Consider the following 98956-nt stretch of genomic DNA (forward strand, 5'->3'; position numbering starts at 1 on the left):
TTGGAATCTCTATAGTTTTCCACTCCCAGATACCAAGATCCGTCGTTTCGCGACGATCCGTATGGGTGGCATATGAGCCGAAAAATGAGCATGACCCTGTCGCGCCTTGCAAGTTCAAAGGATGGCAATATCGCCGTCGCCGCCGCAGTTTGCGCACCGCTGATCCTCTATTGTCTGGCGCTTGGGGTGGACTACGGCATGATGACGCTGCAGCAGCGTCGGCTGCAGCAACTGAGTGACATCGGCGCGATCGTCGCTGCATCCGATATCAACAACGCTGCCGCCAACTTGGTTGCTAACTTTCAGAGAAACGGTCTGAACGTTGCAGTGAAAACCGGTGCCGGGTACACCACCCCAAACGGCAGCCAGCTCCTCAACAACCAACAGCTCAGCCAGTTCGATGCTGTAGTCCAGTACACGCCAGGGGTTTATGTAGCGGATTCATCCATTTCGTCCGGCCAACGGTTCATTGCCGGAAGTCAGCCATACGATGCCGTAAAAGTTGCAGTGCAGCAGAAGGCGGAGCTGACCTTTGCCGCAACTTTTGCGACGCCTCCGACCTTGAGCGCGGTCGGCACCGCATCGGCTGCCAAGATTGCCGCGTTTTCCATCGGTTCACGTCTGGCGAGCATCAACGGCGGCGTCCTCAATGCTCTCCTCGGAAGCCTACTCGGGACAACGGTATCGCTCAAGGCTGCGGACTACGACGCATTGCTATCGACGGACGTTGACCTGCTCTCCTTTCTGGACCTGCTTGCCACCAACCTGAACCTCACGGCGGCGAACTATGACGAGCTGCTTGCGACGCAAATCTCCTACCCTCGCCTGCTGAATACGCTCGGCAAGACGCCGGCCTCTCAACGACGGTTACCAAGGCTCTGTCGTCGATTGAGAAGGGGCTTGGGCAGACGCAGCTCAAGATCAAGCTGGAGGACTTCCTGAGCCTGGGTCCCATGGGCGAGCGGCTGGTCGGCACCGGGTCTCACCTCCAGGTCGACGCGAGTGTCATGGACATACTCTCTGCGACAGCGCTCGCGGCCAACCAGAAAAACCAGGTTGCCGTCAATCTCGCCGGCGCTGTGCCGGGGCTGGCCAATGTGACTTTGAAGCTTTCGATCGGTGAACGTCCGAAGGGTGTTGCATCAAATGCCGTCGGCGCGACCGGCGCCGCGGTAAGGACAGCTCAGATCCGGCTTGCGATTGAAGCAAGCGTTCCCGGGCTTGGCGCTGTTGCCGGCATGAAGGTGCGGGTCCCGGTTTATATCGAGGCAGCCTACGCCGAGGCGAAGCTCTCAAGTTTCAGCTGTCTTGGTGGAAATCCGAGAAACGCCAGCATCGGCGTCGATGTTGTGCCCGGTGTCGCGGAAATAGCGCTCGGAGATATCGACCCCACGGCAATGGCGAATTTCAGCAGCAAGCCGCGTGTGACGCCAGCGATGCTGATCGATGCAACGCTCCTGAAGGTCAGCGGAATGGCCGACGTCAACTTGACCAACACGGCTAAGACCCACCTCACCTTTCAGAGCAACGATATCGCCGCCAAGACCGTGAAGAATGTGTCCACCCGCGACAGCCTGACGTCGGCCGTGCAGTCGCTACTGAAGAACACCGATCTTGAAATACAGCTGCTCTTCATCACGCTTGGGACCAACAAGGCGGTCCTAGCGGCAATTGCCGACACGCTGTCCGGCGCCACCGTCCCTCTCGACGAGTTGCTCTACAACGCGCTGCTGATGCTGGGCATCAAGATCGGTGAAGCCGACGTCCGCTTCACCGATGCCCGCTGCCAGCAATCGGTTCTCGTCCAATAAAAAAGCCCGGCGCTGACCGGGCTTTCTCCAACTCAGGATCGATGGAGCGATCAGCCGTTGACGGCCATCCGCTTCTCGTCGCGGCCGCTCTTCATGCGCTCGGACAGCAGGAATGCCAGTTCGAGTGCCTGATCGGCGTTGAGACGCGGATCGCAATGCGTGTGGTAGCGATCGTGCAGATCGTCTGCCGTCACGGCGCGGGCGCCGCCCGTGCACTCGGTCACGTCCTTGCCGGTCATCTCGATATGGATGCCGCCCGGATGCGAGCCTTCCGCGCGATGAATCTGGAAGAAGCTTTCAACTTCCGACAGGATCCGCTCGAACGGACGCGTCTTGTAGCTGTTCAGCGTAATCGTGTTGCCATGCATCGGGTCGCAAGACCAGACCACCTTGCGGCCTTCGCGCTCAACCGCGCGAATGAGGCGCGGCAGATGCTCGGCGACCTTGTCGTGGCCGAAACGGCAGATCAGCGTCAGGCGACCAGCCTCATTGGTCGGGTTCAGGATGTCGATCAGGTTGAGCAGATCATCCGCCTGGAGCGAAGGACCGCACTTAAGCCCGATCGGGTTCTTGATCCCGCGGCAATATTCGACATGCGCATGATCGGCCTGGCGCGTGCGATCGCCGATCCAGATCATGTGGCCGGAGGTCGCGTACCAGTCGCCCGAGGTAGAGTCGACGCGCGTCAACGCTTCTTCGTAGCCGAGAAGCAGAGCTTCGTGGCTGGTGAAGAAGTCGGTCTCACGCAGGCTCGGATGGTTCTCCGAGGTAATGCCGATCGCCTTCATGAAATCCATGGTTTCACTGATGCGGGCAGCAAGCTTGCGGTAACGCTCACCCTGCGGGCTGTCCTTCACGAAGCCGAGCATCCACTGATGAACGTTTTCGAGGTTGGCATAGCCACCCATCGCGAACGCACGCAGCAGGTTGAGCGTCGCAGCCGACTGACGGTACGCCATGGCTTGACGTTCCGGATTCGGAATGCGGGCCTCTTCCGTGAATTCGATACCGTTGATGATATCGCCGCGGTAGCTTGGCAGCGTAACGCCATCCAGCGTCTCGGTCCCCGAGGAGCGTGGCTTGGCGAACTGACCGGCAATACGGCCGACCTTCACGACTGGCAGCTGCGCGCCGTAGGTCAGCACGACGGCCATCTGCAGGAACGCGCGGAAGAAGTCTCGGATGTTGTCGGCGCCATGTTCGGCGAAGCTCTCGGCGCAATCGCCGCCCTGAAGCAGGAAGCCGTTGCCTTCGGCAACATTGGCAAGATGCTTCTTAAGGCGACGCGCCTCGCCGGCAAAAACCAGCGGAGGATAAGATGCGAGCTGGGCTTCCGTTGCTGCTACTGCTGCCTGGTCCGGATAGTCCGGAACCTGCTGGATCGGTTTTTGCCGCCAACTGTTCGGAGTCCAATTCTGTGCCATCTCACTCACCTGTTTCCGCATCCGGCCTTTTGCCGGATGTCCCGTCGTAAAAATGTTGGGCGGCTTATAGACCTTTACCGCCATCTTGCATAGCACTGTTCAAGCCTAGTTTAGAGCCGTTACAGAGCTTCTAGAATGCCGTCATATAAAGGTATGCCGCCGCCCTTTTTCAAACCAAAACTGGCGCCTTAACGTTCAATATACCAAAACACTTTGTATCTAATTCAAACTTTGTAACTACAAACGCCCTGATTTCAGACCGGCGCGACATGATGTTTCCCGCCTTTTTCACCGATGCAGGTGATGTATGGGAACAGTATAGTGCCGACATTCAATCGCTTCCTTACGGATCGATCGGGCAATTTTGGCCTGATGACCGCTCTTCTGATGGTGCCCCTCCTGGGGTCGGCAGGCATGGCCGTTGATTTTGCGCATGCCCTAAGCCTCAGAACGCAGCTCTACGCGGCGGCCGACGCGGCAGCGGTAGGCACACTTTCTGACAAATCGACGACAGCGGCCGCCGTGAAGATGACCGGCGACGGCGTCATTTCCGTCGGCCAGGACAATGCTCGCAGTATCTTTGTCGCTCAGATGCAGGGCGAGTTGACGGCGAGCAATGTGACAACCGCCGTTGCGGTGGCCAAGACCGGCAACAAGGTGACCTCTTCGGTATCGTTCAGTGCTGCCGTTCCCACCACCTTCATGCAAGTCTTCGGACAGAAAAGCGTTCAGATATCCGGGACCGCGACTGCGACGGTTCAGACAGCGTCCTTCATGGATTTCTACATCCTGATCGACAACACGCCGTCCATGGGCGTCGGAGCAACGCCCGCCGATGTCGCCACCATGGTGGACCTGACGAAGAACAAAAGTTCAAATGCTTCCTGCGCCTTCGCTTGCCATGAGAGCGGCAGTAACAAGGGCAAGGATTACTACGCGCTTGCCAAGAAGAACAAGGTGACGATGCGCATCGACGTGGTGCGTCAGGCGACGCAGGCGCTGACTGCGTCCGCCAAGGCGGATACCGACAATCAGTTTCGCATGGCGATCTATACGTTTGGCGCGAAGGCCGAGGCCGCAGGGCTTAGTGAAATCGTGCCGTTGACGAGCGATCTCGACAAGGTGGGCAGCAAGGTCACCGAAAAAACGCCGAATCCCCAAGTTGGTGACAGCGAATATGTCCTCGACCTGATGACGATCCCGCAGCAAGGTTACAACGACGACACCCAAACGAGCTTTGATAGCGCGCTGACGCAGCTCAACACCAAGATCCCTGCTGGTGGCTCGGGAACAAGTACGGCGGATACACAGAAGATCATCTTCTTCGTGTCCGACGGTGTTGGCGATAGCTATAAGGCTTCCACCTGCACGAAGAAGACGACCGGTAGCCGCTGCCAGGAACCGATCGACGTCTCCTTCTGCAAGGCAGCCAAGGATCGCGGCATCAAGATCGCCGTATTGTATACGACCTATCTGCCGCTCCCCACAAACGACTGGTACAACACCTGGATCAAGCCGTTCCAGAGCGAAATTCCGACAAAGATGCAGACTTGTGCATCGCCGGGTCTCTATTTCGAGGTCACGCCAACCCAAGGCATCACCGAAGCCATGCAGGCGCTGTTCCTCAAGGTCGTCCGGATGCCGCGCCTGACCGGCTGATCAGACCCGCACGCCGTCGCGAATGCGGTAGCTCGGCGCGTACATCGTGACGAGCTCCTCGGCGGCAGTCGGATGCACGGCCATGGTCCGGTCGAAGTCATCCTTGGTGCAGCCGGCCTTTAGCGTTATGCCCAGCAGTTGCGCCATCTCGCCGGCGTCGTGACCGAGAATATGGGCCCCGACGACCTTGCGGCTCGCTGCGTCGACGATCAGCTTCATGATCATCTTTTCGGCACGGCCCGAAAGCGTCGCCTTCAGCGGCCGGAACTGGGCGCAGTAAACTTCCAGGTCCTTGTAGCGCTGGGCCGCGTCTTCTTCGGTCAGCCCGACGGTACCGATCTCGGGCTGCGAGAAGACCGCCGTGGCGATCGTGTCGTGATCAGGCTTCGTCGGGTTGTTCTTGTATTCGGTCTCGATGAAGCACATGGCCTCATGGATGGCGACCGGCGTCAGCTGTACCCGGTCGGTGACATCCCCCAGCGCGTAGATGTTCTCGACGTTCGTGCGGGAGTATTCGTCGACGACGATCGCCCCCTGTTTGTCGGTCGCAACGCCGGCTGCTTCCAGACCCAGCCCCTCCGTATTTGGAACGCGGCCGAGCGCCAGCATCACGACGTCGGCTTTCAACGCGCCGTTGTTCAAGGTTTCGACGACGAGGCTGTCGCCGTCGTTCGACACCTTCTGCATCGTATCGTGGCAGAGGATCCGGATGCCCTTGGCGGTCATCGCCTCATGCAGGCCCCGCCGCAGATCCTGGTCGAAGCGGGAGAGGATTTCCGCGCCACGATAGATCAACGTCGTCTCGACCCCCAGGCCATGGAAAACGTTTGCAAATTCGACCGCAATGTACCCGCCGCCGGCAATCACGATCGAACGCGGAAGCTCTTCGAGATGGAATGCCTCGTTGGAGGAAATGCAGAGCTCGTGGCCAGGCAGGGCTTCGTGCAGGTTCGGTCGCCCGCCGGTCGCAACGACGATGGTCTTCGCGGTGACCGTTGCACCTGAGTTCACGAGACGAATTGTATGGGCATCGATCAGTTCGGCGCGCGTCTCCAGAATTTCAGCGTTGGCGCCGGAAAGCCCCTTCTTGTAGAGCCCTTCCAGCCGCGAAATTTCGGCGTCTTTTGCCGCAATCAGCTTCTTCCAATCGAAGGAACTTGCGCCGACCGTCCAGCCGAAACCGGCGGCATCCTCGAAATGCTCATGATATTGGGAAGCGTAAACGAACAGCTTCTTCGGAACGCATCCCCGGATGACGCAGGTGCCGCCATAGCGATACTCTTCCGCGATCGCGACCTTCTTGCCGAGGGATGCCGCCACGCGCGCGCTGCGCACGCCGCCGGATCCGCCGCCGATGACAAAGAGGTCGTAATCATAGGACGTCATGGGGAACTCCGGATAGAATCTGCTGAAAGACGAGATTGATATAGTATCGATCGGCACAAAAACGAAAGCCCGGTCGATGCCGGGCTTTCAATGGATCATGATTGAGGAAGCGCTTACTGCTTTGCAGCGGGCTTCGGTGCGGCTGCCTTGGGGGCAGCGGCTGCAGCCGGATCGACTGCCGGTGCCGGCGTCACCTTGATGACTTTGCTGAGCTCGACACTGGTCTGCTTCTGCAGGTCGCGGGAAATGCCCTGTGCCCAGATATCGGCTGCCTTGACGGTTTCGCGCGAAGCAATCGGGCCGTCCTTCAGCAGCTTCTGGCCAACCGGCGAGCTGTAGAACGCAGCGATAGCGTTCAGTTCTTCGACCGAGAATGCCTTGGCATAGGTCAGGGCAGCTTCCTTTTCGAGGTCGGCGCGACGCGGTGCAAGTGCCAGCGCCTGCTTGTCGACTTCTGCCGTGATCTGATCCTGGTAGTTCGGCGAATCCTGGATGAGGTCGGCCTTCAACCGCTCGGCGAGGCCCGGCAGGATGTTGTCGAACTGCGTCGTCGCACCGATGGCGTCGATTGCCGCGCGCGCTGCCTTCAGCTGCTCCGGCGATGCTTCCTGTGCCTGGACGGCGGAGCCGAGGGCAATACCCGAAAGAATAACGGTCGCAGCAGCAAAACGGCCAAGACCTGCAAATTTAATCATGAGTTTCATAGCTCCTGTTACCTGTTTGCCCGCAGCGTGCGCGCGCCTGCTGGGCCGGCGATGATCGCAACCGCGGCCATATTGAGAAAGAGTCCGTGTTCCACGACGCCGGGTATCGCATTCAGCTCGTTTGAGAGCGCCTCTGCATCAGGAATGCGGCCAAAAGATGCATCGATGATGTAGTGTCCGCCGTCGGTGGTGAAGTTATCGCCGCCGGATTGCCGAAGCGTCAGATCGCCGCTGAGGCCAAGCTTCGCCGCCGTCTTTTCGATGGCGATCCGGGTCGAAACCAGCCCGAATGGATTGACTTCGATCGGAAGCGCAAAACCGCCGAGAGTCTGAACGAGTTTGCTTTCGTCAGCGATCACGATCATTCGTGTCGAAGCGGCCGCGACGATCTTCTCGCGCAACAGCGCACCGCCGCCACCCTTGATCAGGCGCAGCTCCGCATCCACTTCATCAGCACCATCGATGGTGAGATCCAGTTCCGGCAGCTCGTCGAGCGATTTCAGCGGCACACCGAGTTCGACGCAAAGCCGCGCCGTGCGCTCGGATGTCGGAACGCCTTCGATCTTGAAGCCGCCGGCGACCCGTTCGGCGAGCAGCCGTACGAACTCTTCGGCGGTGCTTCCGGTTCCAATACCGAGCCGCATGCCGTCCTCGACATAGGTCAGGGCAACCTCTGCGGCTTTGATCTTCATTTCGCGGGCATCCATGCGCCGCTTACTCCAAATGTTACGTTGGGTGAGGTGTTTACACGGCTCGCTTGCCAAACGAAAGCCAAAATAGCGTCGCGCTTTTCGAAATTGGGAATAGATCCGGGATTTATGGCGCAAGCGGGCAAAGCGTTGCTTTTGCGGCCTTCATCGCCTACTTCCTGAGCATCCCAACAAGCGCACAGGCAAACTCCCTTGACCCCTGCCCTCATTGTATTCGATCTCGATGGAACGCTCCTTGATACGCACGTCGATCTGGTCGAAAGCCTGAACCACACCATTGAAGCACTTGATCTGGCGCCGGTGAGCTACGACGATCTCACCCACCTTGTCGGCCATGGCGCCAAGGTCATGATCGAGCGCGCCTGTAAGCTGCAGGGTCTGAAGCTCGAACCGGAGGCGCTGCCGCCGCTCCTGGATCGCTTCATCACGCATTATACTAAGAACATGCCCGGCAAGACGACCGCATATCCCGGCCTCGAGGACGCCCTGGATACGCTGAAGGCAAGCGGCTTCCGGTTTGCCGTCTGCACCAACAAGCTCGAGGGCTTGGCTAAAACATTGCTCGACCGGTTGAACCTCACTCATCGCTTCGATGTGATCACGGGCGGCGATACGTTTGCCGTCCGCAAGCCTGATGCAGGCCACGTACTCGGCACCATCGACAAGGCAGGCGGCGATCCCGGGCGCTCCATCATGATCGGTGACAGCGTCAACGACATTCTGGTCGCGCGGAATGCCGGCATTCCGTCGATTGCCGTGCCGTTCGGCTATTCCGACGTCCCGATCGAGCAACTCAATCCCACCCATATCATCTCGCATTTCAGCGAGCTAACGCCCGAGTTGGTCGAAGGCATCATCCGCGATTTCGTTCCGGCAACCGTCGCAGCCGCTCAGTAGCGGCTCGGCGGTTGTTTCTATCAACGATAGCGTCCTCTGATTGCGGTAAACTCGACGAATCGCGCTCCGGTTCCCCACATCAAAATCGCGTCATTATCCGATCAAGTCCAGTCGCGGCTCCGTGATTTCATTTGATTAAACGTTGGTCGGTAGTGCACTAATCGTTCACATTCCCGCCTCAATTCGGGCGCGAACTGGTCGTTGCCGAGGGTTTTTGCGTAACGTTGTTTGCAACGAAGGATTGAGGAGATTTACCATGCGCATTCAATTTGCTGCCGCCGCACTTCTGGCTCTCGGCATGGCCGGCACGGCATTTGCCCAGACCGCCCAGTATTCCAGCGACTACTCGAACGACAGCGACGGGTTCGCTCCGGTAAAGGTGGCGCCACCAAAGGCTATCCATTACACGCAGCACAAGGCGCCGGAGTATTCGAGTGACTACACGAATGACAGCGACGGCTTCGCTCCCGTTCGTGTTAGCCCCGGCGTCGACAAGATGACGACCGCAAGCATCAAGCCGCTGCCGAACTGCGACTACACCTCGAAGAAAGGCGTCCACACCTTCGGTGGCGATAGCGGCGCCTCGCATACGGATGCATGCCGTGACACCGGCGACAAGTAGCTCGCCACGCGTGACAGGAGGCGGGCCGTCCCTGCGGCCCCTCTCCGATAACGCTGGCTGACATCAATTGTCGTTCACGGTTTCGCCGAAAACCGATTCGAAGGCTTCACGAAGCCGGATATCCACATCGGCCATCATGACCAGCAGGCCCAAGTCGACGAGGCTGGTCACGCCATAGGCGGAAATTCCGCAGGGAACGATTCCGCCGAAATGGTCTAGATCGGGCTCGACGTTCAGCGAGAGCCCGTGAAAGGTGACCCATTTCCGCAGTCGGATTCCGAGCGCTGCAATCTTGTCCTCCGCCACCGTACCGTCCGGCAATGGCGGCTTTTCCGGCCTGCGAACCCAGACCCCGACGCGATCTTCGCGCCGCTCGCCGCGAACATTCATCGAATCGAGCGTTCGGATGATGACTTCCTCCAGCGCAGCGACGAAAGCGCGGACATCCTGACGCCGACGCTTTAGATCGAGCATGACATAGGCGACCCGCTGTCCTGGCCCATGATAGGTGTATTCACCTCCCCGTCCTGTGGAAAACACAGGAAAACGATCCGGCTGCACGAGATCCTTGGCATCAGCGCTGGTGCCGGCGGTGTAGAGCGGCGGATGTTCGACCAGCCAGACCAGTTCGTCGCCGCCCTCTGCGATCCTGGCGACCTCCCGTTCCATGATATCCACAGCCTCTTCATAGGGAACGAGCCCGTCGGCGATGCGCCAGCGAACCGGTCGCGAGCCGGTAATCGGAAACATGGAATGGTCGAGATCGGTGCGCAGCATGGTTATTCCTCGTCACGGCTGGCCGTGCAGGGGCGGCAGCTTCGAGCGTCTATATGGCGTCGTTTCTCGTGTGATTCAAACGTCGTGACGTCTGTTGAAAAAAACTGTCACATCGCACTTGTGTCGCCGGAATCCTTTTGCTACATGCTGCGTCGCCGGCACAAACCGGCACCTACCACGATGCGGTCGTGGCGGAATTGGTAGACGCGCAGCGTTGAGGTCGCTGTGGGGCAACCCGTGGAAGTTCGAGTCTTCTCGACCGCACCATCTCACTTTTGATAGTGAGGCTGACCAGATTAGTCTGGATCTTGGCGCCTTCGTTTTTGAAGGCCGCCCTCTTCTCATCAGATAACTCAGTCGTACTGAATTCGATCAGGAAATGCTCAGCTTTCTCGTAAGCTAGCAGATTTTCCTCAAGCTCTGTCGAAACTCCTCTCCCGCGAAAATAAATCGTCTGCGGCCATCTCCCGCGAATCGAATCGCTCAAACGGCATTTGCTGACGATGCGGCTTTGATTCGCGCTTGCACCCTTGGGGCCACCCTGTTCGCGCAAGTTTCACTAAAGCTTTCGCTCGTATCCAGAGAAACCATCACTGCGAATGGCTGTCTTCTAAGCGGGAATGTCAGCATTCGAACCGCTTGGTTTTTGGAAAGCAAATGGACAGCAGTCATACCCCGGGCCTCATCGACAAGATCGGTGCAATCTCTGCGAAGCTTGACGACATGGAGCAGCAGTTCGCTGCCCTCGTCGAAACTCAGAATATTCAGGGCGAGATCTATCTCGAATCGGCCAAGCTCCTGCAGATGATTCAAAGCCAGATGCAGACCGGTATCGCCGGGCTGTTCGAAGCGCTGGGCGGAGCGCCGGGCCGAGAGGCAGGTGAGCCGCGTACGGACGTCGCTGAATTTACCGATGCCCTGTCCAATCTTGCTCTGCAGTTGGGTCACGAATTGAACACCATCAAGCAGACGAGCAACCTTGCTCTGCGCGCTGGCAGCTCGGTGCAGTTGCCGATACGCTGCGTCTTCATGGTGCATTCCATCCCCATGTGGGACGCCTTGTCCGATGTCTATGCGGCCATGCTGGATGACAAGCGCTTTGACCCCATCGTCATATCCGTAAACTCTACCCCGCTGGGATATGGTGCTTATGAGGGAGAGGATGTCGTCAGCCAGTCGCTGAAGCAGCTCGGCGTAAAGCATCTGCGCTTCAACATGGATGATTCGTATCAGGGACTCGACATCCTGAAGGCGCTTCGGCCTGCTGTGATATTTCGCCAGCAGCAGTGGGACTATTGCCTGCCGCCAGCGTTCCGCACCAATGAATTGACCTTTGCTCGCCTCTGCCTCGTGCCCTACGCGCTGAATCTCGCGGCATCGCTTGGCGATGAAATCATCACCGAGGTATCGGCCTTCGGCTTCGATCAGGCCTATCACCGCGCAGCCTGGCGGATCTTCTGCGAAACGGCCACGACCCAATCCTACTATCGCTCCTTTGAACATTCCGATCCGGCGAAGTTCATCCTGAGCGGATATCCCAAGTTCGACAGGCTGATGAAAGCCGACAAGACGGACGCGTGGCCTATACCGGCGCGCAGTACTCGAGGCTTCCGCGTTATCTGGGCGCCGCACCATTCGGTCGGCGGCCATGGCCTGGGTTTCGGCGTGTTCGACCGCATTTGGGACAGTATGCTCAGATGGGCCAAGGAAAGCCCCGACATCGAATTCGTGCTGAAGCCTCACCCCGCGCTGTTCGGGCATGCGCTGACGGGCGAAAACGTCGGATTGTTCCAGAACGCCTGGACGCGTTTACCGAATTGCGCCATCGAAATGCAGCAGTACGGCGAGCTGTTTGCCGCTTCCGACATGATGATCTCGGATGGCCTGTCGTTTCTTGCGGAATATCAGCTCTTCGACAAGCCGATCGTCTTCTTCGATTCCGAACAGCATGTGGAATTCAATGGGCTTGGCAGGATGACGGAAGCCGCGACCCGCCGTGTTCGCACCTTCGAGGAAATGAAACAGGCAACGCTCGAATACAAGAACGGCAAAGCCTGGGAGTTCCAGGACGAACGGCGCACGTTGCTGGACACGATTCTGCCCAATCAGGGCAAGGCATCCGCCAGCATTCTGGACGCCATCGTAACAGGCATCTCGACCGAACAGTCCAATCTCGCCCTACGCGCATCATGACATTTGGTAAGTTCGAGAACTGTGCCGACCAGCGGATGTGAAGGAGAAAGAATGAGAAAAGTCATTACGTTCGGCACATTCGATGTGCTGCATATCGGCCACATTCGCATTCTCCAGAGAGCAAAGGCACTCGGAGACCATCTGACGGTCGGCATTTCGACGGATGCGCTCAACTATGCCAAGAAGCAGAAGGATGCGGTCTACAGCGAGACTGACCGCATGGAGATCGTTCGCTCGATTGTCGGCGTCGATGACGTGTTTCTGGAGCACTCTCTTGAGCTCAAGGGCCACTACATCCAGCAGTACGGGGCCGATATCCTGGTGATGGGAGATGATTGGGCGGGGAGATTCGATCATTTCAAATCCCTCTGCCAGGTCGTTTATCTCCCCCGCACCGAAGGCATCTCGACCACTTCGACCCTTGAAAGCATTCGGCTAAGAGCCTAGACAACGCTCGGCGACCATTATGATCATCCGCGACGAACACAAAACGGAGCTTTCCGAAATTTCGAGAATCGTCGCCGAAGCTTTCGGAGGGACCGACGAATCGTTGTTGATCGAGCGACTTCGAGAGGACGGTGATGCGGTCGTTTCGCTTGTTGCCGTCATAGGTGACGCCATTGCCGGCCACGTCATGCTGTCGCCGATGACAGCGCCCTTCGATGCGCTCGGTCTCGCTCCGCTGTCCGTACGACCTGAATATCAGAAACAAGGCGCCGGAACGGCCTTGGTTCGTGCGGCGATCACGCGCGCTAGGGAAATGGGAGCATCGGCGATATTCGTCCTTGGTGATCCGGAATACTACGGTCGCTTTGGATTTAGGGCTGATCTCGCGACTGGTTTCTCTTCGCCGTATGCCGGGAGACATTTCATGGTTCTCCCGCTCGCGAGCGCTCTGGAATCGACATTGGGTCAGGTCGACTACGCGCCGGCCTTCAGCTCCCTCGCCTGACCGGCCGCGGCCTCATGGACGACGACGTCCATTTTCGGTATAGCGCATCGAACCGCAAAGAAAACTTTTCCCTCCATGACTGATTCTTCTGACCATCAAAATCCGTTGTTGGGTATGGCACTCATGGCCGGCGCGATGGTCGTTCTGCCGGCCATGGACGCCATCGCCAAGTACATGGCGACTTTCGAGCACATGTCGCCGGGACAGGTGACGTTCTATCGGTTCTTCTTCCAGCTCGTCTGCACCTTGCCGATTCTCCTGGTGCTGTTCGGGACGAAGGCTCTTTCGGCCAAGCGCCCCTGGATGAATCTGCTCCGGGGCGCATTGCACGGCGCAGCCAGCCTGCTTTTCTTCGTGGCGGTCAAATACATGCCACTCGCGGATGTGTTCGCGATCTACTTCGTCGAGCCATTCATGCTGACCGGTCTCTCCGCGCTGTTCCTCGGAGACAAGGTTGGCTGGCGCCGGTGGACCGCCATCGTCGTCGGTTTTGGCGGCGCGATGATCGTCATTCAACCGAGCTACGAGATCTTCGGCCTCAAGGCCCTGCTCCCGGTTTGCTGTGCCTTCCTGTTCTCGCTCTATCTGTTCATGAACCGGGCGATCGGCACCGCCGATTCGCCCCTGACGATGCAAACGATGGCGGGTATCGGCGGCACGCTGTTCATGACGGCGGCGCTCGCCGTTGGGGGCTCGATGGGCGTCCCGGATTTCGAGCTGTCGCTTCCGTCCTCGTGGTTGGGGCTCATCCTGCTGCTCATCCTCGGTTCGCTATCAGGTTATGTGCACATGATCGTCGTCAAGGCATTCCGCCTGGCGCCGCTGTCGTTGCTGGCTCCGTTCCAGTATTTCGAGATCATCTCCGCGACCGTTCTCGGTTATGCGCTGTTTGGCGACTTTCCCACCTTCTCCAAATGGATCGGAATCCTGATCATCGTCGCGTCAGGCCTGTTCATCATTTGGCGCGAACGGGTTCAGGCACGGTCGCTAAAAGCGTCCTGATTGGCCCAACATCTCGTTAACCGCACCTGTTGAGGGATAATCAATTCGCTGGCGCTAGAAGGATCTTCGGCTTCATGATGAAGCCTGGAGAGAAAAGATGAGCGAATTCCGCCTCGCTTTTCCGGCATGTGTGATCGCCGGGAAGCATCGGCTGGCCGTCGAAGATATCGGCCTGCTGCGCAAGCACACATTTCCGGAAGGCATCCGGACATCGGACGACGTCGTCGCCATGCTTGCGCTCAATAATTCCTGCCCCGAAAAATGCCCTGAATGGAACGCGTACTTCGTCGAACAACTCGCGCGGTTTGTCGTCGACTACACCTATCCGCAGGGTTCCCTGGACGAGATAAACGTAGCCTGGCTCATTCGCATGGTTTCGACCGATGGCGTCGTCAACTCGTCGCTGGAGCTCGAACTCGTCCTGCATGTGATCGAAGTCTCGAAGCATGTGCCGGATGAACTGCGCGCCTTTGCGCTGGACCAGCTGAGACTGGCGCTGTCCGACAATGTCGGCGGCTACAAGCTTTCCCGCGCCGTGGATCGCAAGGGCATTGCGCGACAGGATATCGACTACGCCATGCGCATTCTGCGCGGCGTTTCGGACGGCGGGGTGATCAACGTCCCGCCAGCGACCTGGAACGTGCTGATGCGGATCGCCGAACAGACCCTGCCTGCGGCGAACCATCCGCGATGGTCGGACTTGCTCTCGGCGTTGCGTCTCGTGGAATATGCGGAAGCGCCACGCCGCAGCCGCTGGCTTCGCATCGTCGATAGCCCCGAGGCTGAATCCGCAGTCGCCTGATTCCTTCTCTACCATGTGTTTCGCCCGATTGTGCGTTCCGGTCTTTGTGCTTAAGACTCCGGAACGCATTTCACGGGTGGAGTCTGCATGTTCAATAAGATCCTGATCGCGAACCGCGGCGAAATCGCTTGTCGCGTCATCAAGACCGCGCGCCGCATGGGCATTGCAACGGTCGCGGTCTATTCCGATGCAGACCGCGATGCGCTCCATGTCGAGATGGCCGACGAGGCTGTGCACATCGGCCCGGCGGCGGCGGCCGAAAGCTATCTGGTCGCCGAGAAGATCATTGCTGCCTGCAAGGCGACTGGCGCCCAGGCCGTTCACCCAGGTTATGGTTTCCTGTCCGAGCGCGCATCGTTTTGCGAGGCGCTGGAAAAGGAGGGCATCGTCTTCATCGGTCCGAAACCCAAGGCAATCACCGCCATGGGGGACAAGATCGAATCGAAGAAGTTCGCAAACGCCGCGAAGGTCTCCACCGTTCCCGGCTATCTCGGCGTGATCGAGGATGCCACCCATGCCGAGCGGATCGCCGCGGAAATCGGCTATCCTGTCATGATCAAGGCATCGGCGGGCGGCGGCGGCAAGGGCATGCGCATCGCCTGGAGCGAGGCCGAGGTTCGCGACGGCTTTGACCGCGCACGCTCCGAAGCCAGAAGTTCGTTCGGCGACGAGCGCGTGTTCATCGAGAAATACGTTGTCGATCCGCGACACATCGAAATTCAGGTGCTGGCCGACGCGCATGGCAACGTCCTCTATCTCGGAGAGCGCGAGTGCTCGATCCAGCGGCGAAATCAGAAAGTCGCTGAAGAAGCGCCCTCGCCGTTTCTGGACGAGGCAACCCGCAAGGCGATGGGTGAGCAATCGGTGGCTCTTGCCAAGGCCGTTGACTACCAGAGCGCCGGCACTGTCGAATTCATCGTCGATCGCGATCGCAACTTCTATTTCCTCGAAATGAACACCCGCCTGCAGGTCGAGCATCCAGTGACGGAGCTCGTCACCGGTATCGATCTCGTCGAGCAGATGATCCGTGTTGCCGCGGGCGAAAAGCTCCCATTTGCGCAAAGCGACATCAAGCTCAACGGCTGGGCGATCGAGAGCCGGCTTTACGCCGAGGATCCCTACCGCAATTTCCTGCCGTCCATCGGCCGGCTGACCCGCTATCGCCCGCCGTCGGAAGGTACCTCCGGCAATGCGATCGTGCGCAATGACACCGGCGTCTTCGAGGGCGCCGAGATCTCCATGTATTATGATCCGATGATCGCCAAGCTTTGCACCTGGGCGCCGACTCGCCTCGAGGCGATAGAGGCGATGGGTCAGGCCCTCGACGGCTTCGTTGTCGATGGGATCGAGCACAATGTTCCCTTCCTCGCGGCGCTGATGAAGCACCCGCGCTGGCGTGAAGGCCGGCTGTCGACCGGGTTCATCGCTGAGGAGTATTCTGAAGGCTTTGCCCCGATGGCGCCGGATGCGGGGCAGCAGGCAGTTCTGGCCGCTGTCGCCCTGTCGGCCGCGCTCATTGAATCCAATCGCCGCGACCGCTTCGACGATCGCCTGCGCGCGCACTCAGGCGCCCTGCGAGAGACCTGGACGGTCAAGCTCGGCGATGACTATGTCGATATTCGCCTGCTCGATGGCCTCGTGACAATTCCCTTCGACATGGACATCGCCGCCGGCGGCAAGCAGTTCAACGTTGTCACCGATTGGCGACCTGGCGATCCGGTTTGGCGAGGCAAGGTCGGAAACGCGACCGTTACCGCGCAGCTTCGCCCGATCCTCAATGGCCTGCGGGTCGATTGGCAGGGACTGTCGGTGAAAGCCAAGGTCTTCACCCCGCAGCACGCAGCACTCGATAAGCTTATGCCGGTCAAGCTTCCGCCGGACACGTCGAAGCTTCTCCTCTGCCCGATGCCGGGACTCGTTGTCTCTATTGCCGTCACCGAAGGCCAGGAGGTAAAGGCCGGCGAGACGCTGGCCGTGGTCGAGGCAATGAAGATGGAAAACGTTCTGCGCGCCGAACGTGACCTGACGGTCGGCAAGATCAACGCCAAGCCCGGCGAGAGCCTTGCTGTCGATGCTGTCATCATGGAGTTCGACTGAGCCGTTTCGGCACAGCCGTCCAAGCCGATCCAATTTATCTTTGTTAACGGCTGCGGGCCTATGCTCGACCGTCGGGCGGGCTGGTCGGACGGAGTACGCATATGTCTGGACTGCAATCGGCGATCCTGCTGCTGTTCATCAATATCGGTCTTCTATGGCTGCTGATGCGCATCCCGCTTGGTCTACGGACGCTGCATCTAAACCGGACGTTTCGGTGTACACCCGAAACCCTGTGGAGTGCGATGAACCCCGCCGGGTCCAAGGCCAACTGGCATCATTCGGTCATCACCAGCAGGCCGCTTTCCCACCGTGTCGGCGTCATCGAGCAGACCTACAAGCACCTCGACAAGAACGGAGAGCCGCTACGCCGGCTGTTGTCGCTGGAGCCTCTGGTCGCCGTCACCGGCAGCGCGCATGGCTTCCAGTCGGCGGTCATAGACGACAGCACGCTGGACCCGTCCTTCTGGAAGGACTTTCGCGAACGCAGGATCGTTCGGCCAACCCCTGAAGGTGCCGTGCTCGAGATCGCCCAGACCGATCGCTATCGCGGCCTTGCCTTCCTCATATTCCGCTACGTCGCGTTGCGCCGCGAAATGCGCGCATTGGAGGGCTGGCTTGCGACAGGAGAATCACGCCCGCAGGGCTACTTCGAGCACCCGCTCGTGCAGGTTGGCCTTGCGGTCTTGTCGACGCTCCTTCTCTGGCCTTTCCTCGGATTGACGGTGCAAGGGCTGATGATCTCGACCTTCCTCACCCTCGTCATCGCATTGCACGAACTTGGGCACATGGCCGCCTATCGGATGTTCGGACACCAGTCCGTCAGAATGATCTTCGTACCGTTGCTGGGTGGCGTGGCAATTGGGGGCCGGCCTTATCGTTCGCTGTTCGAAGTCGCCACCTGCGCCTTGATGGGTGCCGGCATGTCCGCCTTCCTGGTGCCGATCTTGATCGTTGCCGAGCAGCTCGCCGACCGCGGGATCGTTCCATCGCCGGCCCGCGGCCCTCTGCTGGTTTTCATCATGATCTTGGGCGCGTTCAATCTGCTCAACCTCTTGCCGATGCACCGGTTCGATGGCGGCCAGGTGTTGCGCCAGATCTTCCGATCGAGACGCTCGCAGACAGCGGCAAGCTTCGTCGTGACGCTCTGCATCATGTGCGTCGGATTCGAGGTCGGACTTGCCGCCACCTGGCTGCTGGCCGGTCTCCTCGTCTTCACCATCGTCAGCCTGATCGGTGCCGGTTCAGTCAAGCCGCGCCAGAAGCTTGAGGAAATGACGGACGGCGAACGAATGCTGGTCGCCTTTGGCCTCTATGCGGCGATAGCAATGCACGGTTACGCCGTCGTTTTTGCGATCGACAGGATCTTCTGACGCAGACGGTACAGAGATCGGCGCAACCTGCTCATCGGCAAAGGAAATTGCCATCGGTGGCGGGTTTCCCCTTGAGCCTGCCTCCCCGCGCGTGCAAAAGTCCGCCCGATCAAATCAGCATTGGAGTATCCGAAGATGGACGTTCGCGCCGCCGTTGCCGTACAGGCAGGAAAACCGCTCGAAGTGATGACCGTACAGCTCGACGGCCCGAAGGCCGGCGAAGTTCTGATCGAGGTCAAGGCCACCGGCATTTGCCACACCGACGATTTCACGCTGTCGGGCGCCGACCCGGAAGGCCTGTTTCCGGCCATTCTCGGCCATGAGGGCGCCGGCGTCGTCGTCGACGTTGGTCCCGGCGTCACCTCCCTGAAAAAGGGCGACCACGTCATTCCGCTCTACACGCCGGAATGCCGCGAATGCTATTCCTGCACCTCGCGCAAGACTAATCTCTGCACCTCGATCCGCGCAACCCAAGGCCAGGGCCTGATGCCCGACGGCACCTCGCGCTTCTCGATCGGCAAGGACAAGATCCACCACTACATGGGCTGCTCGACTTTCGCGAACTTCACCGTGCTGCCGGAGATCGCGCTCGCCAAGATCAACCCCGACGCCCCCTTCGACAAGGTCTGCTACATCGGCTGCGGCGTGACGACGGGCATCGGCGCAGTCATCAACACCGCCAAGGTGGAGATCGGCTCGACCGCGATCGTCTTCGGCCTCGGTGGCATCGGCCTCAACGTGCTGCAGGGCTTGCGCCTTGCCGGCGCTGATATGATCATCGGCGTCGACATCAACCCGGATCGCAAGGTCTGGGGCGAGAAGTTCGGCATGACCCACTTCGTCAACCCAAAGGAAGTCGGCGACGACATCGTGCCCTACCTCGTTAACATGACGAAGCGCCATGGCGACCTGATCGGCGGCGCCGACTACACCTTCGACTGCACCGGCAACACCAAGGTGATGCGCCAGGCACTCGAATCCTCGCATCGCGGCTGGGGTAAATCGGTCATCATCGGCGTTGCCGGCGCCGGCCAGGAAATCTCGACGCGTCCGTTCCAGCTGGTCACCGGCCGCAACTGGATGGGCACGGCCTTCGGCGGCGCGCGCGGCCGCACCGACGTGCCGAAGATCGTCGACTGGTACATGGAAGGCAAGATCCAGATCGACCCGATGATCACCCACACGATGCCGCTTGAAGACATCAACAAGGGCTTCGACCTGATGCACAAGGGTGAGTCGATCCGGGGCGTGGTGGTCTATTGATGATTGCCAACGGAAGGCGACCCTGTGTCGCCTTCCGATAAGGTTTGCAACATGATTTACGTCGACGCAGATGCCTGCCCGGTCAAACCGGAAATCCTCAAGGTCGCCGAGCGCCACGGTATAGAGGTAACATTCGTTGCCAACTCCGGGCTACGCCCGTCGCGTGATCCGATGGTGCACAACGTCATCGTCTCCAATGCCTTCGATGCGGCCGACAACTGGATTGCCGAGCATGCCGGTGCGGGAGACGTGGTTGTCACCGCCGATGTGCCGCTCGCGGTTCGCTGCGTCGCCACTGGCGCTTTTGTCAGTGGCCCAAGCGGCCGCATCTTCGACGACACCAACATCGGCATGGCGAGCGCCATGCGCGATCTCGGCGCACATCTCAGGGAAACCGGTGAAAGCAAGGGCTATAATGCGGCCTTCAGTCCCAAGGACCGCTCCCGTTTCCTCGAAACGTTCGACCGGCTCTGCCGGCGCGCCAAAGCCACAACTCCAAAGACCGGAGATTAGAATGAACATCATTTCCCAGGCGACCGCCTTCGGCGGCATGCAGGGCGTTTTCACGCACACGTCCGAGGCCTGCAAATGCGACATGACATTTGCCGTCTTCGTGCCTCCTCAGGCGATCAAGGAGCCGCGGCCGGTTCTCTGGTACCTCTCGGGCCTGACCTGCACCCATGCCAACGTCATGGAAAAGGGAGAGTACCGCAGGATGGCGGCCGAACTCGGCCTCATCATCGTATGCCCCGACACCAGCCCGCGCGGCAACGACGTCCCGGACGAACTGACGAACTGGCAGATGGGTAAGGGTGCGGGATTTTATCTCGACGCGACCCAGGAGCCGTGGTCAGAGAACTACCAGATGTACACTTACATCACCGAGGAATTACCGGCATTCGTCAGTCAGCACTTTCGGATGGACATGAGCCGTCAGGGTATTTTCGGGCATTCGATGGGTGGTCACGGCGCCATGACGATCGCGCTGAAGAACCCCGATCGCTTCAAGAGCTGCTCGGCTTTCGCGCCGATCGTCGAGCCGTCGACAGCCGATTGGTCCGCGCCGGCGCTGGAAAAGTATCTCGGTCAAAATCGCGCGACCTGGCGGCAGTATGATGCCTGCGCCCTCGTACAGGACGGCGCGCGTTTCCCGGAATTCCTGATCGACCAGGGCAAGGCTGACGGTTTCCTCGACGACGGCCTGCGCCCGTGGCTCTTCGAAGACGCGATCAAGGGGACGGACATCAAGCTTTCGCTGCGCATGCACGAGCGCTACGACCACTCCTACTACTTCATCTCGACCTTTATGGACGATCATCTGAAATGGCACGCGGAGCGGCTCGGCTGAGGAAATAAGCGGCTGAAGATGAGATCGGCCCCTGACGGGGCCGACCAAACGATGCGTTCGTCCCAAACGCATCCTACACTGCTGGGCGAAGAGTACCGCGGGCTAGCCCGCGGCAGCAGATCACGCGTTTCGCTTGTCTATTGCGAACGCACCTGCACCCGCGAAGACCAGGAACAGGAAGATGAAGCAATAAAGGATCGCTTCGGCGCCGTGGTTGACGGCCGGGTAGAAGCCCATCGGGGCATGCGCCATGAAATACGCAACAGCCATCTGGCCTGCCAGGATGAAGGCAACCGGGCGCGTCAGGAAGCCGACGAGGATCGCCAGTCCGCCGATGGTCTCGAGCAGAGCGGCAAAGATCATCAGCGGCGGAAGCGCACCGCCTTCACCTTGGGGGATCGGGAAGGCAAACAGTTTCATCGTGCCATGCTCGATGTAGAGCAAGGCGGTGACGATCCGCAGCGCAGCAAGCGCGTAGGGCTGATACGCGTTGAGGCGTTCGAAACTTGGCATTAAGACTCTCCTTAGGTCAAAAGACAGAGGAGCGTTAACGTTATGGCAGAACACAAAGAAGTCACGATTGGTGGAACTCCGATCACATCCGCTTGATTTCTTATCGTTTTCCCCGATTTGTTCAGTCTATAGGGGAATATTGTCGTGTTTCTTCCAAGGATTGCTCAGATCCTTGTTGCGAAGCATCTTGAGACCCCGCGCCAGCCGCCGCCGCGTTGAATGCGGCATGATCACTTCGTCGATATAACCGCGTTCGGCCGCCACGAACGGAGACAGGAACCGGTCTTCGTACATCTTCGTATGAGCAGCGATCTTCTCCGGATCGGTACTGTCCTTGCGGAAGATGATCTCGACCGCACCCTTGGCGCCCATCACCGCGATCTGGGCGGTCGGCCAGGCATAATTCAGATCCCCGCGAAGATGCTTGGATGCCATGACGTCATAGGCACCGCCGAACGCTTTCCGGGTAATGACCGTTAGCTTAGGCACGGTGGCCTCCGCATAGGCAAACAGCAGTTTCGCGCCGTGCTTGATCAGGCCGCCATATTCCTGCGCGGTCCCGGGCAGAAAGCCAGGAACGTCGACGAAGGTGACGATCGGAATGTTGAAGCAATCGCAGAAGCGAACGAACCGGGCGGCCTTGCGGGAGGCATCGCTGTCGAGCACGCCGGCGAGCACCATCGGCTGATTGGCGACAAAGCCCACCGTCGCGCCCTCGATCCGTCCGAACCCGCAGACGATATTCTTGGCGAAACTCGCCTGGATCTCGAAGAAGTCACCCTCGTCGACGGTCTTATGGATCAGTTCCTTGATGTCATAGGGCTTCTGAGCGTTAGCCGGAACCAACGTATCGAGCGAGGTGTCCGCATCGGTCACCGACTGGTAACATTCGATTTCCGGCACTGGCGATGTGTTGGATTGCGGCAGAAGATCGATCAGGCGGCGAACCTGCAGCAGCGTTTCCAGGTCATTGTCATAGGCACCGTCGGCAATCGACGAGCGCGTTGTATGGATCGTCGCGCCGCCAAGCTCCTCGGCAGTCACCGTCTCATTCGTCACCGTCTTCACGACATCCGGGCCGGTCACGAACATGTAGGACGTGTCGCGCACCATGAAGATGAAATCGGTCATGGCAGGCGAATAGACGTCGCCGCCGGCGCACGGTCCCATGATCACTGAAATCTGCGGGATCACGCCGGAGGCCAGCACATTGCGCTGGAAGACTTCGGCATAGCCGCCGAGTGCCGCCACGCCCTCCTGAATACGCGCACCACCGGCATCGTAGATGCCGATGATCGGCGCCCGGTTCTTCAGCGCCATGTCCTGGACCTTCATGATCTTTTCGGCGTGCGCTTCCGAAAGAGACCCCCCGAAGACCGTGAAATCCTTGGCGAAGACGAAAACGGTGCGACCATTGACGGTCCCCCAGCCGGTGACGACGCCGTCACCGGCGATACGGCTCTTGTCCATGCCGAAATCGCTCGACCGGTGTTCGACGAACATGCCGAACTCTTCGAAGGAGCCTTCATCGAGGAAGAGGTCGATGCGCTCCCGGGCCGTCAGCTTGCCGCGGGTATGCTGCGCGTCGATCCTTTGCTGACCACCGCCCTGTCGCGCGATGTCGCGCCGACGTTCGAGCTCTTCGAGAATTTCCTTCATGGGGCACTCCTCGCCGCGCAAGCGGCCTCTGATTTATGCGTGACCGGCGTTCAGCGAGAAAATGGAACGGATTCGCCCGGCGATATCCTCGGCCAGGATTTCGTCTGCCGCCGCCTTGTTGTTCGAGAGGCTCGTCACGCTGAATGAACTGACGGCAATGACCGAACCGTCTTCGACCGAAGCGGCATCGACCGTAACTTTGGCGATGTATTGCCTGCCATTATAGCCCTGCCCTTTTTCGGCGGAGAGAATACGAATGGTCAGGATCACGCGCGGATAGACGTTCGTGCGGACGGTTGCGTTGATCGCGGCGTTGACCCGGTCGCCCACGCCTGCCAGCAGCGGCGCGGGCATATTGGGACCGGCAAGGACGACCGCGCTGCGGACGTCATAAACCGGGCTGGGTTGTCCCTTCGAAAACAAGCTACTGCAAGACGTGAGCGCGATACAGACCAGCGCCATCCGCAAAAAACACGACCTAAGCCAACTCATCTCGAAAAACCCGCATCCGCCCCATGAGAGTCGCAGATTTCGCGATAAAAGCCGTCAAAGCAACCGGTTTTTAGCCGTTGACGGCCAAAAAAACATCAACGGCGGCTTTGAAGTCGGTGAACCGCTGGGCTCGCCGCTGTTCAGCCTCTTCGTCGCTACCCCAATGCTCGATGGTCCAGTCCTCATCGAGGTGAGCGAGCGACCAGATCTCGTCTGGTGGCAACAACCGTTCGGCGAAAGCGAGTGCCAGCAATGCCGAGCCGGTCAAGGTCGTGATCGTATGCAATGCGGTCAGCTTCGTCGCGTCGTCATGCTTGCGCAGGGCCGCTGAAAAGGCGGAGATCGCGTCGCGGGGCTGTTCGTGGTGCATCACGCCTTCGACGAGAATGAAGCGGGCGCCGAGTTCATTGGCCGCCCAGTCGAGCACCGGATCCCAGCGCTCGGTCTGCCGCTGAACCAGCGCCTCGGGCCCCTCGGCGCGGTAGCAGAGCAAGTCGCTGGTCGAAAAGCGCAGGATGTCTTCGAAAACTGCCTGCGTGTCTGTTGCGACGCCGTCGAGTGCCGTGTTGACGAGGCGCGTTACCGGCATCGTGGCAGGATCGATGACTTCCGTCTGCGCCTGCCACTCGGTTGCCACCAGCTCGGCCAGCGTCCGCGTCGAAACCGTCAGCTTGTGCCGGGCCGGTGTCCGGACGGCCTTGCCGTCGAGTTCGATCGCAAACCCTTCATCACCTTCCGAGACCGTGACCGTCTTGTAGAAACGCTTCGGCAGCGGCTTCTTCATCTGGATCTGTCCGCGGCGAACGGGATCGGGATGGCTCAGGCCAGCGGTTGGGTCGTTCAGCAGATCGCGCATGGCATTACCTCAGGAAAAATGCTTCAAGATGTCGCCTGGATGATAGGCGATGCTATCGGCGCCGGCGGCAACCAGGTCATCGACGCTGGCATAGCCCCATGAGACGCCAACCGCAGTCGCCCCGGCGGCCTTGGCCATCTGCATATCGTAAATGGCATCGCCGATGACAATGGTGTCGGCGGCATTCATGCCTGTTTCGCTGCAGCACTCCGCCACCATTGCAGGGTGTGGCTTCGACGGACAATCGTCTGCGGTGCGCGAAACGACGAAGTGCGGAGCAAAGCCGTGCTTTTCCAGCACATGCACCAGCCCGCGCCGGGATTTCCCGGTCACAGCGCCGATCAGGATTTCGTCCCGACCCGCAAGCGTCTGGATCAGCGGTTTGATGCCGTCGAAGAGAACCACATCCATGCCGGGCTCGTCCCTGACGTCGGTGTAGATCGCCTTATAGTGGGCAGTCATGGCAATCGCTTCGTCGTCGACATGCGGCTTGCCCTGCATCCGGGCAATCGCGATATCGAGCGTCAGGCCGATGATCGACTTCGTTAGCGAGACGTCAGGCCTGTCGTAGCCGAAATGTACGAAGGTCCGCGCCATTACCTCATGGATCAGCGCGGCGCTGTCGACCAGCGTACCATCGCAATCGAACAGAGCGAGTTTCATTCGTAGTCTTCCCTGTCTGCGGATGCGAGATCGAGGCCGAGCAGGTTCCAGGTCTGGACCATGTGCGGCGGCAGCGGCGCGGTGACGCGCAGCCGGCCACCGTTCGGATGCGGAATGTCGATCTTGCGAGCATGCAGGTGCAGCTTCTTCTGCACCCCGCCGGGGAACGGCCAGTTGATGTCGTCGTCGAAATACTTGGGATCGCCGATGATCGGATGGCCGATGTGGAGCGCATGGACGCGCAGTTGGTGCGTGCGGCCGGTATAGGGCTCCATCTCCAACCAAGCTAGGTTCTGCGCCGCCGTCTCGCGGACACGGTAGTAGGAGATCGCGTGATCCGCGCCCTCCTCGCCATGCTTGCAGACCCGCATCCGGTCGCCATCGGGTGTCTGTTCCTTGACCAACCAGGTCGAGATCTTGTCCTCGTGCTTGCGCGGCACGCCCTTGACCAGCGACCAGTAGGTCTTCTTGGTATCGCGCTCGCGAAACGCCGCCGTCAGCTTCTGTGCCGCTCCGCGGGTGCGGGCGATCACGAGCACGCCCGAGGTATCGCGGTCGAGACGGTGCACCAACCGTGGCTTCTCGCCCTTCGGGCTCGTCCAGGCCTCGAGCATCTTGTCGATATTGCGCGTCACGCCGGAGCCGCCCTGCACGGCAAGGCCGGCCGGCTTGTTGAGCACGATCACCTTGTCGTCCTCATGCAGAACCATGCGCTGCAGCAGCTCGTAGTCGCCGCCATGCTTGAGGTCGTGGCTGGCGATCGGCCCACTCTTCGACTTGGCATCGACATCGAGCGGCGGCACGCGAACCACCTGCCCCGGCTGCACGCGCGCATCGGTCTTCACACGTCCACCGTCGACACGCACCTGGCCGGACCGAAGAAGCTTCTGCAGCGGCCCGAAGCCGAGGCCGGGGTAATGGATCTTGAACCAGCGATCGAGCCGCATGCCCGCCTCGTCCGGTTCAACCGTTATATGTTCAATGCCAGCCATTCGTGATCTTTCGGAAAGAGTTGCGCGCGCCGAGCGCCGCCTTTGCCGCTGGCTTTAGAGCATTTTTCGCAAAAACGGAAACCGGAATCTCAGATGAATGCGCGCATGACCGCAAGCCCGGCAAACACCGCCGCCATCGAAAGCCCGACGCTGGCAAGCATATAGATCGCGGCCGAGGCGATTGCGCCGCGCTCAAAGAGCGAGATGGCGTCCAAGGAAAAAGCGGAAAATGTCGTGAAGCCGCCGAGAAAGCCGGTGATGAGCAATAGCCGCAGCTCCGGCGAGGCATCGAAGCGATTTGATATAATCTCCGCGAGCAAGCCGATGACAAAGCAGCCGACGACATTGACGGTCAGCGTCCCCCAGGGAAAGTGCGGCCCCATCAGTCGAAGCGCCCACTGGCCGACATAATACCGAAACACGGAGCCAATTGCGCCGCCGAAGCCGACGAGAAGTGCTTGAGTCATGCTGATTGTCTAGCGCAGCTCAAATGAACTGCCCATCGAGTGAAACGCCTGGGAGTTGAAAGCTCGGTTTGGTCATCTAGTAGCTGCATGGCCGATCGTTGTTAAACCCGAGGGCGCACGCCGAGTTCAGCGACCGGTTTGGGTCCGTGTTGCTGGCCGTGGATGTGCAACCAGTGAGCATGCCGACCGGCAAGATAAGTGCTGCGGCCAGCATCAGTGTGCGGAATCTATTCATCTGAACGCTTCCTTCGAAGATTGACGCGCGGGTTGCTGCAGTCTGTTGCGTCCGATCGGATAGTAAAACGAGAAATACCAAAGTCGTTAGGCCGAATTTACGCCACTCTACATCCAAACCAGAAACTGAGTATCGGAAACATCTAGAATATGGGCGGATTTCGATAATATTTTAGTGATCTTCTTAGCGAGGCGAAAACCCGCGCAAGTGTAAATCTGTCCTATGACAGTTCTAGTTGGTTCCATTTCAGCAAGCACCGCCGCAGCGGCGATAGAAACACTGCGCATCCCGCAGCGTGTTGCAACGAGCACGGCAGCCAAGGAAGCGCGCCGTCTGGCCGAACGGCAGGCGAAGGCCGACAGCGGTCAGGACGTCGACGAACCGACGAGCATCATTCACTCCACCGAAGTTGCTCTCGATCTGATGACGATGGGACAGAGGCAACCGCAGGCCGGCTTGAGGCAGGCCCTCAAGTTCTACGAAGAAGACTGATAGGAAACCCGGGCGTGCTTGTTCGCGCCCCGAAGGCCCGCGACAAAAATTTGTTCGGCGGCGACATTCCCCCTTGCCAAGCACCGCCATCGCCAGATAATTGCGCTCAACCCTGTTGGGAGAAGCCGGTCTGTTGCGATCGGTGCCGAAGGAGCAACCGCCCCGGAAACTCTCAGGCCAAAGGACCAGCAAGGGGCAGACGGAACTCTGGAGAGATGCGTTCTTGAAACGCGCGCCGAAGGGATAACAATCTCAGGCAAAGGGACAGAGGGGGCTCGAAAGACAAGGCGCAGTCGCGTCTTCAGATTTGAGCCCGCGCATGGAATCCACGCGCAAACCCCGGAGGCGTCCTTGGACGATACTGCTGCCCTGAAGAAAACCCCGCTGCATCAGCTGCATGTGTCGCTTGGCGCTCGCATGGTGCCTTTCGCGGGCTACGACATGCCGGTCCAATACCCAGCCGGCGTCATGAAGGAGCATCTGCAGACCCGCACTGCTGCTGGTCTCTTCGACGTTTCCCACATGGGCCAGGTCACCATCAAGGCGAAGTCGGGGAAATATGAAGACGTAGCGCTAGCGCTCGAAAGCCTCGTCCCCGTGGATATTCTCGGCCTACCCGAAGGCCGCCAGCGCTATGGTTTCTTCACCGACGACAATGGCGCCATTCTCGACGACCTGATGATCACCCATCTCGATGACCACCTCTTCGTTGTCGTCAACGCTGCCTGCAAGGACGCCGACGTCGCGCTTCTTCAAAAGCACCTCTCTGCCACCTGCGACATCACCGTGCTCGACCGCGCGCTTATCGCGCTGCAGGGCCCTCGCGCTGTCGAAGTCCTTGCCGAACTCTGGGCCGATGTCGCCGCCATGAAGTTCATGGACGTCCGCCACTGCCGCCTGCACGACGTCTCCTGTCTCGTCTCGCGCTCCGGCTACAGCGGCGAAGACGGCTTCGAGATCTCCATTCCCGCTGACAAGGCCGAGGATGTCACCAAGCGGTTGCTTGAGCACCCCGACGTCGAGCCGATCGGGCTCGGCGCCCGCGACAGCCTGCGCCTGGAAGCCGGGCTTTGCCTCTATGGCAACGACATCGACACCACGACGACGCCGGTCGAAGCAGCCCTCGAATGGGCCATGCAGAAAGCCCGCAAGACAGGCGGCGCCCGCGCCGGCGGCTTCCCCGGTTCCGCACGCATCCTCTCCGAGCTCGACAATGGCGCCCTCCGTCGCCGCGTCGGCCTGAAACCGGAAGGCAAGGCGCCTGTGCGCGGCCATGCCAAGCTCTATGCCGATGCCGAGGGCAAGACCGAGATCGGCGAAGTCACGTCAGGTGGCTTCGGCCCGAGTGTCGAAGGCCCTGTTGCCATGGGCTATGTGCCGGTTTCCTACGCCGCAGCGGGTACCGAAATCTACGCCGAGGTACGCGGCAAGTATCTGCCGGTCACCGTCAGTGCCCTGCCCTTCGTCACGCCGACCTACAAACGCTGAACCATTTCCAGAGAGGACAAACAATGTTGAAATTTACCGAAGAACACGAGTGGCTGAAGATCGAAGGCGGCGTTGCGACGGTCGGGATCACCAATTATGCCGTCGAGCAACTCGGCGACCTCGTTTTCGTCGAACTGCCTGAAGTTGGCGCGACCTTCGGCAAGAACGACAACGCAGCAACGGTTGAATCCGTGAAGGCTGCTTCCGACGTCTATTGTCCGCTGGATGGCGAAATCACCGAGGTGAACCCAGCCATCGTCGCCGATCCGTCGCTGGTCAATTCCGATCCGCAGGGCGCCGGCTGGTTCTTCAAGCTGAAGCTCGCCAACGCCGCCGATGCCGACGGCCTGCTCGACGAAGCGGCCTACAAGGAGCTCACCGCGTAATGACGACGCCGACGGAATTCCAGTTTACCGATTACCAGCCCTATGACTTCGCCAATCGTCGTCACATCGGTCCCTCGCCGGCCGAAATGACCGATATGCTGAAGGTCATCGGCTATAACAGCCTCGACGGGCTGATTGACGCGACCGTCCCGCCCTCCATCCGCCAGAAGGCGCCGCTCGTCTGGGGCGCGCCGATGACGGAGCGCGAGGCGCTCGACAAGCTGCGCGAGACCGCAAACAAGAACAAGGTCCTGACCTCGCTGATCGGTCAGGGCTATTACGGCACGATCACGCCGCCGGTCATCCAGCGCAACATTCTGGAAAACCCCGCCTGGTATACGGCCTATACGCCCTACCAGCCGGAAATCTCCCAGGGCCGCCTCGAGGCGCTCCTGAACTACCAGACGATGATCTGCGACCTGACCGGCCTCGACGTCGCCAACGCCTCGCTGCTCGACGAAGCGACCGCTGCCGCCGAAGGCATGGCCATGGCCGAGCGCGTCTCCAAGTCGAAGGCCAAGGCCTTCTTCGTCGACGCCGCCTGCCATCCGCAGACGATCGAGCTGATCAAGACCCGTGCCGAGCCGCTCGGCTGGAGTGTCGTCATCGGCAACCCCTTCACCGATCTCGACCCGGCCGACGTCTTCGGCGCCATCTTCCAGTATCCGGGCACGCACGGCCATGTGCATGATTTCACCGGCCTGATCTCGCGCCTGCACCAGACCGGCGCAATCGCCATCGTCGCCGCCGACATCCTGGCGCTGACGCTTCTGAAGTCGCCCGGCGAAATGGGCGCCGACATCGCCATCGGCTCGTCGCAGCGCTTCGGCGTTCCCGTCGGCTACGGCGGACCGCATGCGGCCTACATGTCGGTCAAGGATGCCCACAAGCGCTCCATGCCCGGCCGTCTTGTCGGCGTCTCGGTCGATGCCCGCGGCAACCGCGCCTACCGCCTGTCGCTGCAGACCCGCGAACAGCACATCCGCCGCGAAAAGGCGACGTCGAACATCTGCACCGCGCAGGTTCTGCTCGCCGTCATGGCCTCCATGTACGCCGTCTTCCATGGCCCCAAGGGCATCAAGGCGATTGCCCAGCAGGTCCACCAGAAGGCCGTGCTGATGGCCAAGGGCCTGGAAAAGCTCGGCTACACCATCGAGCCTGAAACCTTCTTCGACACCATCACCGTCGATGTCGGCCACATGCAGGGCGTCATTCTGCGCGCGGCTGTCGCAGAAGGCGTCAACCTGCGCAAGGTCGGCGCCACCAAGATCGGCATGAGCCTCGACGAGCGCACCCGCCCGGCGACGCTGGAAGCCGTCTGGCGCGCCTTCGGCGGCAACTTCGCCGTGGCCGATTTCGAGCCGAGCTATCGCCTGCCCAAGGGCCTCGCCCGTACCAGCGAATACCTGACGCATCCGATCTTCCACATGAACCGCGCCGAAAGCGAGATGACGCGTTACATCCGCCGTCTGTCGGACCGCGACCTGGCGCTCGACCGCTCGATGATCCCGCTCGGCTCCTGCACGATGAAACTCAACGCCACGGCGGAAATGCTGCCGATCACCTGGCCCGAGTTTTCGGATATCCATCCCTTCGTGCCGGCGGATCAGGCGCTCGGTTATCGCGAGATGATCGACGATCTCACCGAAAAGCTCTGCGCCGTCACCGGCTACGACGCCTTCTCCATGCAGCCGAACTCCGGCGCGCAGGGCGAATATGCGGGCCTGCTGACGATCCGCAACTACCACATCGCCAACGGCAACGGCCACCGCGACGTCTGCCTGATCCCGACATCCGCGCACGGCACCAACCCGGCGTCCGCCCAGATGGTCGGCATGAAGGTCGTGGTCGTCAAGGTTCGCGAAAACGGCGATATCGACCTCGACGACTTCCGCGCCAAGGCTGAGCAACATTCGGAGAACCTCTCCTGCTGCATGATCACCTATCCCTCGACACATGGCGTGTTCGAGGAAACGGTGAAGGAGATCTGCGATCTCGTGCACAAGCATGGCGGCCAGGTCTACCTCGACGGCGCCAACATGAACGCCATGGTTGGACTGTCCCGCCCTGGTGACATCGGTTCCGACGTGTCCCACCTCAACCTGCACAAGACCTTCTGCATCCCGCATGGCGGCGGCGGTCCCGGCATGGGCCCGATCGGCGTCAAGGCGCACCTCGCCCCCTTCCTCCCCGGCCATCCGGAGAGCGACGGACGCCCCGGTGCTGTCTCGGCGGCGGCCTTCGGTTCGGCTTCGATCCTGCCGATCTCCTGGAGCTACTGCCTGATGATGGGCGGCGAAGGCCTGACGCAGGCGACCAAGGTGGCGATCCTCAACGCCAACTACATCGCCGCACGGCTGAAGGGCGCCTACGACGTGCTCTACAAGTCCGAGGCCGGCCGCGTCGCGCATGAATGCATCATCGACACCCGCCCGCTGGTCGACAGCGCCGGCGTCACCGTCGACGACGTCGCCAAGCGCCTGATCGACTGCGGCTTCCACGCCCCGACCATGAGCTGGCCGGTGGCGGGCACGCTGATGATCGAGCCGACGGAATCGGAAACCAAGGCCGAGCTCGACCGGTTCTGCGAAGCCATGCTGGCAATTCGCCAGGAAGCCCGCGACATCGAGGAAGGCCGTTCCGACAAGCAGAACAACCCGCTGAAGAACGCCCCGCACACGGTCGAAGATCTGGTCGGCGAGTGGGACCGTCCCTACAGCAGAGAACAGGCCTGCTTCCCGCCCGGCGCCTTCCGCGTCGACAAATACTGGTCCCCGGTCAACCGCGTCGACAACGTCTTCGGCGACCGCAACCTGATCTGCACCTGCCCACCGCTGGAGGCCTACGCCGAAGCGGCCGAGTAAGGATACGACATCGAAACGCCCGGCTTTGTCCGGGCGTTTTGCTACCTGCTCGCCCGGCAGATGCCCGGACTTACAAGGCTGCATAAACACGAGACCCGCACGCGCCATGCCGGAACACCAAGCCTTCCATTATGTCCGCTCGGTAGCCACCGGCGACCGACCACCACTCCTCCTCCTGCACGGCAGCAGCCGCGACGAGACCGAGTTGCTGCCACTGGCCGGCAATGCAGCGCTAGGCTGGCCATACCTGTCACTGCGCGGTGGCATCGACTGGGACGGTGGCTACGCCTTTTTCCGCCGCAAACCCGACCGCACGCTCGACAGCGTCGACCTCGCGCTGCAGACCGGACGTCTCCATGACTTCATCGCGACCGCTCTCGAAACAGGTCTGATCACCCACCCGCCAATCCTCGTGGGCTTCTCGAACGGCGCGATCATCGCTGCCTCCCTCCTGATCCGCGATCCCGCATGCGCCGCGGGTGCTATCCTCATCCGCCCATTGTCGCCGGACCTCGATACGCTCGTGCCCGACATGCCGGCTAAACCGATTTTGGTTCTCGCCGGCGAATATGACGACCGCCGTGCGCCTGAGGACGCCATCCGCGTGGTGGCGCAGTTCCAGGCCGCCGGCGCCCACGTCATCAGCCACACCGCGCCCACCGGTCACGATCTTCACGACCGCGAGTCTGCCATCATCGGAGACTGGCTCGCGCAAACGTTCTTTCCGCTTGTCGTGGAGAAACAGCCCCGCTAAGGAACGCCACACTTTCCAAGAGAACAGGCGACCAGTCCCATGGCAAAATCCGACGGCGATCTCACCCAGCAGCCCTGGTCTAAGCCTGTAATGCTCGCATTTGAAGAGCCCGGCCAGTACGTTACCATCGCCACTACGCAGGCGGCGTCCTGGGCAATGATCGAGGACTGGCCGACGGAAGACGGTCCGGCGCTCGACAAGGCTCTGCTCATCTGCGCCGACGTCATCAAAGGCAAACGCACAAACGAGGACGCCCGCAAGGCCTTCATCGCCGCTGCCATCGAGGCCGGGATCGATATGAAAGCCGAGTGAGGCGCGCCGAGCGATGCCAAAGGTCTGACAAGATGATCATTGCGGTGCGCGTTCAACTATCCTGAAATTCTCCTGATTAGACGCCGAAGCCGCGACCGCTATTGCGAAGGCGCGCTTCCACTTTCGTCGCGTCGTATCAGCTCCTTGGATTGGAAGCGTAACCGGATGAGTTGCAATTCGTATTGCGTCGGGAAACGCTGCAAAATCCGTCCACGATTTCTCGTTGTGTCATGTTACGTGACGGCAAGACACCTATTTCTACTCTATTCTCGATGCGATACATTATCGCATCTATGAATATTTTTGACTTTTCAATTGATTAACAGTATTAGTGTCTCGTCATTAATACATTATTCGGATCAACAGCATCTATATTTGGTGTTTTGGACTTGATGGAACTGCACTCGCGTCCTGATCTGGCAGTTGCAACGAGCGCTGTTTTCAGCGGTTTCGATGATCCGTTAGTCCCCACGATTTTCCACGAAGAGTGGTGGTTGGACGCCGCCACGCGCGGGCGTGTGAACTACGTCGAGGTGGTAGACGGCGGCCGTACGGTCGGGCGAATGCCGTATCTGGTCGCACAGCGTTATGGGATAACCAGCTCCAACATGCCGACCCTGACCCATTTCCTCGGACCTGGAATAGATGACGGCACAGGCAAGGCAACGAACCGCTTGGTTAGGCGCCAAAGCATCACCCAGGAACTCATTCGAAAGTTGCCGCCTCTCTCGTCCTTTCGCCAGAAACTGCATAAGGGCGTGCGAGATGCATTGCCGTTCCAGGCCGAAGGCTATGACGTTTTTGTTCAATTTACCTTCGAAGTGACAGCGGCTCCCGCATGCACGATCTGGGAATCCATGCGCGACAAGACGCGGAACGTCATCCGGCGCGCCGAAGAGTCGCTCCGCGTTCGCATGAACATGGAGCCGGAAGAGTTCATCCACTTTTCGAAAGGTAATCTTGCGGCCAGGGGCATCTGTGCAAATATCGATTTTGCAATTTGCACCGATATCATGACGAAGGCGCTGGCGCGTGGGCGCGGTTGCATCTGGGCTGCAGAGGACCAACAGGGCGCCACCAAGGCAGCGATCCTTTGCGTTTGGGATCGGCGGGCGTGTTATTACTTGATGTCGACGCGCAGCATCGACAGTGGCAATGGCGCAATTCCGTTGCTGATTTGGAGCGCAATCCAAATGGCGTCGTCCATGGGGCTCGTCTTTGATTTCGACGGGGTTAGCAGCAAGGGAGCGATCCTGTTCTTTTCAGGCTTTGGCGGCGAGACAACGCCGCGCTACATCGTTTCCCGCTCGTCCAGATATTATCAACTTCTACGGCAGATACGCCGGCTTGATCCACTCGTCGTAAACTACTTCACTTAAGCCGCTGCGTGCGCAATGCGGCTGCATGAGCGCCAGATCGCTCCTTGAATTCCATCAATCGGGCACATGCTTCACGAGGATCTGAGTGTGCAGCATCGGTGCCGCCTCCGGTCCGACAAGCGTCCCATAATCGGCAAGGATCTCCCGACAGCTAGCAAGCAGGCAAAGCGCTATCGCTCAGCAGACGGAAGTCGGCGTCGTCGCTGCGCAGCGCGCTCGCGGAGGGGTTCGCGGACGAGCAGGCGATGTAGGCATCGGTCTTGTGCTTCTCCAGCACTCCAGGCCCGTCCTCATGCGTGGCAAAATCGGCAAATTTCGCCTTCTATCGCTCAAAAGCCGCCGTCAGGCAGCCGCCTGATGTTCTTCCGTGCGGCTCTCCACACCTCTTTGGCTGCGTCGAGGTTCATATACGCAATTCCAAGGCCCACGATGAGGTCCGGCCATGCCGAGGACCAGAGGTAGGCCGTGACAAGGCCCGCCGCGATGATGGCGATATTGGCAAAAGCATCATTGCGAGCCGACAGGAACGCCGCCCGCGTCAGTGAGCCGCTGGCACGGCGATAAGCGGAGAGTAGAAAGGCGCAAGCAAGGTTCACTGCCAAGGCACCCAGACCGGTCAAACCAAGCGCGAGTGGTTCCGGCGGCACTGGAGCGAGAACCTTTTGCCAGGCGGTCCAGAGGAAGGCCAGGGCCGGCAGGAGAAGGATCAGCGCCATTGCCATGCCCACCCGCGCACGATTGCGCGCTGACCATGCCATGGCGAAGAAGATGAGGAGGTTGACGCAGGCATCCTCGAAAAAATCGGCACTGTCAGCCAGCAGTGAAGCCGAGCCAATCCGCAGAGCAATGACGAACTCGAAGCCAAAATAGGCAAGATTCGCGAGCGCAACGATAAACACGGCGCGCCGGAGCATAGGGTCAATCGGCTGCAAGATACCTGCCTTCGGGTGTGGGCGATCAAGACGAGGCCGCCTGCTGTATACGATTCAACAATTGGAGACGAGGTGTGTTTGCGAGCTCGATAGACGGCATTTTTGCCCGAGGTGCTGTCCGGCCCAAAACAGTCATGCCTTCCGTACGGCCGCTTTCGGCTCGAGTGGCTCCATGATGACCTTGAGCTCAGCTGGAGCGTCCGTGTCTTCGGTTGTGATCAAGAGGTAGAGGCGATCGTCCCGTCCGCCAATCCGCACATGCACAGAGACTGCCGGACTGTTTGCTTCGAAGGTCCATCTGCCCACGCCAGAGGCCAGCATGCCATCAGATCCGGGCTCGATCACCGCCATCGACCAGCCGGCCCTGCCGAAAATGGCAACTGTCTGGCCATACTGAATGACGCCGACTGACGAAGACGCTTTTCCCGATTCGCTCCAACGCCCCGCGAAACTCTGTTCCGCCGCATAGCTGGGTGGGGTAGCCAACAAAAAAACGATCAGACCAGAGAAACAGGCGTAACGACACAAGCGGGCACAAAGCCACCCCAAGGCGGTCCCGACCTCGGCGCCCACACTTCGGCGTGACGTGATCGATATCAATCCGGCACGTGCTCCATGATGATCTGCGTGTGCAGCATCGGCGCCGCCTCCGAGCCGAAATAGTTTTCCAGCATCGGCAGAAATTCTTCAGAGAGATAGAATGCCGTCAGGGTACGATCGGCCAGCAGGCGGAAGTCGGAGTCGTCGCGGCGCATTGCTATCGCATAGGGCTCGTGGGTGAACAGGCGGTCGCCGATCTCCAGCGCGGACGGATCGCGCGCCCGCTTGGCCAGGCTGGTGAGTAGCACCTGATCGGCGATGTAGGCATCGATCTTGTGGCTCTCCAGCGCAGCAAGCCCGTCCTCGTGCGTCGGGAAATCAGCAAGCTTCGTCTTTGACACCTGGGTGGCCAGTGCGTCACGCAGCGTCGTTCCCGTGGTCGTGCTTGCGCGGACACCGATTATGCGGGTGGAGGCGACATGGTCGCTGACAGCGCGAATGGTCGGTTTCTCGAGAAAGAGCGTCTGCAGGTAGTTGGGCGAATCCTTGCGCAGCAGCGCCGTCGCGCCAGTGAGGAAGATCGGTTGCGAGAAATCGACGATTTCCCGCCGCTTCAGGTTGACCGTGACAGCACCGCAGAGCAGATCGACATCGCCGTTCTTCACGGCGTCGAAGCCGTTGGCCAGCGTCTTCTCGATGTACTCACGCTTCAGCTGCGGGACCTGGCCCTCGATTGCATCGGCGATCTTGCCGCAAAGGTCGATCGCGTAGCCTTTTGGATCGGCGCCCGGCTTGCTTGAGGAAAAAGGCGCCTCATCCGCAATAAAGCCGATGCGAACACTGCCGCGCTGGGCGATCGTGTCGAGTGTCGCAGCGCCCGCCGCGACAGCAGAAAGCCAAAGGACAAGATTCAGCAGCAGAAACCGTCTCATGCACTGCGCCATGGGCATGATCCTCATCGCCGAAAACGGGCAATCTCGAGAGTATGCACGCAGATTATGGGCTGCCGGCCATTTGTCAACCGAAGCGCACCGCTAGCATTCTTGCAGGCCTGATGAGAGCTACACCGCCGGGTGGTCTAAGCAGCCTCGTCGACCGCATTGACAGAACATCGACGGCATTCCATTGCTGCCGACCGAGGTGGCCGGTCGATGTTTGTATCAGAAGCGTTAGCACTTAGCTCAGCCGTATGCATTGCGCTGAGCTCCATGTTCATCAGTGAGTTAAACGGTCGCGTGCCGCTGATGCGGCTCGCTCGCTGGCAAGTCACGGCAGGCTTCGCAATAACGGCGGGGGTTGCGACCATCACCGGAGGCTGGGCCACCCTGGGATTGTGGCAGGTGGGAAACTTGGCCGCCTCGGGCGTCTTTGGCATCGCGCTTGCAAGCACAACCTATTTCGCTGCGATCTATACGGCAGGACCACGCCTCACGGCCTTGCTCTTTTCCTTGACCTCCCCCTTCGCGCTGATCATGGGCTACCTTGCTTTCGGCGAGACGATAAGCGCTACTCAAGCCGTGGGTGTCGCATTGATCCTTGCCGGCATTGTGATCGCAATCGGCGTTCGCCGGCGCCGGCCGCCGGCAATGATACCGATTGCGGACGCCGAGCCGATAGAATCCGTTCCGGCCAGCGGCCCGTCGCCCTCCCTGCTCGGCATCTCGCTCGGCGTGCTCACCGCCTTCGGTCAGGCCCTCGGAAGCCTCCTCGCCCGCCCCGCGATGGCTTCAGGTGTCGATCCCTTCGCGGCGATGGCGGTGCGGTCCAGCCTGGCGGTGCTGTTCTTCTGGGCATTGCTCGCCTTGCCGAAAATCCGGCGGGAGCTGACGGCGTTTCGCAAGGCCGACCTTAGTATCGCCGTCACCGCGGCGTTCTTCGGCACGGCTCTCGGCATGTCCTTGCTGATGGCAGCACTCAGAACAGGAAATGTCGGCATCGTCTCAACGCTGTCCTCCATGACACCCGTCGTCATCCTGCCAATGGTGTGGCTGCGAAGCGGCCAGATGCCACGCGTCCATGCCTGGTGTGGAGCAGGACTGGCCATCGTCGGGACGGCGCTGATCAGCATCGCGTGAGGGATGGTGCAAGGAATCCCTGCTTGCCGGCGACACCAACAGCACCTAAGGCTTCCTGGTCCGCGGCTCGTCAAGCCCGTAGGCATCGACATAGGCGCGTTCCGCGGCTCCGATCGTCGGGAAAAATTGCGCCTCGCCTATTTCCTCGAACACGCCAAAGCGCTTTAATTTGCCCTTCACCTCATCACTGAGTTCGGCGAAGCAGAACGTTACGCCCGTTGCTCGAAGATCGCCGATGAATTCGATCAGACTGTCCGAAGATGTAACATCGATGCTGGTGATTGGCTCGGCTGCGATGACCACCCAGTTCACCCGCTCAGGGGCAGCCTCTAGCGCCTGGCTCACTCGCTCCTTGAAGAGCTCGGCGTTAGCAAAAAACAGGGGCGCGTCCAAACGGAAGAGCAAGAGGCCCTTAATACGTCGGGCCTCCGGATCTCGGGTGACATCGACATAGCCGTTGGCACCGGCGTTGCCGAGAACGGCCGAGCGCGGGCGCCAGCCATCCCAAAGGAACTCGATGACCGCCATGACCACCGCGATCCCTATCCCCGGAATTGCGCCGAAGATCGCCACACCCGCGAAACACAGCATCGACAGCCAGAATTCCCAGCGCTGGATGCGGTAGATCCGCTTGAGGTCGGAGAACTCGAAGAGCCCAATCGCGGCGCTGAGAACCACAGCCGCAAGTGTCGCGTCTGGCAAGTTCCGCAGAAGCTTCGGAGCCAGCAGCAGCAACAGCGCGACAGCGATTGCGCCGACGACGCCGGTCATCTGCGTCTTGGCCCCGGCGGCTTCGGCGACAGGCGTTCGAGAAGAACTGCTACTGATCGGAAATCCCTGAAACAATCCGGCCGCGAGATTGGAGGCACCGAGCGCAACCATCTCCTGGTTGGGATCAACGCGATATCCCATCCGCGCGGCATAGACCCGCGACAGCACGCTCGTATCGGCGAAGGAGACCATCGCTGTCGCAAACCCGCCGACCAATACCGGGCCGATATCCGAGACGCCAATCAGGGGTATCCGGAAGGTAGGGAGGCCCGCCGGCAACGGCCCGAGAACGGAGACCACCTCACGATCTCCCAGCTGCAGCACTCCCACGACCACAGTTGCGATAATCACTGCAATGAGAATGCCTGGCACATGCTTGAACCGTTTCAGCACAAGAACGAGGGCCAGCGCTCCCCCACCCAATCCGAAGGCCGCCCAATTGATCCGCTCGGCAAGAATTCCTTGTGCGATTGCCCACAGATCCTGCAGTGGGCCTCCTTTTTCAATCGAGAAGCCGAGAAGCTTCGGTGTCTGACTGATGATGACGGTCAGTGCTATGCCGTTCATGTAGCCATAGCGTATGGGCTTCGAAAGCAGTTCGGTGATGAACCCAAGCCGGGCAAATCCGGCCAGAATACAGACTAGTCCCGACACAATCGCCATTGCGGCCGCCAGGGCGATGGCGCGTGCAGGGTCTCCTCCCGAAAGCGGCAGAACGGTGCCTAGAATGACCGTGGCGAGCGCCGAGTCGGGTCCAAGCACCAGTATCCGGCTCGGACCGAAAACGGCATAGGCGAGCAAGGGCACGATGGTCGCATAAAGGCCGTAGATACCCGGCACCCCGGATGCCACGGCGTAAGCGATACCGACCGGCACCAGCATTGTCGCGAGAACAACGCCCGCCGTGACATCATGGATGATTAAGCCGGGTTTGTACTGTCTGAGAGCTTGAACCCCCGGCACCCAGCGAAGGACACCTTTTTGTGCTAACTCAGACATGTGGTTCGCGCCGCTCCATTCCCGTCAGCAATGACGATTGGCCAGACGCCTCCTCCAAGGCGATTTGTAGCATGACGGTGAACTCCGCGCGACTGGACAGTAGGAGGCCGTCTGGGCAGGAGCCCGTGACCACCGCATGTCGCACTCCTATTGTGTCAATGTCTGCGGCTTCAGATCGCCGCCGAGGGTTTCGTCCGCCGGCAGTGGCTTTCGCCTCTTCTGGAGCGGCTGTTCCATGATCGTGACCGGAGCCGCGACGGTCGCCGCTGCCACCGTGCCGATGTTCGTTACCGTCCCCCCAACCACGGCCGTGATGCCTTGGCCCAGCGTCACCTTCGAATCCGTGAGCGTCTGGCCAGTCATCAGCCGCTGGCCGATTAGCTGAACGATCTCCGGGCTCTCGGCGAACTTGCCGTGGTTCAACCCATCCCCGGTCTTTACCTTCGTCAAATCGATCGCCGTGATGCCGGCTTTTTCAAGCTTCGAGCGGTACGGTTCTTCGGCTGGATTGATAGCGCCGAGACGGGAGACGCGCCCGGTAATGAAGCTTGAGACAGCAAGCGCTTTGTCATCCTGCGATACAAAGATCGTGAACTTCGGTCGCGGCTCGCCCATCTCGACGAACTGCTTTGCGAAGACTTGAATGTCGATATCCGGGGAAGCCAGGATCACGTTGTGGATCTTCGGATCGACGTGGGCATCGCGGATCCCCATCTGCCGCAGCGATTCCATCGCAAGCCAGGTGCCCATTGAGTGCGCCATGACGGTGATGTCTTTGACATCAGGGTCGGCGGCGAGCGTGCGAAGTGCCTGCTCCAGTGCGGTTCGGGAATAGTTGGTGCTTTCCTTGTCGTATTGGTACGCCGTGATTTCAGCTCGCGACGGCCAGGTGAAAAGCACCGGCGTCGCCTGCATCTTGCTGTCGTTCACGATCTGCGCCAGCCGGAAGACCGAATCCTCATAGGTATTGTTGAAGCCGTGAATGAAAACGAGCGCATGCCCGCCGTTCACGTGCTGTCCAAACCACGCCCTTCCCTGTTCGACGGTGTCTATCTGCTGGACGTTCGTCACAGCAAAATCGGTCGCCGGATTGGGCGGAATCTGCTTCGGCCACTGGACGGTGCCCGGTTCGCGTTTCGGCGGGATCGAGACCGTAATTTGCGTGAGGTGCGGCTTCGCGCTGCGCTCACCGTTGAATAGCGTACCGGGATCTCCGGAGGGCTCGCGGGTGGTCGCAACCAGCATAGCGACCTTGGACGTCGGCGGAGCAGATGCAGAGATCGCAACGGGCGTCATCACGCCATCCGGATGGCCGCAACTCGTCAGAAGCAGCAGAAGAAGGGGCACGCCACGTTTTACCATACACGCATTCCAGCTAGTGCCCTGGGATGTCGGGCTTTCAGAACTGGACGCTAGCAGCTCACACGGCACTGGGCCTGTAGCATCACGTATTATCTGTACTGCTGGAGCCCTTCATGATGCGGATTTGCCACGCTTACAGACGGACGCTTCTTACGATCCATGATTGGCTGGTGCTGATCTTAAGGGACGCAGACGGGCATGCTTACGCAGCGGCGCGGCGGACCCTCCGGGTCTCGTTGAATGCGTCGCCCCTAGCCGAAGGCGCGGAAGGTTTCGCCACTCAAGCCAACCTGAGTGCCGCCATGTCCCCGCTACTGAGCGCCGCTATGTTGGCTTCGATCTTGTCGATCGGCCAATCCCACCAAGCGATCTCGAGAAGCTCCGCGACGATCTCGTCTGGATAACGCATCCGGATAATCGCCGCCGGATTTCCGCCCACAACCGCGTACGGCGGCACGTCGCGGGTGACGACCGAGGCGGCCGCAACTATCGCGCCCGCACCGATATGGACACCCGGCATAATCGTCGCGTTCTGCCCAATCCAGACGTCATGGCCCACAACCGTGTCTTTGACAGGCAGATCCTTGTAACCGAAGGTCTCGGGCTTGAAGATGAGAAATGGATAGGTGGTGAAGCCGTTCATCGGATGATTGGCCGAACTGGTGATGAAATAGCTTCCCCTGGCAATCTGGACGAATTTGCCGATCACCAGTCGCTCGCGAACGCCTTGGCCGAGGTAAGGGGCCAGAAGCCGTGCGGTGTCTTCCGGCTTTCCAGAGTGCGTGTAATAGCTGAAGTCACCGACCTCCATGCGCGGATGGTCGATGACGTTCTTCAGGTACACCGTATCCCAGTATATGGTGCCGTCGGGCAAGGTAATCGGGTGAACAGCGGTCGCGTCGAGAAGAGGCATGGAGAACCTTTTCAACATGTTGCAAACCACGCCGAAGCACGATCCGGTTGCGCCGGCGGGCTGATTTCATCTCGATCAGGCTATTGCCTCTCAGCTGCGTGATCCATAGTGAGCCGTATATCGCTCTCATGAATAATGTTGATGTCGCATCCTCGACGCCCGAATATCTGGTCTGCACGCGACATCCGGCATCTATGTTTAGTGCTCAGCGAGAGCGGGCCGGAGCCAGCAGCGCTTTGAAAATCGCACCAACGCAAGCGCCCACATCTCTCCAACCTAGACCTGACCGAGCCGGATCAAGCTTTCGGCGCAGGAAATGATCGCCTCTTCCCTCGACCGGGGAGCCCAGCCGAGAAGACGCTCGGCCTTTTTGCCCGTAGCATTCATGTCGTAGCCAAGCAGCGGGACCACCGCCTTGAGCTGCGCGTTGGTTTCACCGGCAATGCGCACCTGCTCGTCGGGCCAAACCTGCGTCGATACGTTTTCGGCGGCTTTGCCAAGGCGTTGGCGCAACAGTTCCGCAACCTCGACCATCCATAGGCTTTCACCGACAGTGGCGAGAAACCGTTCGCCATTGGCCGCGGGGTCGGTCATGGCGCGCAGATGCAGGTCCGCTACATCCCGCACGTCGACGCAGCAGGAATTGACGTTCGCGCATCCCGGCTGCCCTTTCAGCATGTTGGCGATCAACCGGATGGAATGGGAATAATCCGCCCCTAGAGCCGGGCCGTAGACGGCAACCGGATTGACCGTCGTCAGTTCCAGGCCATTGCCCTCCCGCGCGATGAAGTCCCAGGCGGCGCGCTCAGCAAGGGTCTTCGATTTCTGATAGGGCCCAACATTGCCGGTGAGATCGCTCCAGTCCGTCTCGTCGAATGGCCTGCGGTGTTCCGGTCCGTGGCCGACGCCGATTGCACCGAAGGCCGAGGTCAACACAACGCGCCTCACCCCAGCGTCGCGCGCTGCGCGCAGCACCCTGAGATTTCCGTCAACAGCTGGTCCGATCCAATCCTCTTCGCGCATCTGGTCGCCGGAAGGCGTCGGCGACGCGCCGTGCATGACGTAGGCGCATCCGGCGACAGCCTCCGGCCAGCCGTAATCATCCGTGAGATTGGCGATCACGAAGGACAGCCGGTCTCCAGCGTCGACGCCACCCACCTTAAGATACTGCCGCACCTCCTCTTCCCGTTCAGGCGAGCGGATGGTGGTGCGCACCCGGTAGCCCGCGTTCAGCAGCGCCAGCATGCAATATTGCGCGATGAAACCGGTGCCACCGGTGACGAGTACAAGCTTGTCGGTCATGTCATGCCTCATAGTTGAATTTGGCCGCATTTTGCTGCGGCCTGTCTTGTTGACCGGAAGGTAGGCATCCGCGCCTGTACTGTGAATGCTTGAAAATACGCATAGCTTGCGCGATAGTACGGAAATGTCCGTTGATCCCTTTTCCGACGTCCTCAAACTCACCAACGCCGAGGCAGTCGTTACCGGCGGTTTCACCGCTGGCGGCCCCTGGGCGGTCCGCTTTCCCGGACGAGACAAGATCAAGTTCTTTGCCGTGGTGAAAGGCAGTTGCTGGGCAAAGGTCGAGGGCGAGGCCGAACCGATCCACTTCGAAACCGGCGACGTCGGCCTGCTGGCGAAACGGCGGAGCTTCGTGCTTGCCAGCGACCCGAGCGTTGAGGCTGTCGACGCCATGGAGCTGTTTTCCGGCAAGGGCAGGACGATGGCAACGCTTGGCGACGGCAGCGACTTCGCGCATATCGGCGGCCATGTGATGCTCGATCCGACGCGTGGCGGGCTGCTGGCAGACATATTGCCCACATGGATCCACACGCGGGCCGCATCGCCGCAGGCAACCGTCTTCCGTTGGCTTCTCGATCGGCTCATCGAAGAACGGGATGTCGGGCAGCCGGGCGCGCAACTCGCCTCGGCGCAGTTGACGCAGCTGCTCTTCATCGAGATCCTGCGCTCGCACCTCAACACATCGAGCCTCATGCCCGCTGGCTGGTTGCGCGCCTTGGCTGATCCCCGCGTCGCGCCGGCGCTCCGCCTGATGCATGGCGATCCTGCTCGGCCCTGGCACCTGGAAGACCTCGCAAAATCATGCGCGATGTCGCGAACGTCTTTCGCATCCCACTTCAAGACGCTCGCGGGCGTCGCGCCCCTAACCTACCTGACCGAATGGCGAATGCACCTTGCCCAGCGCGCCCTGCGAGAGGAGCGGACAGCCGTGGCCTCCGTCGCCCGGTCGCTTGGCTACACCTCCGAGAGCGCATTCAGCAACGCATTCAAACGCATCAACGGCAGCTCACCGACCGCATATCGTTCATCTCTGCTCGCGTCGAATGGCGACGCCTCGAAAGAGTCCCATGAAGGCGAACTCACCGATGGGCTGCTCAATGACGACATATGAATCCATCTTACTCAGTCAAACACCGAACGAGCTTTTCGATCTAAACGGGTTATCGGACAAAGGTGGCGTGTTGACGCTATCGCTCTTCAACGCAGATGAAGCCACCGACGTTAGGTTCAATGCCTACTATGCCTATCGAAAAATCGACGAAGGCGACGCGCTTAAACTTCTCTCGGATGTTGCGTCATCGAGCCAGCTCGGCAAAACATTATACCGCGGAGCGGACTCCGAATTTACCCGCTGGTTCAGAGAGCAAGGTCTCGGGAAAAACGACGACGTCGAAGTCCATCACGTTGTCATCATCTTGGTAGATGACGTAATCGAAATACTAACTCCGGCGCTTCCGGTCATCGAGAATATGGCTCGGTGAGCTAGCCTCTCAACGCCGCCGATTACCTCGTCCCAACGATGACCGTCGCGGTCGAACGCAGCCGAACTTTTCCGTCCTGCATCGCCTGCCGTGCCAGGGATAGTACCTCGTCGCGGATCTTCGCTTGCGTCGCCGCGTCAGCCTTCGCGAGGCCCGCCACGACGGGTGCCGCGATGTCTGTCATGAAATTCCAGTATGTCTCCGGCGACGCGTGGGTCATCATTGAGGAAACGTCCTCTTCGCGCAGATCCTTTAGACCGGCCTCTTCGAAGGCATGTCGCATCATGCCTGCCTGAGCGCAACGGAAGAGCCCCGGTGATCCCGGGGGCGGCGTCGGCATGTCCACGTGCCGCGCGATCGTCGACATGATTGTCGTTGCCCAGGGGTTCTTGTCAGGCCCACACCAGACAGCTGCGCAGACACGCCCGCCTGGCTTCGCCACGCGTCCGAATTCCCGGGCGGCAAGCGCGACATCGGGAAAGAACATGAAGCCGAAGCGGCACAGGACGGTGTCGAAGGAGGCATCGGCGAAAGGCAGCGCACCGGCATCGCAGACCTTGGTCTCGAAATTCGTCAGGCCGCGGCGCGTGGCATTCTCGGCCGCCACCGCCAGCATACGTTCTGAGAGATCGGTCACCGTCACTTTTCCACGCGGCACCATCGCCGCTGCGGTAAGCCCCGGTTCGCCGGTGCCGGCGGCTACGTCGAGCACGTGCGAATCCTCGCGCAATTTCGCGAGCCTCAGCATCGCATCACCAAAAGGCGCCAGCCAACCGAGAACCAGTTCGTCCCATTTCTTCCAGCCGGCGGAAAAGCGGTCCCATGTGTCACGCTGCTGATCGCGGATCGCATCGAAGTTCCCAGGCATGCCCTTCGCTCCTTCCATACAGATCTTCCCGGTCTTTCGGGTGCTTCACTATGAACCGTCTGGATCAAGTTACAATCAAATACGGATCATCACAGTGTCGAGGCTATCGTCGCAACCCGCCAGAAGAAAAGTGGCTCGCGGCAGTCCGCCGAATGGGCGCTGAATGGCGCTTTCAGCATGCCTTGTGCATCCATGCTGCTCAAGTCCGCGAAGCGTGCCACTACGACACAAATTGCCCGCCGATCGGTCCCGCTTAATTCTTTGGCAAGGACCTGTTTTCAGCTTTCTCTAATGGCTTGCTGTTAGAAATCTTCAATCACATATGAGGAGACTGTCGGTGAGTATATCGGGCGTCATGAATACGGCTCTGTCGGGAATGCTGGCCAGACCACGAGGGTTTCTGTTGCAGCCAGCAATGTCGCAAACAGCAGCACGCCGGGTTACTCACGCCTGAATGCCAGCCTGCAGACAACCGGCTCCGGCGGTGTTCAAGCTACCGCAAGCCCAATTTCAGCCGATGCGGATCCCGCCTCTGACCTCACGGACCTGGTGGAAGCTGAGCAGAGCTACAAGGCAAATGCCGTCGTCTTCGAGACCGGCGCAGACCTTTGGGATGTGCTGATGAGTATCAAGCGGGATTGAGCCTAAGCCGAATTGCCGAGTGCTAGCCGCCTTACAAATGCACAACGCGCATAGACGAACTTCCAGGTAAGTCTTAGGCTGCGTTTTGGATGTGTAGTTTCACAGTAGACTGGCTGATCAAGAGGTAAAGCACATGGAGAAGAACATTCGCAAAGCTCTCGCGAGCCATGCAAAACTCGCGGTCGACGCAGATGGGATCTCAACGACGCAAAATCTCTTCGATGTCGGCCTCACCTCATTCGCCTGCGTTCAGCTCATGATGCGGCTGGAGGAAGTCTTTGAAGTCGAATTCCCCGATGAACTCCTGAAGAAGCCGACATTCGAGACCATTGCCGCGATCGAACTCAATATCCGCCAGTTGAGAAGCGCCGAGACAGCCCCTGGACACCTGCAAAAAATCGTCGCTTTCGGAACACTCGTCCTCGCGGGCGCGCTACAGGAGTCGATCGCGGATACGATGCTGTCCATCGGCTTTGCCTGACCACCCGTCCTATAGCAACGAATAAGCAGCCGAACACAGCGCCAGAACGCCGAAACCAATCAGAAGATAGCTCGTACCACGAACGACCTTGGTCGTGAAATCTCGCGGCAGCTTGTTTCTCGCCAGATTGACGGTACCGCTCAGGAATAACCACCAGGCAAGCGACCCCAAAAACACGCCGCCAACGATCACGGCGGAGCTGAAGCGCCGCGTCTCTTCCGTAAGCCCAAAGCCGGCAAACAGTGCACCGAATGAGAGAATGGTCGCGGGGTTGGAGATCGTCAGCAGAAACGTCGCGAGCGTCGTACCCATAAGCCGGCCGGTGCGCACGTCGGCCGCCCGCACCGGATCATGGGTCAAGCCACGATAACCGAGCCAGAGCAGCAGCACCCCGCCCCCAATCGCGAGCGGCAGCGTTGCCGCCGACATGGTCTCCGCGAAGACCGCGATCCCGGTAACGGCAACAAGCGCATAGCTGGCATCCCCAACCGCCGTTCCCAGTCCGCAGGAAAACCCGGCCAGAAAGCCATGCTCCAGCGTTCGGTTGATGCAGAGCATTCCGATAGGCCCGAGTGGCGCCGTTATGATGACACCCAGCAGAGCGCCTTTCAGGAACAGCAGTAGCATTCTTCAATTGATTCCTTATCGCCGGCGTCATCCGCGGCTCTTACAAGCTCTCTACCCGCCTGGCGAACCGCCGCAACGAAAAAGGCCGCCGAAAACGGCGGCCTATGACAAAATACCGGCAGATGTGACAATCAGTGCGCCGGCACCACGGCATCGCCACGCGCGGCGAGCGCTGCCAGGTCGGCTGGCTTGAGTTCTACGGATTCGCCGCAGCCGCAGGCAGATGTCTGGTTAGGATTGGTGAAGGTGAAACCGGAGCGTAACGTCGTCTGCTCAAAGCCCATTTCGGTACCTAGCAGGTAGAGGACAGCGGAGGGCTCGACCCAGACCTTGGCGCCGTCGCGCTCGATCAGGTCGTCCTTGGAATTGGGGTCAGTCACGAGGTCGATGGTATATTCCATCCCCGCGCAGCCGCCCTTCTTGATGCCAACGCGAACACCCTTGGCATCCGGCCCGGAGTTTTCGACGATCGCCTTCACGCGTGCCGCAGCACCTTCCGTCATGCTCATCACTGCAAAGCCCATCGGCTCGTTCTCCTTCCGCAACCGGGGTCAAGATCCGGCGCTTCGAGTCCTAATGTAAAGCGGGCGGCTTAAGGCTTCAATACCAGCCGACCGCCACCTGCGCCTCTTCGGACATGCGGTCCGGCGTCCACGGCGGATCGAAGGTCATCTCGACCTCGACGCCCGACACACCCTCGACCGAACCGACGGCGTTTTCGACCCAGCCCGGCATCTCGCCGGCAACAGGGCAGCCAGGCGCGGTCAGCGTCATCATGATCTTGACCATGCGGTCGTCTTCGATGTCGATCTTGTAGATCAGCCCGAGCTCGAAGATGTCGGCGGGGATTTCCGGGTCATAGACCGTTTTCAGCGCCATGATGACGTCGTCGCTGAGGCGCGCCAACTCATCGGCAGGGATGCTGGAATGCACGATGCCTTCGCGCACGTCGATCTTCTGTTCGCTTTCGTCCAGGCTCATGCGGACACTCCTTAAGCAAAAAACTTGCGCGCATATTCCAGCGCATCGGCCAAGGCATCGACCTCGGCGCGTGTATTGTACATGCCGAAGGACGCCCGGCATGTGGAGGTGACGCCGAAGCGTTTCAAGAGCGGCATCGCGCAATGCGTACCGGCGCGAACCGCGACGCCACGCCGGTCGATCACGGTCGAGACGTCGTGGGCGTGCAGCCCCTCGAGCTCGAACGAGAAGATCCCGCCCTTGCCCGGCGCCGTGCCGATGACGCGCAACGAATTGATGTCACGCAGCCGCTCGGCGGCATAGGCTGCGAGATCCGCCTCATGACGCGCGATCGCCTCGCGGCCAACCTTCTCCATATAGTCGAGTGCATAGCCCAACCCAACCGCCTGCACGATCGGCGGCGTGCCGGCTTCGAAGCGGTGCGGCGGGTCGTTGTAGGTGACGGTTTCCTCGGTGACCTCGAAGATCATCTCGCCGCCGCCCTGGAACGGCCGCATCGCCTTCAGCCGATCCTTCTTGCCGTAGAGCACGCCGATCCCCGAGGGACCGTAGAGCTTGTGGCCGGTCATCACGTACCAGTCGCAATCGATATCCTGCACGTCGACAGGCATGTGCACCGCGCCCTGCGAACCGTCGACCAGGACAGGAATGCCGCGCTCATGCGCGATCCGGCAAATCTCTTTCACCGGAACGACCGTACCCAGCGCATTCGACATATGCGTAATGGCAACGAGCTTGGTGCGCTCGGTGAGGCTCTTTTCGAACTCCTCGATGTGGAACGCGCCCTCGTCGTCGACGGGAACCCAGACCAGCTTGGCACCCTGCCGCTCGCGGATGAAATGCCACGGCACGATGTTGGAGTGATGCTCCATGATCGAGATGACGATCTCGTCGCCCTCGCCGATATTAGGCATGCCCCAGCCATACGCGACCGTATTGATCGCCTCGGTCGAGGACTTCGTGAAGACGATGTCGTCTACCGAAGGCGCATTCAGGAAACGACGAACCTTTTCGCGCGCTGATTCATAGGCCTCGGTGGCGGCATTCGACAGGAAGTGCAGTCCGCGATGCACATTGGCGTATTCGCTGGAATAGGCATGGCTGATGGCGTCGATGACGACTTGCGGCTTCTGGGCCGATGCGCCGTTATCGAGATAGACCAGCGGCTTGCCATAGACCTCACGCGCAAGGATCGGAAAATCCTTGCGAATAGCTTCGACGTCGTAAGCGGTGGCTGGAACTATCTTGTCCATCATCAGGTCCGATCAGGCGTGCTTTTCGAGCCAGGTCGAGATGACGCCTTCCAGCGCCTCGACCAGCACTTCATCTTCCAGCTCTTCGACGATTTCGGCGACGAAGGCGTTGACGAGCATGGCGCGTGCCTTGTTCTCCGGAATGCCGCGAGCCATCAGATAGTAGAGATGGTTGTGATCGATATCGGCAACCGTCGCGCCGTGGCCGCACTGTACGTCGTCGGCGAAAATCTCGAGCTCCGGCTTCACCGAAAATTCGGCGTCGTCGGACATCAGAAGCGTGTTGCACGCCATCTTCGCGTCGGTCTTCTGCGCATCGGGCGCAACGCGGATCATGCCCTGGAACACGCCCTTGGCACGATCGAAGACGACGTTGCGGATCACTTCCGTAGAGCCGGTGTGTGGCACGTTATGGCCGAGCACCATCGTCACGTCGGTATGCGTATCGGCGCCGAGTAGATTGATGCCGCGAAGCGTCAGATCGGCGCCCTCACCCGTAACCTTGATGTGCAGTTCCTGGCGCACCAGCTTGCCGCCGGCGTTGATGACGAACAGCTTCAGCTTCGCATCAGCGCTGAGGTCGACGCGGATCTGCCCGAGATGCGTATCGTCAGCACCCTGCTGCTGTACGATAATCCAGGTAAGCTCCGTGCCTTCTCCGACGGAGATGTCACTCACATGAGACACAAGCGCCGCATCCGGCGTCACCGAAAGGTGACGTTCGATCACGGTCGCCTTGACGTTCGCGCCGAAGGTAACAGGAAGCCGCGTGTGCGCCTGGCCACCGGCGTGAATGAACTGGATCTCCAGCGGCTCTTCCAGTTCGGTCTCGGCAGGCACGTCGATGACATAGCCGTCGCGCACGAAGCTGCCGTTGATCCGGCCGACCGCGTCGTCCTTGTCGAGCGCGCCGAGGCTGCTCGCAGCAGTGCCGTTTGACAGCTGCGCGGCATAAGCCGAAACCTGAAGATCGCCAACGCGAGCCTTGTGATCGGCGAGACCCTGGATGACGGCCAGAACCTCAGAACCTTCGACCAGCGGATCGCGAGCGTCTGAACCGGAATCGCCAGCCTGCGCCGGAACATCGCGCAGCAGCGTCTTGAGATCGGTGTAGTGCCAAGCCTCGATACGACGGGTCGGCAGGCCCGCCTTCTTGATGTCGTCAAGCAGCCGGTCGCGGATCGCGATCACCGCGCCGTCACCGGGCAGTTCGCCGATCTGGTTGTTGAACGCCTCGATGAGCGCCGCTTCGGCGGCGGTCTGGCGGTTAGTCGTCTGCATGTTCATGCGACCAGTCCTTTCCGCCTCGATTAGGCTGCCGCTCCGATGATGTCGGCGTAGCCATTGGCTTCCAGTTCGTGCGCAAGCGTCTTGTCGCCGGACTTGATCACCTGGCCCTTGTAGAGAACGTGAACAGTGTCCGGCACGATGTAGTCGAGCAGGCGTTGGTAGTGGGTGATGACGATCACGGCACGGTCGGGCGAGCGCAGCGCATTGACGCCGTCGGCAACGATCTTCAGCGCGTCGATGTCGAGACCGCTGTCGGTCTCGTCGAGGATGCAAAGCTGCGGCTCGAGCAGCGCCATCTGCAGGATCTCGGCGCGCTTCTTCTCGCCGCCGGAAAAGCCGACGTTGAGCGGGCGCTTCAGCATTTCGGTGTTGATCTGCAGCTTGGCGGCCGCATCCTTCACCAGACGCATGAAGTCAGGCGTCTTCAGCTCTTCTTCGCCGCGTGCCTTGCGCTGCTCGTTCATGGCCACCTTGAGGAACTGCATGGTGGCAACACCCGGAATCTCGACCGGGTACTGGAAGGCAAGGAAGATGCCCTTGGCGGCGCGCTCGGCGGGATCAAGCTCGAGGATATTCTCGCCGTTATAGAGAATTTCGCCTTCGGTCACTTCATAGTCTTCGCGGCCCGACAGGATGTAGGACAGCGTCGACTTGCCGGAGCCGTTCGGGCCCATGATGGCAGCAACTTCACCAGCCTTCACGGTCAGGTTCAGGCCGCGGATGATTTCAGTGCCGTCTTCGGCGATACGGGCGTGCAGGTTCTTGATCTCAAGCATCTTCGTTATCTCTTGATTTGTCTGCTTCCATACAGAAAGCGATTCAACGTCTCGTTGCGAGCTCCTGACGAAGCCCAGAAAATTGCAGCTAGACCGGCAAGCGAAGCGGCTCCAACTGATTTGCCCAAGGGCCAATCGCCGAGCAGGCTTGCAAGTCCAACGACAAGACCGACGATGCAGACAAAGATGGCCATTACCATAGCCTTCATGCCGACAGTCATCGCGGTCCTGTCATCATTCATCAGCCCACGGAGCCTTCCAGCGAGATGCTGATCAGCTTCTGCGCTTCGACGGCAAACTCCATCGGCAGTTCCTGCAGGACTTCCTTGACGAAGCCGTTGACGATCAGTGCGATCGCCGCTTCCGTCGGGATGCCGCGCTGCAGGCAGTAGAACAGCTGGTCCTCGGAAATCTTCGAGGTCGTCGCTTCGTGTTCGAACTGCGCGGTCGAATTCTTCGCCTCGATGTAAGGCACCGTGTGGGCGCCGCACTTGTCGCCGATGAGCAGCGAGTCGCACTGTGTGAAGTTGCGAGCGTTGGTCGCCTTCCGGTGCGCCGAAACCTGGCCGCGATAGGTATTCTGCGACACACCGGCCGCAATGCCCTTGGAGACGATGCGGCTCGACGTGTTCTTGCCGAGATGGATCATCTTCGTGCCAGAGTCGATCTGCTGATGGCCGTTGGAAACGGCGATCGAGTAGAACTCGCCTCTGGAGTCGTCGCCGCGCAGGATGCAGGAGGGATACTTCCAGGTGATCGCCGAGCCGGTTTCGACCTGCGTCCACGAGATCTTCGAACGGTCGCCACGGCAATCGCCGCGCTTGGTGACGAAGTTGTAGATACCGCCCTTGCCCTGGGCATCGCCCGGATACCAGTTCTGGACCGTCGAATACTTGATCTCGGCGTCATCGAGAGCAACGAGCTCGACCACGGCAGCATGCAGCTGGTTTTCGTCGCGCTGCGGCGCGGTGCAGCCTTCGAGGTAAGAGACGTAGGCGCCTTCTTCCGCGATGATCAGCGTGCGCTCGAACTGACCGGTCCCCTTTTCGTTGATACGGAAGTAGGTGGACAGTTCCATCGGGCAGCGAACGCCCTTGGGAACGAAGACGAACGAGCCGTCAGTGAAGACAGCCGAGTTCAGCGTAGCGTAATAGTTATCGCTCGTCGGAACGACCGTGCCGAGGTACTTCTTTACCAGCTCGGGATGCTCGCGGATGGCTTCGGAGATCGACATGAAGATCACACCGGCCTTCTTCAGCTCTTCCTTGAAGGTCGTGACGACAGAAACGGAGTCGAAGACGGCGTCGACAGCGATCTTCGGCTTTTCGACGCCGGCCAGGATTTCCTGCTCCTTGAGCGGAATGCCGAGCTTTTCGTAGACCTTGAGGATTTCAGGGTCGACCTCGTCAAGCGACTTCGGACCCGGCGTGCTCTTCGGCGCGGCGTAGTAATAGATGTCGTTGAAATCGATCTTCGGATAGTCGACGCGAGCCCAGGTAGGCTCTTCCAGCGTCAGCCAGCGCTTGTAGGCCTCAAGACGCCATTCGAGCATCCATTCCGGCTCCTGCTTCTTGGCGGAGATGAAGCGGATGATGTCTTCGGACAGGCCCTTGGGCGCCTTGTCCATTTCGATGATGGTCTCGAAACCGTATTTGTACTGATCGACGTCGATTTCGCGGACGCGATCAACCGTTTCCTGGACGGCTGGCATGTCGTTCTCCAATCTCGCCGGAGAAAAGGTCCGGCAGCTTGTCGTTCGGGCAATGTCGTTTGCCCCGTATGTAGGTGGCCAAAAGGGCTTTTTCAGCCCGAATGGCAAGCGGAAATTTGCGTTTCCGCAAATTTATGAAGCAGTCATGCCGCCTCGCCGGCTGGCCGGCGCCGGGCGGCTATTTTCGCGAAGGCGGCAACCGCCTTGTCTATGTCGTCTTCCGTGGTCGAAAAGCCGAGTGAAATGCGCAGCGCGCCAAGCTTCGGATCGCGGCCCATCGCCGTCAGAACGTGGCTCTCTCCGACCTTTCCGGACGAGCAGGCCGAACCTGCCGAAAGTGCGACCCCTTCGAGATCGAATGCGATCTGTCCGGTCTCTGCCTTCAGGCCTGGCAGGGTGAAAAATGTGGTGTTGGAGACGCGCGAGCCGTCCGCCCCGTAGATGACGACGTCTGGCGCCGCGGCCCGCATTTCGTTTTCCAGCCGATCGCGCAGCTGCGTGACCGCTCGGTTCCGTGCATCGAACTCCGCCACGGCAGCCTGCGCGGCTGCGCCAAATCCGATCACCGCCAGCGAGTTCTCTGTCCCCGAGCGGTGACCCTTCTCCTGGCCGCCGCCGTGAATGAGGGGGCGAGGCATCAGAACCTCGCCGCGGGTGACAAGCGCGCCCACGCCCTTGGGGCCGCCGATCTTGTGCGACGAGACGATCATGAAATCAGCGCCGAGCGCGTTGATATCGAGCGCCAGACGACCGGCCGCCTGCACCGCGTCGACAACGAGCAGCCCGCCGCTTGCATGCACGATCTCGGCCGCTTCCTTGATCGGCTGCACGATGCCCGTCTCATTGTTGACGAGCATGATCGCGACCATCGGCAGCCCCGAAGTCTTATCGTGGGCTTCAAGCAACGAACGCAGCGCATCGAGATCGACGACGCCATCGGAGGTCACGGCGATTTCGGTCGTGTCGACCTTGGCAAAGCGCCCACCTTCGCGCACCGCCGGGTGCTCGATCGCGGAATAATAGAGGTGACCCATGGGAAGCGGCGTGCGCCCCATCCGAAAATCCGGCGTCAGCACCATGTTGGCGGCTTCAGTCGCACCGCTGGTGAAGATGACGTGCGCGGGATCTCCCCCCGTCAGCGCCGCTACATGCCGACGCGCCCCCTCGATGGCCGCACGCGCGGCACGCCCTTCGCCATGGACGGAGTTCGGATTACCGAACAGGTCCAATGCACGCAGAACCGCTTCGCGCGCTGCTGGATGCAGCGGCGATGTCGCGTTCCAATCGAGATAAAGGCGTGCCGACGCCATGATCTTTTGTCCTGCGCTAGATGCTTGCGTGCCGCCTCGGCTCATTTTCCTTGAAAAGTCAGCCGGGCTTGCCTTATGACACATCCACAATGCGTGGATCGCCATGCAAGTTTCGAATTGTTCTAAACTGCGTTTTAGAAAAGCTGACAACGTCCGTCAAGTCTGCGCAGCGCGAACGTTAAGAAATAAACGCCGGAGTACCGATGCCCGAAGTCATTTTCAACGGCCCAGCAGGCCGCCTTGAAGGCCGCTACCAGCCCTCCAAGGAAAAAAGCGCACCGATTGCCCTCATTCTGCACCCGCACCCACAGTTCGGCGGCACGATGAACAACCAGATCGTCTACCAGCTCTTCTACATGTTCCAGAAGCGCGGGTTCACGACGCTGCGCTTCAACTTCCGGGGAATCGGCCGCAGCCAGGGCGAATTCGACCACGGCGCCGGCGAGCTTTCGGATGCGGCATCCGCGCTCGACTGGGTCCAGAGCCTGCATCCTGATTCGAAGACGTGCTGGGTTGCCGGCTATTCCTTCGGCTCCTGGATCGGCATGCAGCTCCTGATGCGCCGTCCGGAGATCGAAGGCTTCATGTCGATCGCGCCGCAGCCGAACACCTACGACTTCTCGTTCCTGGCACCCTGCCCGTCGTCCGGCCTGATCATCAACGGCGACGCCGACAAGGTTGCGCCGGAGAAGGACGTCAACGGTTTGGTCGAAAAGTTGAAGACCCAGAAGGGCATCCTGATCACCCATCGCACGGTGCCGGGCGCCAACCACTTCTTCAACGGCCAGGTCGAAACGCTGATGAGCGAGTGCGAGGACTACCTCGACCGTCGCCTCAACGGCGAACTCGTGCCGGAGCCGGCGGCGAAGCGGATTCGCTGATCGTACGAAAATTGTTGATCGGCACGCGGCCTCGCGTGCCGATTTTCGCTTGTGGTTGCCGTAAACTACGGCCGGATCACAATCCCTCCGGTGATCGGCTCACGCACTCCGGTCGTGCCGGGAAATGTCAACGGCAATCCATCCAGCGAGCGAACAGCCAGATAGGCCCACGCTTCGGCTTCCATCGCATCGCCGTCAAATCCCGCCTGTTCAGCGGAAATCACGTCGGCATTCTGGCCACGGGCAAGATCCCGCAGATCCTGCATCAGGATCCTGTTGAGGCGGCCGCCGCCGCAGATCACATAGAGTGTCGGCGTCACTGGCAAGTGACCCGCAGACTTAATGACCGATGCTGCCGCTACATGAGCAAGCGTGCGGGCACCGTCCGCAAGCTCAGCGTCCGAGCCCGCCAAAGGTGGAAAATCGTTGCGGTCCAGCGAGCGGCGTCTCGTTGCCGTGAAAAACGGGCTGTCGAGGTAGCGATTCGCGAGATCATCGATCACCCTGCCTTCAGATGCGATCATGCCGCCCTGGTCGAAGGGAATGCCGGCCTGGGATTCGACCCACTGGTCGATCAGCGTATTGCCCGGTCCGCTATCGTAGCCAACGATCAGGCCATCGGCGCCGATATAGGTCAGGTTGGAGATACCACCGATGTTGACGAAGCAGACGGGCAGCGTCGCATTCCTGACGTTGCGCGCCAGTGCGGCGTGATAGACAGGCACCAGCGGCGCCCCCTGGCCGCCATGAAGCATGTCGTTGGCTCGCAGGTCATAGGCAACGGCGACACCGATTTCACGCGCCAGCAGAGCCCCGTTACCGATCTGCACGGTGAGCGCTTCGTCGGGTCGGTGCAGGACGGTCTGGCCATGGAAACCCACGACATCGACGGCGCTTGCATCGATACCGTTCACATCGAGAAATTCCCTAACGGCAGATACATGACGTAACGTAAGTTCGCGTTCGATCGCGGCCAATTCCCCCGGGCGCTGATCTCGTTGCGTGATCGTCTTCGCCTGCTCCAGCGCCAGCTTCAAGCGGTCCCTGAACGGCGCATCGTAGGCAACGCCGAGAAAGGGGCCGCGTTCGATGATCGCCTCTCCATCGGTGCGCAGCAACGCCACATCGATGCCGTCCATCGACGTCCCGCTCATCAGACCGATGGCTGTGCGTATGTTCCCCATTGTCCCTCACTGGAAGATTTGCACCAAATGGTGACTGATCCGCAAAACAGTGCTAAACGCGCCGCTTCACTTCAACAATAGCCAATCCGAAAATCCTGATCCGAAAGCAAAAGGTCATGTCCGAGTTCAAATCCGATTTCCTCCGCACGCTGAAAGAGCGTGGCTTCATTCATCAGATCTCCGATGAATCCGGCCTCGACGCCCTCTTCGCCAAGGAAACCGTGACGGCCTATATCGGCTTCGACCCGACTGCGCCCTCGCTGCATGCCGGTTCGCTCATTCAGATCATGATGCTGCACTGGCTGCAGGCAACCGGCCACCGCGCGATCTCGCTCATGGGCGGCGGCACCGGCATGGTCGGCGACCCCTCGTTCAAGGATGAAGCGCGCCAGCTGATGACCATCGACACGATCGAAAGCAACATTGCCTCGATCAAGCAGGTGTTCTCGAACTACCTCAATTACGGCGAAGGTCCGAAGGACGCGCTGATGATCAACAACGCCGAATGGCTGCGTTCGATCAACTACCTCGAATTCCTGCGCGACGTCGGCCGCCATTTCTCGGTCAACCGCATGCTGGCCTTCGACAGCGTCAAGACGCGTCTCGATCGCGAGCAGTCGCTGTCGTTCCTCGAATTCAACTACATGATCCTGCAGGCCTACGATTTCGTCGAACTGGCAAAGCGCTACGGCTGCCGCCTGCAGATGGGCGGTTCGGATCAGTGGGGCAACATCGTCAACGGCATCGACCTCGGTCACCGCATGGGGACCGGGCAGCTCTACGCACTCACTTCGCCGCTTCTGACGACCGCCTCCGGGGCGAAGATGGGCAAGTCCGCGACCGGTGCCGTCTGGCTGAACGCCGACATGCTGTCTGCCTATGATTTCTGGCAGTACTGGCGCAATACCGAAGATGCCGACGTGTCCCGCTTCCTGAAGCTCTACACGACGCTGCCGATGGATGAGGTTGCACGGCTGTCGGCTCTGGCCGGCTCCGAGATCAATGAGGTCAAGAAGATCCTCGCAACGGAAGTGACCGCTATTCTCCATGGCCGCAAGGCTGCAGAAGAAGCCGCGGAGACCGCCCGCAAGACGTTCGAGGAAGGCGCGCTTGCCGACAATCTTCCGTCGGTCGAGGTTCCCGCCTCCGAGCTCGATGCCGGTATCGGCCTGCTGTCGCTCATCGTCCGCGCCGGCCTTGCCACCTCGAACGGCGAAGCCCGCCGTCACGTCCAGGGCGGAGCCGTTCGCATCAACGACCAGGCTGTCAGCGACGAACGTAAGCTGGTCGGCAGCGGCGAGATGACGTCAGACGGCGTCATCAAGCTCTCGCTCGGCAAGAAGAAGCACATTCTCATCCGCCGCGCGGCCTAAGAACTCGAATCTAAACAATAGAGAAAGCCGGCCTTTGCGCCGGCTTTTTTTCATTGAAACTCGAAGATGTTGCGGAACACGCCGGGGGCGATGATCGACAGCGGATTGACGACGAGGTTGGGCGCTTCCAGCTTTCCCGTCAGCTTGAAGGTGATGCCGATCAAGCCGCGATCCGTCCCGTTTCCGAGAATGATACCGATCAGCGGCAGTTCCGCAAACAGGCGGTTGAGACCGTAGGCAGGCATGAACGTCCCCGTCATGTCCATGTTACCCCGCTGATCGCGAAGCGTCCCCTGAAACACCGCGCCCACCTGATCACCACGCGCAACACCGTTCTCAACTCTGACAACGCCGTCCTGGGAAAAGACACGTGCGAAACCGCGCTGGAAGCGCTGGGCCGTCGTATCGATGTCCCGCTTCACGGCGGAGTTCAGGCTTCGCTGCTCCTGCCCGACGGGCGTTGAGACGATCGAATGCAGGCGCTGTTCGTTGACGAGCGAAAAGCGCCTGACGTCGACGGAGCCCGCCCAGTCGCTGCCGGCACCGAGCCGGATCGCCACGTTCAGCAGGCCGCCCTTCATATGCTGATAAAGGTCGGCAAAGCGGGAAACGGCACCCGCGTCTCCGCTGGTGACATTGATCACGCCGCCATCACGGGTCTTGGCGACCACGGCCTCGCCACTGTTGGTCACGCCGGAAAGATTGAGCGATTGAACACGACTGCCTTGGGCGGAGTACGTCCCCTGCACACTCCGCAGCTTCTCATCGTTGAAACCGACGACCGCATCGAGGTTGGCGCGCAGCGAGACTGCTGTACTGCCCTTGTCGTCGCTGCCGTCGCGGCTTCCGGATTTCAGCCGGGCGATGATCGGGCGCAAATCCGCGCTGTTGCCGGACACGACAACATCCACGCTTCCCTTGGAGCGCTTCAGAGACACGGCAAAATCGTCGAGTGATGACAGTCGCACACTGTCGAAGTCGGCTTTGACGAGATTGCCCCTGTTGACAACGAGTGCACCATTGGCGCCGAACCCATCCCCCTTCAGGGAAAAGTTCTTGATCTGCAGGTTGTCGTCGGGGCCGGACACCTCGAAGGTAGCGTTCGCGCCGATACCACTTCCCTTCGACCAGCCGATCCAGGGTAGATCCAGGCGCGCCTTCGAAAGGTCCATCGTCACAGCCTGCCGGTCACTATCGATCCGGCTGAGTTCAACGGTGATGCTGCCGTCGATAATATCCGAGACGCCAGGAAGCATCTTCTCCCGCTGGTCGTTATTCAGCGTCGCCGTAATGATCCGCTGCGGCTGGATATCGGATGATTTGTCGGTTGGTTCGGTCAAATCGATACTCGCCGGCACGCCGTCGACATTCCCCTTTCCAACCAAGCTCACCTGCTTCGGATCGGCAGTCAGCACGCCGTCAAGGCTAGTGATCTTCCTGCCTGATATCGGCTTCATGACATCGACGTTCTGCAGTTGCAGCGATGCCTTCCATACTGCCGGTGGCGGATTTTGCGAGGATATCAATCCAATCCGGGCCTGGACGGTCGCCGAGACCTTGCCCTTGAGGTCCTCAGGCACAAAGCCGGCGCGCTGCAGGACCTGGATAGGCTTGTAGGTCAGAAGCTCGCCGATAGCGTCGGCCGCGCCTGATACGGGGAGATTGATCTCGGCCATCAGCGGCTTGTCATAGGTCGACGGAAGAATGAAAGTTCCCTCACCCACATCAACGGAACGCCCGGATGGGAAGAACGACTTGCCGCTCTTGATCGAGATCGTGGCCCTCGGCCCGGCCAGATCGAAATGAGCGACGGTGTCGCGTATCGGCGGGATGTCTCCGGTCACATTCATGCGTGTTCCGGCGATGTCGAAGGCGATCTGGATCTGTCTTTCATCCAGTTTCAACCCCTTGCCGATGGCTGCATCCAGTCGGCCGAAGGGAATGAACACGGAAATCGACGCATCCGTGACCGTACCGCCGAACAGATTGCGCTGCACCCAGTCACGCGCCTTTGGCGCCATCCAGAAGGGCCACAGTTGTTTGACCGCCGTCGTTTGCAGCTGCTGCGACTGGCCGACGAAGCTGATCTCTGGCGACACGTCGCTGAAGCGCACATGCAATGAACCGTAGAGCGAGCCAGCCGGGCTCGATGCCGTCATGTGGGGGAATTGCAGCTCTTTGGTAGCGACAAAATATCGACCGGTCGCCTGTATGTCGAAAGCGAGCGGTTGTTCGCCGGAGGCAACAGGCGCAGCCGTCCCGCCGCTCACCAGAAGATCGATCCCGAAGCCCTTGCCGGCGGCAGGGTCGATCTTGTCGAGGTCGATCAAGGCGCCGTTGAGCGGAACCGTAGTCCCTCCGAACTGCACCTGAGAATGCGCGATTTCCAACGTCTGCTTATCGAAATCATAGGCTAGGTTGATGCGACCGCCGCTGAGCTCCTGATCGTCACCATCCATATAGAGCTGGCCCGGCTTGAGATCGATGGCAGCTGTGAGCGACGGCTTCGAGCTCTCGCCGTTTCGAACAGCCGACACCGAAAGATCGGCAAACCCGTCGATACCCTGCCGGATCTGGCCGAGAGAATTGCGCTTCAGCGTGAATGGCGCGAGATCGGCGTTGGTAACCTTCCCTGTCAGGCTGGATGTATGCCCGTCGGATTTGTTGGTCTCAACGGCCAGGGTCGCTCTCTTGCCGTTGATTGCGATCTCACCGTCGAGCTGCAGCGCACCCTGCTTGTTGCGGGAGAATACAAGGCTATCGACCGCGACGGCCAATGGTCCGTTTGCCGTGTCGGCGAGCTTGATGTTGATCCCCTCGAGCTTGACGGAGCGGGTACCACCGCGCTCGACAAAGCTGTCTATGACGTCGAGCTGATCGAAAGCGGCTTCCATTGTCGAAGGGATTTCGTCGATACGAAGGTCTTCCAGCTTGAGCGGCTTGCCGGACGGCAGAAGCGCCGTGTCCAGCACGATATCGTCCGCCTCCACCTGCGCGATGGCAATACGTCCACGAAGCAGCTGCAGCGGGTCGAGCGCCATCCGCATCGCGCCTGTCGTCGAAAGGTGCTGACCGCTTTGCTCATCGATCATGTTGACGTTGCGGGCCTCTAGCGCCAGCCGCATGCCTGACGTGAAGCGAACGACCGTCGAACCGACTTCGGCGCGATAGCGCGGGCCGATTGCCGAGTTCAGGGCGATCTGCGCTTGCCGCGATAGCGGTTCATCGAAGACGCCGCTTTCGACCGTGAAGAATATTGCGCCGAGAATGAAGATAAGCACACCGAGGCAGGCACCGGCCATGCCCGTCGTGCGGCGCATACGAGAGCTCTCCGTCGGGCAGTGCACGATGATTGGATCTTCGGCCCGCGCGGAGGGAAGTTCGTGCAATGCGACGATATCTTTTTTGCGAAATGTAATCTTCTCGCCGCGGATCGCCGACATGCGCCTCGCCTAACTCCATAGCTTGTGATTGGACCAGACTGGCTGGACGCATGTTCGTCCAATATATATCTGGCAAATCACCTGTCATCCATAAACCCGGCAAAAGAAAGGTTTCCCCATGGCGGATCTCGGTATCGGTTCCAGCGCGCCTGAATTCGATCTCCCTCGTGACGGCGGCGGACGCATAAAGCTCTCCGATTTCAAAGGAAAACCGCTGGTTCTTTTCTTTTATCCGAAAGATGACACGTCGGGTTGCACCGCCGAATCGATTGCCTTCACGGCACTCGCCGAGCAGTTTGCAAAAGCCGGCGCCACAATTGTCGGAATGTCGCCCGATTCCGCCCAATGCCACGATCGCTTCATCAAAAAGCACAACCTGTCCGTCATTCTCGCTGCCGACGAAGAGAAGACGACCCTCGAAGCCTACGGCGTCTGGAAAAAGAAGAGCATGTACGGCCGCAATTTCATGGGCGTGGAGCGCACCACCTTCCTGATCCGCCCAGACGGAACGATCGCCACCATCTGGCAGAAGGTGAAGGTGCCGGGACACGCAGAAGCCGTTCTGGCGGCGGTTCAGAGCCTTGCCGGATGAACACCGCAATTCCTTCGCTTCGTGGCGGCGCGATCCTCGCCATCCGCTCTCCCGATCTCGATCACAAGACACAGCTGGCACAGGAAACCGCAACGCGCTGGTTCGCCCGCAGGCTCTCCCTGCGTTCGCCGCTCGATGCCGCCCTGCCCGACAGACCGGGACGGCCGGACAAGCCGGAACTCACCCCGCCCACGCAGGTCAAGAAGCGATCCCTCCACACACTCAAGGGCCGCATTGCGCTCCTCCACGCCATCGCGCATATCGAGCTCAACGCTGTCGATCTCGCGCTTGATATCGTTGCCAGATTTGCCACCGAGCCGGTGCCGCACTCATTCTTCGACGGGTGGATGCAGGTCGCCTACGAAGAGGCCAAGCATTTCAGAATGGTGCGTGCGCGGCTGAACGACCTTGCTGCGGACTATGGTGACGTGCCGGCCCATGATGGCTTATGGCAGGCCGCGCACGCGACCCGCAACGACTTGACGGCGCGCTTGGCCGTCGTACCGCTCATCCTGGAAGCACGCGGGTTGGACGTAACGCCCTCCCTGCAGGCCAAGATGCGCGAGACGGGAGACCTAGAAAGCGCCGCCGTTCTGGATGTGATCTACAACGACGAAAAAGGCCACGTCGCGATCGGCGCCAAATGGTTTCGCTTCCTGTGCGCGCGAGAAAAGCGCGATCCGTCGAAGACCTTCCACGATCTCGTCCGCGCTAATTTCCGCGGTCCGCTGAAGCCCCCGTTCAATGACATCGCCCGGGCAGAAGCGGGGCTGACGCCTTCATTTTATCGATCTCTCACCTCGACCAGCCATGCATGATTGCCGGTCAAATAAGGCATTTATTAACCTTAACAGTGTGTAATCGAACCAATTGAGGCACGGACCGTCAACTGGGAGATTCTCCGTGACGCACGCACAGCAAAGTCGCGTATTCGGCAAGCGAAAACAGGAGCATATCCTGATCCTCGCAAGCGGCGACCGAGTCCGGCACCTCACCGTCAAGCCCTGGATGGCAGGACTTGCCTTCTGCTTCATCGGCGTATTCGCGATCGGCTACCTGCTTGCGACGTCCTACCTAGTACTACGCGACGACCTTATCGGGGCGACGATGGCGCGCCAGGCGCGCATGCAGCATGACTATGAAGACAGGATCGCCTCCCTGCGGGCCCAGGTCGACCGCGTTACCTCGCGGCAACTGCTCGACCAGCAGGTCGTTGAAGACAAGGTCGACAAACTGCTGGAGCAGCAGATGGCCCTGACGTCTCGCCACGGCAAGCTGGGTTCGCTGTTCGACCGGGCGCAGAACTCGGGTTTGAGCGAGAGAACCGCGATCCCGGCGCAATCCTATGCGCCTGACGCAAAGGACAAGCGGGCAGCGCTTTCGGGTGCCGCGCAGGCGATCGAAAGTCAGCTGGCTGGCAATAGCGAACCTGCGGATGTCGTGCCCGACAACACCACGCTTGCCTATGTCCCCGCGCGCGAAACCATGGGCGATCGCGCCGACCGTGTCTTCTCCAAGATGACGCTATCGTTGAAGGGGATCGAACAAAAGCAGCGCGATCGGGTGGAGCAGTTGACCACTGATGCGGGCGACGCGGCCAATGCGATCTCTCGTGTCCTGACCCGCTTCGGTATTGCGGTTCCAGCTGAAACCGCCAGCCTCGCCAAGCAAGATGACTCGGCGGTCGGCGGCCCCTATGTTGCTCCGGAGAGCGACGACGATTTCGACAACTCGCTGGCACAGCTCGACGGTGCCCTGACCCGCCTCGAAACCATGCGCAGCACAGCCGCGTCGCTGCCGTTCAGCAATCCGGCAATCGGCAAGGAGATCACCAGCCCTTTCGGCAACAGGCGTGATCCCTTCATCGGTCGCCTCGCCTTGCACTCCGGCATCGATTTTCGGTTTGCGCCGGGTGAAAAGGTTCGTCCGAGTGCTCCAGGCAAGGTGATCGCCGCAGGTTGGACTGGGGGCTACGGGAACATGGTCGAGGTCGACCACGGCAACGGCATCTCCACCCGATACGGTCATATGTCGGAAATTCTGGTCAAGATCGGCGATACCGTGGACCGCTCGGATGTCATCGGCCTTGCCGGCAGTACCGGCCGTTCGACCGGCACCCATCTGCACTACGAAGTTCGCCAGGACGGACGTGCCGTCGACCCCATATACTTTATGAACGCCGGCATGAAACTTGCCAGCTACATAAAATAACCAATTGTACTAACCACACATTTACCCCTGCGTCTGGCGCAACGCCCCTATTCCTTGACTTCCTTACAGTTTCAGCCTATGTGGCGCTGCATTGCGGCATGCAATCACGCCGACTCAACCTGAGTGTGGCCGAACCGGAACGGAAACAGTTTTCCCTTTGACGACATTTGCTGATCTTGGCTTGAGCCAAAAAGTGCTTTCCGCTGTCACCGACGCGGGCTACACGACGCCAACCCCGATCCAGGCTGGCGCAATTCCGTTTGCGCTCCAGCGCCGCGATATCTGCGGCATCGCTCAGACGGGCACCGGCAAGACTGCATCCTTCGTTCTGCCGATGCTGTCGCTCCTGGAAAAAGGCCGCGCCCGCGCTCGCATGCCGCGTACGCTGATCCTCGAACCGACCCGCGAGCTTGCAGCCCAGGTCGCGGAAAACTTCGAGAAATACGGCAAGAACCATCGCTTAAACGTTGCGTTGCTGATCGGCGGCGTATCCTTCGAAGAACAGGACCGCAAGCTGGAACGCGGCGCGGACGTTCTGATCTGCACTCCCGGCCGTCTGCTCGACCATTTCGAGCGCGGCAAGCTGCTGATGAGCGGCGTCGAAATTTTCGTCATCGACGAAGCGGACCGCATGCTCGACATGGGCTTCATTCCCGATATCGAGCGCATCGCCAAGATGATCCCGTTCACGCGCCAGACGCTGTTCTTCTCGGCCACGATGCCGCCGGAAATTCAGAAGCTGGCCGATCGCTTCCTGCAGAATCCGGAACGCGTCGAAGTAGCCAAGCCCGCTTCCGCATCCAAAACGATCACCCAGCGTTTCGTTGCATCTCACAGCAAGGATTACGAAAAGCGGGCGACTCTGCGCGACCTCGTCCGCTCGCAGGAAGAACTCAAGAACGCGATTATCTTCTGCAACCGCAAGAAGGACGTTGCCGACCTGTTCCGTTCGCTGGAGCGTCACGGCTTCTCCGTCGGTGCGTTGCACGGCGATATGGACCAGCGTTCGCGCACGACGATGCTGCAGAATTTCCGGGACGGTCAGCTTCAGCTTCTCGTCGCTTCCGACGTCGCCGCTCGTGGTCTCGACATCCCCGATGTCAGCCATGTCTTCAATTTCGATGTACCGATCCACTCAGAGGACTACGTGCATCGTATCGGCCGTACAGGCCGCGCAGGCCGTGCAGGCGCTGCTTTCACCATCGTCACCAGCCGTGAGCAGAAGCACACCGACGCGATCGAAAAGCTGATCGGCGAAAAGGTCGAGTGGCACAATGGCGATCTTTCCGCGTTGCCGCCGGCTGAGCCCAGCCGCGATGACGATCGCTCCCGCCGCAAGGGTCGTGAGCGGGATAAGGACCGTGGCCGCGGCAAGAGCCGTTCGGGTCATAAATCTGATATCGCCGTCGAGGATAATGACGTCGAGACGATCGAAGCAGCAGCACCAGCAAGGGTCGAAAGCGTGAAGCAAGAGCGCAAAGCAGAAAACAACAAGCCGCACAACAACGCGCGCAACAATCGCCCCTACCCGGCAAATGACGACAACCGCGAGCGTCGTCGCTACCGCGACCACGATGACGGCCCGACGCCGGTTGGTTTCGGCGATGAAATCCCTGCCTTCATGCTGATCACGGCTAACGCCAAGATCTGATCTGCCATGGCTCATCCTGGTCTAGATTTCCCAGGCCTCGGCGTAGGCCTGGTGATTTTGCGTGACCGCAAGATCCTGCTCTACAAGCGAATGCGCGCACCGGAAGCCGGCCATTGGAGCATCGTCGGCGGCAAGGTCGACCATATGGAGCCCGCCGAGCTGGCTGCCCGACGCGAGGCAGAGGAAGAGACCGGCCTCGGCATCGGCCGCGTCGATCTGCTCGGCCCCACCGAACTGATCATCGAAGCCGAAGGACAGCACTGGATATCGCTGCTCTACATTGCAGCGGAGGTGGACGGCGAGCCACAGCTGACTGAACCGGACAAGCTGTCCGCATTCGGCTGGTTCACCCGGGACGACCTGCCCCAGCCGCTCTCGGCTTTCGCCCAGGCTGCGATTTCACATCTCAGCACCGACCAGTTTCTTTAAGCGCGGTCTCCGCCCCCGACGCGCTACTCAGCGCGCAGCGCCGCCTCGTAGGCAAGACGCACCCATTTCGCCATAAGATCAGGATCATCGTAGGCGTCCTCGGGGATGGACCAGTAAGGCATCTTCACGGGATTTCCCTTCTTTCCCTCATAGGCCCATTGCGTCGCACCGGCAGCAGCAAACTCCGGCGCGCTCTTTTCGTCGGCCTTCAGCAGCATTTCGTCCCGAACTTCCACCGCGACGATGCGGCCGAGATGATAGATCCCCTTGCCGCCAAACATCCGCTTGATCGTCACAGGCCCCAGCCCCTGAAACATCTCTTCGATTGCCGCTGCGTCCATTGCCTACTCCTTCAAAACACCACCAGCCGCGACGACTGCTTCCGGCGTATCGACGTCCAGATGCGCATTGTTGCCGATCTCGACGTCGATCACCTGAATGCCTGCCGTTTCGATAATATGCCGGGCGCCGACGTCACCCTCGAGCCTCAGGACGGCGTCATAAAGCTGCCGTGGCAGAATGACCGGATTTCCGCGCTTGCCGCCCGAGACCGCACGCACCACGGCCTGCCCCTTGGCCTGCCGGAAGGCGCCAATCAGCGCATCGAGGTCCGCGGTCGACACGTCGGGCATATCGGCCAACATCACGAGGATGCCATCGGCACTTTGCGCTGCTTCGGAAATGACGCCCGCGATCAGCGACGACGCCATGCCGGCGGCGAAATCAGGATTGTGAACGAATGTCAGATCCAGTCCAGAGAGAGCCGCCTCTATCTCGGCATGGCGATATCCTGTCACCATGCTAACTGATGAGGCGACGCTCTCGATCGCGGCCAGCGCGCAGCGCCGCACCAGCGGGATCCCGTTGAACTCCGCTAGCAGCTTGTGCGGACCGCCTGCTCCCATCCGGCTTGCCTGCCCCGCGGCGAGGATGACGGCGGCGACATGAACGGCATCGCTCCGGTGATCGTCCGTATCGCGTAGGCGCGGACGCGATTCTATCTCCATCAGAAGCCCTCCCACGCCCATGCCGCTGATATCAAAGGCGCTCGGCTGTTCCCCGGCGAGAATGCGGTCCAGCACCCAGTCAAAGCCATTTTCCCTTGGGCTGCGCGCGCAACCGGGTGCGCCGATGACCGGAATATCCCCAAGCCGACCGAGGACAAGCAGGTTGCCAGGATCGACCGGCATACCAACTTGAATAACCTCTCCGCCCGCACGTCGAATGGCCTCCGGGATCACATCATCCCCGTCGATGACGGCGGAAGCACCGAAGACGACAATCATCCGCGGCCCGCTCGTCGGTGCCTCGGCAGCCTTGCGGACAGCCGAGGCAACGGCCGTCACACCATGCGCGACGCGCTCCTCCCGCACGATGCTGCTACCGGAAGGCAGCAGCCGTCGGGACAGGATGCGGGCAGTCTTGTCCATCACCGACGGTTTCAGGGACGGCAACTCGGTCGCCACCAGCCACACCGAATGAGCCGCATACGGTTTGACCTCGAACACGGTGGCCGCTCGCAGAAACGCACATGCGGTCTCGACCTTTTCGCCGGGCACGGCCAGCGGAATGATCTTGAATGTCGCAACCATGTCGCCTTTTCGCACAGGTACATGATCGGCGAGACAAGCAAGGGTAATGCCCGGATCGACCCTGTTCACACGGTCGATGGCGGATTTGTCGGCGACGAATAGGCCGTCTACGGTCGCATAGGCGTTGACGCGACCGGTCGCCGCCTCGGAGAAACGCAGATGATCAGGTGAAATGGCGCCACCAAGCCGGCGCGCGGCCTCGTCCTCGCCAATATCGCCGACATCGAGCCGGGCAGCGATCACCGAAGCGACGTTGGCCGCGCGAAGCCTCTCGACATCGGCGCGCTGGAGCCGGTGTCCCTTGGGAAGACTGCCGTCCGCAAGCTTGACCGCATGCGCAAGCACCACATCTTCAGCCTCTTTGACAGGGAATTCGCCGAACTTCATGGCACGTCACCCTTCGGTGACGTCACGTCCCGCGACCGCAGCGACTGAACAATCTCGGCAAGAATGGCGACCGCGATTTCTGCCGGGCTCGCAGCACCGATGGCAAGCCCGATCGGGGCGTGGATCCGTGCGAGATCGGCGTCGCCCATTCCGCCATTGCGCAGCCGTTCCAGGCGCGCGGCGTGGGTCTTGCGGCTACCGAGCGCGCCGACGTAGAAGCAGCCGGCGCGCAGCGCCTCGACAATCGGCAGGTCATCAATCTTCGGATCATGCGTGACTGCAACGAGTGCCGTATACGCGTCGAGCGGCCGTTGCTGCAGCACATCGACAGGCCAGTCGGCGGTCAGGTCGACACCGGCAAAGCGCTCGGGCGTCGCAAATGCCGTCCTCGGATCGATGATCCTCACGTCGAAGCCCACAAGGCTCGCCATCTGCGCCAGGACCTGGCTGATATGAACCGCACCAATGATGACGATGTGGGCAGGCGGCAAGTGAACGTTGACGAAGTAACTTCGCCCCTCGAGCTCGACCAGACCCGACTTTCCGGAGCGAAAGGCAGCCTCGACCGCAGGGCGCAGCGCTGCCGCAACGTCGTCTCCTTCGAGCGCAATCGTATCGCCGCCGGTGGCCAGATCGGTAATCAGCGCAACCGCCCGTCGCGCGTGGCGAGCGTCATTCAGCCGCGCGAGGTTGCCAGCGTCCATCAATCCAGCCTTTCAACGTAAACCCGGATCCGGCCCCCGCAGGAAAGACCGACGCGCCACGCGGTTTCATCGGCGACACCAAAATCGAGTATCTTCGCCCGACCGTCCGCAATCACGTCAAGCGCGTCGGCAATGACCGCGCCTTCGACGCAGCCTCCGGACACGGATCCCTCGAAATTTCCGTCTCGGTCGATGACCAGATGGCTGCCGACCGGCCGGGGTGCCGAGCCCCAGGTTTCGATGACAGTCGCGATTGCAACGTCTCGCCCGTCGGCCTTCCATGCCTGCGCCGTCGCCAGCGGGTCGAGCCCCAGTGAAGCTTCCATCATGCACCGCCTTTCAGTCTCTCGAGATATCGTCGCGGATCATACATGCCTGGTCTCGCCCGTCCCAGTGCAGCGGCAAGGTCGGACAGCGATGAGAGATTATGGACCGGCCGAAACTCGTCAACATGAGGCAGCATCGCACGCACGCCGCGCGCACGTGGCTCGAAGCCATCGAAGCGCAGCAGCGGGTTGAGCCAGATCAGCCGCCGGCAGGATCGGTGCAGCCGGTCCATCTCCGTCCCAAGCAGTTCGGTTCCCTCGCGCTCCAGACCGTCCGTGATCAGCAGCACGACGGCTCCCTGCCCTAAAACGCGCCGCGCCCAGAGCCGATTGAACTCCTTCAGCGTCTCCCCGATGCGTGTCCCGCCGGACCAGTCCTTCACGGCGGCGGCGCATTCATCCATCGCCTCGTCGGGATCCTTGTGGCGCATCTGGCGGCTGACATTGGTAAGCCGGGTGCCGAAAAGGAATGTATGAACCCGCCGCCTCTTTTCCGTGAGCACATGAAGGAAGTGCAGGAATATCCGCGTATATTGGCTCATCGAGCCGGAAATATCCGCAAGCACCACGAGCGGAGGCTGGATCTCTTTGATCTGCCGGTAGCGCGGCAGGATCAGCGCACCACCATTGCGAAGCGCGCCGCGCATCGTGGCCCGGGGATCGACGTGAGCGTGGATGTGCGATGGCTTGAAGCGACGCGTTCTCACTCTGTCGACAGGCAGTTGAAGTCCTGCGAGCGCCTTTTTCGCCAAGGCAATCTCGGACGCCGACATCTGGGCAAAATCCATGCGTCGAAAGACTTCGCTGCCGGACATCGTGAACCGCGCATCGATCTCGATATCAGGCTCCTCGCGCGGAGGTTTTTTGTCTTCCCGCTCCCCGAGCAGCGCATCGGTGGCACGGCTCTCACCCGGCTTCGCCTTGTCCTTCGATCGTGTATCCGGCGCGCGGGGCGACATCATCGCGATCATCTTTTCGACGAGGTTGCGCGAGCGCCAGAACAGGCGAAACGCCTCGTCGAAGACCGGCTTGTCCTCATGCCGCTTCACGAAGACCGCAAAGAGTGCGGCATGGAACTCCTCGCGTGACCCCATTCCGATGACCTCCACGGCTTCGATGGCGTCCGCAATCGCGCCCGGACCGACCTTCAGCCCCGCCTTTCGCAACGTCCGGCCGAAATAGACGATGTTGTCGGCAAATCGTCCATCACCCGCGGCTTGCGGCGGGACGACAATGCCATCCGTTCCGTTTGCCGCCTGCATATCGCTACCCCGCCACGTGCAGCTCGTTCCTGATGTCTTCGAGCACTTTCGCGCCCTCGCCACCCTGGATCCTCGATATATCGTCCTGGTATTTCAGCAGCGTCCCGATCGTGTCGGAGATCGTTTCCGGATCGAGCGCCAACCGATCGAGCTCGGTCAATGCCGTCGCCCAGTCAATGGTTTCAGCAACACCGGGATTCTTGAACAGGTCGAGCGTTCGAAGCTTCTGCACATAGGCAACGATCTGACGAGACAGCGTCGCGTTGCAATCAGGCACCTTCCGGCTGATGATCTCCAGTTCCTGCGTCGCATCGGGATAGTCGACCCAGTGGTAAAGACAGCGCCGCTTCAGCGCATCATGCACCTCGCGCGTCCTGTTGGTGGTGATGATGACGATCGGCGGCTCGCTGGCCTTGATCGTCCCCAACTCAGGGATCGTCACCTGGAAGTCCGAGAGAACCTCCAGCAGAAACGCCTCGAACGCCTCGTCCGTCCTGTCCAGCTCGTCGATCAGAAAGACCGGCGCCTTTCCCGGCTCGGATGAAAGCGCCTGCAACACCGGGCGCCGGATCAGATAGCGTTCGGAAAAGATGTCGGATTCGATCCTGTCCCGATCCGTCAGCCCCGACGCTTCAGCAAGTCGGATCTCGAGCATCTGTGCGGGGTAGTTCCATTCATAGACCGCGGAGGAGACGTCGAGGCCTTCGTAGCATTGCAACCGGATCAGCGGCCGGTCGAGTGCCTTGGCGAGAACCTTTGCTATCTCTGTCTTGCCGACGCCCGCCTCGCCTTCGAGAAAGAGCGGCCGCTTCATCTTCAGGGCAAGAAAAATGACCGTCGCGAGCGATCGTCCCGCGAGATAGTCGTGATCGCCGAGCATCGAGATTGTCTCGTCGATCGATGACGGCAGCGGCCGATGGGGTTGCGACATATCTCCTCCCTTTTTCAGGAAGTTATAGCGTGTGATAGTCGCGGTTCATATAGAGAAGCGCCGGTTTCGCATGATCGAAACGAACGGCCATGACCTCGCCGAAGATGATATGATGCGTGGTCATTTCCTTGATTTCCGTCACCCGGCAATCGAACGACGCCAGCGCATCCTGCAGCACCGGAGCGCCAGTCACCAGCGTATCGAATATTCCCGTGGCGAAACGCTCGTCGTTGTCGAGTTGCGTGCGGCCGGAAAAGGCATCGGCCAAAGCCTTGTGATGCGCGCCCAGCGTGTTCAGCGCAAAAATACCGCTGCGGAAGAAGATCTCGTTCTTCGGATTGCTGTTGTTGAGGCAGACCAGAACGGTCGCGGGGCTATCCGACACGGAACAGGCCGCAGTGATGGTGACGCCACGGCGCATGTCGCCAACGGCGGTCGTCACTAGCTGCACATGACCGCCAAAGCGGCTCATCGCATCCCTGTAGAGGCGTGGATCGATTGGTTGCCTGTTCAACAAAAGCGTTCTCCATCCGGTGATACCGGCACGTATTCCCCTCTACTATGGGGGCGATCGGTTACCTTTTCTACAAACACCAAGCGAAAAGGCGCCAAATTGTGCGTTTTTCTTTGACGATCCGTCGAGGACGGATAAAAGAGCAGAACAAACGGCAGGGGCGTGCGTCTTTTATGAATATCTTGCGTGGCTTAGGAATTCTTCCAGTGCTGCTTCTTGCAGCTGGAGAATGCCATGCAACGGGCGTTACCATTGGCGTGGTTGCGCCACAGGAAGGCAATTTTGCTTTGCTGGGCGCACAGATCTTCGCCGGTGCCAGCGCAAAGGCGCAGCAGGACGGCAATACTATCGTCAAGATCGGTGAGAGCTGCGAAGAAAACAGCGGTGCTGCCGTTGCCGATGCGCTCATAGCCGCAAAGGTACAGGTAGCCATTGGCTTCCTCTGCAGCGAGACCCTAGAAGGGGCACTTCCCAAGCTGAAAGATGCCAACATTCCGGCAATAGCAGTGTCCGTCAGGTCCCGCATCCTGATGGAAGACGCGCTGAAGAATAGCTGGCCGCTCTTCCGCATGGCGCCGCCCGACGGTGCTGAAGCCGCCAAGATCATCGAGATAATCCTGAGAGACTGGTCATCCGCACCGATTGCCTTGATCGAAGATGGCACCATACATGGCCGCGAATTGACCGAGGCAGTCCGCAACGCGCTCGAGGAAAAAGGCCTCAAGCCGGTTTTCACGGATACCTATCGCCCGGGCCAAGACCAGCAGATCGCCCTTGTTCGCCGTCTGAAAAAGGCCGGCGCAACGAAGGTCTTCGTCGGGGGAGACCGGAGCGATGTATCGATCATCGCGCGGGACGCCAAAGCCGAGAAGATCCAGCTTGATCTGCTGGGTGGTGACGCGATGCGGGCAGCGGACCAACCGCTTGCCCTTGCTGACGGCGTTTTTGCCGTAGCGCTTCCTGAATACGCGACGCGGCCCGGTGCCGAAGCCGCCGTCGCTGCCTTGCGCACCAACGGTGTCGAACCCGAGGGCTATGTGCTTCCCGCCTATGCCGCGGTCGAAATCGCGACCAAGGCCGTGCAGGACGCTGCGGCCGATGAGCGGCCCGTCGCCCAGCACCTTGGCGGCGTTTCTTTCGACACGGTCATCGGTCCGATCACCTTCAATGCCGGACATGAACTGGCCGACAATCCCTATCAATTGCTTCAATGGCGTTCCGGTGCATTCGTGCAGCCAAACGGGCAGAAGCAATAGCGGCGAGACCGCGCCAAAACTACAGATGGAGAGAGACAATGACCCAGCCAATCCGCATAGCGCCATCCGTCCTCGCGGCTGACTTCGCCAAGCTTGGCCAGGAAGTTCGCGACGTCACGGCTGCCGGTGCCGACTGGATTCATCTCGATGTCATGGACGGTCACTTCGTTCCGAACATTTCCTTCGGTCCTGATGTCATCAAGTCGCTGCGCTCCTATACCGACGCGGTCTTCGATTGCCACCTGATGATCGCTCCCGTCGATCCCTACCTCGAAGCCTTTGCCAAGGCGGGCTGCGACCGGATCACCGTTCACGCGGAAGCCGGCCCGCATCTGCACCGCTCGCTGCAGACCGTTCGCAGCCTCGGCAAGAAGGTTGGGGTTACCATCAATCCGGCAACGCCGCTCTCGGCTATCGAAAATGTACTCGACGACATCGACCTGATCCTGATCATGTCCGTCAATCCGGGCTTTGGCGGCCAGAAGTTCATTCCTGCGATGGCCGACAAGATTGCGGCGGCAAAGTCACTGATCGGCGACAGGCCGATCGATCTTGAAGTCGATGGCGGCGTAACCGTCGAAACGGCGCCTGTGATCGGCAAGGCCGGCGCCAATGTGCTCGTCGCCGGATCGGCGATCTTCAAGGGTGGCTCTGTCGATGCCTACAAGTCCGCGATTAGCGCACTGCGCGCTGCCGCGGAAGGTCATTCCAAGTGACAATGGCACGCCGTTGATCGCAGAGCGGCTCAAGGCAGCACGGCCGCCCTACCCTGACCTGTTCGCAGGCGCAGTTCTATGGGCTGGCCAGATGCTTGTCTCGACCTTGGTAGCTCTTTACCTGCGCAACGGACTGACAACCAGTCACGCAAGCGACCTCGCCGTCATGTATTTCCTCGGGGGCTTGCTGGCCTGGCCATTCGTGATCCCTTTGGGTCGTTTCTTTGCTCATCGGCGACCGCTCGAGACGCGCTTCGCTGCATTCTTCGTCGTGCTTGCTACCGGCACGATCCTGATGACGGCATTTCTGTTCGCCATGGACTACCGGATGTTCTATTCGCGCTGGCATGCGCCGGCAGGCACGGTCACATGGGCGTTTCAGTTTGTTTTCACAGGTGCGGCGGCGGTCTATCAGTTCGCGGTCCTCGGCTTGCGGCTATTCCTGCCGCTCGGACTCCTATGCCTGCTTGTCACTAGTTTCGCGCTTGCGAAACGCATGCGTTGAGATTGCCGCCCGTCTTTGCTACAGGGGCGCCAGCATTCCTTTAGAACGAAAGCAGGAAGCCATGATCCCGCGCTACTCCCGGCCAGAAATGGTCGCCATCTGGTCGCCCGAAACCAAGTTTCGTATCTGGTTCGAGATTGAAGCACACGCCTGCGATGCGCTTGCCGAAATCGGCGTCATACCCAAATCCGCCGCCAAGACGATCTGGGAAAAAGGCGGCCAGGCAAACTTCGACGTCAACCGCATCGACGAAATCGAAGCCGTCACCAAGCACGACGTCATCGCCTTCCTGACGCACCTGGCAGAGTTCGTCGGCGCCGACAGCCGCTTCATCCACCAGGGCATGACCTCCTCGGACGTGCTCGACACAACGCTCAACATTCAGTTGGTGCGTGCAGCCGACCTCCTGCTTGCCGATATGGATCGCGTTCTCGCCGCGCTGAAGAAGCGCGCATTCGAACACAAGGACACGGTCCGCATCGGTCGCAGCCACGGCATCCATGCCGAGCCGACGACCATGGGCCTGACCTTCGCCCGTTTCTACGCCGAGATGGAGCGCAACCGCGCCCGTCTCGTCAACGCTCGCGCGGAAGTCGCCACCGGCGCCATTTCGGGTGCGGTCGGGACCTTCGCCAATATCGACCCGTCGGTCGAGGAGCATGTCTGCGCCCAGCTCGGCCTCGTTCCGGAACCCGTGTCGACGCAGGTCATCCCGCGCGACCGGCACGCGATGTTCTTCGCGACCCTCGGCGTCATCGCCTCGTCGATCGAAAATGTCGCGATCGAGATCCGCCACATGCAGCGCACCGAGGTTCTGGAAGCCGAAGAGTTCTTCTCTCCGGGCCAGAAGGGCTCCTCGGCCATGCCGCACAAGCGCAACCCTGTCTTGACCGAGAACCTGACCGGCCTCGCCCGTCTCGTTCGCATGTCGGTCACGCCGGCGCTCGAGAACGTCGCTCTGTGGCATGAGCGCGATATCAGCCACTCCAGTGTCGAGCGCGCCATCGGCCCCGACACGACGATTACCCTCGACTTCGCGCTGAACCGCCTCGCGGGCGTCATCGAAAAGCTGGTGATCTATCCCGAGAACATGCTTGCCAACATGAACAAGTTCCGCGGCCTCGTGATGAGCCAACGCGTGCTTCTGGCCCTCACCCAGGCCGGCACCTCGCGCGAGGACGCCTACCGGCTGGTGCAGCGCAACGCCATGAAGGTGTGGGAACAGGGCAAGGACTTCCTGGAAGAGCTACTCGGTGACGCGGAAGTGCGCGCAGCCCTCTCCGAAGAGGAAATTCGCGAGAAGTTCGATCTCGGCTATCACACCAAGCACGTCGATACGATCTTCAAGCGCGTGTTCGGCAACGCCTGATCATCTTCATCGGCTTTGAGGCGGCGCCCTTCGTGGCGCCGCTTTCCGTTTCTGCTTTCGTTCTTTTGCATCAGCAATTGCCTTGCGGGCCGTCGCGGCTGCCCTCGTTGTCTTTGCCGGGCTCGGCGCCCTGTTCTGCATTTCTTGACGCTGGCTTTCAGCTGCCTTCGCCACGATCCGGTCGAGGTGTTTCAGGTCCTCCTCGTCCAGGTTCTCGATCCCGATGAAGCGATTTTCTGCATGGCTGGTCAGGATAAGCTCATCCAGCTTGGCCTGGATGGCGCGCGTATCGCGCGTCTGCGCATTCTGCAGGACAAAGACCATCAGAAACGTGATGATCGTGGTGCCGGTGTTGATCACCAGCTGCCAGGTCTCGGAATAATCGAAGAATGGGCCGGTGCCGGCCCACACGAGCACCAGAACGACAGCGAGAACGAACGTGACCGGATTGCCCGCCCACGCGGACGTTTTAGTCGCAAATCGCGCAAAGATATGCTGCGTGGCAGCCATGAATGCCTCCCTCAAAGCTCTGCATGAGAAACTCGAAGGGAGGCGCTATGTTCCGGGCTCAGCGTGTCTGGTCAGACGACAGGCGGTGCGACCAGCTTCCGGTAGAGATGCCACGTTGCATGGCCAAGGATCGGAATGACCAGTGCCAGCCCGACGAAGACCGGGATTGTGCCGATCAGCAGCGATACGGCGACAATAAGACCCCAGCAGAAGACTGGGATAGGATTGGCGACCGTCGCGCGCAGCGAAGTTTCCATCGCGGCCACGAGACCGATGTCTCGATCGAGCAGGATGGGGAACGTCACAACCGTGGTCGACAGGACGATGATCGCAAAGCCCAGACCGATGAGGTTACCCCAGATGATCAGCTGCACGCCCTGCGGCGTGCCGAGCACCTGCGATGTGAAGGCCGAGACTGACCGCGGAAACACATCCCCGAAGACGTTCGCATAGAGCGTCTGCGCGGCCACCAGCCAGACCACGAAGAAAGCAAAGAGCATCAGGCCGCCGGTCACGATCGACGGAAACGCGGGAGACTTGGTAACCTCCAACGCATGCGTCCACGACGTATCCATGCCCGTCTCCCGGCGGCGACTGATTTCGTAGAGGCCGATCGCCGCAAGCGGACCGATCAGCGCGAAGCCCGATACGAGGGGGAAGATCATCGGCAGCAGATTGGCGCTCGATGTCGCCAAGGCCAGGAATATGCCAGCGATGGGATACATGAGACACAGAAAGACATAATGCGACGGCTTTTCCCGAAAATCATCTAACCCGCGCCGAAACGCGTCAAAGACATCTGCAACAGTGATCTTGTTGACGACCGGGCGCGCATACACATCGCTCGCGCCGGACATGACATGAAATGCCGTCATGGCTTTCTCCTCCTCAGCCAAGCTGGCCGGCGGCGAAGGGCATCGGCGGAAGCCGACATCAGGACGCGACCGGCAACACCGGCAACATAACAAAATTCGCCGCCCTTGTCCCGCTTTCCCTTGACAATGCGGTCAAGCTTTCTCACATCGGCGGCACTATGAAAACTTCCGAAGCCGATATCCTCATCATACCGGGCTACACGAATTCCGGTCCCGACCACTGGCAAAGTCGCTGGGAGGCAAAGCTCAGCACCGCCCGCCGTGTCGAGCAGGCGGAATGGTCAAAGCCGGTCCGCGACGATTGGGCTGCCCGCATCGCAGAGGAAGTAAACGCCTCGACGCGCCCCGTGGTGCTGGTCGCCCATTCTCTCGGCGTGCCCTCCGTCATCCATGCAATCCCGCAATTTCAGAAGAAGATCGCGGGCGCATTTTTTGTTGCGCCGCCGGACGTCGCCAACCCCGGCATTCGCCCGAAACACCTGATGACCTTCGGTCCTTACCCACGCGATCCGCTTCCGTTTCCTGCGTTGACCGTCGCAAGCCGGAACGATCCATTCGGCACCTATGAACACGCCGACGACATTGCCGCCAGCTGGGGATCACTGCTGATCGATGCGGGCGAATCCGGCCACATCAACACTGAATCGGGCCATGGCCCCTGGCCCGAAGGCACGATGGTTTTCGCTCAGTTCATAAGCCGGCTGAAGCCGTAATCCGCCTGTACGCGGATCCACAAAACCATATTCTTTCACCGCCGCAAGCAAGGCGGCGGGCATACTTCGCTCGACTTAGAAATGACCGAATAGCTAATCAGTTTTGCCAATAGCGCCCAGGATTGGCGCTGTTGTGGCCCTCTGTACTGCTGTGATATTTTTCACTCTGCGGCATTTCACCGACTTTGCAAAGTAATGGCCGAAATTTCGATTACGAAAGAGAACATTTACATGCCCAAAAAGCTTGCCCTTTTCGTATCTGCACCGGTGATCGAAACCGAAAACGACGGCCTTATCCTGGACAAAAAATTCGTTAGCGGCATGGCTTTGCATGTGCAGCACTGGGAAGGACCGATCACCTGCTTCATCCGCCGCGGGGCGACCGAGATTCCATTCGGTGACAAGTTCGACCGTAGCAAGTTGGATTTTCAGATCAAGATACTCGATACCCAAGAGCGGGCATCGGCAGAGCATTTTGCGGACTACGATCTAGCCTTGCTGTCGGGCGACTCCTACCTCGACCTTATGTCCCCTCAGGTCATTCGCGAAGCCAAAAGCACGGTCGCCTATAGTATAGAATATATCTACGAGACGAGATTGCAGATTATCTCGCTGGACAAAACGCGAAGTCTTGCCAAAAAAATCTATGCGATGGCCTGGACGACGGCGCAAGAACTCAAGCGACGCCGTGCCTTCAGTGCCGCCCGTGGTCTGCAGGCGAATGGTTATCCGGCCTACGCGGCGTATAGCAAGGTGGGGTCGAGCAGGATGCTTTATCTCGACAATCGGATGAGACCGTCCATGTTTGCCACGCCAGGCGAAATGGATGCACGGCGCGAGCATCTGCTGAGCGGCCGCACGCTACGCCTTATCCACTCAGGTCGCCTCGAGCCCTTGAAGGGCGCCCAAGACCTCATTCCGATCGCAAAGTTGCTCGCCGAACGCGGCATCGACTTCACCCTTACGATCTATGGCACCGGAAGTCTGTACGGCGACATCGCCGCCGATATCAAAGCATACGGTCTCGAACGACACGTGTTCCTGAACAGCCCGATCGACTTCGAAACCGAGCTTGTGCCGCTCACCCGCACAACCGCCGACGTATTTCTCAGTTGCCACCGACAATCCGATCCGTCCTGCACGTATCTCGAGACGCTCGGCTGCGGCGTGCCGATCATGGGATACGATAACAGGATGTGGTCGCCGCTGCTGACAGAATCGAACGCCGGATGGAGCGTTCCTCTCGGTAATGCGACTGCGATGGCAGACAAGCTGACGGCGATCAACACCGACCGGATGTCAATTTCGACCCTTGCTGAAAACGCACTGAGTTTTGCAAGGACCTGGGATTTCGACACGCAGTTCCGCATGCGAATGGAGCATTTGGCTAACCTCACGCAGCACTAACTGGGTTTGCGGCGAGCACCATGGAGTGTCCACACGCGCGCGGCCAGTCGATCGGTAGCAACGAGTAAAATGGGCCTTTCTCAATGCCTTGTTTTGAGCATCTCTTATCGGAGGGGAGCCATGAAAAAATCGATCGCCGTCGCAATCTTCCTTGCTCCAAGCATCGCCCTTGGCGAAGACTTTGCGGCAATGACAAAGCGGATCGACGACGCCAGGCTTGACTATCAGTCCTGTCTTACGAAGAGCGCGACATACTACGGCCAAAAGCTCTGTAGGGACGTTTCCGAATTGGTCCCAGGTGCTTTCGGCAAATGCACGGATCAGCGTACGATACTTGAGAACCTCGTCCGCGATCGCGGAGATGCCCCGTCCGAGAGGACACGCTATCTCGGGTCCCTCCGGGAGAGGTACACAGACACGATGACGGCGATCATTCTCGATCAGCAGATCGCTGCGAACTGTCAGCCGAAATAGAATTGGCGAGCAATGAGCGCATGATCGCGCAGCTGGCGAAGGCCGCCCGTCACTCGCCAAGAAATCGCAAAGCAAGAAATCGCAAAGAATGAACGGAAACAAAGCGGTAACACGACTAGATACCGTGCAGCAACGTCGACACCCCAACAGGTTGATAAGTTTATCATATTGGGATTCTCGTTATTAAGAGCAATTTAATCCAACAGAAGCAGACTAGGCACACGCGAGGGAGCGGGTGCAAAAATTGAAGCAGACAAATCCGGTACAACGCCTCCGGCCACGGGACGAAGTCGAAGATATCCTACTGCCTGAGGCTCTGCGTCAGGGCGCTGTCGATCTGTCCGAGCGCGAAAGCCGCTGGAACTATGCGCTTGTCGGCTCTGCCCTTGGGGTATGGGACCACAACCACCGTCTCGGAACGCGCTTCTATTCCGATACATGGAAAACCATGCGCGGCATGGCACCTGAAGAGGATGCCGATGGCGACTACGAGGCATGGATCTCGTTGATCCACCCGGACGATCGCGCCTTCGTCATCAAGGCCGTTGATGGACAGAACGCGGGCGATCCCGCCTATCAGATTTTCGAATACAGGGAACGGCATCGGGACGGGCGCTGGATATGGATCGAGTGCCGCGGCGCCGTCGTCGAATGGGACGCTGACGGAACCCCTACCCGCGTGGTTGGCACCGATACCGACATTACGGCGCGCAAGGAGGCGGAAGAACGCCTCGCCCATATGTCGCGCCGTCTCGACCTGGCTCTGGATATTTCCGACATTGGCGTGTTCGAAGCCGATATCGCCGGAGGCACTGTCGAGTGGGATGATCGCCTGCTGGCGATCTACGGCATCAGCATCACTGAACGCACCACGGTGAATGAAACATGGATGAGCCTGATCCACCCCGATGACAGCCAGCGTGTCAGCGACACGATTGCGGCGGCTGTCGAAACCAGCTCCGACTTCCACCACGAGTTTCGCATTGTCCGGCACGACGGCGCGGAGCGGGTCATCCGCGCAAAAGGCGCGTTCTTCACCGATGGCGATGGCTGCCAGCGGCTGATCGGCGCCAACTGGGACGTTACCGAAGAGGTTCGCCTGAACGCGGAACTGCAGAGGGCAAAAGACCTCGCGGAAGCGCGCAACCAGGAACTGGAAGCCGCCAAGGAGAGCATCGAACATCTCGCTTTGCATGACTATCTGACCGGCCTGCCGAACCGCCGTTACCTCGATCGCATGCTCGAAGAGCGCGCGCAGGTTTGCCGTACCGGCGAACTGACGCTTGCCGTCCTCCACATCGATCTCGACCGCTTCAAGCAGATCAACGATACGCTTGGTCACCGCGCCGGCGACGCCATGTTGAAACACGCCGCGACCGTTCTCCGCCAGAGCGTTCGTGCCTCCGATTTCGTGGCGCGCATCGGCGGCGATGAGTTCGTCGTCCTCTGCACGATCAACGTCACGCCCAAGAAGATCTCCAACCTTGCCGAGCGCATCATTGCCGAACTCTGCCGGCCCATCCGCTACGAGAACCATGACTGCCGCTTCGGCGCCAGCATAGGCATAGCAACGGGCAGCGGTCCGTCGCTGGATGCCAAGCAGCTGCTCCTGAATGCCGATATTGCTCTTTACCGGGCAAAGAGCGCCGGCAGAAACCGGCATGAGTTTTTCTCGACCGATGCCCGCCGCCGCATCATCGCCAGCAAGCGCCTTGCCGACGACATCCTGATCGGACTGGAGCGCGGCGAGTTCGTGCCTGTTTATCAGCCTCAGTTTCATGCACGAACACTCGACATCGCCGGTGTCGAAACGCTTGCACGCTGGCAGCACCGCGAACATGGGTTGCTGACGCCAGACCGCTTCCTTTCGACCGCCGAAGACATCAATGTCGTCGCGGCGATCGATGCCCTCATTCTCGAGCAGGCGCTCGCTGATCGGAAGCAGTGGGAAAAGGATGGCATCACCATCCCGAAAATCGCCGTCAACGTTTCCTCGCGCCGGCTGGACGATCCCAATCTCGGCAAGAAGCTGCGTGCATTGAAAATTCAGCCGGGCACCGTCTCCTTCGAACTGCTGGAGTCGATCTCCCTCGACGATTGCGACGATGCCGTCATCGCAAACCTCCGGCAATTGCGCCGGCTGGGCATCGATATCGAAATCGATGATTTCGGAACGGGCCACGCATCGATCGTCAGTCTCCTAAAGCTGAGCCCCAAGACGCTCAAGATCGATCGCGAGCTGATCCGGATGCTGCCGCAATCGTCCGACCAGCGCAAACTGGTGCGGTCGATCATCGAGATCGGCCGATCGCTGAACATCCTTGTGACCGCCGAGGGCGTCGAGACGATGGATCACGTGCGCATCCTCGGCGATCTCGGCTGCGACATGCTGCAGGGGTACGCGCTGGCTCGTCCGATGCCAGGCGAACAGATCCCCTCCTTCATCCGTGCGGCTTCATGGCGCCATGCCGACGACGGCACGCAAAGAGTTCACCGCAAGCGACGAGCGCCGATCGATCCACAGCTTTCCAACAAAAGCCTGTGAATAGATCTCTCTAAGTACCTTTCGTCGCGCAATCTTCGAAAACACTGTAGAATGCTTATGTAGGAGAACCTCCGATTCTCTCGGCGGCATCCCGGATAGCCTCGAATCCGGGGAAGGAGTGACAGGCGCATTGTGAAACCCTCGCTTTTCCTTTATGGGGACGCCACGAGATCGATCCACTCGCGCTATCCCAAGAGCGCCAACGATAGAGAATAATCGAAATGAACCGTCGCCGCCGTATTTACGAGGGCAAGGCAAAGATTCTGTATGAGGGACCTGAACCGGGTACGCTGATCCAGTTCTTCAAAGACGATGCCACTGCCTTCAACAAGAAGAAGCATGAAGTCATTGACGGCAAGGGCGTCCTGAACAACCGCATTTGCGAGTTCATCTTCAACCATCTGAACAAGATCGGTATCCCGACGCACTTCATCCGACGCCTCAACATGCGCGAGCAGTTGATCCGGGAAGTCGAGATGATCCCGCTCGAAATCGTCGTGCGCAACGTCGCCGCCGGTTCGCTTGCCAAGCGCCTAGGCATCGAGGAAGGCGTAGTCCTGCCGCGCTCGATCATCGAATTCTATTACAAGTCCGATGCGCTCGACGACCCGATGGTCTCCGAGGAGCACATCACGGCATTCGGCTGGGCAAATCCCGCCGAGCTCGACGACATCATGGCGCTTGCCATCCGCGTCAACGATTTCATGACCGGCCTTTTCCTCGGCGTCGGAATCCAGCTCGTGGATTTCAAGATCGAATGCGGCCGCCTCTACGAAGGCGACATGATGCGCATCATTCTCGCCGACGAGATTTCGCCGGACTCCTGCCGTTTGTGGGACATCGACACCCATGAAAAGATGGACAAGGATCGTTTTCGCCGCGACCTGGGCGGCCTTCTCGAGGCCTACTCGGAAGTCGCGCGGCGCCTCGGCATCATCAACGAGAACGAGCCTGTGCGCGGCACCGGCCCGGTCCTCGTGAAATAAGACATTCGGTCAAGCAAGACAGGGAAGACAAAGTGATCAAGGCTCGTGTAACCGTCACGCTGAAGAACGGCGTTCTCGATCCACAGGGCAAGGCCATCGAAGGCGCGCTTGGCGCGTTGGGCTTCGACGGCGTGGGCCATGTCCGCCAGGGCAAGGTCTTCGACGTAGAGCTTGAAGGCAGCGACAAGGCGAAGGCCGAAGGCGACCTGAAAGCGATGTGCGACAAGCTCCTCGCAAATACCGTCATCGAAAACTATACGATTTCGCTCGACTGAGTGATTTCGCGATACGTGATCGCTGATCCGAACTAGGAGTTGCCGCTGTAGTCCCGAACAAGGGAAAGCGGCATTCCTCCCCGAAAGGGGCGACGTGAACCGACGAGTGTGGATCTGCTGCCACGACCATATGCAGATGATGCAGAGCGACGTGCAGGATTGAGGTCGCGCTGCCGGACAGGCGCTTGATGGCCGTGGCTCGTCAATTGTCGTCCGCGTTTAGACAACCGGCAGAAGCTAAAGCAAGGTTTGGACTAGTCCCATGAAATCAGCCGTCGTTCAACTTCCGGGCCTCAATCGCGATCGCGACATGATCGCCGCCCTCACCAAGATCTCCGGTCAGGCGCCGGTGACCATCTGGCAGACGGAGACGGATATCCCGGACGTTGACCTGATCGTCATCCCAGGCGGCTTCTCTTACGGCGACTATCTGCGTTGCGGCGCTATCGCAGCGCGCATGCCGGTCATGCAGGCGATCATCGAGAAGGCGAACAAGGGCGTGAAGGTGCTGGGTGTCTGCAACGGCTTCCAGATCCTCGTCGAAGCCGGTCTGCTTCCCGGCGCGCTGATGCGCAACGCTTCGCTGAAATTCGTCTGCCGCGAAGTCAAGCTTGAAGTCGTCAATGCCGAAACCGACTTTACGCGTGCCTATGCCAAGGGTCAGATCATCCGCAGCCCGATTGCCCATCACGACGGCAACTACTTCGCCGACGCCGACACGATCGCCAAGATCGAAGGCAATGGCCAGGTGGTCTTCCGTTATGCCGAAGGAACCAACCCGAACGGCTCGCTCAATGACATCGCCGGTGTCATGAACGAACAGGGCAACGTTCTCGGCATGATGCCGCATCCCGAAAACCTCATCGAGGCCGCTCATGGTGGTTCCGATGGCCGTGGATTGTTCGCTTCCGCGCTTGATGTAATCGCCGCTTAACCTTCAACGCTTAAGAGGCCATTCATCCGGTCCACTGGAGCAAGATCGATGCGCCCTCGCCTTACCGTCCCCTATGTCCTGACCATCGCCACGACGGCGGCGCTGGTCGCGTCCTGCCAGTCGAAGCCCACACCAACCGGGCCCGATCGCAGCGCGTTGTCGACAATGGAACGGGTAGCGCTCGGCGCGAACGCCTGCTGGTTCAAATCCGCGGATCCGGCCTTTGCCGCCTACAAGCTGGCGCCGGAACTCAACTCATTCTCGGGGCGCCCGCGTATCCTTGTCGTGCACAAGGGAAGCCCCGAGAGTCGTCCGCTGCTCGTCGTCCAGGCAGAGGGCAATCCCTCCAAGCTTGACGCATTCGGTCCCATGATGGATTCGCCGACGGGACCGCGCATCGTCCACGACGTCACGCGTTGGGCGTCGGGCGGGAAAGCCTGCAGCTAGTCAATCCCAGAAGAACGACCTGCTCGCTTCGTCGCACGCTTGCTTGCGTGTAATACCGATATCCAGCAGTTCCGCGTCCGTGAGGGTTCTCAACACCCTGCGGCTCTTGCGCTTCTCGTGCCAGCGCCAGATTTTCTTCCAGATCCAGCCAAGATGGGTGACCACCCCGGTCAGTGGCCGCGTGGCCACGGTCCTTGAGGGCAAATCAACGGATTCGGTGCATTCAGGCACGGCAGACATGCTATTCTCCAGTCGGTCATTGCATACATTCGCTCATAACCTTGACAGACAAAGGGTGACAATCTAGGAAATTGTCATCATGACAAATTGGCTCCCTGATCTTTCACGCGGTTCCGGCCCAGTTTACCTGCGGCTCGCGGACAGCATCGAAACCGCAATCGCCAGCGGCGCCCTGCCCGCCGGCAGCAAATTGCCGCCACAGCGAAATCTTGCATACGACATAGGGGTTACAATCGGCACAATCGGCCGCGCCTACGCCCTTGTTCATGAGCGCGGTCTCGTCGCGGGAGAGGTCGGACGCGGCACCTATGTGCTCGACCGGGCCGAAACGGCTGCAAGCAATCAGCCGGATCCGTTGACCCTATCTCTCGGCGGCACAAGAACCGTCGACGCTCCGCTCGGCAAGATTCGTTTCGACACGACGGCGGCCCCCGATCTCGGCCAAGGAAAGATCATTGGCCAAATCCTCGGAGAGATCGGCCAAGAGCACCTCTCCGAAATATCGTCCTATTCGCGGGTCTTCCCCAAGAACTGGTATGATGCCGGGCGCAGCTGGCTTGCGCGCAACGGCTGGATGCCTGAGGCGGAAAATATCGTTCCAACGCTTGGAGCCCATGCCGCCGCGATTGCCGTCATATCGGCGGTGTCATCTCCCGGTGACAAGATCGTCTTTGAAAACCTGACCTATACGCAGGTGAGCCGCAGTGCCCGCATTCTGGGCCGCCGGACGATCACCGTCGAGTCCGACGAAAACGGCGTCGATCCTGACGACTTCGAGCGCCTGTGCCTGCAGCAGCATCCGAAGCTGGCGTTTCTGATGCCGACAGCGCACAATCCGACGCTCGCCACGATGCCATTCGAACGCCGGCAGCGGGTGGCCGAAATCGCCCGGCGCCACGGCGTCTGGCTGATCGAGGACGACCTCTACGGCGGGATGACCGGCGATGAAAATCCCCTCCTCGCATCCCTGGCTCCGGATAGGACCTTCCTCATCAGCGGTCTCTCGAAGTCCGTCGCTGCTGGCATCCGCGGTGGCTGGGTCGCCTGCCCGCCGCACTTTGCGCAACGCATAAAGGTCACGCACAAGATGATCACCGGTGGACTGCCTTTCATCCTCGCCGAGGCCTGCGCCCGGCTGGTTGAAAGTGGACAAGCCCATGAGATCCGCCGGACCTGTATCGCTGAGCTTAGTGCGCGCGAGCAACTCGTCCGCGAAGAGCTTCACGGATTCGATTTCACCTCTCATCCGCATGTGCCATTCATATGGCTGAAGCTGCCCGACCCTTGGCTTTCGGGTACGTTCAAGAATGCCGCCTACCGTGAAGGTGTCCTCATCGACGACGAAGACGAGTTCAAGGCGGCACGCGCCGAAAAAGCCTATCACCGTGTCCGCGTCAGCTTCTCGTCTCCGAAGAAGCGCGATGAAATGGTTGCAGGATTGATGACATTGCGACGCCTGCTTGAAAGTGGCGGCGCCGGATACGACGGCGAGGTCTGAAATTGTTGCAGATCGGCAGCAACCGGTAAAATATCGGATTATTAGCGATAAGCGGCTTTACCGACTCTCCTTGAATGGTACCAATCACAAGCACGAGGTGATTTGCGCTATGATGAGGATGTCGCATGGCAGGGAATGGTCGCGGATTTCTGCTGGTTTCAGCAAGGGTCATTGTCGCCGCGATAGCTGCGAATGCCGCGCTGCTTTCGGTTTCAGCACGCGCTGACGAAAAAATCTTCGACGAACTGCGCTTCGGCGCGTCGACATCGATCCAGGGGGGCGATGAGCGCGAGGACGGTATCTTTCCTGAGATAACGGTGTTTTTCGATCCGTTCGGCCATAGCACCGCAACGGACTGGAAGCAGCAGCTTGCCCGCCCTCGCGTGAACCTCGGCACCTCGATCGGCACCCAGGGCGAAGCAACCCAGGTTTTCGCGGGCTTTGCCTGGACGGTCAATTTCGATGAGAAGATCTTCGCCGAAGCCGGTTTTGGTGGTGTCTGGCACAACGGCGAGCTCGATAGCAATGACGATGGCCCTGCACTCGGCTGTCGCCTGCTGTTCCACGAATATCTGGGCGCCGGTTACAACATCACGGAGCATTGGAATGTTGTTGCCCAGGTCGCCCATTCCTCGCATGCAAATCTATGCGACGGACCGAATAACGGGATGACCCGCGCCGGTCTCCAGGTCGGCTACAAGTTCTAGCCCGCCATTTTATCGCTCGTTGATGCCCGCTGTCTGTTAACAGCGGGCATTTTCCTGTCGCGCGTTTCATTCACTTAGGCTAAAGACACCGCAATCGCGCAACGGCAGGGACTTCCGAGAGCTCATGACCATTTCCAATACCCGCCCGATCACTCCCGAACTGATCGCCGCCCACGGCCTGAAGCCGGACGAATATCAGCGGATACTGGATCTGATCGGCCGCGAGCCGACCTTCACCGAGCTGGGCATCTTCTCGGCGATGTGGAATGAGCACTGCTCCTACAAATCCTCGAAGAAGTGGCTTCGAACCTTGCCGACCAAGGGCCCACGCGTCATCCAGGGCCCCGGTGAAAATGCCGGCGTCGTCGATATCGACGATGGCGACTGCGTCGTCTTCAAGATGGAAAGCCACAATCACCCATCCTACATCGAGCCCTATCAGGGTGCGGCGACCGGCGTCGGCGGCATTCTCCGCGACGTCTTCACCATGGGCGCCCGCCCGATCGCGGCGATGAACGCGCTACGCTTCGGTGAACCAGATCATCCGAAAACCCGCCACCTCGTCTCCGGCGTCGTTTCCGGCGTCGGCGGCTATGGCAACTCCTTCGGCGTGCCGACGGTTGGCGGTGAGGTCGAGTTCGACGCGCGCTACAACGGCAACATCCTCGTCAACGCATTTGCGGCAGGACTTGCCAAGTCGAACGCCATCTTCCTCTCGGAGGCCAAGGGCGTCGGCCTTCCCGTCGTCTATCTCGGTGCCAAGACCGGCCGCGACGGCGTCGGCGGTGCAACGATGGCATCGGCCGAATTCGACGAATCGATTGAAGAAAAGCGCCCGACCGTTCAGGTCGGTGACCCCTTCACCGAAAAGTGCCTGCTGGAAGCCTGCCTTGAGCTGATGCAGACCGGCGCAGTCATCGCCATTCAGGATATGGGGGCCGCCGGCCTTACCTGCTCTGCCGTCGAAATGGGCGCGAAGGGCGACCTCGGTATCCTGCTCGATCTCGATACGGTTCCTGTTCGCGAAGACCACATGACGGCATATGAAATGATGCTGTCCGAAAGCCAGGAGCGCATGCTCATGGTTCTCGAGCCGGAAAAAGAAGCCGTCGCCAAGGCGATCTTCGTCAAGTGGGGCCTCGATTTCGCGATCGTCGGCAAGACGACCGACGACCTGCGCTTCCGCGTCGTGCATCAGGGCCAGGAAGTTGCCAACCTGCCGATCAAGGATCTCGGCGACCAGGCTCCCGAATATGATCGCCCGTGGCGCGAATCCGACAAGCGTGCGGCCCTGCCCGCCAACCTCGTAGCCGAGCCTGCGGATTACGGTCAGGCGCTGCTTGATCTCGTCGGTTCGCCCAACCAGTCGAGCCGCCGCTGGGTTTACGAACAGTACGACACGCTGATCCAGGGCAACTCGTTGCAGTTGCCGGGCGGCGACGCCGGTGTGGTCCGCGTCGAAAACCACCCGACAAAGGCGCTGGCGTTCTCATCCGATGTCACCCCACGCTATGTCGAAGCCGATCCATTCGAAGGCGGCAAGCAGGCCGTTGCCGAATGCTGGCGCAACATCACGGCAACCGGTGCTGAGCCGCTGGCCGCGACTGACAACCTGAACTTCGGCAACCCCGAAAAGCCCGAAATCATGGGCCAGTTCGTCCTCGCCGTTAAGGGTATCGGCGAAGCCTGCCGTGCGCTCGACTTCCCGATCGTCTCAGGCAACGTGTCCCTCTACAACGAGACCAACGGCGTCGCCATCCTGCCGACACCCACGATTGCTGGCGTTGGCCTGCTGGGCGACTGGAAGAAGATGGCGCGCATCGGCAGCGCATCGGTCGGTGACAAGATCATCATGATCGGTTCGGACGGCAGCCATCTCGGCTCCTCGGTCTATCTGCGCGACATCGTCGGCAGCACCGATGGCCCGGCGCCGGAAGTCGATCTCTTCGCCGAGCGTCGTAACGGCGAATTCGTTCGCTCCGTTATTCGCAATGGTCAGGCGACCGCATGCCACGACATCTCGTCTGGCGGTCTCGCTATAGCGCTTGCGGAAATGGCCATGGCCTCGGGTAAGGGATTGAAGGTGAGCCTTGGCGAAAGCAAGGGCGCGCCGCATGCGCTGCTCTTCGGCGAAGATCAGGCCCGCTACGTGCTGACCGTACCTGCCGATGTCGCAGACTTCATCTGCGCCAACGCGGAAGGCGCTGGTGTGCCATTCCGTCGCCTCGGCACGGTCGAAGGCGAAAATCTGATCGTTGATGATCTGCTCTCGCTGCCAATTCAGCAATTGCGCGACGCCCATGAATCATGGTTCCCTGATTACATGGAAGGTCGCGGCACACTGGCCGCCGCGGAATAATGCGCAAGGAGTATCGATCATGCCTATGAAACCCGGCGATATCGAAGACATGATCAAGGCCGGCATCCCCGGCGCGAAGGTGACCATTCGTGATCTCGCCGGCGACGGCGATCACTATGCGGCAGAGGTCGTCGCTGAAGCATTTCGCGGCAAGAGCCGCGTGCAGCAGCACCAGATGGTCTACGAGGCACTCAAGGGGAATATGGGCGGCATACTGCATGCACTGGCGCTGCAGACGTCAGCGCCAGATTGAACCACCACCTATTCCAAACCCACGAAATGCAAATCGTTGACCCGGATCGGCCCTAGCCGATCCGGGTTTTCGATTATTGCGGGTTCGCTGGCGCGGGCGCAGCCGGGCTCGCAGGAGCGGGCGTAGCTGGCGCGGCGGGCGCTGCCGGGGCCGCTGCAGGTGGTTCCGCAGCCGGCGGAGCAGCAGGAGCCGCAGCCGGCGGAGCGGCGGGTGCCGTGTCAGCCGGCGCTGTCGCCGTCGGAGCAGGTGTGGCCGGCGCCGTGGCGGTATGTGTTCCCGATCTCGGCCAATAAATTGCGGCCAAGATCACGATTATCGCAACCACTGCGGCAGCAATCCACTTACCCCGTGATGATCCGCTAGATATGTCATTTGCCATATGGATTCCTCCCTAAACCCCTTAAACGCTTAAGGGAGGCAGAAAGTTCCATCACCCGGCTTTGCGGCCTGGCGCAACGACAGGTATCTCCTTGTAGCCCGTCGCGGCAAAGACGGATGCGGGCAACGGACCGGCCGTCATCAGCGTGAAATCGAACGGCGCCTTGATGTCGGGCCCAAGCACATACTGGCGGTGAACACGCAGGAAATCCTTGCGAATCTTCTCGTAATGCTCGCGCGACAGCATCTGCTTCACCCGAATGAAAACAATCTTGGCGGCATTGGCGCCGCGGTGCCCGCAAGCTGCCACGACCGGCACCTTGTAGAAGTGGATTGCATCGGTGAGACAATGAACGTCAAACCAGAATATATCGGGACAACGTGCGATCAGGCCGACGCGCTTGCGCAAGACACCGCCCGGCCGGAGCAACGCACATTGCAGGATCGCCGATCCTAGCGTCGCGAAGACCACGCGTTTGCGGGCGAATAACTCGGGCTCTCGTTCGAGGAGCATGCCGATGACATGCGCGGCAACGCTGCTCCCCATGCTGTGAGAGGAGATGACATATTCCTCCGCCGGTCTCATCAGCACCTCGCGCGCAGCGGCAGCGCACTCCTCCAACCAGAGATTGAACTCCGGTCGATCCAACCGCCCCAGCGCGACGGCCATCTCCCAGTCAGCAAAGAGGTGCAATGTGTAGAACCGCTCGGCGAAAGGAAGAAAAGCGAACGCAAAGAATGCCGCAGCCAGCGCACAACTCCAGAGCAAATGCACTGCAGGAAGCTCGAAACCCAGCGGAGTGAAAGCGATCGTCGCACTGAGCGACATACCGAGAACCATCAGCAGAAACGGAAAGATGAAAAACAGGCCGAACCGCCAGGCATGGCGAAAATACTGATACATGCCGCCATCGGCGATGATCCTCGCCGCACTTCTGAAGCCGGCGAAAAATTGCCATGGAACGCTTCTGGACCGAAGGTGTCGCACCAGCGCGTCGTGCGGGAACATATGAATGCGACTTTGCGTCACCCAATGCTCGCCGGAGGTTGTGACATCGAAAGCTACGTCTCGGTCAGCGATGGTGAGACCACCGGTTTCCACCTTGTAGTTCCACACGGCAGCGCTCTGTTTGGCGGATCTCTCGTAACGCGCCCGATGAGCAGCACCATCAAGCGGTTCGAATCCCGGGAAGTGCAAAACCTCCCTCTTTGAAATGACGTCCATTATCTTCTTTCTGGGCCGCTCGTCGCAGCCGGCATTTGCTGCGCTGCAATCGCGGCAAAATATGGCGGAATGCGGGGGATACCGCCTGCGCCTGAAAAATTAGTAGAGAGCAAGCGGTTAGCTGCCACGCAGCGCCGCGAAATCCGGTCCTTGGAACGCGCCGCATCCGCTCACCCGTAACGGATCGGCAACATTGGCGGACGCAGCGCACAAGCGCGTTCCTTTTTTTGTCCACGCTGCTGGAATTCCGCACGCCACATGCTATCTAAGCTTAACGATTGAAACGGTGGGCCTTTAACCCGCCTGTTGAAAGGATTAGGTCCCATGAGCGGTATCAACGAATTCATCGACAACGAAATCAAGACCAACGACGTCGTCCTTTTCATGAAGGGCACGCCGCAGTTTCCGCAGTGCGGTTTCTCCGGTCAGGTCGTCCAGATCCTCGATTACATCGGTGTCGACTACAAGGGCATCAACGTGCTCGCAGATTCCGAAATCCGCCAGGGAATCAAGGATTATTCGAATTGGCCGACAATTCCCCAGCTCTACGTGAAGGGTGAGTTCATCGGCGGCTGTGACATCGTCCGGGAAATGTTCCAGGCCGGTGAATTGCAGCAGCACCTGCAGGAAAACGGCGTCACCGTTCGCGGCGCCGCCTGACCTGACCGGTCACCGGGCAGCCGCCCGGTTTCCAAATCTGTATTTCGAGTTCGAGGCGCTGTGCTGAACAGCGCCTTGACCTGTTTATGGGAATTTCATTGTGACAGAATCATCACAAGCCTTGCACGCGGGCCGGCTGCCCATGCGCAAAGGTGAGTTCATCGCGCTCGCCGCCTTCCTGATGGCGGTCAACTCCCTTGCTATCGACATCATGCTGCCTGCGCTCCAGCAGATCGGTGCAAGCCTGGGCGTCGAGAGCGAGAACCACCGCCAGTTCGTGGTCTCCGCCTACCTTCTGGGCTTCGGGCTCGCGCAGCTCTTCTACGGTCCCTTGTCGGATCGGTTCGGCCGCAGGGTGCCTCTGCTGATCGGCCTTGTGATCTATATCTGTTCCGCCCTCGGGATCGCGCTGGTCCCGTCCTTTGCCGGATTGCTTGCGCTCCGCTTCGTCCAGGGCATCGGCTCCGCCGCCACGCGCGTCATCACGATCTCGATCGTTCGCGATATCTATGGCGGCCGCCAGATGGCCGAGGTGATGTCGCTGATCATGATGGTGTTCATGATCGTACCCGTCATCGCGCCGGGCAGTGGCCAGATCATCATGCTCTTCGGCAGCTGGCATCTGATCTTCGTATTCATCGCCGTCATGGCAGCGCTGATCTCGATCTGGGCTTACCTGCGCCTGCCCGAAACGCTGCATCCGTCGAATATCCGCCCGTTCACAGCCCGTTCGGTGATGGCCGGCTTCAAGCTGGTTCTGACGAACCGCATCGCGCTCTGCTACACGATCGCCAGCACCTTCATCTTCGGTTCGCTGTTCGGCTTCATCAACTCCGCGCAGCAGATCTATGTCGGCATCTACGACCTCGGCGTCTATTTCCCCTTCGCCTTCGCCGGCGTTGCGATCTTCATGTCGATGTCGTCGTTCCTGAACTCGCGCCTCGTGGGTAAGTTCGGGATGCGCCGGCTGTCGCACGGCGCGCTCGTCGGCTTCATCACCATCAACACCATCTGGCTGCTGGCGCTTCTGATCGGCCCGCATCCGATGCCGTTCCCCTTCTTCATCGGGTTCTTCGGCCTGGCGATGTTCCAGTTCGGCTGGATCGGCTCGAATTTCAACTCGCTCGCGATGGAGCCGCTCGGCCACGTCGCAGGCACCGCCTCCTCCGTCCTCGGCTTCATGAGCACAGTAGGCGGCGCCCTGATCGGTGCCGGTATCGGGCAGGCATTCAACGGCACGGCCCTGCCCATGGTGGCAGGCTATTTCACCGTGTCGATCATAGGCCTCTTCTTCGTGCTGATCGCCGAGAAGGGCCGTCTGTTTCATCCGCATAACCCGGCCGTTTGACCGTCGGTGCCTTTTCACATTTCAGGATAGCTATAATGACTCCGCCACATAAACCGCACACGGAAAATCAGGGGTCCAGCCGCATCGGCATGGGATTCTTCGAGTTCGTGATTACGATCGCCATCATGACCGCCAGCGTCGCGATGGCGATCGACAGCATGCTCCCGTCCCTGCCCGCCATCGGGCACTCTCTGGGCGTCGTGAATTCGAACGACACCCAGCTTGTGATCGGCGTCTTCTTCCTCGGCTTCGGCATATCGCAGATCATCTTCGGCAGCCTGTCCGATACTTTCGGGCGCCGCAACATTCTGCTCGGCGGCATGGCGGTCTATGTCCTCGCCATGTTTGCGGCCGCAGCCACCGGCAGCTTCGAAATGCTGCTCGTCATGCGCTTCGTGCAGGGCCTCGGTGGTGCTGCAATCCGCATCACCACCATGGCCATCGTGCGTGACTGCTTCGGCGGTCGCGAAATGGCGCGCGTGATGTCCTATGTCATGATCGTCTTCATGATCGTGCCGATCGTCGCGCCGTCTGTCGGCCAGCTCATCATCACCTATGCCAACTGGCACTGGATCTTCATCCTGCTCGGCATTGTTGGTGCCATTCTTTTCGTCTGGGCCTTGCTGCGCCTCAAGGAATCCCTGCCGAAGGAAGAGCGCATTCCCTTGTCGGTCGGCTCCGTCGTCGATGGTTTCAAGACCGTCCTGACCAACAAGATCACCTGCGGCTACATGATTGGCCTCACCATGTTCACCGGCGTCATCAGCGCCTATGTCATCTCCGTGCAGCAGGTCTTCGGCGAGGTCTATGGCCTTGGCGATTGGTTGCCGATCGCATTCGCTGCCACGGCAGGCGGCATCGCGGTTGCCAACTTTGCCAATGGCTACTTCGTGCGCAAGTTCGGGATGCGTCGCATCTCGCACGTCGCGATGATCCTCTTCACGATCATCTCGGCGATCGGATTTGCCAAGGCGCTCGGCGGCACGCCAAGCTTCACCTTCGCCTATACGCTCTTTACGATCCTGCTGATGATGTTTGCCGTCATCGCCACCAATTTCACCGCGATCAGCCTTGAGCCCATGGGCAATCTTGCCGGAACAGCCACGGCCATCACCGGTTTCGTCTCGACCACGTTCGGCGCCATTCTCGGCGGTGGCGTGGGCCAGCTGTTCAATGGCACCCTACAGCCGCTCTTCGGAGGTTTCGCCCTGTTCGGCGCGATCACCATCGTGGCCACGCTATGGGCCGAGGGCGGCAAGCTCTTCACGCATCCGGGGGATGACCCGCAGCTGGATCCCGGTAACGCACACTTCTGAGCTAACAGCCCGCCGTTTCGGCGGGCTAAGTTTATCTGGCGACCAGTCAGTGGATAAACTGCGAATACGCATCGCCAACGTCGCTAATCGGTGACTTGTTGTTTTTATCACTTTTATTTTATTATAATCTAAAATAGTAAAGAAGAGGGCTGTCATTCGGAGAAATGGCAATGCGGCGTTACAATTTGCGGCGTGAAGAGAACGACCAATGGCAGGTCGTGGATGGACAGACGATGCTCCCGGCCGAGCTGGACGGTATGCCTATCAAGGGCATGGTCTGGCAGGAGGCCTGCGACATGGTCGACCTGATGAATTCCCTCGATCTCATCAATCATGCCGCAAGGCGATACGAGAAACACGGAAACGCAACAAGGTGATTTCCGTAGGCACCAATGAGGCTCCGGGCTTCATGGGATAAGGAAACGGGCCGAGGCAACCAATTTTCCCAAGGCGCGTTTCCTGTGGAGGAGGAAACGATCATGCACTCAACCAACAATCGTCAAGTCAAGATCCCTGGCCCGCGCGACCACCACGATGTCGCGGCGCACTGCAAGAAGTTCGGGATCGGTCCGGCTGAGGAACGCAAGCTTTTGAAGCTGCTCGGCCACCACGCTCCCCCGCACGAAATCGCTGCCAACGCGCCACCGAAAATGCCGCGTTTCCGGTAAGCACCGACGCGCGATGCGGAGATTTCTCTCCGTATAAGGTGTGTCCGACAAGCGCGAGCGGGTGGCCCGCTCCGTCTCGTCAGAGAGTGAACACCTCGCGCCGCAACAGTTCCCAGCTGTCCTTGTCGGGCGTAATCAGCAGTCCGCCATCTGTATGATGCGGCAGATAGGCAGAGCCGTCGAAACGCGCTGCATAGCCGCCCGCCTCCTGGCAGATCAGTGTCCCTGCCAAGTGATCCCAGGGCATGAGCTTGTTGTACATCAGGTAGTGCACGTGGCCGCCGGCAAATGCGCGGTGCTCGTGCGCTGCGCAGCGATAGTTGGCGAGAAAGCGCACCTTGGCGAGATTGGCGAGAATTTCGGCACGACGGTTCTTCGGAAGAAAGCCGGTTGAGGCCATGCCCACCATCTGATCGAGCGCCACCGGCTTGCCGACAGACAACCGCTCGGTCTCACCGCTTGGCCGCTTCAGCCAGGCACCACTGCCCTTCTCCGAAATCACCCAATCGTCGCCCATAGGATCGTAGATGACACCAGCGATCGTCTCGCCATTCGCAACGACGCTGGCCATGACACCAAAGGCCGGAATGCCCGAAGCAAAATTGAAAGTCCCGTCGACGGGATCAACGACGATCGCAAGTTCGGCGCCTTCAAGCCGGCCAAGCAGAGCCGGATCGGCAGCCACGGATTCCTCGCCGATAAAGGTCGCATCCGGCCAGAGGCGCGCGACTTCCGCCTTGATCATCCGCTCGGCCTGTTCGTCGGCTTCGGTCACGAGATCCGTCGCCTCGCTCTTGGCGCGAACATCATCCGTGCCCAGTCGCCGAAACCGCGGCAATATCTCCTTTGCCGCCGCCTGCCGGAGAAGATCGGCGAGCGTCGTGACATCTATTCTGGAAGCCATGGGTGTTTCCTTTTGCGTGGGAGCGCCGGGTTACTCAGCCTGCGGCGCGGTGTCGGCGGCCATCAGGCCCGCGAAGTCGAAGAGCTTTGGATCAAGCAGGTGGGAGGGGTTCACATGCGCAAGCGCCCGCAGCATCGTGTCCTTGCGTCCGGGCATGCGCCTCTCGATGTCGGCGAGCATGTCCTTCATGGCATTGCGCTGCAGGCCATCCTGTGACCCGCAGAGGTCGCAGGGAATGATGGGAAACTGCATGGCAGCCGCAAACTTCGCCATGTCGTCTTCGGCGCAATAGGCAAGCGGCCTAAGAACCATGAGATTGCCCTCATCGTTCAGCAGCTTCGCAGGCATGGAGGCAAGGCGGCCACCATGGAAGAAATTCATGAAGAACGTCTCGAGGATATCTTCGCGGTGGTGGCCGAGCACCAGGGCATCGCATCCTTCTTCCCGCGCGATGCGGTAGAGGTTGCCGCGACGCAGGCGTGAACAGAGCGAGCAGTAGGTCCCACCGGCGGGCACCTTCTCCTTCACGATCGAATAGGTATCGCGGTATTCGATGCGGTGCTTCACGCCAATCCGCGTGAGATATTCCGGCAGGATGTGCTTCGGAAAGTTCGGCTGCCCCTGGTCGAGATTGCAGGCCACCAGCTCGACCGGCAGCAGGCCGCGCCATTGCAGGTCGAGCAGCAACGCCAGCAAGCCATAGGAATCCTTGCCACCGGAGACGCCGATCAGCCAGCGCTTCTGCCCCTTGAGCATGGCGAAGTCTTCGAACGCCTGCCGAACCTGGCGTAGCAGGCGCTTGCGCAGCTTGTTGAACGAGACGGAGCGCGGAGCGTCGGCAAAGAGCGCGTGCGCGATGCCCTCCTCGGCTTCCGTCGCTTCAAACTCGTCCACAATGTCGGCTGCGATGTTCATCTTCTCATCCATTCAAAGGCTGGATTTGCTCTAGCAGAAAGCTGGCATGCAACACAGCATCAATCGCCGAAAACCGACCAGCCGGTGCGAGCGGCCAGCATCTCCAGCGCAACGGCACCGAGCTGCGAGTTTCCGACCTTGTTCAACCCCGGCGACCAGACAGCGATGGAGGCGATCCCGGGCGCGACCGCGAAGATGCCACCGCCGACGCCGCTCTTTCCGGGCAGGCCGACGTGGTAGGCGAAGTCGCCCGAACCGTCATAGTGACCACAGGTGAGCATCAGTGCATTGATACGTCGCGCCCGCTTCGGCGACACGACCGAGTGGCCCGTCACCGGGTTGCTGCCGCGTGCGGCGAGGAACAACCCTGCCCGTGCCAGCTGGACGCACGACATCGACAAGGCGCATTGGTGAAAATACACGCCGAGCACGTGGTCGACGGGGTGGTCGAGATTGCGATAGGAGCGCATGAAATTCGCCAGAGCGAAGTTCCGGTAGCCGGTCTGCGTCTCCGAACGTGCTACCCGGTCATCGATCGTCACCGACTCGTCATCGGCAAGGTAGCGGACAAATCGCAGAAGTTCACCGATAGCCTCGCGCGGGGCGTGGCCGGCGAGAACCACATCGGTCACGGCAATCGCACCGGCATTGATGAAGGGATTGCGCGGAATGCCAGCCTCGTGCTCGAGCTGAACGATCGAATTGAATGCCGAGCCGGATGGTTCCCGGCCGACCCGCTTCCACAGCCCCTCGCCGACTTTGCCGAGCGCCAGTGTCAGCATGAATACCTTTGAAACACTCTGGATCGAAAAGGGCACAGCCGCATCGCCGACCGAGTAGACCTTGCCGTCAACGGTGACGACGGCCAGTCCGAACTGACCGGGATCGACCTTGGCGAGCTCCGGAATGTAGTCGGCAACCTTGCCCTCGCCGATCCGTGGCGTGAGCTCCTTGTAGATACTGTCGAGGACGGCTTGCAGATCCAACATCTTTCCCTCTCTCCAGATAAGTCATGACCTCCACCAGAGGTGGAGGTTTGAAACGCTGCGCTTGAACCGCTAGAAGCGGTTTTGCTATAGGTTAGTAGCTAGTGTTAAACAGGTCGGCAAA

Annotated in this window: 96 protein-coding genes, 1 tRNA gene, 3 pseudogenes and 1 riboswitch; of the genes and pseudogenes, 56 read left to right on the forward strand and 44 right to left on the reverse strand. The window is 60.1% G+C overall.

Features of this window, described 5'->3' with window-relative positions; genetic code table 11:
- Positions 1 to 76 (forward strand): annotated as a pseudogene (locus QTL94_RS28410) (pilus assembly protein); the annotation flags it as partial.
- Between the two features lie 8 nt (positions 77 to 84).
- Positions 85 to 1811, forward strand: a pseudogene (locus tag QTL94_RS24345) (pilus assembly protein TadG-related protein).
- Positions 1812 to 1861: 50 nt separating this feature from the next.
- Here QTL94_RS24345 and QTL94_RS24350 read toward each other — a convergent pair.
- Entirely contained in the window at positions 1862 to 3235 is a 1374-nt protein-coding gene (locus QTL94_RS24350) for a class II 3-deoxy-7-phosphoheptulonate synthase (RefSeq protein WP_289803291.1), read from the reverse strand.
- Between the two features lie 303 nt (positions 3236 to 3538).
- Here QTL94_RS24350 and QTL94_RS24355 point away from each other — a divergent pair, with 303 nt between their 5' ends.
- The gene (locus tag QTL94_RS24355) at positions 3539 to 4894 is read left to right on the forward strand and encodes a TadE/TadG family type IV pilus assembly protein (protein ID WP_502944180.1); all 1356 of its coding nucleotides are present in this window, start codon (positions 3539 to 3541) and stop codon (positions 4892 to 4894) included.
- Here the strand turns inward: QTL94_RS24355 and gor are convergent, their stop codons facing one another.
- The 3 genes from gor to rpiA form a co-directional block, all read right to left on the reverse strand.
- Positions 4895 to 6280: a glutathione-disulfide reductase gene (gene gor / locus QTL94_RS24360; RefSeq protein ID WP_289803293.1), complete on the reverse strand. Its 1386-nt coding sequence runs from the start codon at positions 6278 to 6280 to the stop codon at positions 4895 to 4897.
- A 113-nt stretch (positions 6281 to 6393) separates the two neighbouring features.
- Entirely contained in the window at positions 6394 to 6975 is a 582-nt protein-coding gene (locus tag QTL94_RS24365; RefSeq protein ID WP_289803294.1) for a DUF2059 domain-containing protein, read from the reverse strand.
- Between the two features lie 17 nt (positions 6976 to 6992).
- Positions 6993 to 7691 carry a ribose-5-phosphate isomerase RpiA gene (rpiA, locus tag QTL94_RS24370; RefSeq protein WP_065693803.1) on the reverse strand — a complete coding sequence of 233 codons (699 nt, stop codon included), beginning with the start codon at positions 7689 to 7691 and terminating at the stop codon, positions 6993 to 6995.
- A 195-nt stretch (positions 7692 to 7886) separates the two neighbouring features.
- On the opposite strand from rpiA, the gene QTL94_RS24375 reads away from it, so the two are divergent.
- Together QTL94_RS24375 and QTL94_RS24380 are read left to right on the forward strand one after the other, a co-directional pair.
- Positions 7887 to 8591 carry an HAD family hydrolase gene (locus QTL94_RS24375; protein WP_289803295.1) on the forward strand — a complete coding sequence of 235 codons (705 nt, stop codon included), beginning with the start codon at positions 7887 to 7889 and terminating at the stop codon, positions 8589 to 8591.
- Positions 8592 to 8847: 256 nt separating this feature from the next.
- Positions 8848 to 9213, forward strand: a complete 366-nt coding sequence (locus QTL94_RS24380; RefSeq protein WP_065693805.1) for a hypothetical protein — start codon at positions 8848 to 8850, stop codon at positions 9211 to 9213.
- A gap of 63 nt (positions 9214 to 9276) precedes the next feature.
- Here the strand turns inward: QTL94_RS24380 and lipB are convergent, their stop codons facing one another.
- Entirely contained in the window at positions 9277 to 9990 is a 714-nt protein-coding gene (gene lipB, locus QTL94_RS24385; protein ID WP_502944181.1) for a lipoyl(octanoyl) transferase LipB, read from the reverse strand.
- Positions 9991 to 10172: 182 nt separating this feature from the next.
- Here lipB and QTL94_RS24390 point away from each other — a divergent pair.
- From QTL94_RS24390 to fghA, 11 genes are all read left to right on the forward strand, one after another.
- Positions 10173 to 10257, forward strand: a tRNA-Leu gene (locus QTL94_RS24390).
- Between the two features lie 390 nt (positions 10258 to 10647).
- Complete coding sequence (locus QTL94_RS24395) at positions 10648 to 12183, forward strand: CDP-glycerol glycerophosphotransferase family protein (RefSeq protein ID WP_289803296.1); 1536 nt, start codon at positions 10648 to 10650, stop codon at positions 12181 to 12183.
- 51 nt (positions 12184 to 12234) lie between these two features.
- The gene (locus QTL94_RS24400; RefSeq protein WP_289803297.1) at positions 12235 to 12630 is read left to right on the forward strand and encodes an FAD synthase family protein; all 396 of its coding nucleotides are present in this window, start codon (positions 12235 to 12237) and stop codon (positions 12628 to 12630) included.
- Between the two features lie 19 nt (positions 12631 to 12649).
- Positions 12650 to 13135, forward strand: coding sequence for a GNAT family N-acetyltransferase (locus QTL94_RS24405; protein ID WP_289803298.1), 486 nt, complete (start codon positions 12650 to 12652; stop codon positions 13133 to 13135).
- Between the two features lie 75 nt (positions 13136 to 13210).
- A complete protein-coding gene (locus QTL94_RS24410; protein WP_289803299.1) occupies positions 13211 to 14137 on the forward strand; it encodes a DMT family transporter in 927 nt (308 codons plus the stop codon).
- A 97-nt stretch (positions 14138 to 14234) separates the two neighbouring features.
- Positions 14235 to 14939: a hypothetical protein gene (locus QTL94_RS24415; RefSeq protein ID WP_065693810.1), complete on the forward strand. Its 705-nt coding sequence runs from the start codon at positions 14235 to 14237 to the stop codon at positions 14937 to 14939.
- Positions 14940 to 15026: 87 nt separating this feature from the next.
- A complete protein-coding gene (locus tag QTL94_RS24420) occupies positions 15027 to 17036 on the forward strand; it encodes an acetyl-CoA carboxylase biotin carboxylase subunit (RefSeq protein WP_289803300.1) in 2010 nt (669 codons plus the stop codon).
- Positions 17037 to 17137: 101 nt separating this feature from the next.
- The gene (locus QTL94_RS24425; RefSeq protein WP_289803301.1) at positions 17138 to 18406 is read left to right on the forward strand and encodes a zinc metalloprotease; all 1269 of its coding nucleotides are present in this window, start codon (positions 17138 to 17140) and stop codon (positions 18404 to 18406) included.
- A 135-nt stretch (positions 18407 to 18541) separates the two neighbouring features.
- On the forward strand, positions 18542 to 19669 hold the full coding sequence (locus QTL94_RS24430; RefSeq protein ID WP_289803302.1) for an S-(hydroxymethyl)glutathione dehydrogenase/class III alcohol dehydrogenase: 1128 nt from the start codon (positions 18542 to 18544) through the stop codon (positions 19667 to 19669).
- Between the two features lie 51 nt (positions 19670 to 19720).
- Positions 19721 to 20182: a YaiI/YqxD family protein gene (locus QTL94_RS24435; RefSeq protein ID WP_289803303.1), complete on the forward strand. Its 462-nt coding sequence runs from the start codon at positions 19721 to 19723 to the stop codon at positions 20180 to 20182.
- Between the two features lies 1 nt (position 20183).
- Entirely contained in the window at positions 20184 to 21017 is an 834-nt protein-coding gene (gene fghA, locus QTL94_RS24440) for an S-formylglutathione hydrolase (RefSeq protein WP_289803304.1), read from the forward strand.
- Positions 21018 to 21137: 120 nt separating this feature from the next.
- On the opposite strand, the gene QTL94_RS24445 is transcribed toward fghA, so the two are convergent.
- The 7 genes from QTL94_RS24445 to crcB all read right to left on the reverse strand — a co-directional run bounded on the left by QTL94_RS24445 (position 21138) and on the right by crcB (position 26659).
- The gene (locus tag QTL94_RS24445; RefSeq protein ID WP_113523390.1) at positions 21138 to 21530 is read right to left on the reverse strand and encodes a DoxX family protein; all 393 of its coding nucleotides are present in this window, start codon (positions 21528 to 21530) and stop codon (positions 21138 to 21140) included.
- Positions 21531 to 21656: 126 nt separating this feature from the next.
- A complete protein-coding gene (locus QTL94_RS24450; RefSeq protein WP_289803305.1) occupies positions 21657 to 23189 on the reverse strand; it encodes an acyl-CoA carboxylase subunit beta in 1533 nt (510 codons plus the stop codon).
- Positions 23190 to 23222: 33 nt separating this feature from the next.
- On the reverse strand, positions 23223 to 23681 hold the full coding sequence (locus QTL94_RS24455; protein ID WP_289803306.1) for a hypothetical protein: 459 nt from the start codon (positions 23679 to 23681) through the stop codon (positions 23223 to 23225).
- 70 nt (positions 23682 to 23751) lie between these two features.
- The gene (locus QTL94_RS24460; RefSeq protein WP_289803307.1) at positions 23752 to 24537 is read right to left on the reverse strand and encodes an ATP12 family chaperone protein; all 786 of its coding nucleotides are present in this window, start codon (positions 24535 to 24537) and stop codon (positions 23752 to 23754) included.
- Positions 24538 to 24546: 9 nt separating this feature from the next.
- On the reverse strand, positions 24547 to 25200 hold the full coding sequence (locus QTL94_RS24465) for an HAD-IA family hydrolase (RefSeq protein WP_289803308.1): 654 nt from the start codon (positions 25198 to 25200) through the stop codon (positions 24547 to 24549).
- Positions 25197 to 26192 (reverse strand): RluA family pseudouridine synthase, encoded by a 996-nt coding sequence (locus QTL94_RS24470; RefSeq protein WP_065693821.1) that lies wholly within the window; start codon positions 26190 to 26192, stop codon positions 25197 to 25199. The genes QTL94_RS24465 and QTL94_RS24470 overlap by 4 nt, the downstream gene beginning before the upstream one ends.
- A gap of 89 nt (positions 26193 to 26281) precedes the next feature.
- Positions 26282 to 26659 (reverse strand): fluoride efflux transporter CrcB, encoded by a 378-nt coding sequence (crcB, locus tag QTL94_RS24475; RefSeq protein ID WP_289803309.1) that lies wholly within the window; start codon positions 26657 to 26659, stop codon positions 26282 to 26284.
- Between the two features lie 457 nt (positions 26660 to 27116).
- On the opposite strand from crcB, the gene QTL94_RS24480 reads away from it, so the two are divergent.
- The 7 genes from QTL94_RS24480 (at position 27117) to QTL94_RS24510 (ending at position 34569) form a co-directional block, all read left to right on the forward strand.
- The gene (locus QTL94_RS24480) at positions 27117 to 27386 is read left to right on the forward strand and encodes a hypothetical protein (RefSeq protein WP_113523384.1); all 270 of its coding nucleotides are present in this window, start codon (positions 27117 to 27119) and stop codon (positions 27384 to 27386) included.
- 106 nt (positions 27387 to 27492) lie between these two features.
- A riboswitch (glycine riboswitch) is annotated at positions 27493 to 27584 on the forward strand.
- Positions 27585 to 27737: 153 nt separating this feature from the next.
- A complete protein-coding gene (gene gcvT / locus QTL94_RS24485) occupies positions 27738 to 28874 on the forward strand; it encodes a glycine cleavage system aminomethyltransferase GcvT (protein ID WP_289803310.1) in 1137 nt (378 codons plus the stop codon).
- A 23-nt stretch (positions 28875 to 28897) separates the two neighbouring features.
- A complete protein-coding gene (gene gcvH, locus QTL94_RS24490) occupies positions 28898 to 29260 on the forward strand; it encodes a glycine cleavage system protein GcvH (protein ID WP_289803311.1) in 363 nt (120 codons plus the stop codon).
- Complete coding sequence (gene gcvP / locus QTL94_RS24495) at positions 29260 to 32124, forward strand: aminomethyl-transferring glycine dehydrogenase (protein WP_289803312.1); 2865 nt, start codon at positions 29260 to 29262, stop codon at positions 32122 to 32124. Before gcvH ends, gcvP begins: the two co-directional genes overlap by 1 nt.
- 106 nt (positions 32125 to 32230) lie before the next feature.
- On the forward strand, positions 32231 to 32878 hold the full coding sequence (locus tag QTL94_RS24500; RefSeq protein ID WP_289803313.1) for an alpha/beta hydrolase: 648 nt from the start codon (positions 32231 to 32233) through the stop codon (positions 32876 to 32878).
- A gap of 39 nt (positions 32879 to 32917) precedes the next feature.
- Positions 32918 to 33190 carry a DUF982 domain-containing protein gene (locus QTL94_RS24505; protein WP_065693827.1) on the forward strand — a complete coding sequence of 91 codons (273 nt, stop codon included), beginning with the start codon at positions 32918 to 32920 and terminating at the stop codon, positions 33188 to 33190.
- Positions 33191 to 33582: 392 nt separating this feature from the next.
- The gene (locus QTL94_RS24510; protein WP_289803359.1) at positions 33583 to 34569 is read left to right on the forward strand and encodes a hypothetical protein; all 987 of its coding nucleotides are present in this window, start codon (positions 33583 to 33585) and stop codon (positions 34567 to 34569) included.
- 329 nt (positions 34570 to 34898) lie between these two features.
- On the opposite strand, the gene QTL94_RS24515 is transcribed toward QTL94_RS24510, so the two are convergent.
- The 3 genes from QTL94_RS24515 to QTL94_RS24525 all read right to left on the reverse strand — a co-directional run bounded on the left by QTL94_RS24515 (position 34899) and on the right by QTL94_RS24525 (position 36973).
- Positions 34899 to 35483, reverse strand: a complete 585-nt coding sequence (locus QTL94_RS24515) for a cation efflux transmembrane domain-containing protein (RefSeq protein WP_289803360.1) — start codon at positions 35481 to 35483, stop codon at positions 34899 to 34901.
- 150 nt (positions 35484 to 35633) lie between these two features.
- Positions 35634 to 35987 carry a hypothetical protein gene (locus QTL94_RS24520; protein WP_289803314.1) on the reverse strand — a complete coding sequence of 118 codons (354 nt, stop codon included), beginning with the start codon at positions 35985 to 35987 and terminating at the stop codon, positions 35634 to 35636.
- A gap of 110 nt (positions 35988 to 36097) precedes the next feature.
- Entirely contained in the window at positions 36098 to 36973 is an 876-nt protein-coding gene (locus QTL94_RS24525; protein WP_289803315.1) for an amino acid ABC transporter substrate-binding protein, read from the reverse strand.
- A gap of 219 nt (positions 36974 to 37192) precedes the next feature.
- On the opposite strand from QTL94_RS24525, the gene QTL94_RS24530 reads away from it, so the two are divergent.
- The gene (locus tag QTL94_RS24530; RefSeq protein ID WP_289803316.1) at positions 37193 to 38116 is read left to right on the forward strand and encodes a DMT family transporter; all 924 of its coding nucleotides are present in this window, start codon (positions 37193 to 37195) and stop codon (positions 38114 to 38116) included.
- A 45-nt stretch (positions 38117 to 38161) separates the two neighbouring features.
- On the opposite strand, the gene QTL94_RS24535 is transcribed toward QTL94_RS24530, so the two are convergent.
- The 4 genes from QTL94_RS24535 to QTL94_RS24550 all read right to left on the reverse strand — a co-directional run bounded on the left by QTL94_RS24535 (position 38162) and on the right by QTL94_RS24550 (position 43463).
- Entirely contained in the window at positions 38162 to 39886 is a 1725-nt protein-coding gene (locus QTL94_RS24535) for a SulP family inorganic anion transporter (RefSeq protein ID WP_289803317.1), read from the reverse strand.
- A 147-nt stretch (positions 39887 to 40033) separates the two neighbouring features.
- Positions 40034 to 41248, reverse strand: coding sequence for an alpha/beta hydrolase (locus QTL94_RS24540; protein WP_289803318.1), 1215 nt, complete (start codon positions 41246 to 41248; stop codon positions 40034 to 40036).
- A 280-nt stretch (positions 41249 to 41528) separates the two neighbouring features.
- Positions 41529 to 42161 (reverse strand): CatB-related O-acetyltransferase, encoded by a 633-nt coding sequence (locus QTL94_RS24545; protein WP_289803319.1) that lies wholly within the window; start codon positions 42159 to 42161, stop codon positions 41529 to 41531.
- Positions 42162 to 42437: 276 nt separating this feature from the next.
- Complete coding sequence (locus QTL94_RS24550) at positions 42438 to 43463, reverse strand: SDR family oxidoreductase (RefSeq protein WP_289803320.1); 1026 nt, start codon at positions 43461 to 43463, stop codon at positions 42438 to 42440.
- Between the two features lie 124 nt (positions 43464 to 43587).
- Here QTL94_RS24550 and QTL94_RS24555 point away from each other — a divergent pair, with 124 nt between their 5' ends.
- Positions 43588 to 44574 (forward strand): AraC family transcriptional regulator, encoded by a 987-nt coding sequence (locus QTL94_RS24555; protein WP_289803321.1) that lies wholly within the window; start codon positions 43588 to 43590, stop codon positions 44572 to 44574.
- Complete coding sequence (locus QTL94_RS24560) at positions 44561 to 44944, forward strand: hypothetical protein (RefSeq protein WP_289803322.1); 384 nt, start codon at positions 44561 to 44563, stop codon at positions 44942 to 44944. Before QTL94_RS24555 ends, QTL94_RS24560 begins: the two co-directional genes overlap by 14 nt.
- A 22-nt stretch (positions 44945 to 44966) precedes the next feature.
- Here QTL94_RS24560 and QTL94_RS24565 read toward each other — a convergent pair whose 3' ends face one another.
- On the reverse strand, positions 44967 to 45812 hold the full coding sequence (locus tag QTL94_RS24565; protein WP_289803323.1) for a class I SAM-dependent methyltransferase: 846 nt from the start codon (positions 45810 to 45812) through the stop codon (positions 44967 to 44969).
- A gap of 337 nt (positions 45813 to 46149) precedes the next feature.
- Here QTL94_RS24565 and QTL94_RS24570 point away from each other — a divergent pair.
- Together QTL94_RS24570 and QTL94_RS24575 are read left to right on the forward strand one after the other, a co-directional pair.
- Positions 46150 to 46454 (forward strand): annotated as a pseudogene (locus tag QTL94_RS24570) (flagellar basal body protein).
- Positions 46455 to 46587: 133 nt separating this feature from the next.
- Positions 46588 to 46935 (forward strand): acyl carrier protein, encoded by a 348-nt coding sequence (locus QTL94_RS24575; protein ID WP_065693839.1) that lies wholly within the window; start codon positions 46588 to 46590, stop codon positions 46933 to 46935.
- Between the two features lie 9 nt (positions 46936 to 46944).
- On the opposite strand, the gene QTL94_RS24580 is transcribed toward QTL94_RS24575, so the two are convergent.
- From QTL94_RS24580 to QTL94_RS24615, 8 genes are all read right to left on the reverse strand, one after another.
- Positions 46945 to 47562, reverse strand: a complete 618-nt coding sequence (locus QTL94_RS24580) for a LysE family translocator (RefSeq protein WP_289803324.1) — start codon at positions 47560 to 47562, stop codon at positions 46945 to 46947.
- A 131-nt stretch (positions 47563 to 47693) separates the two neighbouring features.
- The gene (gene sufA, locus QTL94_RS24585; protein WP_289803325.1) at positions 47694 to 48086 is read right to left on the reverse strand and encodes a Fe-S cluster assembly scaffold SufA; all 393 of its coding nucleotides are present in this window, start codon (positions 48084 to 48086) and stop codon (positions 47694 to 47696) included.
- Between the two features lie 76 nt (positions 48087 to 48162).
- Positions 48163 to 48543, reverse strand: coding sequence for an SUF system Fe-S cluster assembly protein (locus QTL94_RS24590; RefSeq protein ID WP_065693842.1), 381 nt, complete (start codon positions 48541 to 48543; stop codon positions 48163 to 48165).
- Positions 48544 to 48554: 11 nt separating this feature from the next.
- A complete protein-coding gene (locus QTL94_RS24595; protein WP_289803326.1) occupies positions 48555 to 49796 on the reverse strand; it encodes a cysteine desulfurase in 1242 nt (413 codons plus the stop codon).
- A 12-nt stretch (positions 49797 to 49808) separates the two neighbouring features.
- Complete coding sequence (gene sufD / locus QTL94_RS24600) at positions 49809 to 51083, reverse strand: Fe-S cluster assembly protein SufD (protein WP_289803327.1); 1275 nt, start codon at positions 51081 to 51083, stop codon at positions 49809 to 49811.
- A 23-nt stretch (positions 51084 to 51106) separates the two neighbouring features.
- Positions 51107 to 51862: a Fe-S cluster assembly ATPase SufC gene (sufC, locus tag QTL94_RS24605; protein WP_289803328.1), complete on the reverse strand. Its 756-nt coding sequence runs from the start codon at positions 51860 to 51862 to the stop codon at positions 51107 to 51109.
- 241 nt (positions 51863 to 52103) lie between these two features.
- Positions 52104 to 53573 (reverse strand): Fe-S cluster assembly protein SufB, encoded by a 1470-nt coding sequence (gene sufB, locus QTL94_RS24610; RefSeq protein ID WP_289803329.1) that lies wholly within the window; start codon positions 53571 to 53573, stop codon positions 52104 to 52106.
- Positions 53574 to 53716: 143 nt separating this feature from the next.
- Positions 53717 to 54883: a cysteine desulfurase family protein gene (locus tag QTL94_RS24615; protein ID WP_289803330.1), complete on the reverse strand. Its 1167-nt coding sequence runs from the start codon at positions 54881 to 54883 to the stop codon at positions 53717 to 53719.
- Between the two features lie 203 nt (positions 54884 to 55086).
- Between QTL94_RS24615 and QTL94_RS24620 the strand changes: the two genes are divergently transcribed.
- Positions 55087 to 55764 carry an alpha/beta hydrolase gene (locus QTL94_RS24620; RefSeq protein WP_065693848.1) on the forward strand — a complete coding sequence of 226 codons (678 nt, stop codon included), beginning with the start codon at positions 55087 to 55089 and terminating at the stop codon, positions 55762 to 55764.
- 65 nt (positions 55765 to 55829) lie between these two features.
- On the opposite strand, the gene QTL94_RS24625 is transcribed toward QTL94_RS24620, so the two are convergent.
- Positions 55830 to 56948 (reverse strand): anhydro-N-acetylmuramic acid kinase, encoded by a 1119-nt coding sequence (locus QTL94_RS24625; RefSeq protein WP_289803331.1) that lies wholly within the window; start codon positions 56946 to 56948, stop codon positions 55830 to 55832.
- A 116-nt stretch (positions 56949 to 57064) separates the two neighbouring features.
- Here QTL94_RS24625 and tyrS point away from each other — a divergent pair, with 116 nt between their 5' ends.
- Positions 57065 to 58321, forward strand: coding sequence for a tyrosine--tRNA ligase (tyrS, locus tag QTL94_RS24630; protein WP_289803332.1), 1257 nt, complete (start codon positions 57065 to 57067; stop codon positions 58319 to 58321).
- A gap of 50 nt (positions 58322 to 58371) precedes the next feature.
- Here tyrS and QTL94_RS24635 read toward each other — a convergent pair whose 3' ends face one another.
- The gene (locus tag QTL94_RS24635; RefSeq protein WP_289803333.1) at positions 58372 to 61764 is read right to left on the reverse strand and encodes a YhdP family protein; all 3393 of its coding nucleotides are present in this window, start codon (positions 61762 to 61764) and stop codon (positions 58372 to 58374) included.
- A 118-nt stretch (positions 61765 to 61882) separates the two neighbouring features.
- Here QTL94_RS24635 and QTL94_RS24640 point away from each other — a divergent pair, with 118 nt between their 5' ends.
- The 5 genes from QTL94_RS24640 (at position 61883) to QTL94_RS24660 (ending at position 66647) form a co-directional block, all read left to right on the forward strand.
- On the forward strand, positions 61883 to 62356 hold the full coding sequence (locus QTL94_RS24640) for a peroxiredoxin (protein WP_289803334.1): 474 nt from the start codon (positions 61883 to 61885) through the stop codon (positions 62354 to 62356).
- Positions 62353 to 63174, forward strand: a complete 822-nt coding sequence (locus tag QTL94_RS24645; RefSeq protein ID WP_289803335.1) for a ferritin-like domain-containing protein — start codon at positions 62353 to 62355, stop codon at positions 63172 to 63174. The genes QTL94_RS24640 and QTL94_RS24645 overlap by 4 nt, the downstream gene beginning before the upstream one ends.
- Positions 63175 to 63259: 85 nt before the next feature.
- The gene (locus tag QTL94_RS24650) at positions 63260 to 64567 is read left to right on the forward strand and encodes a M23 family metallopeptidase (RefSeq protein ID WP_289803336.1); all 1308 of its coding nucleotides are present in this window, start codon (positions 63260 to 63262) and stop codon (positions 64565 to 64567) included.
- 157 nt (positions 64568 to 64724) lie between these two features.
- The gene (locus QTL94_RS24655; protein ID WP_065693855.1) at positions 64725 to 66218 is read left to right on the forward strand and encodes a DEAD/DEAH box helicase; all 1494 of its coding nucleotides are present in this window, start codon (positions 64725 to 64727) and stop codon (positions 66216 to 66218) included.
- A 6-nt stretch (positions 66219 to 66224) separates the two neighbouring features.
- Positions 66225 to 66647, forward strand: a complete 423-nt coding sequence (locus QTL94_RS24660; RefSeq protein ID WP_065693856.1) for an NUDIX domain-containing protein — start codon at positions 66225 to 66227, stop codon at positions 66645 to 66647.
- Between the two features lie 23 nt (positions 66648 to 66670).
- On the opposite strand, the gene QTL94_RS24665 is transcribed toward QTL94_RS24660, so the two are convergent.
- Genes QTL94_RS24665 through QTL94_RS24695 form a run of 7 tightly spaced genes read right to left on the reverse strand, consistent with a single transcriptional unit; the run spans position 66671 to position 72366 of the window.
- The gene (locus tag QTL94_RS24665; protein ID WP_065693857.1) at positions 66671 to 66988 is read right to left on the reverse strand and encodes a TfoX/Sxy family protein; all 318 of its coding nucleotides are present in this window, start codon (positions 66986 to 66988) and stop codon (positions 66671 to 66673) included.
- Positions 66989 to 66991: 3 nt separating this feature from the next.
- Positions 66992 to 68626 carry an NTP transferase domain-containing protein gene (locus tag QTL94_RS24670; protein WP_289803337.1) on the reverse strand — a complete coding sequence of 545 codons (1635 nt, stop codon included), beginning with the start codon at positions 68624 to 68626 and terminating at the stop codon, positions 66992 to 66994.
- Positions 68623 to 69330, reverse strand: a complete 708-nt coding sequence (locus QTL94_RS24675; RefSeq protein WP_065693859.1) for an XdhC family protein — start codon at positions 69328 to 69330, stop codon at positions 68623 to 68625. The genes QTL94_RS24670 and QTL94_RS24675 overlap by 4 nt, the downstream gene beginning before the upstream one ends.
- A complete protein-coding gene (locus QTL94_RS24680; protein WP_083199670.1) occupies positions 69330 to 69659 on the reverse strand; it encodes an XdhC family protein in 330 nt (109 codons plus the stop codon). Before QTL94_RS24680 ends, QTL94_RS24675 begins: the two co-directional genes overlap by 1 nt.
- A complete protein-coding gene (locus QTL94_RS24685) occupies positions 69656 to 70918 on the reverse strand; it encodes a vWA domain-containing protein (protein ID WP_065693860.1) in 1263 nt (420 codons plus the stop codon). Before QTL94_RS24685 ends, QTL94_RS24680 begins: the two co-directional genes overlap by 4 nt.
- Before the next feature lie 4 nt (positions 70919 to 70922).
- On the reverse strand, positions 70923 to 71849 hold the full coding sequence (locus QTL94_RS24690; RefSeq protein ID WP_289803338.1) for an AAA family ATPase: 927 nt from the start codon (positions 71847 to 71849) through the stop codon (positions 70923 to 70925).
- 22 nt (positions 71850 to 71871) lie between these two features.
- Entirely contained in the window at positions 71872 to 72366 is a 495-nt protein-coding gene (locus tag QTL94_RS24695; RefSeq protein ID WP_289803339.1) for a flavin reductase, read from the reverse strand.
- A gap of 170 nt (positions 72367 to 72536) precedes the next feature.
- Between QTL94_RS24695 and QTL94_RS24700 the strand changes: the two genes are divergently transcribed.
- The 4 genes from QTL94_RS24700 to purB all read left to right on the forward strand — a co-directional run bounded on the left by QTL94_RS24700 (position 72537) and on the right by purB (position 76209).
- Entirely contained in the window at positions 72537 to 73619 is a 1083-nt protein-coding gene (locus tag QTL94_RS24700) for a branched-chain amino acid ABC transporter substrate-binding protein (protein ID WP_289803340.1), read from the forward strand.
- 38 nt (positions 73620 to 73657) lie between these two features.
- On the forward strand, positions 73658 to 74335 hold the full coding sequence (gene rpe / locus QTL94_RS24705; RefSeq protein WP_065693864.1) for a ribulose-phosphate 3-epimerase: 678 nt from the start codon (positions 73658 to 73660) through the stop codon (positions 74333 to 74335).
- Between the two features lie 13 nt (positions 74336 to 74348).
- Positions 74349 to 74840 carry a hypothetical protein gene (locus tag QTL94_RS24710; RefSeq protein WP_289803341.1) on the forward strand — a complete coding sequence of 164 codons (492 nt, stop codon included), beginning with the start codon at positions 74349 to 74351 and terminating at the stop codon, positions 74838 to 74840.
- Positions 74841 to 74901: 61 nt separating this feature from the next.
- The gene (gene purB / locus QTL94_RS24715) at positions 74902 to 76209 is read left to right on the forward strand and encodes an adenylosuccinate lyase (protein WP_065693866.1); all 1308 of its coding nucleotides are present in this window, start codon (positions 74902 to 74904) and stop codon (positions 76207 to 76209) included.
- 6 nt (positions 76210 to 76215) lie between these two features.
- Here purB and QTL94_RS24720 read toward each other — a convergent pair whose 3' ends face one another.
- Both QTL94_RS24720 and QTL94_RS24725 read right to left on the reverse strand, forming a co-directional pair.
- The gene (locus QTL94_RS24720; protein WP_289803342.1) at positions 76216 to 76719 is read right to left on the reverse strand and encodes a low affinity iron permease family protein; all 504 of its coding nucleotides are present in this window, start codon (positions 76717 to 76719) and stop codon (positions 76216 to 76218) included.
- 71 nt (positions 76720 to 76790) lie between these two features.
- Positions 76791 to 77594, reverse strand: coding sequence for a DUF2189 domain-containing protein (locus QTL94_RS24725; RefSeq protein ID WP_289803343.1), 804 nt, complete (start codon positions 77592 to 77594; stop codon positions 76791 to 76793).
- A 158-nt stretch (positions 77595 to 77752) separates the two neighbouring features.
- Here QTL94_RS24725 and QTL94_RS24730 point away from each other — a divergent pair, with 158 nt between their 5' ends.
- The 8 genes from QTL94_RS24730 to QTL94_RS24765 all read left to right on the forward strand — a co-directional run bounded on the left by QTL94_RS24730 (position 77753) and on the right by QTL94_RS24765 (position 85375).
- Positions 77753 to 78307 (forward strand): RBBP9/YdeN family alpha/beta hydrolase, encoded by a 555-nt coding sequence (locus QTL94_RS24730; RefSeq protein WP_289803344.1) that lies wholly within the window; start codon positions 77753 to 77755, stop codon positions 78305 to 78307.
- A 231-nt stretch (positions 78308 to 78538) separates the two neighbouring features.
- Positions 78539 to 79714 carry a glycosyltransferase gene (locus tag QTL94_RS24735; RefSeq protein ID WP_289803345.1) on the forward strand — a complete coding sequence of 392 codons (1176 nt, stop codon included), beginning with the start codon at positions 78539 to 78541 and terminating at the stop codon, positions 79712 to 79714.
- A 120-nt stretch (positions 79715 to 79834) separates the two neighbouring features.
- Entirely contained in the window at positions 79835 to 80188 is a 354-nt protein-coding gene (locus QTL94_RS24740; protein WP_289803346.1) for a hypothetical protein, read from the forward strand.
- 298 nt (positions 80189 to 80486) lie between these two features.
- Entirely contained in the window at positions 80487 to 82733 is a 2247-nt protein-coding gene (locus QTL94_RS24745; RefSeq protein WP_289803361.1) for a putative bifunctional diguanylate cyclase/phosphodiesterase, read from the forward strand.
- Between the two features lie 221 nt (positions 82734 to 82954).
- Positions 82955 to 83719, forward strand: coding sequence for a phosphoribosylaminoimidazolesuccinocarboxamide synthase (gene purC, locus QTL94_RS24750; RefSeq protein ID WP_065693874.1), 765 nt, complete (start codon positions 82955 to 82957; stop codon positions 83717 to 83719).
- Positions 83720 to 83751: 32 nt separating this feature from the next.
- The gene (gene purS / locus QTL94_RS24755; RefSeq protein ID WP_065693875.1) at positions 83752 to 83994 is read left to right on the forward strand and encodes a phosphoribosylformylglycinamidine synthase subunit PurS; all 243 of its coding nucleotides are present in this window, start codon (positions 83752 to 83754) and stop codon (positions 83992 to 83994) included.
- Positions 83995 to 84256: 262 nt separating this feature from the next.
- Complete coding sequence (gene purQ, locus QTL94_RS24760) at positions 84257 to 84928, forward strand: phosphoribosylformylglycinamidine synthase subunit PurQ (RefSeq protein WP_065693876.1); 672 nt, start codon at positions 84257 to 84259, stop codon at positions 84926 to 84928.
- A 48-nt stretch (positions 84929 to 84976) separates the two neighbouring features.
- On the forward strand, positions 84977 to 85375 hold the full coding sequence (locus QTL94_RS24765; protein ID WP_289803347.1) for a hypothetical protein: 399 nt from the start codon (positions 84977 to 84979) through the stop codon (positions 85373 to 85375).
- On the opposite strand, the gene QTL94_RS24770 is transcribed toward QTL94_RS24765, so the two are convergent.
- The gene (locus QTL94_RS24770) at positions 85376 to 85615 is read right to left on the reverse strand and encodes a DUF1127 domain-containing protein (protein ID WP_289803348.1); all 240 of its coding nucleotides are present in this window, start codon (positions 85613 to 85615) and stop codon (positions 85376 to 85378) included.
- A gap of 79 nt (positions 85616 to 85694) precedes the next feature.
- On the opposite strand from QTL94_RS24770, the gene QTL94_RS24775 reads away from it, so the two are divergent.
- From QTL94_RS24775 to QTL94_RS24790, 4 genes are all read left to right on the forward strand, one after another.
- Positions 85695 to 87113: an aminotransferase-like domain-containing protein gene (locus QTL94_RS24775; protein ID WP_289803349.1), complete on the forward strand. Its 1419-nt coding sequence runs from the start codon at positions 85695 to 85697 to the stop codon at positions 87111 to 87113.
- Positions 87114 to 87238: 125 nt separating this feature from the next.
- Positions 87239 to 87820 carry an acyloxyacyl hydrolase gene (locus QTL94_RS24780; protein ID WP_289803350.1) on the forward strand — a complete coding sequence of 194 codons (582 nt, stop codon included), beginning with the start codon at positions 87239 to 87241 and terminating at the stop codon, positions 87818 to 87820.
- Positions 87821 to 87944: 124 nt separating this feature from the next.
- Positions 87945 to 90179, forward strand: a complete 2235-nt coding sequence (purL, locus tag QTL94_RS24785) for a phosphoribosylformylglycinamidine synthase subunit PurL (RefSeq protein ID WP_289803351.1) — start codon at positions 87945 to 87947, stop codon at positions 90177 to 90179.
- 19 nt (positions 90180 to 90198) lie between these two features.
- A complete protein-coding gene (locus QTL94_RS24790) occupies positions 90199 to 90432 on the forward strand; it encodes a BolA/IbaG family iron-sulfur metabolism protein (RefSeq protein WP_007789538.1) in 234 nt (77 codons plus the stop codon).
- 430 nt (positions 90433 to 90862) lie between these two features.
- Here the strand turns inward: QTL94_RS24790 and QTL94_RS24795 are convergent, their stop codons facing one another.
- The gene (locus tag QTL94_RS24795; protein WP_289803352.1) at positions 90863 to 92035 is read right to left on the reverse strand and encodes a hypothetical protein; all 1173 of its coding nucleotides are present in this window, start codon (positions 92033 to 92035) and stop codon (positions 90863 to 90865) included.
- Positions 92036 to 92359: 324 nt separating this feature from the next.
- On the opposite strand from QTL94_RS24795, the gene grxD reads away from it, so the two are divergent.
- The 5 genes from grxD (at position 92360) to QTL94_RS24820 (ending at position 96027) form a co-directional block, all read left to right on the forward strand.
- Positions 92360 to 92695: a Grx4 family monothiol glutaredoxin gene (gene grxD / locus QTL94_RS24800; protein ID WP_065693883.1), complete on the forward strand. Its 336-nt coding sequence runs from the start codon at positions 92360 to 92362 to the stop codon at positions 92693 to 92695.
- A 142-nt stretch (positions 92696 to 92837) separates the two neighbouring features.
- The gene (locus QTL94_RS24805) at positions 92838 to 94043 is read left to right on the forward strand and encodes a multidrug effflux MFS transporter (RefSeq protein ID WP_289803362.1); all 1206 of its coding nucleotides are present in this window, start codon (positions 92838 to 92840) and stop codon (positions 94041 to 94043) included.
- A 35-nt stretch (positions 94044 to 94078) separates the two neighbouring features.
- Positions 94079 to 95359: a multidrug effflux MFS transporter gene (locus tag QTL94_RS24810; RefSeq protein WP_289803353.1), complete on the forward strand. Its 1281-nt coding sequence runs from the start codon at positions 94079 to 94081 to the stop codon at positions 95357 to 95359.
- A gap of 170 nt (positions 95360 to 95529) precedes the next feature.
- On the forward strand, positions 95530 to 95736 hold the full coding sequence (locus QTL94_RS24815) for a hypothetical protein (protein ID WP_289803354.1): 207 nt from the start codon (positions 95530 to 95532) through the stop codon (positions 95734 to 95736).
- Between the two features lie 102 nt (positions 95737 to 95838).
- Positions 95839 to 96027 (forward strand): hypothetical protein, encoded by a 189-nt coding sequence (locus QTL94_RS24820; RefSeq protein ID WP_113521226.1) that lies wholly within the window; start codon positions 95839 to 95841, stop codon positions 96025 to 96027.
- Between the two features lie 79 nt (positions 96028 to 96106).
- Here QTL94_RS24820 and QTL94_RS24825 read toward each other — a convergent pair whose 3' ends face one another.
- Genes QTL94_RS24825 through QTL94_RS24835 form a run of 3 tightly spaced genes read right to left on the reverse strand, consistent with a single transcriptional unit; the run spans position 96107 to position 98835 of the window.
- Complete coding sequence (locus QTL94_RS24825; protein ID WP_289803355.1) at positions 96107 to 96931, reverse strand: inositol monophosphatase family protein; 825 nt, start codon at positions 96929 to 96931, stop codon at positions 96107 to 96109.
- Positions 96932 to 96961: 30 nt separating this feature from the next.
- Positions 96962 to 97846 carry a tRNA 2-thiocytidine(32) synthetase TtcA gene (gene ttcA / locus QTL94_RS24830; RefSeq protein ID WP_289803356.1) on the reverse strand — a complete coding sequence of 295 codons (885 nt, stop codon included), beginning with the start codon at positions 97844 to 97846 and terminating at the stop codon, positions 96962 to 96964.
- A 59-nt stretch (positions 97847 to 97905) separates the two neighbouring features.
- Positions 97906 to 98835 (reverse strand): glutaminase, encoded by a 930-nt coding sequence (locus QTL94_RS24835; protein ID WP_065693888.1) that lies wholly within the window; start codon positions 98833 to 98835, stop codon positions 97906 to 97908.
- Between the last annotated feature and the right edge of the window lie 121 nt (positions 98836 to 98956).

Origin of the sequence: Rhizobium sp. S96, assembly GCF_030382195.1 — a bacterium.
Taxonomy (GTDB): Bacteria; Pseudomonadota; Alphaproteobacteria; order Rhizobiales; family Rhizobiaceae; genus Rhizobium.

Coding starts and splice junctions, on each gene's coding strand:
- crcB (WP_289803309.1), bottom strand. CDS start 26,659: ATGACTCAAGCACTTCTCGTCGGCTTCGGCGGCGCAATTGGCTCCGTG.
- QTL94_RS24380 (WP_065693805.1), top strand. CDS start 8,848: ATGCGCATTCAATTTGCTGCCGCCGCACTTCTGGCTCTCGGCATGGCC.
- QTL94_RS24470 (WP_065693821.1), bottom strand. CDS start 26,192: ATGGCTGGCATTGAACATATAACGGTTGAACCGGACGAGGCGGGCATG.
- QTL94_RS24550 (WP_289803320.1), bottom strand. CDS start 43,463: ATGACCGACAAGCTTGTACTCGTCACCGGTGGCACCGGTTTCATCGCG.
- QTL94_RS24615 (WP_289803330.1), bottom strand. CDS start 54,883: ATGGCGTCGGCACGCCTTTATCTCGATTGGAACGCGACATCGCCGCTG.
- QTL94_RS24410 (WP_289803299.1), top strand. CDS start 13,211: ATGACTGATTCTTCTGACCATCAAAATCCGTTGTTGGGTATGGCACTC.
- QTL94_RS24480 (WP_113523384.1), top strand. CDS start 27,117: ATGACAGTTCTAGTTGGTTCCATTTCAGCAAGCACCGCCGCAGCGGCG.
- QTL94_RS24415 (WP_065693810.1), top strand. CDS start 14,235: ATGAGCGAATTCCGCCTCGCTTTTCCGGCATGTGTGATCGCCGGGAAG.
- QTL94_RS24635 (WP_289803333.1), bottom strand. CDS start 61,764: ATGTCGGCGATCCGCGGCGAGAAGATTACATTTCGCAAAAAAGATATC.
- QTL94_RS24665 (WP_065693857.1), bottom strand. CDS start 66,988: ATGGACGCAGCGGCAATCGAAGAGATGTTTCAGGGGCTGGGGCCTGTG.
- sufA (WP_289803325.1), bottom strand. CDS start 48,086: ATGGGCTTTGCAGTGATGAGCATGACGGAAGGTGCTGCGGCACGCGTG.
- gcvP (WP_289803312.1), top strand. CDS start 29,260: ATGACGACGCCGACGGAATTCCAGTTTACCGATTACCAGCCCTATGAC.
- ttcA (WP_289803356.1), bottom strand. CDS start 97,846: ATGAACATCGCAGCCGACATTGTGGACGAGTTTGAAGCGACGGAAGCC.
- QTL94_RS24575 (WP_065693839.1), top strand. CDS start 46,588: ATGGAGAAGAACATTCGCAAAGCTCTCGCGAGCCATGCAAAACTCGCG.
- QTL94_RS24535 (WP_289803317.1), bottom strand. CDS start 39,886: ATGTCTGAGTTAGCACAAAAAGGTGTCCTTCGCTGGGTGCCGGGGGTT.
- QTL94_RS24645 (WP_289803335.1), top strand. CDS start 62,353: ATGAACACCGCAATTCCTTCGCTTCGTGGCGGCGCGATCCTCGCCATC.
- QTL94_RS24825 (WP_289803355.1), bottom strand. CDS start 96,931: ATGGCTTCCAGAATAGATGTCACGACGCTCGCCGATCTTCTCCGGCAG.
- gcvH (WP_289803311.1), top strand. CDS start 28,898: ATGTTGAAATTTACCGAAGAACACGAGTGGCTGAAGATCGAAGGCGGC.
- QTL94_RS24790 (WP_007789538.1), top strand. CDS start 90,199: ATGCCTATGAAACCCGGCGATATCGAAGACATGATCAAGGCCGGCATC.
- sufB (WP_289803329.1), bottom strand. CDS start 53,573: ATGCCAGCCGTCCAGGAAACGGTTGATCGCGTCCGCGAAATCGACGTC.
- QTL94_RS24460 (WP_289803307.1), bottom strand. CDS start 24,537: ATGCGCGATCTGCTGAACGACCCAACCGCTGGCCTGAGCCATCCCGAT.
- QTL94_RS24815 (WP_289803354.1), top strand. CDS start 95,530: ATGCGGCGTTACAATTTGCGGCGTGAAGAGAACGACCAATGGCAGGTC.
- QTL94_RS24795 (WP_289803352.1), bottom strand. CDS start 92,035: ATGGACGTCATTTCAAAGAGGGAGGTTTTGCACTTCCCGGGATTCGAA.
- QTL94_RS24725 (WP_289803343.1), bottom strand. CDS start 77,594: ATGACGGCATTTCATGTCATGTCCGGCGCGAGCGATGTGTATGCGCGC.
- QTL94_RS24775 (WP_289803349.1), top strand. CDS start 85,695: ATGACAAATTGGCTCCCTGATCTTTCACGCGGTTCCGGCCCAGTTTAC.
- purQ (WP_065693876.1), top strand. CDS start 84,257: ATGAAATCAGCCGTCGTTCAACTTCCGGGCCTCAATCGCGATCGCGAC.
- QTL94_RS24405 (WP_289803298.1), top strand. CDS start 12,650: ATGATCATCCGCGACGAACACAAAACGGAGCTTTCCGAAATTTCGAGA.
- QTL94_RS24355 (WP_502944180.1), top strand. CDS start 3,539: ATGTATGGGAACAGTATAGTGCCGACATTCAATCGCTTCCTTACGGAT.
- QTL94_RS24805 (WP_289803362.1), top strand. CDS start 92,838: ATGCGCAAAGGTGAGTTCATCGCGCTCGCCGCCTTCCTGATGGCGGTC.
- QTL94_RS24620 (WP_065693848.1), top strand. CDS start 55,087: ATGCCCGAAGTCATTTTCAACGGCCCAGCAGGCCGCCTTGAAGGCCGC.
- QTL94_RS24640 (WP_289803334.1), top strand. CDS start 61,883: ATGGCGGATCTCGGTATCGGTTCCAGCGCGCCTGAATTCGATCTCCCT.
- QTL94_RS24565 (WP_289803323.1), bottom strand. CDS start 45,812: ATGCCTGGGAACTTCGATGCGATCCGCGATCAGCAGCGTGACACATGG.
- QTL94_RS24545 (WP_289803319.1), bottom strand. CDS start 42,161: ATGCCTCTTCTCGACGCGACCGCTGTTCACCCGATTACCTTGCCCGAC.
- QTL94_RS24685 (WP_065693860.1), bottom strand. CDS start 70,918: ATGCAGGCGGCAAACGGAACGGATGGCATTGTCGTCCCGCCGCAAGCC.
- QTL94_RS24820 (WP_113521226.1), top strand. CDS start 95,839: ATGCACTCAACCAACAATCGTCAAGTCAAGATCCCTGGCCCGCGCGAC.
- QTL94_RS24395 (WP_289803296.1), top strand. CDS start 10,648: ATGGACAGCAGTCATACCCCGGGCCTCATCGACAAGATCGGTGCAATC.
- purC (WP_065693874.1), top strand. CDS start 82,955: ATGAACCGTCGCCGCCGTATTTACGAGGGCAAGGCAAAGATTCTGTAT.
- QTL94_RS24420 (WP_289803300.1), top strand. CDS start 15,027: ATGTTCAATAAGATCCTGATCGCGAACCGCGGCGAAATCGCTTGTCGC.
- QTL94_RS24735 (WP_289803345.1), top strand. CDS start 78,539: ATGCCCAAAAAGCTTGCCCTTTTCGTATCTGCACCGGTGATCGAAACC.
- QTL94_RS24720 (WP_289803342.1), bottom strand. CDS start 76,719: ATGGCTGCCACGCAGCATATCTTTGCGCGATTTGCGACTAAAACGTCC.
- QTL94_RS24365 (WP_289803294.1), bottom strand. CDS start 6,975: ATGATTAAATTTGCAGGTCTTGGCCGTTTTGCTGCTGCGACCGTTATT.
- QTL94_RS24555 (WP_289803321.1), top strand. CDS start 43,588: ATGTCCGTTGATCCCTTTTCCGACGTCCTCAAACTCACCAACGCCGAG.
- QTL94_RS24590 (WP_065693842.1), bottom strand. CDS start 48,543: ATGAGCCTGGACGAAAGCGAACAGAAGATCGACGTGCGCGAAGGCATC.
- QTL94_RS24430 (WP_289803302.1), top strand. CDS start 18,542: ATGGACGTTCGCGCCGCCGTTGCCGTACAGGCAGGAAAACCGCTCGAA.
- QTL94_RS24580 (WP_289803324.1), bottom strand. CDS start 47,562: ATGCTACTGCTGTTCCTGAAAGGCGCTCTGCTGGGTGTCATCATAACG.
- QTL94_RS24780 (WP_289803350.1), top strand. CDS start 87,239: ATGGCAGGGAATGGTCGCGGATTTCTGCTGGTTTCAGCAAGGGTCATT.
- QTL94_RS24400 (WP_289803297.1), top strand. CDS start 12,235: ATGAGAAAAGTCATTACGTTCGGCACATTCGATGTGCTGCATATCGGC.
- lipB (WP_502944181.1), bottom strand. CDS start 9,990: ATGCTGCGCACCGATCTCGACCATTCCATGTTTCCGATTACCGGCTCG.
- purB (WP_065693866.1), top strand. CDS start 74,902: ATGATCCCGCGCTACTCCCGGCCAGAAATGGTCGCCATCTGGTCGCCC.
- tyrS (WP_289803332.1), top strand. CDS start 57,065: ATGTCCGAGTTCAAATCCGATTTCCTCCGCACGCTGAAAGAGCGTGGC.
- sufC (WP_289803328.1), bottom strand. CDS start 51,862: ATGCTTGAGATCAAGAACCTGCACGCCCGTATCGCCGAAGACGGCACT.
- QTL94_RS24680 (WP_083199670.1), bottom strand. CDS start 69,659: ATGATGGAAGCTTCACTGGGGCTCGACCCGCTGGCGACGGCGCAGGCA.
- QTL94_RS24810 (WP_289803353.1), top strand. CDS start 94,079: ATGACTCCGCCACATAAACCGCACACGGAAAATCAGGGGTCCAGCCGC.
- QTL94_RS24455 (WP_289803306.1), bottom strand. CDS start 23,681: ATGAGTTGGCTTAGGTCGTGTTTTTTGCGGATGGCGCTGGTCTGTATC.
- QTL94_RS24625 (WP_289803331.1), bottom strand. CDS start 56,948: ATGGGGAACATACGCACAGCCATCGGTCTGATGAGCGGGACGTCGATG.
- QTL94_RS24530 (WP_289803316.1), top strand. CDS start 37,193: ATGTTTGTATCAGAAGCGTTAGCACTTAGCTCAGCCGTATGCATTGCG.
- QTL94_RS24465 (WP_289803308.1), bottom strand. CDS start 25,200: ATGAAACTCGCTCTGTTCGATTGCGATGGTACGCTGGTCGACAGCGCC.
- QTL94_RS24445 (WP_113523390.1), bottom strand. CDS start 21,530: ATGCCAAGTTTCGAACGCCTCAACGCGTATCAGCCCTACGCGCTTGCT.
- QTL94_RS24510 (WP_289803359.1), top strand. CDS start 33,583: ATGGAACTGCACTCGCGTCCTGATCTGGCAGTTGCAACGAGCGCTGTT.
- QTL94_RS24525 (WP_289803315.1), bottom strand. CDS start 36,973: ATGAGACGGTTTCTGCTGCTGAATCTTGTCCTTTGGCTTTCTGCTGTC.
- QTL94_RS24675 (WP_065693859.1), bottom strand. CDS start 69,330: ATGGACGCTGGCAACCTCGCGCGGCTGAATGACGCTCGCCACGCGCGA.
- rpe (WP_065693864.1), top strand. CDS start 73,658: ATGACCCAGCCAATCCGCATAGCGCCATCCGTCCTCGCGGCTGACTTC.
- QTL94_RS24560 (WP_289803322.1), top strand. CDS start 44,561: ATGACGACATATGAATCCATCTTACTCAGTCAAACACCGAACGAGCTT.
- QTL94_RS24765 (WP_289803347.1), top strand. CDS start 84,977: ATGCGCCCTCGCCTTACCGTCCCCTATGTCCTGACCATCGCCACGACG.
- purL (WP_289803351.1), top strand. CDS start 87,945: ATGACCATTTCCAATACCCGCCCGATCACTCCCGAACTGATCGCCGCC.
- sufD (WP_289803327.1), bottom strand. CDS start 51,083: ATGAACATGCAGACGACTAACCGCCAGACCGCCGCCGAAGCGGCGCTC.
- QTL94_RS24740 (WP_289803346.1), top strand. CDS start 79,835: ATGAAAAAATCGATCGCCGTCGCAATCTTCCTTGCTCCAAGCATCGCC.
- QTL94_RS24690 (WP_289803338.1), bottom strand. CDS start 71,849: ATGTCGCAACCCCATCGGCCGCTGCCGTCATCGATCGACGAGACAATC.
- QTL94_RS24505 (WP_065693827.1), top strand. CDS start 32,918: ATGGCAAAATCCGACGGCGATCTCACCCAGCAGCCCTGGTCTAAGCCT.
- QTL94_RS24500 (WP_289803313.1), top strand. CDS start 32,231: ATGCCGGAACACCAAGCCTTCCATTATGTCCGCTCGGTAGCCACCGGC.
- QTL94_RS24425 (WP_289803301.1), top strand. CDS start 17,138: ATGTCTGGACTGCAATCGGCGATCCTGCTGCTGTTCATCAATATCGGT.
- QTL94_RS24350 (WP_289803291.1), bottom strand. CDS start 3,235: ATGGCACAGAATTGGACTCCGAACAGTTGGCGGCAAAAACCGATCCAG.
- QTL94_RS24540 (WP_289803318.1), bottom strand. CDS start 41,248: ATGGTAAAACGTGGCGTGCCCCTTCTTCTGCTGCTTCTGACGAGTTGC.
- QTL94_RS24670 (WP_289803337.1), bottom strand. CDS start 68,626: ATGAAGTTCGGCGAATTCCCTGTCAAAGAGGCTGAAGATGTGGTGCTT.
- rpiA (WP_065693803.1), bottom strand. CDS start 7,691: ATGGATGCCCGCGAAATGAAGATCAAAGCCGCAGAGGTTGCCCTGACC.
- QTL94_RS24515 (WP_289803360.1), bottom strand. CDS start 35,483: ATGCTCCGGCGCGCCGTGTTTATCGTTGCGCTCGCGAATCTTGCCTAT.
- QTL94_RS24450 (WP_289803305.1), bottom strand. CDS start 23,189: ATGAAGGAAATTCTCGAAGAGCTCGAACGTCGGCGCGACATCGCGCGA.
- QTL94_RS24730 (WP_289803344.1), top strand. CDS start 77,753: ATGAAAACTTCCGAAGCCGATATCCTCATCATACCGGGCTACACGAAT.
- QTL94_RS24835 (WP_065693888.1), bottom strand. CDS start 98,835: ATGTTGGATCTGCAAGCCGTCCTCGACAGTATCTACAAGGAGCTCACG.
- QTL94_RS24595 (WP_289803326.1), bottom strand. CDS start 49,796: ATGGACAAGATAGTTCCAGCCACCGCTTACGACGTCGAAGCTATTCGC.
- grxD (WP_065693883.1), top strand. CDS start 92,360: ATGAGCGGTATCAACGAATTCATCGACAACGAAATCAAGACCAACGAC.
- QTL94_RS24700 (WP_289803340.1), top strand. CDS start 72,537: ATGAATATCTTGCGTGGCTTAGGAATTCTTCCAGTGCTGCTTCTTGCA.
- fghA (WP_289803304.1), top strand. CDS start 20,184: ATGAACATCATTTCCCAGGCGACCGCCTTCGGCGGCATGCAGGGCGTT.
- QTL94_RS24435 (WP_289803303.1), top strand. CDS start 19,721: ATGATTTACGTCGACGCAGATGCCTGCCCGGTCAAACCGGAAATCCTC.
- QTL94_RS24660 (WP_065693856.1), top strand. CDS start 66,225: ATGGCTCATCCTGGTCTAGATTTCCCAGGCCTCGGCGTAGGCCTGGTG.
- gor (WP_289803293.1), bottom strand. CDS start 6,280: ATGACGTCCTATGATTACGACCTCTTTGTCATCGGCGGCGGATCCGGC.
- QTL94_RS24770 (WP_289803348.1), bottom strand. CDS start 85,615: ATGTCTGCCGTGCCTGAATGCACCGAATCCGTTGATTTGCCCTCAAGG.